Below are 115343 nucleotides of genomic sequence, written 5' to 3'. Positions count from 1 at the left end.
TGGCGGACCACCGCGAAGATCGGCAGCGCCAGCGAGCCGGCGAGGAAGGCGGCGGGCAGCAGCAGCGCGTACGGCAGCAGCGGCGCGGTGGACCAGAACACCGCTTCGGCGACGGCGGTCAACACCAGCACCGGCCGCAGGCCGCGCCGGTCGATCAGGCGGCCCAGCAGTGGGCCGCCGAAGGCAGCGCCGACGGTGATCGCGGCGCCGACCAGTCCGGCGGCGGCGTATCCCCGGTCGAGGTCCTGGACGACGTAGAACGTCAGGGTCAGACCGATCGTGGTGAGCGGGATCCGGGCTAGCACCGCCACGATCAGTAGGGCCCGGAGACCGGGCAGGGCGAGCGCCGCCCGGTAAGGCTTCAGGTTCACGTCGGTCCGTACCTCCGGGGGACATCCTTGCCCGCGTGGCCGGTGTTCACCAACGTGTTACTGGCTCATGCGGTCCTGATCACAGGCGTTCCCTGGGTGCTGATCCCGGCGTCGGCGAACGCCCGTAGCGCCTCGTCGGCCGTTTCGGGCCCGATGGCGGCGGTCAGGTCCAGTCGAACGGTGGTCTGGAACCCCTCCTCGGCGGCGTCCAGGGCGGTGGCCCGGACACAGAAGTCGGTGGCGAGCCCGACGATCTCCACCTGGTCAACCCCGTGCCGCCGGAGCCAGTCGGCCAGGCACTCGCCTTGGTCCGTGTGCCCCTCGAAACCGGAGTACGCAGCGGCGTGCTCGCCCTTGTGGAAGATCACCTCGATGTGATCGGTGGCCAGGTCGGGGTGGAACTCCGAGCCGGGCGTCCCCACTACGCAGTGCGGGGGCCACGAGTCGACGAAGTCCGGCGGATCGCCGAAGTGTGCCCCGGGATCGATGTGGTAATCCTTCGTCGCCACCACGTGGTCCCAACGGTTCGGCTCGGCGGCGAGGAGCTGGCTGACCCCGGCCGCGACGCTGGCGCCGCCGCCGACGGCGAGCGAGCCGCCCTCGCAGAAGTCGTTCTGCACGTCCACAATGATCAAAGCGTTGCCCATGTGCTGCCCCTTCAGTCGGCCGGTACGACCGTGACCGGGATGGCCGGGTCGCCGGCGGAGAGCTTCAATCCTTCCCAGGGGATCGAGATCAGGCACTGTCGCAGGTGCTCCCGCGATTCGTCCAGCGTCGGCTGCGCCGTCACCGCACCCCCCGCGAGGTAGGTGCGTTGCAGCAGCCGGTCGTTGGGCTGCCGCTCCGGCACGCCCTGCGGCACGATCACCTCTTCGGTGGCGGTGCCGGTCGGCTTGTGCCGGCGGACCGCCACCTTGCGGCCCCCGATGGTGGCCTTCTGTTCGGAGCGTTTGACCACCGGGCGCCCCTCGACTTCGACGAGCTTGTACACCAGGCTGGCGGTCGGTGCGCCGGAGCCGGTGACGACGGCGGTGCCCGCGCCGTACATGTCCACTGGTTCGGCGGCGAGCGCGGCGATGGCGTACTCGTCGAGGTCCCCGGAGACAATGATCTTCGTTTCGGTGGCGCCGAGGGAGTCGAGCAGGTCACGGGACTGCTGCGCCATGACCGCCAGGTCGCCGGAGTCGATCCGGATCGCCCGCAGGTCCGGCCCGGCCACCGCGATGGCGTTCCGGATGCCCTGGCTGATGTCGTACGTGTCGACCAGCAGGGTGGTGTCCTTGCCCAGCGTGGCTACCTGGGAGGCGAATGCCGTCCGCTCATCCTCGTGCAGCAGGGTGAACGCGTGCGCGGCGGTGCCGGCGGTGGGGATGCCGTAGCGCTCGCCGGCGGCCAGGTTGGAGGTGAACCGGAAGCCGGCCAGGTAGGCCGCGCGGGCCGTCGCTACCGCCGCCTCCTCGTGGGTGCGGCGGGAGCCCATCTCGATCAGGGCGCGTCCGCGGGCGGCGGTGACCATCCGGGTGGCTGCCGCCGCGGTGGCGCAGTCGTGGTTGAGCACCGACAGCACCAGCGTCTCCAGTACGACGCACTCGGCGAACGTGCCCGAGACGGTGAGGATCGGCGATCCGGGGAAGAAGAGCTCCCCCTCGGCGTAGCCGTCGATGTCGCCGGTGAAGCGGTAGGTGGTGAGCCACTGCGCGGTGGCGTCGTCGACCACCCCGGTTCGCCGGAGGAAGTCCACCTCGTCCGCGTCGAAGCGGAAGTTTCGGATCAGCTCCACCAGTCGGCCGGTACCTGCCACGACACCGTAGCGGCGACCGGTCGGTAGCCGCCGGCTGAACACCTCGAACACGCAGCGGCGGTCGGCGGTGCCGTCTCGCAGCGCGGCGCGGACCATGGTCAGCTCGTAGTGGTCGGTCAGCAACGCGGGGCCCAGGGTGCTCACCCGGATCAGCCTAGAGTTCCCACGCGATCCACGCCCTCCTGGCCCAGGAACATTCGTGGTGCCGGCCGTCACCTTGTCACGGGCTGTTGCGCCCGTGACCGCGTCGGTCGGTGACCGGTCGAGGTTCCGGTTCCTCGATTCGGCGGATCCGGTGGCACGATGGGGGCATGGCGGCTCCACAGGTTGCACCACTCGAGACGTCGGACACCGACCAGGTGCCGGCGCCCGACCGGCCGTGGGTGACGATCGTATGGGACGACCCGGTCAACCTGATGGCGTACGTGACCTGGGTCTTTCAGAAGTTGTTCGGCTACAGCCGGGGGCGGGCCGAACAGCTCATGCTGGACGTTCACCACAAGGGCAAGGCGGTCGTCTCCAGCGGTACCCGGGAACGGATGGAGCACGACGCGTCGCAACTGCACGCGTACGGGCTGTGGGCGACGGTGGATCGGGCGTGAGCATGTTCCAGCGCTGTAGTGGCCACTACGTGGCCACCTTCGCGGTAGACGAGGTGCGGGTCCTGCGGAAGGTCGCCACTGAGGTGGTCGGCCTGCTCACCGACGCGTTCGACCACGCCGACCCGGTGGTCGTGCGGCTCTTCCCAGAGGTCTACCCGGACGACGCGGCGGACGCCGCCGAGTTTCGCCAGTACACCGAGGGCGACCTGAAGACGGCGAAGATCGACCAGGCCGGCGCGATTCTTGCGGCGCTGCCCGACGACACCGGTGGTGAGGTCCGGCTCGACAACGAGGCGGCCGAGGCGTGGCTGCGGGCGCTCAACGACGCCCGGCTGGCGATGGGCGTCCGGCTGGAGATCCGGGACAGCACCGATCTCGGCGCGGAGCTCGACGACGCGGTCGCCACGGACCCCGGGTCCAGCCGGATGTTCCAACTATCGGTCTACGCGTACCTGGGCTATTTGCAGGAGTCCCTGCTCAGCGCATTGATCGACTGATCCGTGACCGCTACCACCTCGCCGGCCAGCACCGGCAGACGCTACGCTGGTCGGCGTGCTGAGCATCGACCGGACGATCGTGGACGCGATCGTTGCCCATGCCCGTCGGGACCACCCCGACGAGGCGTGCGGCGTGGTCGCCGGCCCCGCCGGTAGCGACATCGCCACTCGGCACATCCCGATGGAGAACGCCGCCCGTTCCATGACGTTCTACGAGTTCGACTCGATGGAGCAGTTGCGGGTGTGGCGGGAGATGGACGACCGGGACGAGGCGCCCGTGGTCATCTACCACTCGCACACCGCGACCGAGGCGTACCCATCGCGCACCGACGTCTCCTTCGCCGGTGAGCCCGACGCGCACTACCTGCTCGTTTCCACCCGTGAGCCCGACTCCGAAGAGATTCGCTCCTTCCGGATCGTGGATGGCGTGGTGACTGAGGAGCCGGTCCGCATCCTGGACGCCGGGGTGGACCCACACGCCGTGCAGTCCTACATGTTCGGGCAGAGCCCGGCGACGGTCGACTACGAGTGTTCTGGCCGCTGATTTCAGCGCGGTAAGGCCCCACCACGTCCCGTCACCTTTCGGCATTCCCGACCAAGGAGCATTGCATCATGGCCATCGAAGTTCGCATCCCCACCATTCTGCGCAGCCACACCGGCGGTGCGAAGATCGTCGAGGGCGCCGGCGGCACGCTGGGTGACCTCTTCGCCGACCTGGACAGCCGGCACGACGGCCTGAAGGGCCGCCTGGTTACCGACACCGGCGCGCTGCACCGGTTCGTGAACGTCTACATCAACGACGAGGATGTTCGCTTCCTTGGCGCGCTGGAGGCCAAGCTCAACGACGGTGACAGCGTGACCATCCTGCCGGCCGTCGCGGGCGGGGCCCTCGGCTCCGCCGCGGTGGCCGCTCCCCGCGGCCTGCGCGTCGGGTCGCTACCCACCCGCTGAGGGCGCGGCCCCGTGGCGCGCTACGACAGCCTGCTGGACGCCAGTGGCGGAACGCCCTTGGTCGGGCTGCCCCGGCTCGTGCCGGCGGTGCCCGCCGGGGCGCCGCCGGTGCGGCTCTGGGCGAAGCTGGAGGACCGTAACCCGACCGGCAGCGTCAAGGACCGGGCGGCGCTGTTCATGGTCCGCGCGGCCGAGGAGGCGGGCCGGCTCCGGCCGGGCGCCACGATCTTCGAGCCCACCAGTGGAAACACTGGTATTGCGTTGGCCATGGTGGCGAAGCTGCGCGGGTACCGGCTGGTCTGTGTGCTGCCGGAGAACGTCTCCACCGAACGGGTGCAGCTGCTGCGCATGTACGGCGCGGAGATCATCTTTTCGCCCGCGGCGGGCGGCTCGAATCAGGCCGTCGCCACCGCCAAGCAGATCGCCGCCGAGCACCCCGACTGGGTCCTGCTGTACCAGTACGGCAACGAGGCCAACGCGAATGCCCACTATCTGACCACCGGCCCGGAGCTGCTCCAGGACCTACCCACGATCACCCATTTCGTGGCCGGGCTCGGCACCACGGGCACGCTGATGGGCACCGGCCGGTACCTGCGCGAGAAGGTAGCGGGGGTCCAGGTCGTGGCCGCCGAGCCACGCTACGGCGAGGTGGTGTACGGGTTGCGCAACATCGACGAGGGGTACGTACCGGAGCTGTACGACGCCTCGGTGCTCACCCGGCGCTTCTCGGTCGGTACCCGAGACGCCGTGCTGCGGACCCGTCAGCTGGTCGAGGTGGAGGGGCTCTTCGCCGGGCTCTCCACCGGTGCGATCCTGCACGCGGCGCTGGCGGTGGCGCACGAGGCGGTCCAGGAGGGGCGCCGCGCCGACGTGGCCTTCGTGGTCGCCGACGCCGGCTGGAAGTACCTCTCGACCGGAGCGTACGACGGCACTCTCGCCGAGGCTGAACAGGCGCTGGAGGGGCAACTCTGGGCCTGACCCACCAACTGGGACGGTGTCACTTTCGTGACACCTTTCCGGGGATGATTCATGCGCTCGGGTAGCCGAGCGTAGGCTGCGCAGCGTGGCGTACACGGCGGTTGGAACAATGCTCCGCGGAGAGGCAACCGGTCCGGACACTACAGAATGCGACAGTGAGACGACCCAATGCGACTAACGGTGTTGGGTTGCGCCGGGAGCTTCCCCGGCCCGGACTCCCCCTGCTCGGCCTATCTGGTCGAGGCCGCGGGCTTCCGGCTCCTGGTCGACTTCGGCTCCGGGTCGCTGTCGACCCTCCAGCGTTACGTGGGGCTCCACGCTCCCGACGCCGTTCTCCTCACGCACCTGCATGGTGACCACTTCCTCGACGCCGCGCTCTACGTGGTGGTTCGCCGGTACGCCCCGGACGGCCCCTATCCGCCGCTGCCGGTGTACGGCCCGGCGGGCACACCGGAGCGGCTCGCCGCCCTGGACGGAGTGCAGGACCGCACCGTCGAGGACGTGTACCAGTTCTCTGCCCTGGCCCCGGGGACCTTCCCGATCGGCCCGCTGACCGTCACCGTCGACCGGGTCAACCACCCGATCGAGACGTACGGGGTCCGGCTGGAACACAACGGTCGGGTGCTCTGCTACTCCTCCGACACCGCCCCCTGTGATGCGCTACTCCAGCTGGCTCAGGGAGCCGACGTGTTTCTCTGCGAGGCGAGCTACCTCGACGGGGTGGACAACCCGCCGGATCTGCACCTGACCGGCGGGGAGGCCGGCGAAGTCGCCACCAAGGCCGGCGTCGGGCGGCTGCTGCTGACCCACCTCGTGGCGGCCTGGGGCAGCGAGGCGCACACCGTGGCGTCCGCCGGCGCTGCCTACGCCGGCCCGCTCGAAGTGGTCCGGCCCGGCGCGCGCTACGAGGTTTGACCGGCCCGGCGCGCGCTACGAGGTTTGACCGGCGCGGCGCGCGCTACGAGGTCTGACCGGCGCGGGCCGCCCGAGCTTCAGTGGGCCGAGCCGACCGGGACACCGCGGGGTGGCCCGCCCCTGCCACCACATAGGGTGCAGACATGGCGCGACCTGACGGGCGGCTGCCCGACCACCTCCGACCGGTGACCCTGACCCGCGGCTGGAGTACCCATCCCGAGGGCTCTGTGCTGGTGGAGTTCGGTGCCACCCGGGTGCTCTGCACCGCAAGCGTCACCGAGGGGGTGCCCCGCTGGCGCAAGGGTTCCGGGCTCGGCTGGGTCACCGCCGAGTACGCCATGGTGCCCCGTGCCACCAACACCCGCTCCGACCGGGAGAGCATCAAGGGGCGAGTCGGTGGGCGTACCCACGAAATCTCCCGGCTGATCGGTCGTAGCCTGCGCGCGTCGATCGACCTCAAGGCACTGGGCGAGAATTCCATCGTGCTCGACTGCGACGTGCTCCAGGCCGATGGCGGCACCCGTACCGCCGCGATCACCGGCGCGTACGTGGCACTGCATGATGCGGTGACCTGGCTCGCCACCCGCCGTTCCCTCGTCGGTCGGCCGGAGACGGTGATGCACCGCTCGGTGGCGGCCGTGAGCGTCGGCGTGGTCGCCGGTGAGCCGCGGCTGGATCTCAACTACGCCGAGGACGCGTCCGCCGAGGTCGACCTGAACGTGGTCTGCACCGGCACGGGTGACTTCGTTGAGGTGCAGGGCACCGGTGAGGCCGGCGTCTTCAGCCGCGGACAGCTCGACGCCCTGCTCGACCTGGCCGTCGCCGGCTGCGTGGAGTTGGCCGAAGCCCAGCGGAAGGCGCTCTCGTGAGGGCGGGTCCGCTGCTGGGTCCCGCGGTCGTGAACGAAGGTGTTTCAGCATGAACAAGGTCCTGCTCGCCACCCGGAACCGGAAGAAGCTCATCGAGCTGCAGCGCATCCTCGACGGCGCCCTGGGCGCGCACCGGGTCGCACTGGTCGGCCTCGACGATGTCGAGGCCTATCCGGAGCTGCCGGAGACCGGCCTGACATTCGGTGAGAACGCGCTGATCAAGGCCCGGGAGGGGTGCCGGCGCACCGGGCTGCCCACCATCGCCGACGACTCCGGCCTGGCGGTGGAGGCGCTCAACGGCATGCCCGGTGTCTTCAGTGCCCGCTGGGCGGGCCAGCACGGAGATGACCATGCCAACCTTCAGCTGGTGCTGAACCAGATCGCCGACGTGCCGGACGAGCATCGGGGGGCATCCTTCGTCTGCACGGTGGCCCTGGCGCTGCCCGGCGGTAAGGAGCACCTGGTCGACGGCCGGCAGGCGGGTCGCCTGTTGCGGGAGCCGCACGGCGACGGTGGCTTCGGCTACGACCCGATCTTTCGGGGCGATGGGCAGGACCGGACGAACGCCGAGCTGACGCCGGCGGAGAAGGACGCGATCAGCCACCGCGGCAAGGCGCTGCGCGAACTGGCGAAGCTGGTCGCCAAGGTGCTGCCGCCGGCCTGACCTGCCGTGCTCGGGCCACGGCTACCGAACTCGGCAGCCGTTGCCCGGCACAGTCGAGCAGGTGGGTCAGGCCAGCGTCCCGACCTCGCGTTCGATCGCCGCCCGAAGCTCCGGGCCGGAAACCACCGCACGGGCGGTCTCCAGCACCGGCGCGAGGAAGATGTCCGGGCCGGGCTCCCCGGCGGCCCCGGCCAACGCGGCGATGGCAGCCCGTCCGGCCGGCGACGGTTGTAGCGGCGCCCGGAGCTGAAGCCCGCGGACCGCGGCGAGGAGCTCGACCGCGAGCAGACTGGTCAGGTTGTCCAGGACGGTCCGCAGCTTCTTGGTCGCTGCCCAGCCCATCGACACGTGGTCTTCCTGCATGCCGCTGGTGGGCAGGGAGTCCACCGAGGCGGGGGCGGCGAGTCGGCGGTTCTCCGCGACGATGCCGGCCGCCGTGTACTGGGCGATCATCAGCCCGGAGTTGACTCCGGCGTCGGGGGAGAGGAACGCCGGCAGGTCCCGCGAGCGGGTCACGTCGAGCAGCCGGTCCACCCGCCGCTCGGCGATCGCGCCGACCTCGGCAGCGGCGACGGCGAGGAAGTCCGCGGCGAAACCGAGCGGCGCGCCGTGGAAGTTCCCGGTCGACTCGACCCGCCCGTCCGGCAGGACCACCGGGTTGTCCACCACCGAGACCAGTTCCCGGCCCGCCACCTGCCGGGCGAAGTCCAGGGTGTCCCGGGCCGCGCCGGCGACCTGCGGCGCGCACCGCATCGAGTACGCGTCCTGCACCGCGTGCACCACGTCGTCGCGGTGTGACTCCATCACCGCCGAGCCCTGGAGCAGGCGGTGAATGTTCGCCGCCGAAATGGCCTGACCGGGGTGCGGCCGAATGGTGTGCAGCTCGGGCTGGAACGGCCGGTCCGAGCCGAGCATCGCCTCGATGGCCAGGGCGGCCGTCACGTCGGCCAGGGTGAACAGGTGCGCGGCGTCGTGGTTGGCCATCAGCAGCATGCCGAGCATGCCGTCGGTGCCGTTGATCAGCGCCAGTCCTTCCTTGGCGGCCAGCTCGATCGGCGTGAGACCGGCCCGGCGCAGCGCCTCGCCGGCCGGAATCCGATCACCGGCGGCGCCCAGCACCCAGCCTTCGCCGAGTAGCGCCAGCGCGCAGTGCGCCAGCGGCGCCAGATCCCCGGAGGCCCCCAGCGACCCGTGCTCGGGCACCCACGGGGTGACATCGTGGTTGAGTAGGTCCACCAGTGCGGTGGCGACCAGCGGCCGGACCCCGGAGCGGCCGAACGCGAGGGAACGGACGCGCAGCAGCATCATCGCCCGCACCACCTCGCGGGGCATGGCGGTCCCCACCCCGGCGGCGTGTGAACGGATCAGCGCGTGCTGTAGCTCCGCCCGTCGCTGCGGGGCGACGAAGGTGTTGGCGAGGGCTCCGAAGCCGGTGCTCACGCCGTACACCGGCTGGCCGGCGGCCTCGATCCCGTCCACGACGGACCGGCTGGCGGCCATCGCGTCGATCGTCGCCGGGTCGAGAACGACTTTGGCGTTGCCGCGGGCTACGGCGAGCACGTCGGCGGGGGTGACCCCGGTTGGTTGAATGACTACGGTCGACATTGCGGTACTCCGTTGTGCAGGACCTGGCGGATCAGTGGGACCCCCGGCCGGTAGGCCAGGTGCAGGTGGGACGGGGCGTCGAGGATCATCAGGTCGGCCCGGGCGCCGGGCGCCAGCCGGCCCACGTCGCTGCGGCGCAGCGCCGCGGCGCCGCCGGCGGTCGCCGCCCAGACCGCCTCGGAAGGGCTCATCCGCATCTCCCGTACGGCCAGCGCGATGCAGAACGGCACCGACGAGGTGTACGACGACCCGGGGTTGCAGTCGGTGGCCAGCGCCACGGTCACGCCCGCGTCGAGCAGCCGCCGGGCGTCCGGGTAGGGCGAGCGGGTGGAGAACTCCGCCCCCGGCAACAGCGTGGCAACGGTCGTTCCGTCGGCCCCGACGAGCGCGTCGACGTCGGCGCCGGTGAGGTGGGTGCAGTGGTCAACGCTGGCGACCCCCAGCTCCACTCCGAGCTGGACCCCCGGGCCCGGACCAAGCTGGTTGGCGTGCAGCCGGGTGCCCAGCCCGGCGGCCTGCCCGCGGGTCAGGATCGCGCGGGTGTGGTCGGCGTCGAAGGCGCCCCGCTCACAGAAGACGTCCACCCAGCGGGCGTACGGCGCGGCGGCGGTGAGCATCGGGCCGCAGACCAGGTCGACGTAGTCGTCCGGCCGGTCGGCGTACTCGACGGGGACGAGGTGCGCCCCGAGGAAGGTGGTCTCCGAGCTCACCTCGGCGGCGATTCGCAGCGAGCGGGCCTCGTCGTCGACGGTGAGGCCGTACCCGCTCTTGATCTCGATGGTGGTGGTGCCTTGCCGCAGTGCCTCCGCGCGTAGCCGGCGGGCCGTGGCGCGTAGCTCGTCGTCGGTGGCGGCCCGGGTCGCGCCGACCGTGGTGCGGATACCGCCACCGGTGTACGGCTCGCCGGCCATCCGGGCGGCGAACTCGACCGCCCGGTCCCCGGCGAAGACCAGGTGGGCGTGGCTGTCCACGAAGCCGGGCAGCACGGCCGCTGACTCGGCGTCGATGCGTTGGTCGGCGGCGGGCGCCTCCCGGCTCGACCCGATCCAGGCCACCACGCCGTCCTCGACGAGCACGGCGGCGTCGCGGCGGATGCCCAGCGGCCCCTCCCCGGCGGCCGTGTTGGTGACCAGTTCTCCGATGTTCTCCAGCAGCAGGCTACTCATGGCGTTCCGGTCACCTCCGCGATCGACGTGGCCAGCTCGGTGGGGACGTCAACGGTGCAGTGCCGTCCGTCCTGCACCACCACCTGGCCATCCACCACCACCTGGTGGACATCCCCCGCGGTGGCGGCGAAGAACGCACCGGCTGCCGGTACCCCCGCGGTCCGCGGGCTGTCCAGCCGGAGGGTGACCAGGTCGGCCCGGCCGCCCACGGCCAGCCGGCCGGCGTCGCCCCAGCCGAGGGCGGCGTGCCCGGTGGAGGTGGCCGCGGTGACCAGCTCACCGACGGTGAAGTGACCGCGCTGCCGGGTACGCAGCCGCTCGTCCAGCTCCACCGCGCGCGCCTCCTCGAAGAGGTCCACCACCGCGTGACTGTCGCTGCCGAGACTCAGTGGGCTGCCGGCGTTGGCCATCCGGCGGGCCGGTCCGATCCCGTCGGCGAGGTCCCGCTCGGTGGTGGGGCAGAGGCAGACCCCGGTGCGGCTCTCCCCGAGCAGGACCACGTCCGAGCTGGTGGGGTGGGTGGCGTGCACGGCGGTGGTGTGCTGGTCGAGAACTCCCCGGTCGGCCAGCAGCCGGGTGGGGGTGCAGCCGTGTGCGGTCCGGCAGGCGTCGTTCTCGGCCGGCTGCTCGGAGAGGTGCAGGTGTAGCGGGACGCCCCGCTCCCGCGCCGCACCGGCCACCGTCGCCAGCTGGTCGGCGGGCACGGCGCGCACCGAGTGGATCGCCGTGCCCAGCCGCACGTGCGCGTCGGTGGGGCGCAACGCCGCCGCCCGCTCCGCCCAGCGCAGGGCGTCACCGTCGCCGAAGCGGCGCTGCGGCCCGGCCAGCGGGTCGCCGGCCACGGTGGCGGTCAGGTAGCAGGCGTCCAGCAGGGTCAGCCGGATCCCGGCTTGCGTCGCCGCCTCTATCAGGGCGGCCCCCATCGCGTTCGGGTCGTCGTACGGGGTGCCGTCCGGGCTGTGGTGCAGGTAGTGGAACTCGCCGACGCAGGTGATTCCGGCCAGCGCCATCTCCGCGTACGCGGCGCGGGCGAGCGCAAGATAGCTCTCCGGGTCCAGCCGGGCGGCCACCTCGTACATCCGGTCCCGCCAGGTCCAGAAGTCGCCGCGACCGCCGTGGGTGCGGCCACGCAACGCGCGGTGGAAGGCGTGCGAGTGCGCGTTGGCCAGCCCCGGCAGGGTCAGCCCGGGCAGGCGGACCGCGTCGGCGAGGACCTCGACCCCGGTGGTCGGCCGACCATCGGCGGCCAGCGGGGTGACCCCGGTGATCCGGCCGTCAGCGGTCTCGATCAGCACGTCCGGGGTCGGCTCGGGCTGCTCGGGTAGCCATGCGTACTCAGCGAGCCAGCGGGTCACGTCAGCTCCTCCAGCGTGGCGGCGAGGGCTCGCACCCCGGCCGCGCAGTCGTCGTCGTTCGCCGACTCCGCGGGGGAGTGTGACACCCCGGTGGGGTTGCGGACGAAGAGCATCGCGGTGGGCAGGTGCCCGGCCAACACGCCGGCGTCGTGCCCGGCCCCGGTCGGCAGCACCGGCGCGTCGAGCAGCCGGGCGAGCCGGTCGGCCAGCCCGCCGTCGAACGCGACGAGGGGCGTGGCCGACTCCTCGGTCAGCCGCAACCCGGTGCCGTCGCGTTGGGCCCGCTCGGCGGCCCGGTCGTGGACCGCCTCGACCAGCCCGGCGAGGGTCTCCGGCTCGGCCGCGCGGGCGTCCAGCCAGCCGGTCACCGCAGAGGGGATGGCGTTGGTGGCGTTCGGCTCCACCCGTACCCGGCCGACCGTGGCGTGCGCGCCGAGCCGCCGGGCCTCCTTGTTGGCGGCGAGCACCGTGAACGCGTACGTGAGCATCGGGTCGCGGCGGTCCATCATCCGGGTCGTACCCGCGTGGTTGCCCTCGCCGGTGAAGTCGAAACGCCACCGGCCGTGCGGCCAGATCGCGCTGGCGACGGCGACCGGCGCGGCCTGTTCGACCAGGGCCCGGCCCTGCTCGACGTGGAGCTCGACGAAGGCGGCGAAGCGGCCGAGTAGCTCCGGTCGGGCACCGGCCGGCGGGCCGCCCAGCGCCTCGGCGAAGCTCACCCCGGCCGGGTCGCGCAGCTCGGCCGCCCGCTCGGCCGGCAGCGCGCCGGAGAGCAGACGAGACCCCAGACACGGTACGCCGAACCGGGCCCCCTCCTCCTCCACGAAGGCCGCGACCGCGATTGGCCGGGTGGGGGTGGTGCCGGCGGCGCGGAGCTCGTCCACGGCGAGGAAGGCGCTGACGATGCCGAGCGGCCCGTCGTACGCCCCGCCGTGCGGTACCGAGTCGAAGTGGCTGCCGGTGAGCACCGCGTTCCCCGCCTCCGGGGCGCCCCACCAGGCGAAGAGGTTGCCGTTGCCGTCGTCGGTCACCGGCATGTCGCGCTGGTCGGCCTGGGCCCGGAACCACTCCCGCAGCCGCAGCTCCGGGTCGGTCAGCGCGTACCGCAGGTACCCGCCGCTACGATCGTCCCGGCCGATCGACGCGATCTCGTCCCAGAGCCGCCGGAACTTGCGCGGAAGGGAGCCTTCCACCACCGGATGGGTCAACACGGAGCTCTCCTTACGCCTTCGCCATCGGGATCTGCAGGCCGGTCCGCTCGGCGACCTGCCGGGCATCGTCGTAGCCGGCGTCAACGTGCCGTACGACGCCCATCGCCGGGTCGTTGGTGAGGACTCGTTCGATCTTCTGCCCGGCGAGGGCGCTGCCGTCGGCGACGCAGACCTGGCCGGCGTGGATGGAGCGGCCGATCCCGACCCCGCCACCGTGGTGGAGGGAGACCCAGGAGGCCCCGCTGGCGGTGTTTACCAGAGCGTTGAGCAGTGGCCAGTCGGCGATCGCGTCGGAGCCGTCGGCCATCGCCTCGGTCTCCCGGTACGGGCTGGCGACGCTACCGCAGTCCAGGTGATCCCGACCGATGACCACCGGCGCGGAGAGCTCTCCGGCGGCGACCATCTCGTTGAACCGTACCCCGGCCCGGTCCCGTTCGCCGTAGCCAAGCCAGCAGATCCGGGCCGGCAGCCCCTGGAACGCCACCCGGTCGCCGGCCATCCGGATCCAGCGGGCCAGCTGCTCGTTCTCCGGGAAGAGTTCGAGGATCGCCCGGTCGGTGGCGGCGATGTCGGCCGGGTCGCCGGAGAGCGCCGCCCACCGGAACGGGCCCTTGCCCTCGCAGAACAGCGGCCGGATGTAGGCGGGGACGAAGCCCGGGAAGTCGAAGGCGCGCGAGTAGCCGCCGAGCTGCGCCTCGCCGCGGATCGAGTTGCCGTAGTCGAAGACCTCGGCGCCCGCGTCGAGGAAGCCCACCATCGCCTCGACGTGTCGGGCCATCGACGCGCGGGCCCGGTCGGTGAACTCGGCCGGCTTGGCCGCCGCGTAGTCGCGGGCGTCGGCCAACTCCACCCCCTCCGGCAGGTACGACAGCGGGTCGTGGGCGCTGGTCTGGTCGGTGACCACGTCCACCGGGACGCCGCGGCGCAGCAGCTCGGGGAAGATGGTGGCCGCGTTGCCGACCACGCCGATGCTGCGCGCCCGCCGCTCGTCGCGGGCGGCGGTTGCCCGCTGCACCGCGTCGTCGAGTGAGTCGGCGACCTCGTCCAGGTAGCGCTCGCGTACCCGGCGTTCGAGGCGGGAGCGGTCGACGTCCACGATCAGGCAGGTGCCGCCGTTCATGGTCACGGCGAGCGGCTGGGCCCCGCCCATCCCACCGCAGCCGGCGGTCAGCGTCAGCGTGCCGGCCAGCGACCCGCCGAACCGCTTCGCGGCGACGGCCGCGAACGTCTCGTAGGTGCCCTGGAGGATGCCCTGGGTGCCGATGTAGATCCACGACCCGGCGGTCATCTGCCCGTACATGGTCAGGCCGAGCTGCTCCAGCCGGCGGAACTCCGGCCAGGTGGCCCAGTCGCCGACCAGGTTGGAGTTGGCCAGCAGCACCCGTGGCGCCCACTCGTGGGTCCGCATCACCGCGACCGGTCGGCCCGACTGCACCAGCATCGTCTCGTCGTCGCGCAGCTCGGTGAGGGTGTTCAACAGCGCGCGGTACGACGGCCAATCCCGCGCGGCCTTCCCGGTCCCGCCGTAGACGACCAGGTCTTCGGGGCGTTCGGCCACCTCCGGGTCGAGGTTGTTCATGAGCATCCGCCGTGCGGCTTCCTGGGGCCAGCCTCGGGCGGTGAGGGTGGTGCCGCGCGCGGCGCGGATCGGCTGGGTCATGAGGAACCTCCTAACCGAGGAACAACTGACGACGGGCGGCGGAGGCTTCGAACGCCTCCAACCGCCGTTGGGTTTGTACGGGTGCGGCGTCACAGATCGCCTGGAGTAGCACCATGGCCAGGGTCATCGGTGCGGTGTGTAGGTCGAACACGAGCTGTGCGCCGACGGCGGCGGGAAGCACCACGTCGGCGTACTCACCGGCCGGGCTGACCGGCGAGTCGGTGATGGCGATGACGGTCAGGCCCGCCGTCCGGGCCTCCCGCAGGGCGTCGAGGGCTTCCCGGGGGTAGCGGGGCAGCACGAGGGCGAGCAGGGCGGTCGCGCCGGCCTCGGCGGCCTGTTCGATCCGGTCGGTGAGCAGGCTGCCGCCGTCGTCGAGGACGCGCACGTCGGGGAGCACCTTGGCGGCGAAGTACGCGAAGTAGGCGGCCAGCGGCGCGGCGGCGCGGAGGCCGAGCACCGGCAGCGGGTGGCTGGCGGCGAGGAGCCGGCCGGCGGCGGCGACGCGGTCCCGATCGGCGAACTGGTCGGCGAGCCGGTCCAGGTTCTCGATTTCGGCGCGTACCGCCTGCTGGAGTTCGTTGTTCGAGTTCGGTCGTTCGCCGCGGGGTGCCGCGGTCAGCTCCCGGAGGCGGCGGCGCAGGGCGGGGTAGCCGTCGTGGCCGAGGGCCATCGCGAAGCGGGTCACCGAGGGTTGACTCACCCCGGCCAGCTCGGCGACCTCCGCCGCCGACAGGTACGCCACCGCCGGGCCCTGCTGGACGAGGCAGTGCGCGATCCGTCGCTGCGTCGGGGTGAGCCGAACCCCTCGGAACAGGTCCAGCACCCGGTCACCCGGGGGCACGACGGATCCTTCATTCACGTTTCGACCCTATGCATAGAAACTTTCATCGGCAACCGGACCGCTGCGGCCGGTGCCGGCGGGGTGCGAGTGGCAGGGTGGGTCGATGCGGCTGAGCGCTATTCACACCTACCCCGTCAAAGGGTGTCGGCGGCGGGACCACGATGCCGCCCCGGTGCTGCCCTGGGGCCTGGCCGACGACCGGCGCTGGATGCTCGTTGACGCGGCGGGCGTCGGCATCACCCAACGCGAGGCCAGCAGCCTCGTCGCGCTGCGCGCGGTGGCCCGAGCCGGCGGGCTCACCCTGCGTGCCGCCGGCCACCCCGACCTCGACGTCGCGGAGCCGGTGGACGGTGCCCCGATCGCCGTGCGCACCTTCCGCAGCCGCAAGCTGGATGTGTGGGCGCACGCTGCCGGTCCGGCCGCCGAGACCTGGGTCAGCCACTTCCTCAGCCGCCCGGCCCGCCTGGTGTGGCTGGCCCGGCCGGCCCGCCACATCCCCGCCGCCGACTGCGAGCATGACCCAGGTGACCAGGTCACCTTCGCCGACGAGGCGCCGATCCTGCTGGCCAGCACCGCCTCGCTCGACGCGCTCAACGGGTGGCTGGCCGAGGCCGGCGAGCCGCCGGTGCCGATGACCCGTTTCCGCCCGAACCTGGTGGTCACCGGAGCGCCGGCCTGGGCGGAGGACGACTGGGCCGGCCGCCCGGTACGCATCGGTGGTGTCACCTTCCGCGCCGCTGGCCCGGTGGGTCGCTGCGTGGTCACCACCACCGACCAGGAGACCGGGGTCCGGGGGAAGGAGCCGCTGGTTACCCTCGGCCGCTACCGCAACGTGCGGCAGAAACTCCTCTTTGGGCTGCACCTGGTGCCCGTCGAGACCGGCCGGCTCGCCGTCGGTGACGAGGTCGTGCCCGCCGACTGACCGCAGCGGGTCAGGCCGGGCCGCTGATCACCCGGGCCGCCGTCGCTCACCCCGAGGGCGTCGCGCGTCGCTCGGGCCGGTCCGCGCTCAGGTCGAGCCACATGTGGAGCTCGTCCCGATCATCTCCCGCCGCCACCCGAAGTGCGCCCGGCAACCGCCCCACCTCGCGGTAGCCGAGGCGCCGGTAGAAACGGTCCAGCCCCAACCCGTCCCGGACGGTGACCTGGAGCGCGGCGAGCCCCCACCGGCGGCCGATCCGCTCCGCCGCGCGCATCAGCTCCAGGCCGTAGCCCTCACCCTGACAGCCCGGGTGAACCATGACCCGGGTCAGGACCCGGTAGTGGGTCTTCAGGTGAAACCGGTTGTCGGTGAAAATCACCATCGCGACGAGCCGGTCGCCGGCGTAGCCGAGGAGCAGCCGGTCCGGGCCGTCGGCGATCGCCGCGAGGGTCGGGTCGGCGATGGTCCGCACCTCGGCGGCGGATACCGGCGCGACGAAGCCCACCGCGCCACCGGCGTTGGTGACGTCGACCCAGAGCGCGACGATCTCCGCGCGGAGCTCGGGCGTCAGGTCGGGGTCGAGCACGAACCGGAGGGCCACGCCGCTCATCCTGACCGGTCGGGTCGGGCCGCCGCCCGAGAAAGTGACGAGCCCGACGGGGCGAATCCGGTTAGGGTCCGCCCATGATCGAAGAGCTGCCACCGTTCGAGTTCGCCTTCCCCGGTCCGTTGCGGGACAAGCTGGTCGCCCTGGTGCTCGCGGGAACCAAGACCACCACGACCGGCCTGCGCCAGGACTACGAGATCGAAGGGGAAGCGCTGCCGGTCGCGGGTACCCGGGCGGCGGTGATCGATTCTGCTGGTCGCCGGGTGGCCGTGATCGAGCTGACCGAGGTGCGGGTCAGCCGGCTCGGCGACGTGGACCTGGACCACGCCCGGGATGAGGGCGAGGGGGACGACTCGGTCGCCGCCTGGCGAGCGGGGCACGAGAAGTACTGGCACGGGGCGGACTACCGAGGGTGGATCGGCGATCCGGACTTCACCGTGGACGACGACACGCTGGCCGTGCTGGAGCGATTTCGGCTGGTGCAAACCCTCTGAGTGGTGCGGGAGGGGGGACTCGAACCCCCACGTCCTCTCGGACACAGGCTCCTAAGACCTGCGCGGCTGCCAATTACGCCACTCCCGCTTGCGGGAAGAGTCTAGAGCCTCCGGTGGCGGGCCCGCGCCCCGCCCGGTGGTCAGCTCGGCGTGCCGGCGCCGACCAGCCAGGGACGTGGGGGCGCGGCCCGGCGGCCGTCGTCAGTCCAGGCCGAGATCGCGACGGAGTTTGGCAACGTGGCCGGTCGCCCGGACGTTGTAGAACGCCTGCTCAATGCGCCCGTCTGCGTCGATGACGAACGTCGAGCGGATGACCCCGGTGACCGTCCTGCCGTACGACTGCTTCTCGCCGTACGCCCCGTACGCGGCGAGCACCGCCCGGTCGGTGTCGGAGATGAGGGGGAACGTGATGGCGTCCCGCTCGCGGAATTTGGCCAGCTTCTCCGGCTTGTCCGGGGAGATGCCGACCACCTCGTAGCCGGCGGCCTGGAGCGAGGCGAGGGAGTCGCGGAAGTCGCAGGCCTGCTTGGTGCAGCCGGGGGTCATCGCGGCCGGGTAGGCGTAGAGCAGCACCTTGCGGCCGCGGAGGTCGGCCAGCGCGAGCTGGTCGCCGCTGTCGGTGGGGAGGGTGAAGTCGGGGGCGGTGTCGCCGGGGGAGAGGCGGGCAGGCGCGGTCATGGCTGCGACCCTACCGCCGCACCAGCTCCCGGTTCGCTTCGGTGACTCGGTGGCGTGGCGCTCGGCGCTCCGGCGAGGAGCGCGTCGGTCGGCGACCTCGTTCCCCCCTGGCAGCGGCGGCGACGTGACCGAGGTCATCTCTTGTTGCCAAGGATTGGCAATAGCCTAGTTCTCCTAATAGCCTGTTGCGGTGGCGTGGACAGACCCGCCGGACACGTGGGGAGGTCGCGTGGAGCACCTGGCGATGCACATCTCCAACGGGATCATTGATGGTCCCGTCGCCGCGATCTTCGCGGTGATCGCACTGGCGGCGATGGCGCTCTGCGTCCAGCGTGGCCGACAACACCTGGACGATCGGCTGGCACCGATGGCCGGCCTGGTCGCCGCCTTCATCTTCGCCGTGCAGATGATCAACTTTCCGATCTTCACCGCCGGAATCAGCGGCCACCTGCTCGGTGGTGCGCTCGCCGCGCTGCTGGTGGGGCCGTGGGTCGGTGCCCTCTGCGTGGCCGTCGTGCTGACCGTGCAGGCGTTGGTCTTTGGCGACGGCGGCGTGGCGATGCTCGGCCTCAACATTACCAACCTGGCGATCATCGGCACCGCCGCCGCGTACCTGCTGATCGTCGCGCTGCTGCGGGTGCTGCCACGTACGCCGGCCGGGCTCGCCGTGACGGCGTTCGTCTCGGCGCTGGTCAGCGTCGTGGCGGCGGCGATGGGCTTCGTCCTGCAGTACCAGCTCGGTGGCGCCGTCGACCTCGGCGACAACATCGCCGGCCTGGCCGGCACGATCGCCGGCACGCACCTGCTGATCGGCATCGGTGAGGGCCTGATCACCGCGATGACGGTGCTGACCGTCGCGAAAACCCGACCCGACCTCGTGTACGCGCTGCGCGCCCGCGGACCGGTCGCGTCAACCCCCATCCCGGCTGTTGGAGGTGCCCGGTGAGGAAACGGACCTGGGGCTTCATCGCCAGCGGACTGCTGGTCTCCCTGCTGCTGGCCGGGGTGGTGAGCGGCTTCGCGTCGGCCGACCCGGACGGGCTGGAGTCCGCGCTGCGGGAGGGCTGCACCGTTGACGCGGAGGGTGCGGTCACCGGCGGTGACTGTCCGGCGCAGCGGGAACAGGAGCACGAGATCGGCGGTCCGCTGGCCGACTACGGCGTCACCGGCATCGCCGACGACGCCCTCGCCACCGGGCTCTCCGGCGTCGTCGGCGTGCTGCTGACCTTCGCCCTGGCCGGGGGCGGGTTCTGGCTGGTCCGTCGCCGGGCCGGGCAGCAAACCACCGGGGATGGGGACGGGGCGGCGCAGCCGACCTCCGCCGCCGGAGTGGGCTGAGGAGCGGGCCGTGGGCGCCGGGCACACCCAGCTGCTCTACCACTGCTCCGACTCGCCGGTGCACCGGCTGCCCCCCGAGGTGAAGATCGCGGCGATGGTGGCCTTCACCCTCGCCGTGGTCGCCACCCCCCGGGAGGCGCTCTGGGCCTTCGGCGGCTACGCCGTACTGGTGGCGGTGGTCACGGCGGTGGCCCGGGTCCGGCCCGGCTGGCTGCTGCGCCGGTCGCTGATCGAGCTGCCGTTCGTGCTGTTCGCGTTCGCCCTGCCGTTCCTCGGTGCGGGCGAGCGGACCGAACTCCTCGGCCTGTCGGTCTCCGTGGACGGGCTGTACGGGGCGTGGAACGTCCTCGCCAAGGGCACCCTGGGCGTCCTGGCGTCGCTGCTGCTGGCCGCGACCACCACCACCCGGGACCTGATCATCGGGTTGGACCGGCTGCGCTGCCCGCAGCTGCTCACCCAGATCGCCGCCTTCATGCTGCGCTACCTGGAAGTGCTGGTCGGCGAGGTCCGGCGGATGCGGGTGGCCCGCCTGTCCCGGGGAGACGATCCGCGCTTCGTGTGGCAGCTGCGGGGGTTCGCGATCGGGGTCGGGGCGCTGTTCCTTCGCGCCTACGAGCGGGGGGAGCGGGTGTACCTGGCGATGCTGTCCCGCGGCTACACCGGGCGGATGCCCCAGGTGTGGCAGGGCGCGGAGGCGGCGACCAGCGGGCAGTGGCTGGTGGCCTCGACCGTTCCCGCCGTAGCGGCCGGCGTCGCCGCCACCGCCTTGGTCCTGACATGATCGGAGCGTGCAGCCGATGACGCCTCCCAGCCTCGACGTGCACGACGTGCACTACGCCTACCCGGACGGGCATGCGGCGCTGCGCGGCGTGGAGCTGACCGTGCCCCGCGGTGACCGGGTGGCGCTGCTCGGGCCGAACGGCGCCGGGAAGACCACCCTGGTGCTGCACCTCAACGGCATCCTCAACCCCACCGCGGGAAGTGTGACCGTCGGCGGGCTGACCGTCCGCCCGGACCGGTCGACCCTGGCCGAGGTGCGCCGGCGGGTGGGCATCGTCTTCCAGGACCCGGACGACCAGCTCTTCCTGCCCACCGTCGCCGAGGATGTGGCGTTCGGCCCGGCCAACCTGGGGCTACGTGGCGCCGAGCTGACGACCCGGGTGGACGAGGCGCTCGCCGCGGTCGGGATGAGCGAGCACCGGGACCGCGCCCCGCACCACCTGTCGTTCGGGCAGCGTCGCCGGGTCGCGGTGGCGACCGTGCTCGCCATGCACCCGGAGATCCTGGTGCTGGACGAGCCGTCGTCCAACCTTGACCCGGCCGCCCGGCGCGAACTGGCCGAGATCCTGCGGGCCCTGCCGGTGACCCTGCTGATGGTCACCCACGATCTGCCGTACGCGTCGGAGCTGTGTGAACGCTCGGTCATCCTGGACGCTGGCCGGCTCGTCGCCGACGGACCCACCGGGGAGATCCTGGCAGACGAGGCGCTGCTCGCCCGGCACCGCCTCGAACTGCCCTACGGATTCACGCCCCGTCCGACGCCCCGCTGACCTGAGAACGGATCAGCTGGCGGCCTCCACCGCGGCCCGGATGTTCTCCGGCGACGTCCAGTCGGCGACCGGCTCCCCGTTGACCAGGACCGTCGGCGTACCGGAGACGTTCGCCCGGCTGGACTCCTCGGTCACGTGTTTGGTCCAGGACAGATAGGTGCCGTCCTTGACGCAGGAGCCGAAGCTGTCCCGGTCCAGCCCGACGCCGACCCCGAGGTCGATCAGCTCGTCGTTGTTGAACTGGGCGCCGTCCTCGGCCGGCTGTTGCACGAAGAGCGCCTCGCTGAACTCGCGGAATTTCCCACCGGCCGAGGCACAGCCCGCGGCGGCGGAGGAGCGGGTCGAGTACTGGGTGGTGGAGCGACTGTCCAGGATCGCCACCGGGTGGAAGACCACCTGCGCCTTGCCCTCGTCCGCGAGCTGGTCAACTGTCTCGCCGCTGATCTCCTGGAACTGCTTGCAGGCCGGGCAGAGGTAGTCCTCGTACAGGTCGATGGTGACCGGCCCGGAGCCGTACACGATGCCGGTGCCGGCCTCGTTGGCGCCCGGCGGCGGGGTGAACTCGCCGGCGCGCTGCTCGGAGTAGACGGCCCAGCCGACGAAGCCGGCGATCACCAGCACGAAGACGGCGGTCACCGACACCCACAGCGTCCGCTTGCGCCGCTGCTCCCGGGCCAGTTGCTCCCGGACCACCCGGGCGGCCTCCTTGCGGCCCTTCCGACTACTCATCCTTGTCCTCCACTGCGCGTTCGCCCAGCAACCAGCCGTCCACCGAGAACGGGGTGCGGGGCCAGATCAACAGGAACCCGGCCAACGCCAGGAATCCCAGGTCCCGGAGGATTTCCGGGAGGTAGCTCGGGGCCTGCCCCGGGGCCAGCTCGCCGCCGATGCCGAAGCAGCCGCAGTCGATGCTCAACCCGCGCGTCCACGCCGAGATGATGCCGGCGATGAAGACCAGCAGCAGCGCCACCGACACCCCGGCGGTCAGCCGGGTCGCCAACCCGATCAGCACGAGTACGCCGAGGGCCAGCTCAAGGAAGGGCAGCGCGGCGCCGATCACGGCCGACACGTCGTACGAGAAGATCTGGTACGCGTTGACCGCTCGGCCGGAGGCGGCGAGATCCCCAACCTTGGCGGCGCCGGCGAGAAGCCAGACCGCGGCCAGGCCGAGCCGGACGGCGAGTCCGATCCAGGGGCGGACGACTGGCCAACGGAGGAAGCGGCTACTCGAACTGGTCACGCTCATGTGGTCGCTCCTCGCCCCCGGCAAGTTCCCGCACTCAGCCGATCCACGCTACGCCAACGGCGGGACCAGCGGATGCGGTGTCACGCGGGGTCAGGATCATGACAGTTCAGGCTACGCGGAGCGAGCTGGGACGGTAGGGACCTTTGCCCCTAGGTGGGGTTTGCCACGCCGGGAACTTTTCCGGGGCGACGTCCGACTACCCACTCATGAGCGGTGAGGGGCGGCCCGGTCACGGGTCTCCCGCCGACCCAGGTCCGGTTGGGCATCAGAGAGCATTCTGGGCGAGCATGACCGGCATGAGTGTCGTCCTCCGCCGCTGGACCGCCCGGCTCACCGCTGCTGGTGGTCTCCTGATCGCCCTCGTTGCCCTACTGGTGGCCCCCGCCGGCCCGGCCAGCGCCCACGCGGTGCTGGTGAGTAGCAGCCCGGCCTCGTCGGCGGTGGTGCCGGACGCACCCACCGAGGTGGTCCTCACCTTCAGTGAGTCGGTCCGCAAGGTACCCGGCAAGATCCGGGTCATCGCGCCGGACGGGTCGCGGGCGGATCGGGGCGAGCCCAGCTTCGACGGTACCGTCGTCGCGATTCCGGTCGACCCGAACTCCGGTCGCGGCACCTACCTGGTCAGCTTTCGGGTGATCTCGGCAGACAGTCATCCGGTCTCCGGCGCCTTCACCTACTCCGTCGGGGCCCCGTCGACACCCCCGGTCGACACCGGCAGCGACAGCCGCGCCGACCCGGTGGTGAGTGTCGGTATCAAGGTTGGCAAGTATCTCGGCTACGTCGGCCTGCTGCTCCTGGTCGGCCCGGTGCTGGTCCTCACCCTGCTCTGGCCCCGCCGGCTGTCCCGTCGCGGCCCGGCCCGGTTGGCGTGGACCGGTCTGGGCCTGCTGGCGTTCGCCACCCTGGCGACGGGCTGGCTCCAGATTCCCTACACCAACGGTGGCGGCGTCTTCGACGTCACCGGTGCGGGCCTGAGTACGGTGCTGGGTAGCGCCTTCGGCGCCGCGCATCTGGTCCGGCTGGGCCTCCTCGCGGCGGCGGCGTTCGTGCTCCGGCCGGTGCTGGCCGGCCCGGTCGGCCGGACCGACCTGGTGATACTGGGCCTCCTCGGCGGTGCGGCCCTGCTGACCTGGCCCCTCTCCGGTCATCCGGCGGTCTCCCCGGCTCCGGTGGTCTCGGTCGTGGTCGACGCGGTGCACCTGGGCGGCATGGCGGTCTGGCTCGGCGGGCTGGCGATGCTCGTCGGTTTCCTGCTACGCCAGGCCGATGAGGGGGAGCTGGCCGCGATCCTGCCGATCTGGTCCCGCTGGGCGGCGCTCTCCGTCTCCGCGCTGCTCGTCGCCGGGGTCGTACAGGCGCTGATCGAGGTCGCCTCCCTCACGGCCCTCGTCGACACCCCGTACGGTCGGCTGCTTCTTGGCAAGATCGGGCTCTTCGTTCTGGTGGTCGCGGTGGCCGCCTATTCTCGGACACTGGTGCGTCGGCGTACGGCGCCCGAGCGGCCCGCGCCGGTGCGGCGGGCGATCATGGTCGAGCTGGCGATCACCGCCGTGCTGCTCGGGCTGGCGGCGGCGCTGGTCCAGACCACTCCGGCGCGGACCGCGGTCGCCGACACCGCCCAGTCCAACAGCGGCTACTTCTCGACGACCCTGACCAGTTCGTTGTACTCGTTGCAGGTCGAGATGGACCCGGCCAAGCGCGGCAACAACTCGGTCCACTTCTACGCCTACACCCCGGACAACCGACCCCAGCCGGTGGCGGAGTGGCGGGCCACCGTCGCGCTGCCGGCGGCGGGAATCGAACCGATCGAGGTGCCGTTGCTGCCACTGACCGACAACCACGCGACCGGCGAGATCAACCTGCCCGCGTCCGGGGATTGGCAGCTGCGGGTGACCGTCCGCACGTCTGAGATCGACCAGGCCACGGTGGCGACCACCGTGGCCGTCAAGTAGGAAAGGGTTCCACTTCATGATCCGTCACCGGCGCAGCTCCGCCATCGCCCTCCTCGCGCTCGGCGCGGTCGCCGCAGCCGTGTTCGGCTCCGCCGGGGCCGCCTCGGCGCACATCACGGTCGACCCGAAGGAGGCAACCCAGGGCGGGTACGGCCGGTTTGCCTTCCGGGTGCCGAACGAGAGTGACACCGAGTCCACCACCAAGGTGGAGGTCTTCCTGCCGGAGAACGCCCCGCTCGGATCGGTCTCGACGATGCTGGTCCCGGGCTGGACGGCGGTGGTGGAGAAGCGCACGCTCGACGAGCCGGTGGAGGTACACGGCAGCCAGATCACCGAGGCGGTAGCGAAGATCACCTGGACGGCGCAGCCCGAGGCCGGTATCGGGCCGGGCATGTTCCAGGAGTTCCCGGTCTCGGTGGGGCCGTTGCCCACGGTTGACACGATGGTCTTCAAGTCGCTGCAGACGTACTCGGACGGTGCGGTCGTGCGCTGGATCGACGAGCCGACCGCCGATGGCGTGGAGCCGGCGGCGCCGGCCCCGGTGCTGGAGCTGGCCGCCGCCGAGGACGCCGATTCGGCGGCAGCCCAGGACGGGACGCCGGCCACGGCGGATGACGAGGCTGCGGATGACGCGGCGGCGGGGGACGGGCTGGCCGTCGGTCTCGGCGTCGCCGGCCTGGTCGCCGGCGTGGGCGGCCTGGTGCTGGGTGGGCTGGCCTTCACCCGGTCCCGGCGCGAGCCCGCACCGAAGGCCTGACCCGCTCCCGCCGGGGCTGGCGCTGACCCGCTCCCGCCGGGCTGGCGCTGACCCGCCGGCCCCCTCGGCCTGGCCCGTCGGGTTTCCGGCGGGCCGGTGCCTTTCCGCGGCGATGGCCGTGGATATCCCCTGTTTGGGCGCTTCAGGTCGGTAAGGTCGTCCGGGTGCTCAACTACGGAGAGGGGTGAAGTCGGTGCGTTTCGTGCGGGTGGTCGCCGGGGTGTTGTTGCTGGTCACCGGGATTCCGGTGCTGCTCGGTGGGGCCGCACTCGGCGCTGACCTGACCCTGGATCTCCGCGCTGAACTGCGGGAGAGCTGGGTCGCGCCGGTCACCGCCGCCCTCCTGGTTGGTGGGATGCTGCTGGTGTCGGGGGCCCTGGCGCTGCTGCTGCGACCGGTTCGCCCCCGGGAGGTGGTCTTCGTGGTCGAGCCGGACCAGGTGCCGCTGCTCGCCAGCCGGCTGGGGGTGACCTCCCTCAGTGGGCTCGGTGCGCCCGCTGCCCGAGCGGGGGGCCGGCCGGTCGTCGCGCGAGACGGAAGCCGGCTCGACGCGTCGGCCCGGCAGCTCGTGTCGGTCGGCGCCTCCGGTGAGCGAACCCGCGCGATGCCCCGCCCCGCCGGGGAGCGCACGATCGGCCCGGTGGGGCACCGGGAAGCTGCGGAGGTCGGCCCGGTGAGGCACCGGCGGGCTGCGGAGGCCGGCCCGGCCTGGCCGCTCAACGAGCCGGCGGCGACCGACCTGCCGGCTGATCCCGGCCGGCTGCCGGCGCGGCGGCTGCGGCCGGCTACTCCGTTCGACTCGGCACGGTAGCGATTCGACTCGGCGAGGTTGTCGGTAGCGGGGCACACGAGGACGGCCCTCCGTGCTGCCGACACGGAGGGCCGTCCCGCACCGGGGGATCGGTGCTACCGAAACGTCACTTACTTTCCTTGAAGTCAGATTAGCGTGCTGTGGGCGTCTCGTGAAGAGTGTCCGATTGAATCGGTCTGCTGCGGATCGGCAGAGCAGCCAGCAGCATCAACCCCAGCAGCACGTAGACATTGCGTTCCAGGAATTCTCCGACCGTGTCAGTGCGCACCAGGGCAGTGCCCCAATCGTGGAACGTCACCACGCCGTACACGATGATCACGGTGACACCGGCGACGAGCAGCCACAGCCAACGGCGCCTGCGGCCCGGCCTCGCGGCGAGCGCCGCGTCCACCAGCACCACGACGGCCGGCACGAACCAGTAGATGTGATGGGGCCAGGTGATCGGGCTGATCAGCGCGCCAACCAGGCCGGTGAGGGTGAGGCCGGTCAACGCGTCGCCGGCCCGGGCCGCCCGGGCCGCCCGCCACAGCCCGTACCCGGCGACCACCGCGACCAGGGCGAGCCACAGGAGTCGGTCCGGCTCCTGGGGCACGGTGAGGCGGTGGATCAGACCGAACAGGGACTGGTTGCCGGTGTAGTCGGTGCGGCCGACCCGGTCGGTCGCCCACAACTCGTGCGTCCAGTAGCGCCACGATTCGAGCGGCAGGAGAGCCCCGGCGAGCAGCGTCGCTCCCGCCGCCGTCGCGCTCGCCACCGCCGCCGCCCGCCACTGCCGGGAGGCCAGCAGATAGACGATGAAGATGCCCGGATACAGCTTGAGCGCCGTCGCCAGCCCCACCCCGACCCCGGCCCAACGCCCGTTCCGCGGTACGGCGAACAGCAGGTCCGCCAGGATCAACACCACCAACAGCATGTTGATCTGCCCGAAGGTGATGGTCTCCCGGGTGCTCTCCACGGCGAGTACGAGCAGCACCGCCACGGTGAGGGTGAAGACGCGCGGCAGGTGGTGTCGGGCGATCACCGGGTTAACCAGCCACCGGGTGGTCACCACCACCGCCAGCACGGTCAGCACCGTGAAGATCGTCACGGTGACGTCCAACCGGAGCAGCGCGAACGGCGACAGCAGCAGCGCGCCGAGCGGCGGATAGGTGAAGTACAGCTCGCCCTGCACCACGTCCGGCTGGACGTAGTCGTAGAGCGGATTGCCTGCGGACCACCACTCCATCGCCGACATGTAGATCTTCAGGTCGTAGAAGTTGTGCCACCCCTTCTGATAGAGCGCGGGCAGCACAGCGGCGATAGCCAGAACCGTGACGATCCGACGCGCCGTCCGCCCGCTGGTGTCGTCCTCGATGACGACGGGAGGGGAGACGGATTCGGCTGGCACGAGAGAACCCTAACGGTCGCGGTGCCGACAGATGCGCGGCGCGCGGGCCGCTGGGCTGCGCGTAGGCTGTGCCGGTGGCAGATCTACTCGTCTGGATCGACTGTGAAATGACCGGCCTGGACCTCGGCGGCGACAAGCTGATCGAAGTCGCTGCGCTCGTTACCGACCCCGATCTCAACGTGCTCGGCGAGGGCGTCGACGTGGTGATCCACGCCGACGAGGCGGCGCTGGAGAAGATGCCCGAGATCGTGGCGACGATGCACGCCAAGTCCGGGCTCACCGAGGAGGTCCGCCGCTCCACGGTCGGGCTCGCCGAGGCGGAGGAGATGGTCCTCGACTACATCACCAGCCACGTGAAGGACCCCCGTACCGCCCCGCTCTGCGGCAACTCGATCGCCACCGACCGGGGTTTCATCGCCCGGGACATGCCCCGGCTGGACAACCACCTGCACTACCGGATGATCGACGTCTCCTCGATCAAGGAGCTCTGCCGGCGCTGGTACCCCCGGGTGTACTTCAGCCAGCCGCAGAAGGGCCTGGAGCACCGGGCGTTGGCCGATGTGCGCGAGAGCATCCGGGAGCTCGAGTACTACCGACGGACGCTCTTCGTGCCGCTGCCGGGGCCGGACGTGGAGAGCGCCAAGGCGATCGCCGCGAAGCTGTAGCCGCAGGGCCGAACCCGCTGGACGCGGCCGGGCCGGTTGCGGCTATTATTGGTCGCGCCGCCAGGGTGATCCCTGGCACGGCGGATGGTGGCTGTAGCTCAGTTGGCAGAGCACCGGGTTGTGGTCCCGGTTGTCGTGGGTTCAATTCCCATCAGTCACCCGGAAGGTGGAGCTACTCCACCGCAGCGCAGGCCCCCTCCACGGAGGGGGCCTGCGTCGTTGTGGGGGCGTCGTGGGAGCTAGGGCGGGTCCAGGGCAGAAATCCGCAGCACCAGCACGTCCATGTCCGGGATCGACTTGGGTCTGATCTGCCCGTACTGTCGCCAGCCCATCCGTTCGTACAACCGTCGCGCCGGCGCGTGCGGGTTCGCGGCCAGTACCGCGTATGGCTCGGATCGCCCGTTGAGCAGCATCGACAGCAGTCGTCGGCCTACCCCAGACCCGCGATAGTCCCCGGCCACCATCCACTCCGGCACCAGCAGCTTCTCCGCGGCCCGCAAGAGCGCGGGTGGCTCGTCCGCGTTCGGCTCCACCCAGTCGCCGCCGGGCATGGTGTATCCGTAGCTAACCCCTACCAGCCGGCTGGCCTCGGTAGCGGAGGCGAGGGCGAAGCCGGGGCGTCGGAGGTGATCCGACCACCAGCGGCGGAACTGCCGAACATGCTCCGGCCCCTCGTGGTACGGGGCCTCGGCATACACGGCGGCGTAAAGGTTCCGCACGTCGTCGGTGAGCTGGCGGGCGCCAGCCGAGTCAGTGATCGTGTACGTCACCCCGTCCACGTGCGACAGCCTAGCCCGACGGCAGTTCGGCGAGCCGTTGCCGCAGCTCTACGGCTTCCACCCGATGTAGCTCCCGCTTGGGTATCCGAGTGACGACCGCGGTAGCCATGTGGTGGAGCAGCGCGTTGTGATCAGACTGCGGCAGCGCGTCGAGGACATCGGCTGCACACCTGAGGCCGTCGCCGACGTGTCCGTCCTGGATGAGGCACGATGCGCGGTGCATCAGCATCTGCGCACGTTCCCGGTTTAGGTCAGCGGAGTACAACTCCAGCGCCCGATCCTGTGCGGCTAGCGCCTTCGTGGTGTAGCCGAGTTGGGTGTACACGTACGACTCGGTGTGTCGCAGTCTGACCTCCGGCCACCCGAACATGCTGGCCGTATCACGGGTCGCCTCGTTGGTCATCCGGTCGGTCATGGCGGCTGTGGCTTCAAGTGCATTCAGGGCTGCCTCCGGTTGCCCAGCCACGGCAAGCGCTTGGGCTTGCCCGGCCAGCACGCCCGCATGCCCGACACATGCCCGGTCGCCTGCGATAGCGGTGGCCTCCTCCGCGCGATTGAGGATCTCCGTGATGGGCCGGTGCTCGTAGGTACCGTTGACGACCTCCCAGTCCCGTACCCACACCCGCGTGCCCGTGCAGCCGGAATGGTCGGCGTGGGTGCGAGCGGTACGCCACCACCGCCGCGCCATCGTGTTCTGCCCCAACGTGGAGACGGCCATCGCCATGATCGCTGACAGGCTGCCGGCAACGCGGAGTAGTGACCGATCGCCCGGGGTGGCGGCGAGTTGGTGTTGCAGCACAGTCAGGTCCCCGCGCAACCGTTCAATGATCTGAGTAGGGGGAATGACGTAAAAGTCGCTACCGTAGTCGGCTACCACCTGTTCCCACTCGCTGTAGCCGGTGGCAGCGGCTAGGCCGTGGCGCAGCGCTTCCAACTCGACAAGGCTTCCCGCAACAGGAGTAGCGGCGAGTGCGCCCATGGCCTGTAGCAGGGATCGTCTACGCATAGCGGCATCGCCCGTCTGGTCCTGTCGGTAGGTGTCTACAAGAATCCCACCGGTGTCTAGGGCGTCTTCGCATGCCTGCGCAAACTGGAGTGTGGGGCGACGGGTGCCCCGTTCAACCTGGGAAATGTAGCTGTAGTCGAACTGGATCCTATTCTGCAGGTTGCGGAGAGAAAGCTGTCGCTGCTGGCGGTATCGCCGAAGAACCTGCCCAAACGAGGTCATCTCGCCTCCTGCGCTGGAAGTGTGGGCGATCCGTGTGCACACAACGCACGCCTACCGCTACCCGAAGCCTAACGGTGAATCTCTGTCTGTCCATGAATTGCTCCACCGGGGATACGCGCCGGCGCGGGGAGCTCATCTGACGACAGGGAGCACGCACATGATCCGGTTGTTTCGCCGTCGCCGCCGTTCCGTACGGCTGGATGCGACTGGCCCGGCCACCGTTTATATGGCGCGAGCTGGTGCCTACCGCACACTGTGTGATCAGCCGACGGTGATCTTTGACAGCCGGCCGTTGCTGACTCCGCTCGCCCGGCAACGGGCCTGCCGGCGGTGATGGCCACCCAGCCCCGGCCCCGCCCGGGCCTGTCGACGATCCAGCTACGGAACCGGATGATCCTGTCGGCTCAGCGGATCATCAACGAGCACTGGCCGCGGGTGGACCGGTGCCCGGTCTGCGGATGCGGGTGGCCGTGCCCGCCCACCAAGACCGCCTATGACTACCTCGCCACGGTCGGCCAGGGCGGGTGGGCACCTCCGGGGCGCACGGGTCGGCCGTGATGCCGGCCAGAGGCCAGACCGCAGCCCGGCCGGCAGCGGCGGGCCGCAGGTTGCGGGCGGGGGAGGCGATCCGCCTGGACCGACGTGCCTCTCCGCAGTTCGTTCGCCCGATCACGGTTCGGGTGATCCGGGCCCTTGATCGGCCGACCTACGACGGCTGGGTGTGGCTGGAGGGCTACGAGCTGAATGACTCGGGCAACGCGGTGCGCCGTCGTCAGCTGTACGTCAGATTCGACGGTGTCGTGCTGCACCGGTAGACGACCGGAGTCGATGCAGATCACCGAGACCAGTTGGTCGTGGGGTCATCGGAACCACTCGAGGGTGTGAGGCTGTGCGCCGGATGCCAGAGTACCGACGAGCCTTTCAGGTTTTTTCCTCGTGTTCATGTCTCAATGGGGCTTATGTCGGCTTAGCTCAGGGTGGCTGCTACCACCTGCTTGGTAGCCGAGGAGTGCCATCCCGGTCTGCTCCGGGCGTGCGCGCGGCTCCTCGCCACGCACGGAAAGGAGGTCGACACCGCGATGAAGCCCCGACACCACACCAGATCTCCTGGCACAAGCCAGGCAGAGGCGCGACGGCGGCGCTGGGCCGTCGGGCTGGCCGGCATGACCGGCCTCGCCCTCACCACCGTCGGCCTCGCTCCCGCCGCCAACGCCAACGAACGGCCCCGCACCACCGCTGGCGACCACCTCGAGAATGCCGACCAACCCTCCACCGACAACCACCGGAAACGAAGTAGGGAACAGGGGAGGGGAGGGAAGCCGCAGGGCACCCCCGTGCCCTGCGACACCGACGCGCTGATCGCCACGATCACCCTGGCCAACGCCCGTGGCGGCGCCACCCTCGACCTGGCAAAAGACTGCACCTACCTCCTCACCGCCGACATCGACGGTGCCGGACTCCCCGCCATCACCACCCCCATCACCCTCAACGGCGGCAAACACACCACCATCGAACGCGCCGCCGCCGTCGACGAGTTCCGCATCCTCACCGTCGACGTCGGGGGCGATCTGACCCTCAACAAACTGAAACTCATCGGCGGACGGGCCGACGGCAACGGCGGCGCAATCCTCGTGAACTCCGGGGGCGCCCTCACCACCAACCACAGCACCATCACCCGCAACATCGCCGACGGTGACGGCGGCGGCATCGCCGCCAACGGCACCACCCGCATTGCCCATTCCATCATCGAACGGAACACCGCCAGCACGGACGGTGGAGGTGTCGCCGGGTTTGCCGAACTTCAAATCAGCAAGTCCCGAGTGCGCGCCAATGCCGCCAGAGATGGGGCTGGGGTCGCCAGCGCGGGAACCGTCCGGATCGAGCAAAGTAGCGTCTCCGCCAATCATGCTCGGGGTAATGCTGGTGGAATCTTCGTTGACGACGGTTCCGGCTTTGTCGTCGATACTGAAGTCACGGACAATGTCGCTGATGTGATTGGTGGTGTCTTCGCGGATAACAGAACGCAGATTACCCTCGAATCTGTCGCCATCATCGGCAACCTGTCCGGCCGGCTTGCTGGTGGCCTGGGAGTGGACACCGACGCTTCCGCTGTCGCTACGAACAGTGTTATCAAGAACAACAACGCCGACGACGCGGGTGGCGGTATCTATAATATTTCGGAGCTGGTGTTGCGAAACACGAAGGTGATCGGCAACCAGGCGGGTAGCGAAGGCGGTGGTATCTACAACGAAGCGCCTGGTGTGCTCACCCTTTTCGCGACAAAAGTGATGAAGAATATTGCTGTAGCTGACGGTGGGGGCATCTTCAACGAGGCGGGTGGCACCGTGAACCTGAACACCGCCACCGGTACCGTTGTGATTAAGAATCGGCCAAACAACTGCTCCGGCGACGTACCCGGCTGCGCCGGATAACAGTGAGCACGGCAGAGTCAATCCGGTCCACCTGGTTCGGTCAGGGGCCGACGCCGCAACCGCCGTACGGGTCAGGTGGCTGGGCTGGGCGGGGCGGTCGTGGAGGGGAGCGTCGCCGGCTCCGTCGGCAGGGCGCTGCCCTTGACGTACTCCTCCCAGCTCAGGTTCCAGTCCGTCCAGCCGTTGCCGTTCTTCAGCTTCCGTTCGGTGCCCAACACCTGGATCGGATCACCGATCCGGGTGTTGTCGAAGAGCCAGGCGCCGTTGGCCATCGACACGTTGACGCAGCCGTGGGAGACGTTCACCGAGCCCTGCTGCCCCTCCGACCAGGGCGCGGCGTGAATGAACTCGCCACCCCAGGTAAGCCGCTGCGCGTACTCGATGTCCGTGCGGTAGCCCTCGTCCGGCCCCAGCTCCTCAAATGTGTCGAAGACCGTCTCGCGTAGCTTCTCCATCACCACCATGGTGCCGCTCGACGAGGGCGTGGACTTCTTGCCGAGGCTCACCGGGATCGTGCGTACCTTCTCGCCGTCCTTCGTGACCACCATCCGCTTCGTCTTGTTCTCCACCGTCATGATCAGCGCAGGGCCGATCTTGATGTCGACGGTGAGGTCGGCCCGGCCGTACCAGCCGTCGCCGAGCGGCAGGCCACCAGCCTGCACCCGGTACGAGACGGTGCTGTTCGCCTGCCAGAACTCCCGCGGGCGGTACCGCACCTCGGTCGGGCTGACCCAGTGCCACACCCCCTCCTGCGCGGGGGCCGCCGTGACCGTCATCCGCCGCTGCACGTCGTCCCGGTACTCCTCCGGGATGTCCCGTCCGAACTTGACGATGAGCGGCATCCCGACCCCGACCACCTGCCCGTCGCCGAGGAAGCTGCTGACCCGAACCTGCTGATCGGGCTTGGCCATCGTGGTGAAGGTGCTGGTCGCGGTGGCGGGACGGCCGTCGTCTCCGGTGGCGGTGACAGTCGCTGTGTACGTCTCGCCGTACTCGAGCGCACCGGTGGGCAGCCAGCTCGCGCCGTCGGCGTCGAGCGCACCCTCGACGGCTCCGCCCGCCGAGTCAACCAGGGCGACAGTGGTCTCCTGGGACTGCTCCGCGGTGAAGGCGATGCCCGTGGAGGCGGGTACGTCCCGGGCGTCGGCGGCCGGCTCGACGATGCTGACGGAGGCCAGTGGGGGAGGTGGCGTGTCGTCAGTCTTCTTGTCGGGCTGTTTGTCTCCCGAGGAGCAGGCGGCGGTGAGCGCCAGGGCGGCGGTGAGCAGCCCGGCCACGAACGCGTGTCGGCGTTGACCGGGACGGCGTTGCCCGCGCAGGGGCGGCGGGTCCTTAACGGCTCGCATGTGCTCTTCCTTACTCCTCGCCGTCGAAGAGCTGGACCGAGCCGGTGGTCAACCGGCCCGTGGCCCTGTCTCCAACACAGTTCGCACGCACCTGGCGCACATCGTGCCGCAACCATGCCCCGCCGCACCGGCCCGCCCAGAGCCATCCTGGTGGTTTTGGTGCTATCTGTCCTGATATCTCGACCGAAAGAGGGGAGTGGGGATCGGATTACAAGCCGGCTGAACTGGCGTGCTAGGGTTCTCCCCGTTGCCAACGAGCGCCGCTAGCTCAACTGGCAGAGCAGCGGACTCTTAATCCGCGGGTTCGGGGTTCGAGTCCCTGGCGGCGCACCAATGAGCAAGGCCCTGACCTGGTACTTCTGTGCCGGTCGGGGCCTTTTCGCGTACGGCGGTGGTAGCTGGTCGCTCGGTGGGTGCTCGGGAGCCGTTGGACCGGGCCGGCGATGCTGGGACCGGCGGTGACTGGTGCGACGCGGCCGGAAGGGAGGCGATCACCGATGGGCGATCATGGTCCGGTCGATCTCGTGATCTTCGACTGTGACGGGGTACTGGTGGACAGCGAGCCGATCGTCAGCCGGGTACTCGCCGACCGGATGCGGCAGCTGGGTATTCAGATCACCGACCAGGAGTGCACTCGCGCGTTAGCCGGTCTCGATCAGGCGGCGGCGGCCCGGTTGATCACCGATCGTCTTGGTGGTGCTGTCCCACCCGGTTGGTTCGACGCGTTGACCGTCGCGGTTGATGCCGCGCTGCGCGCCCAGGTGACGCCGGTGTCCGGCATCGTACCGGTGTTGCAGCAGCTTCGTGTCCCCGCCTGCGTGGCGTCGAACGGGCGGCCCGAGAAGGTCGCGTTGACCCTGGGCAGCTGCGGCCTGGCGGTGTACTTCGAGGGCCGGATCTTCACGGCCGCCGAGGTCGCCCGTGGCAAACCGGCTCCCGACCTGTTTCTGTTGGCCGCGTCCAGGATGGGCGTCCCGCCGGCCCGCTGCGTCGTTGTCGAGGACAGCGAGTCCGGGGTGGCAGCTGCACGTAACGCGGGAATGCGCGTGCTGCGGTACGCGCCCGACGGCTTCGCGCCGGAGCCTGTCCGAGCCTTCAGGAGCATGGCGGAGTTGCCGTCGCTGCTCGACCTTGCCAACGGCAACAGGAGCATCTCGGTACACCCCGATAGCCAATGAGGACGGAAGATCGCTGGCTGATCACGGTAATATCATGCCCATGGGTTCGACGGCGCGAAGGGTATCGCTGACCGGCATCAAGCCGACCGGTGAGCCGCACCTGGGCAACTACATCGGCGCGATCCTGCCGGCGCTGCGATTGGCCGACAGTTACGAGTCGCTGTATTTCATCGCGGACTATCACGCACTGACGACGATTCGCGACCGTGATCAGTTGCGGCACTACACCCGCTCCGTGGCGGCCACCTGGTTGGCGGCCGGGCTCGACCCGGATCGCACCACGTTCTACCGCCAGTCGGACATCCCGGAGATCTTCGAGCTGAGCTGGATCCTGGCGTGCATGGCCAGCAAGGGCCTGATGAACCGGGCGCACGCCTACAAGGCGTCGCGGGACCGCAACCGGGAAGCCGGCAAGGAGGATCTTGACGCTGGCGTGAACATGGGCCTGTTCAACTACCCGGTGTTAATGGCGATCGACATCCTCATCATGGACGCCGATGTCGTGCCCGTCGGTCGCGACCAGGTCCAGCATGTCGAGTACGCCGCGGATATCGCGGGCAGTTTCAACGCCGTGTACGGGGACCGGTTCAAGTTCAAGATCCCCGCTGCGGTGATTCCGGATGCGGGGTCGGCGCACACGCTGCCCGGCACCGACGGTCGCAAGATGAGCAAGTCGTACGGCAACACGATCCCGCTGTTCGCGTCAGAGCCCAGCCTGCGGAAACTGGTCCGGCGTATCCCGACTGACAGCGTGCCGGTGGAGGAACCGAAGGACCCCGACTCGGCTGCCGTTTTCAAGCTGCTCGAGCGGTTCGGCGCGGCTGATGTGGTCACCGAGACACGGGCGCGGCTGTCGGCCGGTGGGATGGGCTGGGGAGAGGTGAAGGCGCAGCTCGCTGACACGCTTGTCGCGGAGTTCGCGCCGCTTCGGGAGCGCTACGAGGCGTTGATGGCGCAGGGCAGTGAGCTGGACGACCTGCTTGCCCACGGCGCGGACAAGGCCCGGAAGCAGACCAGGCCATTGCTGGAGCGGGTGAGAGACGCCATTGGCATCGGATAGCTTGGCCCCCGCCGGTCAGGTGAGCGCGTCAATCACCTGGTCGGCGCAGCGCCAGGCGGTGGTCCATTTGCCGGGCAGCGCGACAAGCAGATTCCTGGTGGGAGTCCATCCTTCTGGAGGCTGTCGGAGGTCCACGACAAGGCTGGATGGATCAGCCTGCAGACTGATTGGCTCGCATACGGTCCCCCAGATCAGGCTGAGGTCCTGGCGGGCCGGCTTGAGACGGTGTCGATCGAGTGCTTCCCGTAGTCGGGCATGTTCTTCCGCCGTTGTGCCGTATCCATCCTGCACGCTGGGCAAGCCCACGCGGATGCCGCCACGGTCCGGGCTGATGGCGAGCAGATCGCCGTCCAGCCAGTAGGTCACACCGTCGACCGCAAGCCCGGGCTGTCGGCCCCAGGCGATTCGGCGGTTGTGCAGGGTGTGCTGAATTCCGGCGTTGGACAGCAAGGTCGGTGTGCTGGCGCCGGCTGCCAGCACCACCATCCGCGACTGCGGCGCGGGAGACGCGATCGAGGCGAGGCCGCTATCCGGATCGCGACGCAGGACGGCGGTGAACCGCTGGACATCCGGTACGCCGTTGGAACGTGCCAGATCGACGAGGCGTGTGTTGAGGACCGACAGGTCGACGCTGTAGTCCGGGATGCGAAAGGCGGCTGCCGGCGGCGGGAACCTTCCCGCGCCTCGCGGGTCCACCTCCGAGGCGTCGATACCGATCTGCTGCCACGCGTCCAGGTAGCGCTGCACGCCATCTGCTGAGTGAAACAGCGCCATCCCGGTGGCCTCGCCGCACCGTGCGGGTCTGGCCAGGTCGTGCCAGCGGTCCCGCTGCTCCCAGCAGGCTGTGCTGAGTGCGGGGAGTACCGGGGCGTAGACGGCGCCGGAGTGCAACTGGCCGAAGTTGGCCCGCGAGGCCGCGGGGCGTCCATCGTCGAGGCAGCGAACGCGCAGCCCCTGCCGCGCGGCGGTGACGGTGATGGTGAGGCCGCACAGCCCCGCCCCGATGACAAGGACATCGACGCTGTCGTCACTCATGACTGCCTCCACGGATCGGGCCCCGGCCGGACCGCTCATCGACGACGACAAGGTGGTATCGGTTGGCAAACCGGCGTACCAGTTCCACCGGTGCGTGGTGGTGATCGTTGCCAAGCCGCAGCCGCTCGGGAGTCCAGCCCAGCCGGCCGCGGGCTGCCGCCCGATGGGCGAGCATGGAGTCGCGGTCGAGCACAAGACTGTGGAGATGGGCCAGGAGTGTGCTGCCATTGACAGCCGTATGGCTGGTCTCGACGTCGAGGGCGGGCACACGCACCGTGAAGCCGTGGTGCGGTGCAGCCGACACGGTGCTGACCAATGCGTGAGCGGCCTGCTCGAAGGAACAGATCGGTTGGGGTTTCGATACAGTGCCCGTTCCCGGGCCGAGCTGGGGGAGCAGTAGCGCGGCGCCCGTGACGCCGGAGCGGGCATACCTGACGACCTGCCTGCGCTTGGCGAGCCCGTACGGCGTCTGATACAGCCCGGGAGCGAGCACAGCGGTCGTACTCGCGGCGATGAGCGTCGTTTCCTGGCCTGTGGCGCGAAACTCGGTTCGTAGTTGCAGCACGCCTTCGGTCGCGCCTCGGATGCTGCGGTGCATGGCGTCTACCCCGCTACGGTCGAGAACGACGTCCACGAGGTAGATAGGACCGGATGAGGCGATCCGGTTTGTAATGGCGGCGGCAACTCGGGCGCGGTCCCGGACGACCGTCAAGTCTGCGCCAACCCACTGAGTGCTGCCCGGCGTCGGGGCAGCCGGCGGCGTCCGCGCGACCGCAACGACGTGGAATCCGGCGGCGACGGCCAGCGGCTGGACTGCACGGCCGAGGCGCCCCGACGCACCGAGGAGGACGAGGACCGGGCTCATCGGGCGCATCGCTGCCACATCTCCGCGAATCGGCCGAATGAGTGGCAGAACTCTCGGCGAGCCTGGCGCCAACTGTCGGGACGTAGGACGCGGTCTGCGAATGCCTCGCGGGTGCGGGCGACATCCACGGCGTCCCAGCCGCTGCTGAGTTCGATCGTTGACAGCAACGCGGCCTGGGACGACTCCTCGTCGTCCATCACCCGGTCGGTGATCTCGGCCCGGGTCATGTTGAGGTTAATGCTCGACGCGGGGATGCTCTTGGACATCTTGGGGTAACCGGCAAGCCCTTCGAGGACCCGGAAGTACAGGCCGCCGATCCGGCCGCTCCAGCCGAGGCCCAGCTCACCGGCGTTCGCTTGTCGTTGTAGCACCAGGCGGGCCAGGTCCGTGAAGTACGCCTCCTCCATACCCGACACCATGAGGACGTTGCTGGCGCCGTTGTCGAAGGGGCCGAGTACGTCAGCGACCGTGTACAGCGAGTCAACCACCACCCCGGTTTCGCTGCCGAGCAAGCCGTGCTCGGCGTAAAGCTCCAAGAGGCTCTCACGGTGCTCCTGGAAGTCAGCCCGGGACAGATAGCGGGCGACCCGGCCGGCACGCACGAGGTTGTCGTGCTCAAGGTGGGACCGTAGTTCGGCTTGGTGGGGACCCAGGCCGAGTTCGACAAGGAACGCGAGCATTTGGTCGCGAACCCGCACCAGGGCCGACCATGAGACGTTGCGGGAGTTCCATGCCCCGAGGTCGGAGATGACGACCGTCATCGGCACATCGAGTTGTCGCTGCAACTCGATCGCGCCGAGCATGACCGACAAGGTGCCGGCGGTCGGTGCATTGGTCGGACCGAAGCCCGTCACGATCGCTAACGACTGGCGCCGGTCGGGGTGCAAGACCCACAGTGCGTCGTCGGTGTGAGTAAAGCGGAGAGCGGTTGCTCCGAGCCGTTCGGTCAGGATTGCTGTTGATTCGGCGTCGATAGATACGGCGGGCATGGCGGCCCCTTCTTTCAGGAGAGCGTGCTCAGCAGGCGCATGGCGTGTCCGGACCGGCGGGCGTGGCGGACCAGGTTGACCGCCTCGTCGATGTCCATCCCGCTCGCCGCCACGACGAGGGCAGCGTTCAGCTCGACCAGTGCGGTGGTGGGCGTGTCGTCCCCGGGCGTGAGAGCGGAGGCCACGAGTGCGGCATTGCCATGGTGAGGGCCGGTGCCGACCCTTCGGCCGCACCGGGTACGCCTCGGTTCGGGAAGCCGTGCCGGTCCGACTCACCGATGGGGTCCTCGGCGACCTGTAACCCTGGCCCGCTCGGCTGGCGGGAGCGCTGTCTCGCAAGGTGAGATGGCTGAACGGGGTGGGTCAAGATTTTTCTGTCATTTTCGGCAGGGAATCCGTACCACTGGATATCAGTACGGGTTGACGGGTACCAGCGTGTCCTAATGGGTTCTGAAGAGTCGTGATCGACTGCCGGTGATGTTGGTTGACAGGGTGCTGCCGGCGGAGGCGTACTGATACGAACGTGACCGCGTGACGGTCTGCCCGCCATGTTCGATCGGCCGGGGTGGTGGCGCTCCTTCGGGAGCGTCGCCGGTCGTTGGAGGCTTGGGAGTGGGCGGGTGGTCGATGGTGTCGAGTGACAGGGGAGTCGTCATGAAGGATCTTTCTCCGGCGGGTTGAGTCGATGCCCCACCGGGCCGTCGTGCTGTCGACGGTTCCCGGAGTAGCTGTTCTCAGGCTGAGCGAGCCCGCTGCCGCCCGCTCCCTCCACAACTGCGACCGCTGTTCCTGCTGCCGCGACAACAACCTCACTGGTGGTCGTGTCGGCTCGTTGCTGCCCCGATCCGTCCTCGGGCCGGCCGGTGTGCCGGTTGGCGTGATCGGTGCTGGTCGAATTCCTAGGCTCGCGTGAGCCCGGGAGCGCTTCTGCCGGGGCGCCAGACGCGCGGCGGCTTCCGCCGCATCGTGCGCTACCTCAGGTAGGACCGAGGTGTAGGTGTCTGACGTGAGTCCGATGGACACGTGGCCCAGCATCTCCTGTACCTTCCGGTCGACTCCCGCCGCGAGCGCGATCGTTGCCGCACCGTGGCGTAGGTCGTGCAGTCGGATCGGCGGTGGGCCAGCCCTCCGGACTAGCCGTTCAAACCGGTCTGTCAGCCGGTCTGGCTCGATCCAGCCCCCGTGAGACTCCGCGTTAGGACCGTGGAGCGGTACCAGGTCTACCGCACCGGCATTGAGGCCGGTTTCCTGTCCGTAGACGAAGTGCGGGCCCTGGAGGACCGGAAGCCATTGCCAGACGGAAGAGGGCGTGCGTTCCTGACGCCGCCAGCCAAATACCGTAGCTGACCCAAGGCGAGATTGCCCCCGCCTGACACCCCTCCGTCCTGCAATCACGGAGTACGGCGGTAAACGGCAGGAAGAGACCTTCACTGGCCTGATTGCCACGGCGGACGGATCCTCCGACACCCACCGGCCAATCAACGGAAGATGCCACACTCTCATTTCATCGGCTTTGTGGGATTACGACTGTCGGGGGTTCGTAAACCGCATCTATGTGCCTTATGTCTATTTGTGGTGGGACTGCGAACGCGCTGGGTCTGGGAGGGAATCCGAAATTCGGAAGAACTGTACATAAAAATTGAATCACTCCTTTTGGGTGTGGAAAGTGGAGTGTGAGATTTGGTCCGAGTTTGTCTTTTTTGTAGTTCACAATGCGTGATACTTCTTTACATTGACTTGTGAGAGATCTACGGTTCGGTGGTCTTGTTCGAGCGACGGGGGTGCCGGGTGACTGCTTTCGGTGTGCGGGCATGGCGGCGATGGTTGTCGGTGCTGGTGGCCACGATTGTGGCGATGACGGGCGTGGGGGTTCCCGTTAGGGCTGCAGCGGCGCCGGCGGCGGCCTCGGCGTGTGTTGACGAGCAGTCGGACGTGGTGGCCGCGCGGCGTATGGTGCAGGTGTGTGGTCGGCGGGTGGAGCTTCTGTCTGAGCGAACAGAGTGGTCGCAGACGTTTCTTAATGCCGATGACTCCCGGACGGTGGAGCAGACGATCGAGCCGACGAGGGTGCGTAAGGGCGATTCGTGGGTTCCGGTTGACACGACGTTGAAGGTGACGCCGGAGGGTGTGTCGCCCCGGGCAACGGTGCTGCCGATCGTGTTCTCAGGTGCGGGAGACGGTCCATTTGTGCGACTGCGGGACGGTTCTCGGGAGTTGGCGTTGTCGTGGCCTGACACGCTACCCGCGCCGGTTTTGAAGGGTAATACCGCGACGTATCGCGACGTGTTTCCGGATGTGGATCTTCAAGTAACCGCGGAACCTCTCGGGTTTTCGCAGGTGTTGGTGGTGCGTTCGCGTGCGGCTGCGGCGGACCCGAGGTTGGCGTCACTGAAGTTTGGAGTGGCAACGAAGGGTGTGACGGTGTCAGCCGCGGCTGGCGGTGGGTTGGCTGCCCGTGACGCCGAGGGCGGCACGGTTTTCGCGGCCCCGGCGCCGTTGATGTGGGATTCGTCGGGCACGGATAGCGGTGTTGCTCCCGCCGCTGCGGGGGACAAGGGTGGGACGTCTGCCACCGTAACGCGCAAGCCCACGGCGGCGGCCTTGGTCACGCCGGGGGTACGGGTCGACGGGGCGGCCGCGGGCCGAAAGGCGGTGCCGGAAAAGGCTCGTCAGGCCGTGATGCCGGTCCGCGTTGAGGGTGAGACGATGACGCTGGTTCCCGATAAGACGCTCCTGGCGGATCCGGACACGAAGCTACCGGTGTTCATTGATCCGTCGTGGACCGGTGGGATCTCGGGCAATGCGTGGACGTCGGTGTGGAGTAAGTACAAGTCGAGTTCGTTCTGGCAGAACTCGTCGGCGCTGAACAACGGTTCGACATATGGGTCAGCGGGTTCGGGTCGCACCGAGGACTGCTCCGGTTGCGCTGACTACATCATTCGGTCGCTGTTCCGAATGAACACGTCGGCGGTGCGGGGCAAGCGAATCCTGAAGGCGGAGTTCCGGATCGAGCAGCGGTGGGCATGGACCTGTAGCCCTAAGTCGAATGCGAAGCTGTGGATGACGGGGTCGATCTCATCGGGTACGACGTGGAACAAGCAGCCGACATGGTACAGCAGTTACACCGCTCAGGCTTTGGGTAATCGTAAGCGCGGCGCGGCACACGGATGTTTGGGTACGGGGACGATTGAGTTCAATGTAACCTCAATGGTGGCGAAGGCGGCGGCGAGTGGGTGGTCGACGTTGACTGTTGGCTTGCGAGCGGTCAACGAGGGAACGCTGAGTCAGTGGAAACGGTTCAATCATGCTTCACCGAAGTTGGCGATCACCTACAATACGTTGCCGAATGCTCCGTCGACGCGGAAGTCCGACGGTAAGGTATGCGCCACGGGTTCAGCGCGGCCGTATGTGTTGACCACGACGCCGACGTTGTCGGCTAAGCAGTCTGATCCGGACTCGTCGCAGCAGTCCTTGACCACCTGGTTCTACTGGTGGCCGGTGGGTGGATCGCGAAGCGAGTCGAACAAGGTTTCGCAGGCCGCGGGCAACTCGTCGACGGTATCGAAAAAGATCCCGTCCGGTCGGTTGACTGACGGGAGAAGTTATGTGTGGCAGGCCCGGACCTGGGACGGTTCCGATCACGGCACGTGGTCGGGTACCTGTGAGTTTACGGTGGATTCGACACCCCCATCGCCATCGACGAATGTAAACTCCGGCTACTATGTTGATGACGGCACTCCGCGGGGTGGCGTCGGTATCTCAGGTACGTTCGCCATCGATCCGCCGGCGACTCGGCCGTACGAGGTCAAGGAGTATGCCTACAGCCTGGACTCCGGGGTGCTGAACGGGGCGAAGACTGTTGCGGCTCGCAGCAGCGACCATGGAGCGACGGTGTCGTTGGCTCCGTTGCATGACGGGATCAACCGGCTCTACGTGTGGTCGAAGGATCACGCGGGCCGATTCTCTACCCCGGTGACATATACGTTCAGCGTTCGCGCCGGGTCCGGCCCGGCGGCGGAATGGACTTTCGAAGACGGTGACGGTTCCACGGCGACAGATGCCGCTGGCCACGGAAACTCCCTGACTGTCGGGGGCTCGGCCAGTTGGGTCGCGGGACGGTCCGGGATTGGCACCGCCCTGTCATTGCCGGGTGGTACGGCGGCGGTCATGTCCGGCCCGGTCAACAGTCCTCACCCGGACACTCAGGTTTCCACCCCGGTCCGTACCGACGCCGACTTTACCGTCGCCGCGTGGGTGAAGATCACCTCGACAGAGGGTGGCGGGGTGCAGACGGTGGTGAGTGCCAGCGGGTCCAGGACCTCGGCGTACCAGCTGGGCTATGCCGGTAGCAGTCAGCGCTGGCGCTTCGCGATGGCCGGGGCGGACACCGATGATCCGGCGCTGTACAGCGTACTGTCCGACGCGGCGCCGACGGCGGGGAAGTGGACGCACCTTGCTGGTGTGTACGACGCATCCACCAAAAAGATGACCCTGTACGTCAATGGGGCGGCGCAGAGCGGTACCGCCACGCTCGGCGGGGGTTTCAACGCCACCGCCGAGGTGGCGGTCGGTAGCCGCACGTGGAACGGCAGCGCCGACAGCTTCTTCACCGGCACCGTCGATGACGTGCGGGTGTACAACTTCACCGAGACGGCGGCCAACCTGGCGGAGCTTGCTGTTCCACTGCCACCAAAGATCACATTTCCGGACGGGAACGAGGTAACGGCCGGCGATCAACTCACGGTGACTTTCGACGCCGGTGGTGACACGAACGTCACGGCGTTCAAGTACAGCGTGGACGGCACCGGCCTGGGTAGCACCGTGAATGCCGGCACCGCGGGCGGCACCGCGACTATCACCATCGATGTGGGCACCACTACGGGCGAGCGACCGGTGTACGCGGTCGCTGTGGACGACGGTAACCGGGTCAGTGGGATGAGCCAGGAGCAGTTCACTGTCTCCCCGGCGGCGAGCCTGTCCGGGACCGTGTACGACCCGTTCTTCCTGCCGCAGGCCGACGCGGTCGTCGAACTCCAGCCCGGCGGATATCAGACCACGACGGCTGCGGATGGCAGCTACTCGTTCAGTAGCCTTTCCCCCGGCTCGTACACCCTCACGGTGACCTACGGTGGCCGATGCGGGCCCGCGTTCACCCAGGATGTCGTTGTCGACGGACTCGGTCAGGTGCTGGACATCTTCCTCCTGGTGTTCAGCGACGACCTTGGTCATACCTGCAGTGAGCAGGCAGCCTCCTTCATGGCTGCCTCTGCCGTGTTGCCGTTGACGGGTGATGATTCGGTCGCCACGGTGCAGCTGCCGTTCGCGTTCCCGTTCTACGGTGGCTTCTACCGCAGCGCGTGGGTGGATACCAACGGGGTGCTGTCGTTTACCGATCCGGGTGGCTCCCACCCGTATTCCGGTGGTGGTCAGCTACCGGCGCCGGCGGAGCCGAACGCCATCGTGGCTCCGTTCTGGGATGACCTGGTGGTAGATGCTGCGGCGAGTGTGCGGACCGACACTGTTGGTAGCGGTGACGATCAGCGTTTCGTGGTCGAGTGGCGCAACGTGCACCGCAAGGCCAACCCTGCGCAGCGACTGTCCTTCGAGGCGATCTTGGCACCGGATGGCACGGTGACCACCAACTACGACCAGCTCGATAGCGCTGCCGAGAAGGGCGGCAACGCGATCGTCGGTATCGAGGCAGCCGTGGGTGAGGACGGGTTGTCCTACTCGATCGACGAGCCGGTGCTCAGCAGCGGCATCGCGATCACCTTCACCCGTCCGGACGTGGACGGCGGACCGAAGATCTACGATCTGTCCGGCACGTTGACCGACACCACGGGCGCACCGGTGGTTGGCGCGGCGGTCACTCTCGACCCGAGCGGTTTGACCGCTACGACGGGTAGCGGGGGCGCGTATAGCTTCACGGGGCTGGTGGCCGACAGTTACGGCGTGTCGGTGCAGATGGCCGGTCGATGCGGTGAGGTGGCATCCCGTCAGGTGGAGTTGTCCGCTGACGCTGTCGTCGATCTGCAGCTGGGCCCGGACTACGGCGGCTTGGGCTATGCATGCAGGACAGGGCCATCGGGCTACGTTCCTGCGGCCAACGTGCTGGCGTTGACCGGTGACGACGCGGCGACATCGGTGGCGTTGCCCTTCCCGATCGAGTTCCACGGTCAGTCCTACACCTCCGGGTGGGTGCACACGAACGGACTGGTCAGTTTCGGTGCTGTTCACGGCGCAGTGGATGCGTGGGCCAACCCGACGATGCCGACCGCGGCCGCGCCGAACGCGGTGGTGGCCCCATTCTGGGAGGACTTCGAGGTTGACGGATCGGCGAGCGTACGGACACAGACCCTGGGCGCCGCTCCAAATCGGTCCTTTGTCGTGGAGTGGCGTAACGTCGGCTTCCGCCCAACTAACACCGAGCGGGTCACGTTCGAGGTGATGTTCCACGAAGACGGGCGTATCGCATTCCACTACGGGGCGATGTCCACACCGATTCAGACGGGTGCTGGGTCGACTGTCGGGCTGGAAAACGCGTCGGGCACGGTCGCGGCCTTGTACACCTTCCACGAGGCGGTGCTGACTGCGAACTCCTCGATCACCTACACCCCGGCCCCGGCGGGCACCGTCAGTGGTGTGCTCACGACGGCGGTTACCGCTAAACCAATAGCTGGGGCGACGGTCACCCTGAACCCGGGCAATCGCACCGTCACCACCGGCGCGGACGGCAGCTACCAGTTCACCACGGTGCCGGTCGGGGAGTACAAGGTCGCCGCGTCCATCGCGGACAACCGATGCACGGGCCAGTACGCCCGCGAAACCATCAACCACTCCGGCGGCACCTTGGACGTGGACCTGTCACTGATGGTCGACGGCGATGAGTTCGGCTACAAGTGCACCACCGGTGCGCAAACCTTCGTGCCCGGCGACATCGTGGAAGGATGGCAGGGCGACGAGACGGTGTGGCAGAAGAACCCACCGTTTCCCGTCAAGCTCTACGGCGAGTCACACACCTCGGCCTGGATCAGTGCCAACGGGCTGATCAGCTTCAAGGACCCGGCCTACTTCGGGTGGATCGGTTCCGCACCAGGCACCATCCCGTCACCGGCGAGCGAGGGCTCACCGAACGCCACGGTCTATGTGCACTGGGATGACTGGGTGGTCGACGCGCAGGCCCGGATCGCCACGAAGATCAGCGGCACCGCGCCGAACCGGCAGTGGATCGTGGAGTGGCGCAACGTCCACCTCTACGGCGATCCCACCATCCGCGCGACTTTCGAAGTCATCTTCGACGAGGGGGGTGATATAACCCTCGCCTACGCCGACATCGACCCGGAAAAGGCGGTCGAGCAGGGCGGCGAGGCCACGGTGGGCATCGAAAACGCTGACGGCTCGATCGGCTTCCAATATCTGCACCGCGAGGCCTGGCTGGCCAGCGGCCAGGGCGTCACCTTCACCCCCAACCCGCCCGGGCAGGGCAGCGTAGCCGGAACAGTGACCTGCCAGGGCGCCCCGGTGGCCGGGGCGACGGTGGTGGTGGCCGACAGGTCGATTACCACCGCAACCGACGGCACATACACGGTGGGTAACGTGCCGGCTGGCTCCTGGGCGGCGATCGCGACGGCGACCAGCGGCACCTGCGCGGGGTCCGAGGTGCGACAGGTGACAGTCGGCACCAACACCGAGGCCATCGCCGACTACCCCCTGAGCGCCACCCCCACCGGAGGCGGGTACATCTTCTCCGAAGAGCCCGTGCCGTACATTCCCGCGGACACGACCGTGGTCTCCCTCACCGGCGATGACGCCTACACCTCGCTCACCCTGCCGTTCCCGGTCACGCACTACGGGCAGACCTACTCCACCGGCTGGGTGGACACCAACGGCGTGCTCAGCTTCGTCGACCCCGGCGAGCCCGCGCCCGACGCCTGGCCCATCCCATCGCCGGACAGCCCGCAGGAACCCAACGCTGCCCTCTACCCGTTCTGGCACGACTGGGTCGTCGACGACGACGCCAGCATCCGCACCACGACACGGGGCAACGCCCCTGACCGACAGTTCGTTATCGAGTGGCGCAACGTCCACTCGTACGAGGACCCCCTCACCCGGGTCACGTTCCAGGTGATCCTTGACGAGGCCGGCGATTACCGCTTCGCCTATGCCGACAACGATGGCACGTTCCTTGAACGCGGTGGTGGCGCCACCATCGGCATCGAAAACGCCGACGGGACCCACGCCATCCAGTACACCTACCGCCACCCCGTCCTCCGGCCCGGACTGGGCCTGCGATTCAACCCGCCCACTTCCTGATGCCACCGCCCGGCTGATCTCGCCTTCTTGGTGATCTTTGGAGACGCAAATGTCCGCAGTCGACTCTCGAAGCTCAGTAAGCGTGACCAGTCGGTGGCGCGGCGGCCGGTGGTACTCAACCTCGGCCGCGGGTTTTACCGCTATCCTGGCGGCCGGACTGCTCTACGTACCTCCCGCGCAAGCCGCGCCCGTCAAGCCCTATACCCCATCTCAGGCTAAACCGGTGCCGACGGTGCCAGTCGTTGAGCCAGCGTCGCCGCCTGCACCGAAGCCGGTCGCGCGTCCGGCAGCTGCCACAGCGAAACCAGCGCCGGTGTGGCCAGCGCCGCGCACCGAGGTCGTCGAGCTGTCCGGTGATGCTCAGGCAAAGACGGACACAGGCGTACCGGTGCGCGTGTCGTCGGGGTCGGCAGCAGCGCGGACGTCGGCGCCGCAGCAGGTACGGATCGAAATCCTCGACCGGGCGGCCACGCAGCAGGCTCGGGTCGACGGCGTGCTGGTCAGCCTTGCCAGAGCCGACGGTGTTCGCACCACAAGTAGTTCCACAGTCACTATCAGCTATGAATCCTTCGCCACGGCCTACGGTGCTGACTGGTCCAGCCGACTGCGGCTGGTCTCGTTGCCCGAGTGTGCCTTGACCACCCCGCACCGGCCGGAATGCGCCGGCACGCCGTTGCCCTCACGAAATGACCTACGTGCGAAGTCGCTCTCGGCCGAGCTGTCGCTCAGCGCGACACCGACGATGGTGGCGGTGACCGCGGGTGCGAGTGGTCCGGCCGGCGACTATTCGGCCACCTCGTTGAAGCCCTCGGCGACCTGGTCCGTCGGTGGTAACACGGGTGCGTTCACCTGGTCGTACCCTATGCGGACACCGCCGGCACTGGGCGGACCCTCCCCGCAACTCGGGCTTTCCTACTCCGCGCAGTCGGTCGATGGGCAGCATGCCGCCTCAAACAATCAGCCCTCCTGGATCGGTGAAGGCTTTGATGCTTCGATCGGCGGCTTCATAGAGCGCCGATACCAGCCCTGTGCGCGAGACATGGGCGGCTCGGCCAACAACACCAAGAAGACCGGCGATCTGTGCTGGGAAACCGACAATGCGGTCCTGTCGTTGACAGGCAACTCCGGCGAGTTGATTTTCAACGCGGCCCAGAACCGGTGGCACCTGCGCGGCGACGACGGCTCGCGCATCGAACGCAGGACCGGCGCCAGCAATGGCGACAACAACGGTGAGCACTGGGTCATCACGACCAGTAGTGGCGTCCAGTACTGGTTTGGTCGAAACCAATTGCCGGGTTGGAGCTCCGGCAAGCCAGTCACCAACTCGACCTTGACGGTGCCGGTCTTCGGCAACGAACCCACTGAACCCTGCCATGCGGCGGCGTTCAGTGACTCGGACTGCACGCAGGCCTGGCGATGGAACCTCGACTACGTCGTTGATCCTTCAGGTAACTCCATTTCCTACTGGTACGAGCGGGAAACGAACAAGTACGGCCGGAACCTCAACCCTGCCGACGCCACCACCTATGACCGTGGCGGTTGGCTCGCCCGAATCGACTACGGCACCCGTCAGATCAACGGTGTCGACTCTGCACTGAACACGAACGCGCCGATGCGGGTGAATCTCGGCATCGCCGATCGGTGCCTGACCAACTGTTCCACCCGTGACGAGGTGCACTGGCCGGACACCCCGTGGGACATGGCATGTTCGGCGGCCTCGTGTCCGGACAAGTTTTTCCCCACGTTCTGGTCCACCAAGCGGCTTACCGACATTACCACTCAGGTGCGCAATGGCACGGGGTATCGCAACGTTGAGCACTGGTCCCTTACCCACACGTTCCCGGACCCGGGCGACGGTACCCGCGCCGGGCTCTGGCTCGACAAGCTTTCCCACACCGGCCTCGCCGGGGGGAGTATCTCCGTTCCGGACCTTGAGTTCACCCCAGTTCAGTTAGCCAACCGGGTCGACGCCATCGGCGATTTCGCTCCGGCGATGAACTGGATGCGGATCGCGAAGATTCGCAACGAAGCCGGCGGGACCATCAGCGTCAACTATTCGGCTCAGGACTGCAAGGCCGGTCAAACCAAACCCACCCCTCACACCAACACCCGTCGATGCTACCCAGTGATCTGGGAACCAGAGGGCTACTCCAACCCGGTCACCGACTGGTTCCACAAGTACGTGGTGGCCACCATCTATGAAAGCGACAACACTGGTGGCGCGCCGCCTCAGGGCAGTCCACGGGTCGCATATTCCTACACCTACTACGGCGACGTCGCCTGGCACTACAACGATGACGACGGACTAGTAGAGCGCAACCACAAAACCTGGTCGGGCTACCGCGGATATGAGCGAGTGGGCGTCACCGTCGGTGACGCCGGTGAGAGGGAGTACACCGAAACCCGGTACTTCCGCGGCATGCATGGCGACAAGCAATCGCCGACTGGAGGCACGCGTACCGTCACTATCGACGGAATCCACGATGAAGACTGGTACGCGGGCATGGCCCGGGAGACCAAGGTTCTCGACGGCCCCGGCGGGGCGGTGGTCCAACGCGAGCTGACAACGCCGTGGGCCTCTGCGCCTACTGCCACCCGCACGATCAACGGGGATACCGTCACAGCCCGCTTCACCCGTGTCGGCACCGTCACACGCCACACCACTCTCGACGGAGGGCGCGGCGAGCGGGTCAACAAGACCGTCACCACCTATGACAGCTATGGCATGCCCGAGAGCATTGATGATTTCGGCTTGGACGGTGTCGCCGGTGATGAGCAGTGCACAAAGAACGACTACACTCCCCGGAACACCGACGCATGGATGGTTGACCGGCTGCACCGAGTGCAATCGTTTGCAGTCGCGTGCGCCGACACCGGAACACCAGGCGGTCTCGCCGAAGCAGATGTGATCGGGGAGACCCGCACCCGCTATGACAATCAGGCGTTCGAGGCGACCCCGACCAGGGGTCTGGCTACCCACACCGAGGAGATTGCCGCCTGGAACTCGGGAGCGCCGACCTTTACCACGATCAAGCGAGACGCTTACGACGTTCATGGCCGGGTGACGTCCACCTGGGACGCGATGAATCGGGCGACCACCATCGCCTTCACCCCTTCCACCGATGCTCCGGTCACCTCGACCGTCTCCGCGAACCCGTTACTGCACGAGACGACAACGAGCCTGGATCCCGCCTGGAGTCTGCCGACTTCGATCATTGACCCGAACGGCAAGCGCACCGATCTGAGCTACGATCCGCTCGGGCGGCTGACGGCAGTTTGGGGTCCCAGCCGGGACAGTGCCACCGAGACTGCCAACAACACCTTCAGCTACCAGATCCGAACTAACGCCCCATCGGTCATCACCACTTCGCGGCTGAATGCCGACGGCGAGTACGTCAGGTCGTATGAGCTTCTCGACGGATTGATGCGCGAGCGCCAGACGCAGCGTCCTTCATCGTCCGGCGGCCGGCTCGTCACCGAATCGTTCTACGACACCGCGGGCCGGGCGTCGCTCAAGTTCGACACCTACCATGCGACGGGCGCACCCGGTGGGACGCTGTTGACGGCGACGGACAAGGCGTTCGTACCGCGGCAGACGCGCACCGAGTACGACGGGGCCGGACGGACGAGCGCAGATATCTTCCAGCCGTACGGCGCGGAGCGGTGGCGCACCTCCACCTACTATGCCGGCGACCGCACCGACCTCACTCCACCGCAGGGTGGTACTGCAACCTCGAAGGTCACGGACGTGCGCGACCGGCTAGTGGAACTCCGGCAGTACCACGGTACGACGCCGACCCCCGGCACGGCTGGCAGTTGGGACGCGACATCGTATAGCTACGACCGGCGGGGTCATCTAACAAAGATTGTCGACGCAAAAGGCAACGATTGGAATTATCGGTACGACGTTCGTGGCCGGCAGACGGAGATTGATGACCCCGACAAGGGGCTGACCGTTTCTACGTATGACAACGCCGGACGGGTCAGCACGGTCACCGATGCAGCGGGCAAGAAGATTGCCTATCTGTACGACCCGTTGGGCCGCAAGCGGGCTATTTACGAGAACCAGCTGGGTGGTCCGATGCGTGCCCAGTGGATTTATGACACCGTCGCCAAGGGCTATCTGTCCCAGTCGACTCGGTTCGTGGGGTCCGCCTCATACCAGGTCAAGATTTTGGACTACAACGACAGCTACCTGCCCGGGAACACCCAGGTCGTCATTCCGAACAGTGAGACCGGCCTGGGTGGTACGTACAACTACAACAGTACGTACAATCTCGACGACACGGTTGCCACGACGAGTATTCCGTCAACCAATACGGGTATGCCGGCCGAGACGCTGACCCGTGGCTACAGCAGCCTGGGGAAGCCCACCACGTTGCACACGCTTCTGGGGAACCAGTCGTCGTCGTACGTGGCCGACACCGACTACAACGCCCTCGGTGACATCGACCAGATCGAGCTGTACACCGGCAGCGGTGGACGCGTCTTCCAATCGTACACGCGAGAGTTGGAGACGGGCCGTCTCACTGGTGTCCGCACCGACCGGGACGCGGTGGCTCCGCACATCGTCGCGAACACTCAATACAGCTACGACGACATCGGCAATATCACGAAGATTGTCGACACCGCTGCCGACCCGGTCGACGATACCCAATGCTTCGGCTACGACCACGTTCGACGGCTCACCGAGGCATGGACGCCCGGTAGCGGCGACTGCACCGCATCACGGAGTGTCGCAGCTCTCGGCGGGCCGGCGCCGTACTGGCACTCCTGGCGCTTCGACGTGCTCGGCAATCGGACGTCCGAGGTGGTGCACCGTAGTGCCGGTGACGTGACCACCACGTACGCGTATCCAGCCTCCGGCGCAAACAGCGTCCGGCCTCATGCAGTTACGGCCACCTCGGGTGCCAGCCCCGGCAGCTACACCTATGACGCCACGGGCAACCTGACCAGCCGGCCCACGCCGTCAGCAGGTACCCAGACCCTGACCTGGGATGCAGAGGGGCACCTGGAGACGTCGACCGATGCGACAGGAGAAACGCGCTACATCTACGACGCCGACGGCAATCGGCTAATTCGTCGGGACCCGGCCGGTAGGACTCTCTACCTACCCGGGCAGGAGATTCGTTACGGCGCGAGCACCGGCACCACGACCTGCACTCGGTTCTACTCGTTCGCCGGGTCGATGGTCGCTTCCCGGACCAGCGGCGGGCTGACCTGGCTTTCGCCGGATCACCAGGGAACCGCACTAGTGGCCATCCAGGCCAGCAACCAGCAGGCTACCGTCCGCCGGCAGACGCCGTACGGCACGCCGCGCGGCGGTACGCCGGTCTGGCCCAACGACAAGGGATTTGTCGGCGGGACTATCGACAATACCGGGTTGATCCATCTTGGAGCTCGCGAGTACGACCCGGTCCTGGGGCGGTTCGTTTCCCTTGATCCGGTCATGGACCTGCTCGACCCGCAGCAGATCAATGGCTACGTCTACAGCAACAACAATCCTGTCACCCTCTCCGACCCGTCCGGCCTTAAGTTCGAGGAAGAGACCTGGTCAGAGTATCACAAGCGGGTAAGAAAGCATGAGACGAAGCAAGCCAAAGAATCAAGAAAGGCTCGGGAGAGCTACCGCGGCTTCCTCAATACTGTCCGACACAACGCGGCTCAGCGTGCGGCCCACGAACGAATCAAGAAGCAGGTGGCCGATATGGGTGGCGACCCGGAGATGGTGCTCTTAGAGTACCAGATTAGGGGTGGCTGTAAGACAAAGTCGCACAAAGGGAAGTGCGGTCATCCAGGTTATGCGGACATTGTTTACATTGATGAAGACACCAAGACAATCTATGTCTGGGAGGTAAAGATAGCCCACCGTCCGGACGAGGCTCATCAGGACCTCAAGCACTACATTCGCAAAATCAACGCTCTGGGTGAATATGACGCCGAGCCCGGATTCGCGCTGACCTCGCTGCTATTCGCGACGGTGCCCGGCACCCCGGAGTCCGTTGTGGTATTCAATGGGCCGACCGAGGGCCAGGTCTTGTACCGTCCATTCAGGTGGCGTGAGCCCAAGCCTCCGCCGCCCCCGGTGACGGCGCCGCAACCGGTGCGGGTGCCCAAGCCGGTACAGGTCCAGGAGCCGGTAATCAAAAATCCGTGGGTGGTCGGTACGATCGCCGGCGGCGCCGCGGTCGGTGTGTGTGTCTTGGCCACCGCAGGAGGTTGTGGGGTAGCCCTTGGTGCTGCTGCCGTCGGCGGTTCCTTGATAGCATCGGGGTGATTCTGTGTCTGTCGCTGCTGCTTCGGCAAGCTGGGAAGGAGATGCTGGTGTCCGCGCAGTTGTCGTTCAACGGCTTTGTCGAGGACTTGGCGATCCAGCTCGCCGGGCATGGCTTCGAGCGGGGAGAGGAGGGGCGCGTCTTTCGTCGATTTTCTCCCGAAGGGGACGTGCTCATCTTCGAGGTTCAGCCGTCAAATCACTCCAGCCACTGGGAGAAGGCCTTCTACATCAACATCGGCCTGGTGCTGGCACCGAAGTGGGAATGGGACCGGCAGCGAACCGGGTGGTCGGTTGAGGAGCTGCCCCGCCACTACGACGGCGGGTGGCGTAGGCGGCTTCGTTTCTCAGGGCTGTCGGGCAACGACCAGTGGCGTATCGCCGACGAGGACTCCGCAGCCCAGGTGTCCGCGCGAGTGCGGCAACAATTGGACGACCTGATGCCGCAGCTTTTGTCGCTGCTTGACCGGGACGTCGTGCTGAACCGGACTCCGGACATTCTCGGTCCGGGGGCCTGGCTGACCCGTGCCTGGATCCTGGCTGGGGAGGGGCGCACCGACGAGTTGGAGCATCTGTTGTTCGTGGAGAGACCGGCCCGTACCCACGACTCTGTCCCGATCCGAACGGTGTGGAACTATGCCACCGGCCGAGCTCCGGAAACCGGCCAACGGTGAGAGTTTTCTGACGAGCGTCTGGTCGAGCTTTGCGGGCTGCCGATTTTCGAACAGATCGAGTAGGGTATCCACCATGCACCAGGTGTGGAAGGTATCGCCACTAGGGCGGTTCGGGACGCTCGCTGCTATTTCGTTGTTCAGCTACTATTCCTGGCTGATCTGGTCCAATATATTCCTCGTCGGCCTGGTGATCGTCGGCGGCGTCGTCACCGCGATTCGTTTTGCCTTCCACCCGGCGGTGATCCTCACGGACAGCGAGGTGATGGTGCGAAATCCCAGCGGTTCAAAGCGGATACCGCTCGGTGATGTGGTGAAGGTTGAGCCGGGCTACGGTGGTTTGACCATCACGACCGCTTCGGGTGACCTGGTGGTGGCATGGGCTGTGCAGAAATCCAATCTGGCGAAATGGAAGAACTCGCAAACGCGGGCGGATGAGGTGACAGCGACGATCATGAGCGCCAGGCGACGTGGCGCCGCCGCCTGATAGAGTGCGCGTTGCGCGACCAAGTGGCTCGTCAAGATTTGGGGCTTCGAGTGCCCACAACGATTGTATGGCCTATATGCTATTGTCTCGTCTTTGTACGTTGATTGGGTATTGCGTCGGTTCTGAGGATGGATCAGGCAAGCTGTCTCCCAGTGCTCGTGTGGGAGGTGGTGGTCGGTGGGTAGAGGGCCGGAAGTGTTCGTCCGGCAGGTGTCGATGGCCGAGGGTCAGCGGTTGCAGCAGATCACTCGGACGGCGAAGGATCCGGTGAAGCTGCGGCGGGCGATCGTGGTGCTGATGTCGGCTCAGGGCCAGCCGGCGCCGGACATCGCCTACCTGCTCAGGCCAGCGAGGACTACGTCCGCGATGTGATCCACGCGTTCAACGAGCGGGGGTTCGACGCGCTGGGACCCAAAACGGAGCGATGGCGCACCGAGACGGACCGATGAGCAGACCCGCGACTGGATCTGCGTCATCGCCCGGTGCGACCCCCGTTTCCTCAGCCAGCCGTTCTCGGGCTGGGCCCTGGCCCAAACTGCGCGACTATCTCATCGCCGTTGGCTACGTCACGACGATCAATGTCGAGACTATCCGGCAGATTCTGCACGAACGTGGCGTACTATGGCGGGCCACCAAGAACCTGGAAAGCCAGCACCGACCCCGACTTCACCCAAGATGCGCGGTCTTCCTCGGTGAAGGACTCCGGCTGTCCCGCCGCCGTCCGGCGTTCCCGTTCCTCGGTCAGGTCGAAGCCCGGTCGGAAGACCTGGAACGTCTCCCGGTAGTCCAGGCCGCGAGCGATTGCCGTCCCGAAGACGGCCGAGGAGGTGTGGGGCGGCACTGCGAGCCAGTCCGCCCAGGTGCGCCGTACTCCCGGGACTCGTCAACGATGGTCTCGCCCACATCGAAGAATGCGCTCGTGGCCACCCGGCGATTGTGTCTAGTGCTCCCATCAGGATCAACAACATGTACCGCGAGCCGAGCCACCTGGCGGGCCAGTGCCGAGCCGCCGGCCACACCGAGTGCGACCCGGTGCTGGAAGCCGTGACACTGCTGCTCACCGGAGCCGCCGGGACCATCGGCACCAGGATGGCCGCCGATCTTGGACGTCGTTCCAGCTCGCGAACGCCCTGTTCCCGTCGGTGGACTTCGGTCAGCGGCGGCTGCGGACCCTGTACCGCTGGACGAACGCAGCCGCCTCACTGCCAGCCGAGCTGTGCTGCCGGGTAGTCAGCTTCTCAGGTTGAGGGTGAACCCGCTGGCGGCGAGTTCGGTGAGAAAGGCTCTCGGCTCCACGAGGTGCTCGATGTGCCGTACTCCCGAGGGCATAGTGGGCAGGTCTCGGATGAGTAGCGCCGCAGCGAGACCGGTAGCGCGACTTTGCTGGCGGCCGCTGAAGCTTGCCTGACTGGCGCCGGAGTCGACGGTGACGGCAAATCCGTCACCGCCAAGCTTGATCTTGGCCAACGCGTTCAGCATGACGCGGCGGACCCAGGGGCGATGTAGCAGGCGGGCGATGCCGGGTCGCCCGGCGGCTGCCAGCAGCGTGGTGGTCAGTCGGGAGTCTAGGCATAGGCCGGTACTCGCGGCGACACCCAGCGTGGTGGAGAGCGTGTACTGGTCTGAGAACGGGAACCGGTACACGGTTCGCTCGCCGTACGGCGCCGGAAATCGCATTGCCCACGAGCCGTGTAGGCGGCCCAGCCCATCGAGAGTCCAGGCGAGCGCCGCTGGCCCGTGCCGTTCCCCGGAACCGAGCAGCACGCCGATGTGCACCTGCCGCGTTGTTGACTGTTCGACGCAGTGTCGGGCAAGCAGGTTGCTGACCCCGGGGACCAGTCCGACGCTGAGGGCCGCTGTGGCCTGCCGCTGGGAGGCGAGCTCGTCCAGTTGTTCGATCTCGACGTGCAGCTGGTGGGAAGCCGAGATGTCCACGTAGTGGATTCCCCGCTCCAGGCAGGCGCGAGCGATCCGCGCGTTATCGAGTTCGGCGCACATGAGCACGGCGTCAACCCCGTTGAGCGCGGTGGCCAGGTCGCCGGGATCGGCGGCGTCCAGGCGCACCACGGTGGACCCCGGTACGCGCGGCGCACGGTGTGGGTTACGGCCGGCCACCACCACTTCTGTCGTGCGTAGGTGACTGACCAGTGCGGTCACGGCGTGCATGCCGACGGCGCCGTATCCGCCGAGGACGAGGATCCGGTTCATCGGGCGACCGCCTCCTGTGGTGGTGTATCGCCGCTCGCCGGCTTCTTCGGTTCTCGGGTGCCCATGGCCAGCGCGCAGAGGATTCCCAGGACGGCGATGGCGGCCGCGCCGGCAAACCCCAGGCGCAGACCATCGGCGATCGCGGTGGCCCCGTCGCCGCTGCCGCGGTTGTCGGTCCATGCTGCCGAGGCCATCAGCAAGGCGGTGAGGCCCAGGGCGGCGCCGAGGCGTTGGGCGGTGTTGACCAGGCCAGAGGCGGCTCCTTGCTGATTTTCAGGTGCGCTGCGTACGGCGGGGGCGGTGGAACCGACGAACACAGCAGGCAGGCCGGCTGCGAAGATCAGGCTGGCCGGCAACACGGCGGTCAGGTAGCTGGCGCCGGGGTGCAGCAGGATCGCGTATCCGGCCAGGCCGAGCGCGACCAGGAACATCCCGGCCGCGAGAACCGCGCGTGACCCGAAGCGGCCGATCGCCCAGGGCAGCGCGGTACGCGCGGTGACCATGTTGACCGCGGCGATAGGCAGTACGGCGAATCCGGCGGCGAGGGCGGAGTATCCCATGGCCTGCTGAAGCATGAGCGACAGCAGCACGAACGCTGGCACGTGGGAGGCGCCCACGAGAGCGTTGGCCGCGACGCCGGCCCGTACCTGGCGTATCCGCAGCAGTTGCGGCGGCAGGATCGGGGCCGGATGACGCCGCTGGTTGACCGCGAACACCGTACCGAGCCCGAGGGTGGCGACGGCTGCCGTGTAGGTGAGCGGCGTCCACCCGGCGGTGGGCAACTCGGTGGCGAGCAGGACCATGGCGAGCACGGATCCGGTGACGGTGAGTCCACCTATCAGGTCCAGCTGCGTCCGAGCGCCACTGGCACGCCCGGCCCACGGCGGGTCGGCGGGGAGCAGGCGCGGGCTCAGGATAAGGGCGACCACACCGATCGGGACGTTGATCAGAAAGATCCAGGGCCATCCAAGTGTCTGGGTCAGGACGCCGCCCAACGCCACACCCGAGCCCGCACCGGCGGCGGCCATGGCGCTCCATACCGCGAACGCCCGACGGTAGGCAGCGGGTTCGGTGAAGATCGCGGCGATCAACGCGAGCTCGGCGGGGACCACGATCGCCGCACCAACGCCCTGTATCGCTCGACCCAGCAGCAGCGTGCCCGCGTCGGGTGCGAGGCCCGCCAGTAGCGACGCGCCGGTGAACAGCGCGATTCCGGCCTGGAACATGCGGCGCCGGCCGAACACGTCCGCGGCCCTACCGGCGACCAGCTGCAAGCCGCCGAAGGTGAGTTGGTAGGCGTTGACCACCCAGGTCAGCCCGGACTCGGTCAACGCCAGCGCTGCACCCATCGCCGGCAGTGCGACGTTGACGATCGACACCTCAAGAAACACCACGAGTTCCACGGAGGTGAGCAGCAGCAGTGCGGCCAGCCCACCTCGGCCCCAAGTTTTAGTAGTCACGCTACAAGAATGTTTTTGTAGTCGGGCTATAGTCAATGGTGTGAGCGAAACACCACACCGCAACCGCCAGCAACCAACCGTGAAGAGGCCATCCGAGGACGGCAGGACCGCGCGATCCCGGTCCACCCGGACGCGGATCACCACGGCGGCCACCGAGCTGTTCACCACCGCCGGCTACAGCAGCACCAGCATCGCGGCCATCGCCGCCAGGGCCGGCGTGAGCGAGCAGAGCGTCTACTACAGCTTCGGTACCAAGCGGGCCATCCTCACCGCGGCCCTCGACCTGGCCATCGCCGGTGACGACGAACCTGTTCCCACACTTGAGCGGCCCTGGGTGCGGGACGCACTCGCCGATCCGGACCCACGCGGGCAGATCCGCCGGCAGGTCGCCGGCGCCGCAGACGTCTATCGGCGCGCCGCGCCACTGTTGGACGTCGTGCGCAGCGCTGCCACCATCGACGCCGAACTAGCCGAGGTATGGGCGACCAATCTTCAGCAGCGGCTCACCGTGCAACGTATCTTCGCCGAAGCGTTGGCCCGCAAGACGCCGCTGCCCGCCAACATGGCCGTCGACGCGGCCGCCGACACCGCCCTGGCCATCCTCAGCCCCGAGACATACCACCTGCTCGTGCACCATCAGGGCTGGGCGCACACGCGATGGCGGGACTGGGCCACGAACGCCCTGCAACGCCTACTCACGACGTTGCCGTAGCGCAGAGGCGAACCTGGCTGGATCACGCCGGGCGCCCGCCCGTGGAGCGGGTTCGACGAAACAGCAGTTGCGCGAGGCTCTTGTCCTACACCCAGGCAGGGCTCGACCGGCCCCGCCGGCAGGTTGTAGAGGAGCGGTCGGGAGGGTGCCGGTCGATCTGGGCGGACGCGCTGACCGCCATGCGCTCATGCGAGTTCGGGCGCTCCGAGGGCAACGCTCGATTCGTGGCTCAGGCTGGTGTCACAGGTGGGCAACAACTGCCGCCTCGGGGATGCGGTCGTTGATGAGTAGGGCGACGAGTTCGTCGAGCAGTGCTTCGAGGTCGTCGGTGCTGGTCAGATCGTGGTGCTTGTTGATGACCCGTTCGTCGGCCAGACGGACTGTCTCCAGTTCAGCCTCGCCGGTGCTCCAAATCGTGATTACGGCAAGCCATGACGCGGATTCGAACTCGCTGACAATGATCGGCTTGCCATGATTCGGCTTGATCGGTCGCGTGTGCCATGCTATGCCCAACCTCGCCCAGGTCTGGGCCCGAGCCAGTACAGCGTCTGGCAGCGCCTCCAGCGGAAAGGCCACGCCTGCGACTATCGCACGTTCTGGGCGGGTGGTCAGCCGCCAGCTGAGTCAACGGTGTTGTGGGCTCAGGTACGCCCCTCCCGGCCGGACTCCCGACCGGCCGCTGAGTTCGATGGCCGTTCGGGGAGGCCAACGGCGTGGGCTCGGGCAACTCTCTACCGTCCCGAACCTGCCGCTCGACGGGCACGGTGCGGTGCTGGGATGCGGTGGTACTCGATCCATGCGGTACTCGCCGCTTGCCGACGTCGCCGATTAGTCGGCGCAGGACGTCGCCAAAGTCCGAGGTACTGCCTTGGTGGAGGCGGTCGACCAGAACCTCGCCGTCACGATACCGCTGGACTTGCCTACTGGCTGGCCGCTGAGGTTGGCGGTGTTCCTGCATGGTGTACCTGGGCCGGGTCCTTGGTCAGCCCGGTCCTCCCGTCGAGCGGCTCGTCGTCGGCGTCCATGTCCTGTTGAATCGCCTTTCCGACACAAAGTCAGTCCGGCGGCCCCTCCCGGTCAGCCTTTGGATCTCGTTACAGTGCGCACTCGAACGCGAGCCGCAGCGTCATCAGTCGCTGCATGTGTCAGGGGGTCGACATACCATGACGGTAGCCACAGCAGCACGACCGAGCGCGGGAGGAAGCATGGCAACGGCCATCAGCATGTCGCGTGAAGAGTTGCTTGAGCGTCGTCGCCGCATCCTTGATCGTGTCGGCATGAGCTACGAGGTGTTGCGTGGGCGGGCCGCTTCCTACACGTTGCAGCCCAGCGAGCGGCGAGCGTTCGAGGCCCTTCGTGCCATCGACTATCTTCTTGGCGCGTGATCTCGCCGGCTGTAGCCGCCTCCGACGATCTTTACCGCCGGGCATCAGCCTTCGCGGACGACCTGACTGCCAGGATTCAGTCCGTCGTCGCCGCGGCTGACTCGTTTACTGCTGTAATTTTAGGCGAGGGCTCATCTGCTCGGATCGTTGTAGGGGTGATCGATACAGGTACTCTCGAATTTCGACCGATTCAGTTGACGATTAACGGGAAGGCTCGCCTGCAACTGTTCATCAAGTTCTTCTGCGGATGGGACAGTGCGAGCCGGTTCCTCGCCGTCGACAAATCTTGGTTTCATGTCAGGTTGGACGAGAAGGATACACCGCTTTTCCGGTACGAGTACGTGCGCCAGCCCGGTGGCGTGATCCCCGCCGCTCACCTGCAGGTTCATGCCCACCGCGACGAGACAATCTATCTGATGACCGCCGCGGAACGCGGAAGGCCGAAGGCGCGTAAACGGAAGGTCAAGGTCCCTCGCCTCGCCGAACTCCATTTCCCGCTCGGTGGCCATCGTTTCCGTCCGTGTATTGAAGATGTTCTTGAAATGTTGATCTTCGAGTTCGGAATTGACACCTGCCCGGCTTTTCGACAGGCGATCCATCATGGGCGCGAGCAATGGCGCAAGATGCAACTACGGGCGGCGGTGCGGGATGATCCTGAGCTCGCCGCCGACGTGCTCCGCAGCATGGATTTTGAGATCCTCTCGCCCGAGGAGCCCGTACTGCCAAACCGCGACAAGCTTGTCGCCTTCTAGCGACTCGCCTCCACGTCGGCGTTGTTCGTGTCTCCTACTCCAGGGGAGTCGCCGCACCCTGCCTACCCGCCAGACAGGTACCGCTCGATTCGGGTCGGCTCCGGTGGGCCGGCGTAGCCGATGTGCCGGTCCGGCCGGATCACGAAGGCCGCGGCGCCGGCGTCGTACAGCTTCTGGGCGTTGCGGCCCCGGTCGAGGAGGACCGGAACCGGGGCGCGTACGGCCTGGGCCACCTGCCAGGCTGGGGTCAGTAGCCGCAGCTCCACCGCACCGGACCGGCGGCGGGCCAGCGTGTCGGCCAGCTTGTTGATCTGTGTCGGCAGAGCCGGGTCGGGCTTCGGTGCGGTCAGCAGGAGGGTGTGGCGGTCGGTGGCGAGGTGGTCGTGTAGGCGCTGCGGCTGGTGGGTGATCCCGTCGAACAGCGTCGGGTCGGGTAGGCGGTCGCCACCGTGCAGTCCGCCCTTGCGGCCGGTCACCCCGGCGGTACCGCGGTAGCTGTGGGCGAGTTGGGACAGCCGGTGGGCGAGCAGTCGGCGGGCCGGTGTGCTGGCCTGCAGCCCGGCCAGCACGATGTCACGCAGGTGCCGGCGCGGGTCGCCCCGCAACAGCATCGCCTCCGCGCCGAGGTGGGTGAAGCGGACGACCTGTCGTCCGATGCGGTGCCGTTCGGCCTGGTAGCTGTCGAGTAGTGCGATCGGGGCCCAACCGGCGAGCACCGCGGCGAGTTTCCAGCCCAGGTTGATCGCATCGGCGACGCCGAGGTTGAGCCCTTGGCCGCCGAACGGGGTGTGGACGTGCGCGGCGTCGCCGGCCAGGAAGACTCGACCCGCGCGGTAGCTGTTCGCCTGCTTGCGAGCCAGGTTGAAGGTCCAGAACTGGTCGGTGGACTCGATGGTGGCGGGGATGCCGGTCCGGGACAGGGCCGCCTGCGCATCGTTGTGAGTGGGTGGTACCGGCTGCCCGGTGGCGTCGATGGTCTGGGTGTATGCCAGCCGGAACCGCCTCTCCCCGGGTAGGGGGAAGACGCCGTAGATCCCGGTGCCGTCGCTGGAGAAGGTCATCTCGTTGCGCGGCAACGGCCAGTCGACCACCGCGTCGCAGAGCACCCATGGATCGCTGTAGGTGGTGCCGTCGAAGTCGATCCCGAGCAGGTCCCGAACCGTGCTGTGCGCGCCGTCGCAGCCGACGACCCACTGTGTGGTCACGGTTTCGGTGCCGCCGTCCGGCGTGGTGAGGGTGGCGGTGACTCCACTGTCGGTCGAGGTGAGGCCGACCAGGGTGGTGTTGCGGTGTAGCGCAACGCCGTGCCGGGTCAGGTGATCGATGAGAATCTGCTCGGTGCGGTACTGCGGAATGTCGACCAGGTGTGGGTACGCCGTGTCGTCGAGTACGCGGAAGTCGACGCTCAGTCGGTCGCGGTGACTCGTTCGCAGGGTGAGTACGTCGACCCGCTCCCCTTCGGCGAGAATCCGGTCGGCCACCCCGAGATCACGGAGATGTTCCAGCGTACGGGCGTGCAGTGCGGCGGATTTGGTCAGCTCCAGTGGGGAGGCGTGCTTGTCGATGACTCGGACGTCGACGCCGAGTCGGGTCAGTTGGGCGGCGAGGACCAGGCCGGTGGGGCCGGCCCCGACGATCAGCACCTGCGGGTGTGACATGTCGTGCACCTCTCTACCGGGAACTGATAAAAGCGATCGCTCGCTCTCTTTTAGATTGCGCCTCCCACGAGGCGCCGTCAAGAGGGAGCGCTCGCTTTACGATGAGCGGATGCCGAAAGTCTCTGAAGACCACCGCGCTGCCCGCCGCCGGCAGATCCTGACGGCCGCCGCCACCCGCTTCGCCCGCGACGGCTTTCACCGCACCTCTATGCAGGACGTGGTGGACGAGTCCGGCCTGTCGTTCGGCGCCGTCTACCGCTACTTCCGCACCAAGAACGACATCGTCATGGCGATCTCCCTGGAGGCGATCAGTGTGATCGAGACCGTGGTCCGGGACGGTGTTCAGGCCGGGCGCCCCGTCGCCGATCTGCTGGCTACGCTGCCGGGCGCGCTGCTCGATCTCGAACAGATCGACGAGCGGATGCGACTGGCGGTGCAGGCGTGGGGGGAAGCACTCCGCGATCCCGCCCTCGCCGAGCGGATGCAGGAAGGGTTACGGCGGGCCCGCGCCGCGCTTCGGGAGAGCATCGAGGTCAACTCCGCCGACATCGGCGTCCACATCGACGCGGACGCCGCGGCGCAGGTCCTGATCTCAATCATTCAAGGCTTCATCCTGCAACGTTCCTGGGACCCCCACCTCGACGCCGACTCCTATGGCCAGGCTGCCCAAGCGCTAATCGGTGGAAGGCTCGGCGGCGCTGCGACGGGGTGGCGTTGATCTGATTGCCATAGCCGGAAAGGGCTATTCAAGGACTCCAATCCCCACCACCTCGTCGATCGGGCACGCCGATGGCGGGGTTGGCTCGGCGGCGGAGGGCGCTCGAGGTGCTGTCCCTGGGTGAGGGCGGTCTGTCCCGGCGGGTTCTGGGTGGGAGTGGGTGGACGTACCGAACCGGACCGCCCGAGTTGACCTCAGGCCTTGGCGGCATCCGCACCCGGGTAACCGCCCAACGTGCGTCGACCTGGTGGGCGGAGAATGGCGCCGAACAGACCTTCCCGTTAGCGAAGAATTCGGTTAACGTGAATGCGCGGTTGGTGGGGCGCAGCAGATCGCTCCCGCCGGCTTGTTTTGTGGTCTTCCCAGTAAAGCCGGGCTGTCTGCGTTGAGTCCGGTGACGCACCACTGTCGGAGCTCTGAAATCTCTTCACAGGCTGGGCGGCCGGTTCCCCTGATGCCAGCAGCGGCGACCGCCGCCACTGAATATTGGAGGAACGGGTGCGGGAGTCGACATCGCCGCCGCTATACGTGGTGCCGGAGAAGGGCGGGCTCGCTGACCTCATCGCGAGCAACGCAGCGGAGGAGCCGGATGCGCCGGCATTCCACCGTAAAGTCGACGGCCGGTGGGAGCCGGTCAGTGCCGCGGAGTTCTACACCGAGGTCACCGACCTCGCCCGAGGGTTGATGGCCAAGGGTGTCGAGCGTGGGGATCGCGTGGGTCTTCTCTCCGGTAACCGGTACGAGTGGTCGCTCGTGGACTTCGCCCTCTGGGTGATCGGCGCGGCGCCGGTGCCGATCTATCTGACCTCCTCGCCTGAGCAGATCGAGTGGATTCTCGGCGACTCTGGTGCGGTAGCGGTTGTGGTGGAGGCCGAGGCGCATGAGAACGTGATCCAGGAAATGCGGGGCAAATTACCCGCCCTGCGACACGTCTGGCAGATCGACGGTGGCGCGGTGGAGGAACTGCGAGCCGCGGGTGCCGACGTTGACCCCGCCGCCGTTGAGGAGCGGCGGACGGCCGTACTCCCGGAGGACACGGCCACGATCATCTACACCTCCGGAACCACCGGGATGCCCAAGGGCTGCGTTCTCAGCCATGCCAACCTGTTCGCCGAGGCGGGTAACGCCGTAGCTCTGCTGCGCGCTATGTTCGGTCCGCTCGGTGACACTCCGGCATCGACACTGCTGTTCCTGCCCCTCGCCCACGTTTTCGGTAGGATGGTGGAGGTCGGTGCGATGGTGGCGCGGACGCCCATTGCGCACTGCTCCGACGTCAAGCAGGTGCCCGCGGAACTGGTCAGCTACAAGCCGACATTCCTGCTTTCGGTTCCCTACGTGCTGGAAAAGGCCTACAATACCGCCCGGCGTAAGGCCTACGAAGCTGGCAAGGGCAAAGTGTTCGACACCGCGGCGGCGACGGCGACCGCCTACTCGGAGGCGCAGCGGCCCGGACTGGGCCTACGCATGCGACACGCCCTGTTCGAGCGACTCGTGTACCGCAGGTTCCGGGCGGCCTTCGGTGGGAACCTGCGTTTCGTGATCTCCGGAGGTGCGGCCCTGGGCGAGCGCCTCACGCACTTCTACCGCGGCTGCGGCATCACCGTATTCGAGGGCTACGGACTTACCGAAACCAGTGCAGCGGTCGCGGTCAACTCGCTGGAATCCTTCCGGCCAGGGACCGTGGGGAGGGTCCTGCCCAGCGTACAGATGAGGATCGACGATGACGGTGAGGTGCAGTGCACCGGTGGTCCGGTGTTCGCGGGCTACTGGAACAACGATGAGGCCAACGCCGAATCGTTCACCGAGGACGGTTGGTTCCGGACCGGTGACATCGGGGAGTTCGACGAGCACGGGCACCTGCGGATTACTGGCCGCAAGAAGGAGATCCTGGTGACCAGCGGCGGAAAGAATGTGTCGCCCGCCGTGATCGAGGACCGCATCGCCGCCGCTCCGCTGGTCGCCCAGGCACTCGTGGTGGGTGATGGGCAGAAGTACGTCGCTGCACTCATCACCGTCGATTCGGAGTACCTGGAGCACTGGAAGTCCGGTGCGGGCAAACCCGCTGACGCCGCAGTCTCCGACCTTATCGACGATCCCGACCTTCTACACGAGTTGCAGCGCGCCGTGGACGAGGGCAACGCGGCGGTGTCGACGGCCGAGGCGGTACGTCGGTTCCGGGTTCTTCCCAAGGAGTTCACTGTGGAGTCGGGTCACCTGACGCCGTCGCTGAAGTTGCGTCGCAGTGTCATCATGGAGGACTTCGCCGACGAGGTAGCTGAGCTGTACAAGTAGCTTGCCTTCGGTGACTGGCTGGAAGGCCCGGGCACGTGAACCCTTACGTGCCCGGGCCTTCGCGTCCACGCAACTGGCGCCGAACCCCGGGACGCCACCCACCCCACACCCCTACGTCCGACCAGCGGTCAGGTGTTGTTTCACCCCAGGCCACTCGGCCCGGAGCACGCTGTAGAAAATCGCGTCGCGGCGCCGGCCCCCCGGCATGTAGTTGAAGCTACGTAGCGTGCCTTCCTCCACCGCGCCAATGTTGCGCAGGCCCTTGCGTGCCTGTTCGTTGCGCACATCGGTTTTGAACTCGACCCGTTCGGCGCCGAGTCGGTCAAAGGCGTGTTCCAGGAGAAGGTACTTGGCCCAGCGGTTGACACCCTTACCGCGGAAGTCGCGACCCAGCCAGGACCAGCCGACTTCCAGTCGGGCGTCGGCCTCGGCCAGGTTGCCGTAGCTCATGCTGCCGGCGGTGCGGCCGGTGGTCCGGTCGGTGACGACGAATACCACCCGCCGGCCAGCAGCCTGGTCGGCGAGGCAGGTGTCGAAGAATGCCGTGAAGTCGGCCTCGTTTTCCACGGCCGTCACGAAGTATCGCCAGATATGCGGGTCCATGGCGACCGCCCGGATCCCCCCTCGGTCGGACTCCGTGACGGGGTGCAGCCTGACGTGCTGGTTCTCAAGAATGCGCGCTGCCTTCTCAGCCCAGGTCATGATTCAGCTTCCCACCGAGCCCACATGCCGGGCAATGGCGTCGGTGACGTCGCGCAGCGTGCGCATTCCGGCGAGGTCGTCCTCGGTGAAGTTGGCTAGGTCGACTTTGGTGGCTTCGCACAGCTCGGTCAGAAACAGCACCTTGTTGAGGGAGGTGAGGGCGTATTGACCAACCATGTCAGCGTCGAGGTCGAGGGCGGCCGGGGTGACCTCGTGGGTCAGCACGGCGGCGAACTGTTCGCGGGCGGTCACTTCCAGCTCAGGGAGCATGGATTCCCTCCTTGGGGTCGTGCACTGCGGTGTGGTGGGCGGCGAGGATCTGTCGCCTTCTGGGCTTGTACTGCGAGGTGAGCAGCCCGTTGTCGATGCTGAACGGCTCGTCGGCGAGGATCATCCGACTGATCCGTTCGTCACTGGTGAGCGCGGCGTTGGTCGAAGCGAGCTGGGCGGTGATCGCCGTCCGGTCGGCGGGTACGTGGGCCGGCGAGACCACGGCGACCAATTCGGTCTGACCAGGACAGAACAAGACGCACTCGGCGATCGCCGGGTCTGCCTTCAATTGTTCCTCGATCGGCCGAACGATGATTTTCTTCCCGTTGTCTAGGACGATCACGTCGTCGGCCCGCCCCCGGATGAAGAGGAAACCGTCCTCGTCGAGGTGCCCGAGGTCACCGGTTCGCACCGTGCCGTCGGGTGCGAAGATCTGCTCAGAGCTGCCGGGTTCGGCATAGACGTAGCGGGTGTTGACGGGGTGGTCACTGCGGACGTGGACGACACCGTCCGCGTCGATCAGGACCTCCTTGCCCCGCAGCACTTGGCCCACACTGCCCTCACGATGGGCCTTCGGGTGGTTCTTGGTGACGATGCAGGTTTCGTTGAGCCCGTACCCCTCGTAGATGGGGAGACCGGCGTCAACGAAGAAGCGTAGGGTGCTCGGGGCCGCGGGCGCGGAACCGGTCCACAGATATCGGATGCGGTCGCCGAACACTGCCTGTGCGGACTCCGTCACTGACGAACCGCGACGCTGCCTTGCCTCGATCTGGCGTTTCGCGGTCTCGTAGAAGGCGGGCACCCCCATCACCACGGTTGGTCGGACCTGGCGCAGCGCCGCGAAGGCCGCCTCGTAGGTGCTGACCGTGACGTCGTGGCCGTACAGCAACGCCGAGTAGATCCAGTAGCGCTGCTGGAGCAGGGAGAGCGGCAGGAAGACGAACAGGTCGTCACCCGGCCCGTGTTCGAAGATTTCCTGGACGGCCCGCAGCGAGCTGCCGATGCTGCCCACGGTGGCGCCTAGGCCCTTGGGCTCGCCGGTACTGCCCGAGGTGAACTTGATCGTGGTGACGTCTTCGGATCGCCACGTCACCGGCGGCAACGCGGGCTCGTCCAGGTCGCGGCGTCCGGCGGCCTCCGCCACCTCACTGATGGGTATGATGCCGGGCGCTTCGGTATGCCGATCGGTGCACAGGAGCGTCAGGTCGTAGCGGGTCAGCAGGTCGCTGTTGGGCGTGAACTTGCCCGGCTCGAGCCCGGCCGTCTCCACCTTCAGCCGCAGTGCCGCCAGGTCGAGCAGCACCCACTCCAGCCCGTTCGCCGCGTGGATGCCGATGCGGTCGCCGGGTCGGACCCCGTGCCCGAGCAGCCAGCGGGCCACTCGGGCGGAACGCCGGTACAGGTCGGCGAGGTCGAGCGTACGGGCGCCCCACAGCTCGGCGAAGGTGATGCGCCCGGTGGCCGGCTCGGTGGTGACCAGCCGGTCGAAGGTTTCCCAGGTCATCGGTCCGACCCCCGGTCCTCGTTCTCGGCCGGCTCGGTGGTGGGCTGGAAGAACACGGTGGTGGCGAGGCAGACATCGTTCCCTGGCGGAACGAGTTCCACCGTTTGGGGCCATGTGGTGGGCTTCGGCAGGCCGAGAGCGGTGGCCAGTCGACCCGCGAAGCGCGGCATCAGCGGTGTTGCGACCGAGGCGAGGAGGCGGGCCGCGGCCAGTTCCAGGGCGATGGCGGTACGGGCTTCGTCCTGCCACCGGGCGCTCCGCGCGGTACGGGCCTCCCGGCCGACGAAGCGCAGGGTCTCCGCCACCAACGCGTCGAGTTCCGCGGCGGCCTGGTTGAGGCTGAAGCCGTCGGCGCGTAGGCAACCGGTGACCGCGTCGAGCCGGCCGCCGAGCCGGGCCAGGAACGCCGAGTGCTCCGGCGTCCAGACACCCGCGTCGGGGGCTTTGCTGTCGTAGTGCTTGGTGATCCGGGCGCCGAGGTCGGTAAGCCAGCGCTGCCAGCTTCCGACTAGCGTGTCGTTCAGCACCGACCGGAAGTCGGCCCGCCGGAAGCTGGTGCGCTCGATCTCGGGCCGGGTGCGACTGAGGAAGTAGCGGACGGCGTCAACGGTGTTCTCGTCGAGGACCTCCTTGCCCCAGATGGCATGCCGCCGACTGGTCGAGAACTTTTCGCCCTCCAGTAGGTAGAATTCGTTGACGTGGTAGTCGATGTCCGGCTGCCATCCGGGGTGGGCCAGCCGGTACAGCACCGGGTAGAGCACCGAGTGGTAGAAGCTGTTGTCGTAGCCGAAGAAGTGGACGATCTTCCAGTCCTGCTCGGGTGCGGCGGCCTGCCAACCGCGGCCCAGTCGGCTGCCCAACGCCTCGATGCCGTGCAGAAATCCGTACGACATCTCGGGCCAGACCCAGATGACCTGGTTGTTGACGTCCTTCTCCGCCGGGCGGACGCCCCAGTCGGCGGGGTGTGACAGCGGGATGTCCAGGACGGGGCGGGCGAAGAGGCGGTCGCCGAGTTCCCGCAGCCGGGCAGGCACGCGGCCGAGACTGTGGTGGGTGAAGATTTCGTCCCGGAACTGGTGCAGCGGCAGCGACCAGCGGGCCAGCGGGGCCCGCCGCGGCTCGGCGTCGGACTCGTTCGATCTCGGCTGCCTGAGGTCCACCACGGTGTTGGGCTCGCCGCACTCCTCGCAGATGTTTCCGCTCGTGCTCTCGCCGCAGCCGGGGCAGCCGCCTTGGACATCCACCTCGTACAGGTAACGGCCGCTGTCACCGTCGAAGAGGGCGTCCCGCTCGGTGACCGTGGCTCGCCCGGAGGCGACTACCCGGGAGAAGAAGTCCCGCAGGCCCTGCCGGTAGCCGGGCGTGGTGTCGGTAACCAGGTAGTGGTCAGGGTTGATATCCATCATGGCCAGCGTGTCCGCGATCTCGGCGCTGTAGTGTGCGGCGGTCTCCGCAGGCGCGCGGCCCTCACGCCGTGCGGTGTTCACCACGTAGCTCTGGTAGTCGTCGCTGCCCGTCAGGTGCCATGCCTCAGTGCCGTTCATCCGCTGAAACCGGACGAACGCGTCCGCGCCCAGGTACGGGCCGGACAGGTGCCCGAGGTGGAGGTCGCCATTGGGTGTCGGCGGGGTGGAGAAGACGAACACCGGGCGTTCACCGAACGCGAGCCGCTCGTTGTTTCCGGCCGAGTTCAGGGCACGTTCGCTGTCGCGCCAGTACTGGGTGAGGAAGACCAGGTCGTCATCGCCGGTGTTCTCCAGCACGTGCGACTCGAACGGTTCGAAGAGGGCCAGCGTGCCGGGCCGGGCCGGGTGGCGGCGACCATCCACGACGAACACTCCCTCACCGGCGACGACGACGAAGAACTCGGTTTCGTCGTGCTGGTGGCTGGTGGACGCCCCACCTGGCGCGACCCGCCCCCAACCGGCGCCTGTCCCGAGCCCCTCGACGTCGCTCATGCCGATACCGAAGGCCGGCTCCAGGAGGTCCGGATCGTACTTGCTGAAGATCATCTCGTGTCCTTCCGGCTGGTGGGAGTCGGGGCCTGCGTGGACAACAGACGGATGGTCTCGGCGGCGACCGCTGGAGCCAGCCGGTACCCGGAGCCGTTCGCAGCGCCCGCGAAGACCAGTCGGCCGTCGTCGGTGAGCGCACGCACCAGCGGGGCCGCGTCCGGGGCGTACGCGTCGCAGAAGACCCGGCCCGAGACGCAGCGGTCGGCCAGCCGCGGCGCGTACCGGCGTAGCAGCTCGCGGGCCTCCGCCAGATGCGCCGGGTTCACACCCGGCTCGACGGTGTCGGGATCCACGTCCCATTCGCTGCAGGTGTAGCTGAAGAGCCAGTGACCGCGACGTCGGTACGGCAGCAGAAAGGCGTCCTCCTCCTGGAAGACGATTGCGCCGTCCTGCTCCGTCGGCGCCTGCTCGATGTGCAGGGCCACGATCTTCTTCACGCGCGCCCCGAGGGGCGCCACCAGGTCTCGCCATGCCCTGGCGGCGAGCCAGGGGCCCGGCGCGAGCACCACCCGCTCGGCGATGAGCGGCGGCCCGGTGCTCAGCGACAGTTGGACGCCATCCACACCCGAGATCACACCGGTCACCGTCACGCCTTCCAGGAATTCGACTGTTGGGCGTAGTTCGGCGGCGAGGGCCTGGGTGAGAGTGGGAACGTCGGCGTACTGGCAGCCGTCTCCGGCCCAGGCGACGGTGCCCTTGGGTAGGGCGACGCCGTCCGGGACCCTGGTGACGCGTCGCAGGTTCGCCTCCGGCAGGTACGTGCTGCGCACCTTCGCCTCGGTGCTCTCCCGCGCGACGACGGTCATGCCGATCGGGTGGATCGGCAGATCGGGTCGACGCGCGGCGAGGTCGGCGTAGTACCGCTGGCTCTCGGTGGTGAGGGCTCGTACCGCAGGGTTCGCACCACGAGGGAAGTGCAGGCCCGCCGATCGACGGCTCGCACCGCTGCCGATCAGGTCGCGGTCGATGACCGTCACCGAGGCTCGGGGGTCGGTGGCCAGGATCTCCCGCGCGACGAGGCAGCCGAGAATGCCGGCACCGACCACGACGGTGCCCGCACGGCGGGCCATCAGGGTGCCTTCCCGGTGGGTGGCTTGCTCGACCACTCGATGAACGAGGGAAGCTGTTCGTTGCTCGACACCATGCTGAGCCGGTCGGCGATGCGCTGGCTGCGCCAGGCGTTCAGGCTCAGGTTCGGGTCGGCCAGGCCACGCTGGCCGCGGGCGGCGTTCTGGACGAACACCCGTCGGTCCTCTGGTCCGTCCCAGTACACGGCGTAGTCCTCGTCGATGCGTAGTTCGTCGCCGTCCCGTTCCAGGCGGTCGGCGATCGGGGCGAGGAAGTCCTTGCGGGTCGGCCGGAAGCCCGTCGCCCAGATCACGATGTCCGCCTCGAACACCTCGGTGGATTCGGGGTGGTCGTTGTGTCGGGAGGTCACCTGCCAGCTTCCGTAGAGCCCGTTGCCGACGTCGGTGACCTCGCGGTTGGGGTAGAGGCTCACCAGGTCAACGTTGTGCTCCAGGAACCTGTGTATATAAATACGCTGGTAGATCTCCTGTAGCGTCGTCTGCGAGATGCCATCGCTGGTGAGGAGGTGCTGCCGGTTGAAGGAGTGCCGTGCCTCGCGGGTCAGGGCGTAGAAGTAGTCCGCATACGACGGCATGTAATAGTCGTTGGTGAACGGCGAGTCGTCGATCGGGAAGTAGTTTCCCCTCCGGGACAGCCACGATATGCGGCGCGGCAACCTGTCCGGCCGCTGCGAGATCAGTTCGAGGAAGACCTCGGCTCCGGACTGCCCGCCGCCGATCACCACCACCCGTTTGTGCCGAAGGTCCGCGGCCGTGTCCCGGTAGTCACTGACGTGGAACTGTGTCGGCCCCAACCGGTCGCGAACGTACGATGGCACCCAGGGCCGGCTGCCGACGCCGACGACCACGTTGTCCGCGGTCAGGGTGCGTCGGTCCGTGTGGACCGTGAAGACGTCGCGGAAGGACACTTCCCGCACCGTCTCACCGAAGACGCAGTTTTCGTTACGCTGGGCCGCCCAGGCCAGATAGTTACGGAACTCCACCCGGGGCACGGCGTCGAACTGGGCGTTCAGGAAGTGGTAGAGCCTGCCCTCGTCGTGTAGGTACGACAGGAACGAGAACGGGTTTCTCGGGTCGGCCAGCGTGACCAGGTCCTTGAAGAGCGAGACCTGGAGGGTGTTCCCGGGCAGTTGCTGGCCATCATGCCAGCTGAAGGATGCCTTTCGGTCGAGGAATATACTGGTCACGTCCGGCCGGACGTACAGCAGCGACGCCAGGCTCAGATTGGCCGGCCCTACGCCGACTCCCAGGCAGCGGTAGTGCTCCGCGCCGGAGCGCGTTGGCTCAGGCACCATGACGGGCTTCTCCTTTCGACCGCTCGCCGCGCTCGTTGAGCGGGTCGTCCGAATCAGTCGGTGGGGTCGGCGGGTAGTGTGCGGTGACGGGGAGGCCGTGCCTTTTCAAGAAGTCGATCCAGCGATCGGCTTCGTCGGTGGTCTCGGCCGCGCGGTTGACTCCCGCGGGCAGCGCGCCGTCGAGAATACGAATCACCCCGCCGACGAGGGGCAGCGAGACGCAGCGGGCCATCGCGCTCTCAGCGGCGTCGCCGCTGACATCCAACAGCTGGGTTCCACGCCAGCAGGTGGCACCATCGGAGTCGCGGACGGTCAGCGCGACGGTGAGCACGACGCGATCGCGGTCGGCGTCCGTGGTCGGGTACCGGTTAGCTAACTCCGCCGCCAGCGCCCGGATCCGGACCTCGTCATCGGCTCGTATCGTGTCGAAGACGTCGGTCCAGGCTGTGTACCAGCCCTCGTTGCGGAGTGTGCCCCGGATGAACGTCGCCAGCCGCCAGCCGGATGGGACGCCGTACTGTGTCACGAACGGCAGGCTGTCCCGGTTGGGGTAGACCTCGAACGCCTCTTCGCCGAGCACCAGCGGGCGGGTGGCCTCCCAGGGGCGTTCGGCCGTGCGTTGTTCCCCGTTCTCGACGTAGCGCGCGGGCGAACCGAGGGCGGTCAGCACCCCGTAGGGTGACCAGCTGAAGCGGTAGCGGAAGTCGTTCGGCTGCGCGGGGACACCTCCGCAGTAGGAGGTGAAGTCGACGGTCACCGCCGTGTCGCCGACATCGCGCCGGGCTCGCTCGATGAGCTGGTGGGCCATCAGATGGTCGATGCCCGGATCGAGACCGGCCTCGGTGAGCACGACGAGCCCGGCGGTGCTCGCCGCGTTCGCTACCGCCGCCAACTCCGCTGAGGTGTAGCTGGTACAGGCGAAGTGGGCCCGGCGGGAGAGCGCCAGCCGAAGCAGGGCTGGGTGCTCGGCCGCGGGCAGCATGGAAACGATCACGTCACCGGGGCGTACCTCCGCTTCCAGGGAGTCGCGGCTCAGCGATCGTTGCTCCGCCCGGTCCGCCAGCCCGAGAGAGCTGAGCCGGCCTCGGGCGCGCTCGCGGGTGCGATCCCACACGATGACCCGTTTGGCGTGGTCGCAGAGCAGGCCGAGTCCGGTGCGGCCGGTGGACCTGCCGGTGCCGATCCAGTGGACGGTACCGCTTGCTGTCGGTGGTTCAGCGAACATGGGCGTTCTCCTTCGCAGTCTCTGCCACAGCGCTTGTGCCGATCGCTCGGACGAAGGCCCGCAGACAGCGGACCCAGGCACCATCCCCGGAGCCCAGCCGCAGCAACTGCGGCCACAACTCGGCGGAGAACGCCACGCTGGCCTCGACTGGCAGCAGGGAGGGGAGGTTGTCGACGGCGATGATGTCCACCCCCCGGTCGCCTGCTCTCAGCGGTCGAACCGGCTGGTCCCAGTCGGTGACGGTGTCGTAGACGGGCAGCACGTTGCACGCCGAGTCGACATCGCACGTGACGTCCGCGATCACGGACAGGTGGCGCTCCGGCGCGTCCAGGTCCTCCGGGGTCAGCAATGGCGGGATGGGCTGGGTGACGAGGACGGTGTTGACGAGGATGTCGGAACCCAGCAGGGCCGGTCGGTCCAGCACGCGGGTCTCCTCGACGTCCCAACGGACCGGGTCGATCCCGGCAGTCACCAGGGCGTCACACGCTCCGCGCCCGCTGCGGCCGAGCGCCCCGATCACCACGGCTCTCTCCGTGGTGCGGCGTGCACTCGCCCGCAGCCGCGCGTCCCACTGCGACCGGCCCCGAGGCCGCAGCGGCAGGTCCAGGGCTTCGCGCCGGTGCAGCACGGCGAGGACCGCACCCAGGTAGCCCGCCCAGTAGCCGAACGCAGCCAGGCGCCGGCCGCTCTCGTCGGTCAGGTACTCAAGGTCCAGTAGTACCCCGCCGCCGTTGGTGAACCGGGCGAGCAGGTCGCCGGAGCCGGTCTGGCCCTTGTAGGCGTGACCGAAGAAAATGTGCCGGTGGCGCAGCGTACGCGGCTGTGGGGGTAGCTCCTTGAGCCCCAGGACGTAGGTGCTTTCAGGCGCCTCGACCCAGCTGCCTGACGGCGCCGAGGCGCAGCCGGCCCGGAGGTACTGGTCGATCGGGAAGGCCCGCTGCGGGGACTCCTCCACGGTGACCGACACACCCTGGCGCACGAGCCGTGCCGCGTCCTCGGGCACCAGTGGTGCCCGGCGTTCGGTGGTGCGGGTCTCGTGCCGCACCCACAGATGGGGTGGACGCTGCATCAGCGCTCCTCCTTCGCCGTGGCTTCCATGCTGTGGCCGGCCCGTCGGACGTCCAGTGCGTCGGCGACGGCGAGTCGCAGCACGTCGGTGCTGCCTTCGTAGATGCGCAGGGAGCGGATCTGCCGGTAGAGGCGCTCAGGAACACCGTCCCGGATCACTCCCGCCGCCCCGAACAGCTGGACGGCGGCGTCGACGGTCTCCTGGGCCGCCTCCGTGGCGTACACCTTGGCGATGTTGGAGTACCGGGCGAAACGTCGGCTACCCCGGTCACACTCCCAGGCGGCCCGTGCCGTCAGCAGCGTCGCGGCGTGGAGTCGAACCTCCATGTCCGCCAGCGATGCCTTCACCAGCTGAAGGTCGAACAGGGTGCTGCCGAAGGCCCGGCGACTGCGGGTATGAGCCAGTGCGACATCGGCGGCGCGGCGGGCGAAGCCGATCGCGGCGGCGGCGACCGTCATCCGGAACCTCTCGAGCAGGTCCATGGCGATGATGAAGCCCTTGCCGGGCCGGCCGAGGACGGCCTCGGTAGGCACCCGGCAGTGTTCGAACACGAGATGGCCGAACGAGCGTGGGGCGATCGCGTCTAGTGGCTCCACCCGTACACCGGGACTGCCGGCGGGCACCACGAACGCCGTCAGCCCGAGCGGACCCGGCCCCTCGCCGGTCCGCGCGACGACCACGAACAGGTCGGCGATCGTGGCGTGCGCGATCCACGCCTTGGTTCCATCGAGCACATAGTCGGCCCCGTTCCTCCGGGCGCTCAGCCCGACCGCGGCGACCTCTGAACCCGCCTCCTTCTCGGAGACGGCGAACGCGCCGACCAGCAGCCCCTTGGCCATCGTCGGCAGGTAGCGGCGTCGCTGCTCCTCATCGCCGAACCGGATGATGGGTGTCGCCGACAACGACTGGATGGAGTATGCGAAGTCCGCCAGGTCCTCGGTGTAGGCGAGCGCCTCCCGGGCCAGGCACACGCTCCGCAGGTCGGCAGGGTACTGGTGGGTTTCCGCCTCCGGGTCGAGCCCGGCGAGCCAGCCGTCCGCGCCGAGCAGCTCGACCAGCCTGCGCCCGGAGTCGTCCGGGTGCGCGCTGCGGACGGTCTCCCACCGGTCGCCCTGACCTTCGCACCAGGTGGCTACCTGGTGGGCGAACCGGCGGTGTTCGTCGTCGTAGAAGGGGAGGTGAAGGATGTCGGGGTCGAAGATGGCGAACCTGTCCACAGTGGCAACTCCATGTGGGCCACGGGCGTCGGGGGCGGGGACCTCGTGACGGGTCGTCATGAGGGTGATGTCGCGCGGGCGATGGCGTCCGCGTCCTCGAGGATCACGGAGCCGACGCTGGGGCGGATGCCCGCCGCGGTGGCCCAGTGCACGTACTCGGTCGGCACCCCGTAGGCGAACCGCCTCGGGTGGGGAACGCCCGACGCGTCCATCACGCGGTAGGGCCGGGCGGTGACCTCCAGGCCGCCGCTCTCGTAGTCGTCGTCCCCGTCGGCGATCCGGTAGGGCCGGCACTGCCCGGTCGCGAGCAGATGCCGTAGCAGCGGATTCGTGCTGCGGCGTAGGTCCGGTTCGGCGATGCGTGCCTCGATCAGCGTTGTCGCCAGCACCTCCGGTCCCCCCAGGTGGGTGGAGCCGATCAGGAAGCCCTCGCCGCCGGGGGCCGCACGGACCTGGGTACGCGGTCCGACGACCTGGAGCACGCCAGCCTCGATCAGGGCGATCATCTCCTCGATCCGCGACCGGGGCGGGCCGATGGACAGGTAGGCGTTCAGCGGGTTGAACCAGGCCACCACCTCGTCTCGGTACGACCTGCCGGTGATCCCCGAGTGGTCGATCGCGAGTCGTACCTCGTTGCGCAGATCGCGCAGGACGTCCAGGGCGGCCTTCAACGGGTCGTCGACATTGCCGTTCCTGGCCTGCCGCACGTCGTCGCGTAGGTGGCCGAGCAGCCACCGGTTGAAGTCCGCGCGGTCGGTGAACGCCCGCTCGCCCCACGGGCATTCGATCCTTCGCCAGTCCCAGTCGTCCCGCTCGGTGAGACCGTATTCGCGCAGGACGTCCGCCCGACCGTCCGCCGGGGCCACCAGCAGGTCGGTGAGGAAACGGTCGGCCGTCGCCCGTCCCGTGCGCTGGGCCACCAGGGCGTGGTGGTGGACCGCGCGTACCTCCGCGTCCAGCAGTGGCCACACGTCCCGCTTGAACGTCGCGCCGGGTGTGTTCCGGATGCGCTGAACCGCCTCCAGGGTCAGGAACAGCGGTTCGTGCCGGCCCGCCGGTCCCTTCTGGTTCTCCCCGCGGGCGTGGTGCGGCACTCCGCGCCGGGATCCGGCGTACAGGATCGGCTCCTGCCCGGAGGGGAGGTACTGCAGACCCTCGGGGGAGTTGACGAACTTGCCTCCCCGGCCCTCGGTGAGTAGGGACAGCACGTCGAAGAAGGCCAGTCCGAGCCCCCGGACGGCGACGGTCTCCCCGGGGCCGATACCGTCGAAGTCGGCGTCGGCGGGATTGCCCGGCGGTAGGTAGCGCAACCCGTTGCGGCGCGCGTACGTGGTGAACCGCCGCTCCTCCTCGGTCGGCTCGTTGGCTCCGTGTCCGAGCGCCAGCACCACGGCGTCCAGGCCGGTAATTCGGGTGTCCTCGTCCAGGGTGACGCACTGGCCGTCCGCCTCGTCGTCCAGTGCCACCGCCGTCGCCCGGTGGACGACGAAGCGCAGGCCCTCGGGCGCGTTCGCGACAAGGTCCTCGAACACCCACGTCAGGTAGTGGCCGTACTGGACGCGGGACGGGTACTCGTCGGGGCCGAGCCGTTCCGGGCCGGGCCAGGACCGGCCCGTGTGCACGGGGGAAAGGTGTAGCCATTCGTGCAGGCTCGGACCCGGCCGGATTGGGCCGCAACAGTGGACACTGTCGTCGGTGTACTGGCTGACCTGCGAGGTCACCGTGTTCATGAGCAGGTGGGCGGACTGTGTGGTGCGCCAGGTTCGGCCGGGCCCCGGTGGGTAGGGGTCCACGACGTGGACCAGCAGCCGGTGCCCGCCGGGGTGATTGGCACTCAACCGCTCGAGGACAGCGAGTCCGCGTGGTCCGGCTCCCACGACGCACATCGCACGGATCGGCTGCGGCAAGGTCACATCTCCTTTGTCCGGCGGGCGCGAACGCACCGAGCGCCAGGAAGCGGTCATGGCGGCGGCTATTTCGCTTCGGCGCGACGATTTACCTCTTTCGTGAACTCACCGAGGTCCAGGTCGGTCAGCTTCTCCATCTCCTCGTCCGAGAATTCGACGCCGAATTTGTCAAGCTGCATGACAAGTTCGGCCAAGGAGAGTGACTCCAATTCGAGTCCGCCGTCGCCCAGCGGGGTTTCGTCCGTCGCCGATTCCACATCGAACTTCATGTCGCGGAGTGCGGAAACGATGAACTCTCGCAGGTCAGTGGACATGGTTGTACCTCTCTGATCAAGGGGTTTTTGGGCGCGTGGGAGCGCCTCGGGAATGGGTGAGGGCAGGTGAGAAAGTGGGAAGGGTGGTGGTGGGTTGGTTTACCAGCGGTTCCCTTTGTTTCGGGTTCGCTCCTAGAAATAGTTACCGGGCTGGAAGTCGACTTCGATATCGGTCAGGGGATAGGCGACGCAGGAGTGCGCGTAGCCGAACCTCCGATCGCTCGTGCGTAGCCGGGCCTCCTCGGCGTGGACGACCTCGCCGGAGCAGACCTTGACCCGGCAGTCCCCGCATTCGCCGGAGCGGCAGGACGCCGCCGGTGGCATCCCGTTCTCCTCCAGTGCGTAGATCAGCTCCCGGCCGCGGGGCATCTGGAAACTCTTACCTCCCCGCACGCTGACCGTGACCGCACCTGTGGGATCGACGCCGCTCGGCCAGTCGGGGGTGTCCGGCGGCGACTTGGCGACGTAGTTGGCCTCCATTCGGATGCGTCGACCGGGCAGTCCGAGCGACTCCAACTCCCCGACGAGATACGGGTACTTGTACGCGGGCCCGCATACGTACGTCATGCGTCCGGTCAACGGTCCGGCAAGCTTGACGATGAGCGGGGCGTTGAGTGGTTTCACCGCGCCGGTCCAGCCGGGGTCGGCCTGGGCCAGAATGTGGTGGACCACGATGTTCGGGTGCTGCCGCTCGATCGCCTCGAGTTCGTCCTGGAAGATGATGTCGTCCGAGCGCCGCGAGCCGTAGAGCAGTGTCATCCGGCGTGGCAGGCCCAACTCGACGATCTCCCGGATCATGCTCATCGCTGGCGCCACCCCGGAACCACCGGCGAGGAACAGCAGGTCGTCGCCGTGGAACAGCGGATCGTGGGTGAATGTGCCCATCGGCCCGCCGCTGGTGAAGCGGTCACCGATGGATACCTCGTCCAGCAGATAGTTGCTGACGAGACCGCCGGGTAGTCGGCGCACGGTCAGGTCGTAGTGGTCCCGTCGGGTCGGGCTGGACGAAATGGAGAATGCCCGGTTGGTGCGGACATCACCGACCTGAACGTCCAGGCTGAGGTACTGCCCGGCACGAAACGGCGGAAGGCTCCCACCGGCGGTGCGTCGCAGCCGCAGGGTCTTCGTTGTCGATGTCTCATCGATCAACTCCGTCACCGTCAGCTCGAGCTTCCGCGGGTGGTAGGGCTCGACCTCGGCCCGCGCGTCGGCTCGGTGCGCCGCCTGGTTCGCCGCGTGCGCCTTGAGCCGTTCGACGACGCCGTCCGCACCTTCGAGCAGACGGGCCAACGGATTCACCGAGGGGGTGTATGGCGGGTTTGTCATGTCCCACTCCGCTCTCTCGAAGTCACTGGCCCCTGGCGAGCAGCCCCTGGCACCGCCGGGAAGCTGTCACGAGGTTGGAGTTGTAGCCGCCGGCCGTCGTCCAGTTACTGGTCAGCAGCAGGCCCGGTACGTTCTGCCTGAGGTCCTCGTCGTGGAACAGCCAGCTGTCGGTGATGTCCTGGTCGAAGCCGTAGATGGCACCGCCGGGCTGGTTGGTGTAGCGCTTGAAGGTCAGCGGGGTGGCCAGCTCGGCCTCCTCGATCGCGTCCCGGAGGCCGGGTACGAGAGTCTCCGCCAGGTCCAATTGGGACTCCGCGTAGGAGGCCTTCGCCGCGGCGTACTCCTCCGGTGCCAGCGATTCCCACGGCTCGGCGTACTGGATCGCGGAGAGCACAACCTGGGTGCAGCCCTTGGGGGCGAACCCGGTCGGCTGCACGTCGTAACAGGTCACGATCAGGAATGGGCAGGGCTCGGTGAGGGAGTTGGCCCCACGCAGCACCGACTGCTCGTCCAGATTGGCGGAGAGGAACGTCGTCGCCGCGGTGAAGCCCAACTCCTTCGGCGACGCGTCCACGCCGAGGAACAGACACGTTGCCGACGCCCCGGGCCGCCGGGCACGCAGACCCTGCAGAACATGGGCGGGTACCACTCCCGGGTCGTCCAGCAGCCGGGTGTACGTCGTCGTCGACGGTGCGTTGGAGACCACCAGCTTCGCGCCGACCGTGTCACCGTTTTCCAACCGCACTCCCGCCGCGGACCCTCCATCGGTGAGAATCTGTACGACCTCGGTGTTCAGTCGCAGCTCGCCCCCGGCCTCCTCGAAGGACTCCACGAGCGCGGAGGAGAGCGCCTGACCGCCGCCGACGACCTGGTACGGCCTGGTCTCCACGTACAGCGTCAGGAGTCGGGCCATGTCCATGAAGGCGATTCGGTGCGGAAGCTGGCCGTTGTAGCTCCAGTACGAGGACAACACGAGCTTCAGCCGTTCGTCGGTGAAGAACTCGTCCAGTACCTCACGGAAGGTTCGCAGTGCGTAGCGGCGCACGTCGGGAAGGGTCTTCAGCCACTCCAGCTGTTCCGGGATGCGGTGCAGGTTGACCCGCGCGGTCAGCTGCCACAGCCCGGTCTCCCGGACGATCTCCAGGAATCGCACGATCTGTGGCCGGTTGCCGGGGCTGAGGCCGTCCAGCACGTCCGCCAGACCCGACCAGTCGTGGGGCAGCCGGACATCGACCTCACCCGGCACGAATGTCCGGCACAGATCACGATCTTCTAGCCATTCCAATCGGCGCGTCACGTCCAGCTCGTCCAGCACCGCCCTCAGGGGGCCGTGCCCGCCCATGCCGCCCAGCTGGTGCAGCGATACCTCGAATTCGAAGCGGCCCCGTACGAAGGAGGTGGCCGCGCCGCCGGGAACGCTGTGCCGTTCCAACAGCAGCGTTTGCCTGCCCCCACGCTGCAGGGTGGTGGCTGCGGCGAGGCCGCCGAGCCCGCTACCGATGACGATCACGTCGTAGTGGGTGCTCATGTTGGTATCTCCTTTCCCGGACCGGGTCGGCGCCCCGTGCCGCCCAACCGGGCGGGTAGTGAACGTGGTCAGCGACCAGCGACCAGCGTCTTGGCCTGTTCGCGCAGGATCCGCTTGAGGACCTTGCCGGTGATGCCCACGGGAATCGTGTCCTCCGGCACGAGCACGGCGCCCGCTACCGCGGGTAGGCCGTGCCTGGTCAGCGCCGCGTTCACCCAGGCCGTCGGATCCTCCGGCGCCGTCACCCCATCGGCGAGTTCCAGCAGGACGTACGTCTCCGCGACGCCCTCGTCCTCCCAGCCGAATCGAACGTTCTCGGCGGCCAGCCCGACAATGGTGCAGTCACGGATCTCCTCGTACTCGCTGAGCAGCAGCTCCTCGGTGTACGCGCTGTAGACGAACCCTTCGGAGGTGCGGATGGCGTCACTGGTGCGATCAAGGTGGTAGAAGTTGTTGCCGGCGTCCCGGTACACCAGGTCGCCGGTGAGGAAGTAGCCCCCGAGCCACTGCTGGTGCCAGCGCACGTTGTCGTTCCAGAAGCCTGGCGTCAGTGACTGGGATCGCACACCGAGTCGGCCCACCGCGCCGGGTGGCAGGACCTCACCGTCCTCGGAGAGTGCTGCGGCCTCGGCGAAGCGCATCGGACGGCCGATGCAGCGGCCCATGCTCGGGGCGCCCAGGCGGTGGACGTAGTCGAACAGGACGTAGCCCATTTCGGTCGAGCCGAAGATGTCGAGGAAGATCGCACCCGGAGCCAGCTTCGGTTTCAGGTCACGGCCGGTGACCGGATGTTGGCCCTTTTCCAGGAGCCGTCTGATGTGCACCACGTGGGCTGCGTCACCGGAGGCGTAGTACCCCTCGACGCAGGACAGATCGCGGTCCGTCAGGTCCTCGCCGGCCATTTCCATGAACGTGTGCGTGAACCCGAACACGATGGTCGGGCGGAACTTCTCGATCCCGTCCAGCACGCTCTTACCGCTCGGATCGGTGAAATGGATCACCGGTGCCCCCAGCAACAGGCCCAACAGCGTGTTCGACATCGCCGATACGTGGTGTCCGGGCAGTGCCAGCAGCCGCGAGCGGGTGCTGCAGTCCAAGCCATCCGACAACCGGCTCAGGGCCCCGTGGAACAGCGTCGTGTGGGTGTGGAACGCCGACTTCGGGATGCCCGTGGTGCCGGAGGAGTGGGAGATGAGAATGGGGTCGTTCGGGGCGTGTCGGAACGGGTAGTTCTCGGGACGGTGCGCCCGGTCCTCGGGGGTGATCTCGGCCTGCAGCGCCACGAACAACGGTGGAACGTCGTCCCGCAGGTGGTCCTGTAGCTCCTTGTGCCAGGGCTCGCGTGTCATGATGCCCACGACCCGCTGTCGGCGGATGTACTCGCGTCGGGTCTCCAGCGGCATGTTGGCGTTCACCAGGGACGCGATCGCACCGATGCTGGTGAGCGCCATCAGGTTCAGCGCGAAGTCGGTGATCGACGTGGTCACGATGGCGACCGCGTCCTTGGCCCGTACGCCGTTGCGCCGGTAGAAACCGGCGTAGGTCGCCACGATCTCGTGCAGTTCGCCGAGGGTGAGTACCTCGGGGTGGTTGCCGGCGGGATCGCGCCACGTGCCGTCGAGCCACAGCACCTGCCCCTCCAGGGACCGACCGTAGCGAGTGAGCCGGTGCAGCACGTTGCCCGCACCGAGGGCCCGGTCGTCGAGAATCGTCCGGCGGAGTTGCTCGTTGATCATCATTGTTTCGCCTCCGGTTCCTGTGACGGGGGGAGAGGGGTGGCTGCCGTGTGGACGCGGTGCACGGCACGATCGACCAGGGGCGCGGCGGCCCCGAGGTAGCCCTCCGGATCGAGAAGGTCATCGAGCGAGTCGAGGCACGCGGACCGTCCATTGACAAGTCCGGCCTCATTGAGGGCATGCCGCAGAGCGTCGGCCGCGGGCATTCCCATCTCGGTGTCCCGAACCGCGCGGGTCACCGCCTCCTTGGCCCGCTGGCGGCCCAACTCCTGACCGAGCGCCACGGACAACCGCTCAGCCACCAGACTGCTCCCGGTCAGGGTCAGGTTCACGCGAATTCGTTCAGTCGCCACGACCAGACCCTGCGCCAGTTCGGCGGCGGTGTGGCTCGCGCCGGCAGCCAGCCGTAGGCACTCCCGAAGCGGCTGCCACTCCGCGTGCCAGGCGCCCGAGGACCGCTCGTCCTCGGCCACCATCGACTGGCCCAGCACCAGCGCGTAGACCGGGATCTGCCTGGCGGCCGTCGCGATCAGGACGCTCAGTACCGGGTTGCGCTTCTGCGGCATCGCCGAGGACTGCCCGCGGCCCACCGCGGCGGGCTCGGCCACCTCGGCGATCTCGGTGCGGGACAGGATGAGCACGTCCGCGGCGAACTTGCCGAGCGCGCCGCCCACAAAGTTCAGCACGGCGGCCAGATCGGCGATCGGAGTGCGGACGGCATGCCAGGGCAGCGTCGGCCGGGCGAGGCCCAACTCGTCCGCGACCAGCGTGGCCAGTCGAAGCTCGGGATGTTCGTCGGCCACGCCGGCGGCGGTCAGATGGTCGTGGTAGGCCGCGAGCGTGCCGGCCGCCCCACCCATCGAAACCGGCAGTCCCCGACGTAGCAGGGCGTCCACCCGCTCGTGAGCGTCGCAGATCAGGGTGAGCCAGGTGGCCGCCTTGGTTCCGAACGTGGTGGGGACCGCGTGCTGGGTCAGAGTGCGGGCGACGGCCGCGGTGCCGCGGTGGTCCCGGGCGAGTTCCGTCAGAGCGGTTCGGATGCGCACCAGGTCATCTCGGACGAGGCACAGCGCGCGGGTGGCGACCAGCATGGCCGCGGAGTCCAGGACGTCCTGACTGGTGCTTCCGGCGTGCACGTGCCCGGCCGCTTCCGGAGCGGTGCTGGCGACCAGTCCAGTGAGGTGCTTGACGAAGCCGACGACCGGGTTGGCGGCCTCCCGACCGAGCCGGGCCAACTCCACCAGATCCAGCCGGCCGCCCTCGCCGGCCATGCGGATCGCGGCGGCCGTACCGTCCGGGACCGCGCCGAGCCGGGCCTGGGCGGTGGCCAGCGCGGCCTCGAACTCGACCATCGCCGCCAGCCACGCCTCGTCCGAGGTGACAGCTTCGACCGGGGTACCGGCCCAGACCGGGGACAGCAACCCCGAGTCGGTGCCGGCCGGCCGGGTGTTCTCCGTTGCGGACAACTTGTCTCCTTTCATACAGGTGGCCGTTGGGTCACCGGTGGCAGGCGGGGCAGTCCGGGCGCTCACGAGACGACTCCGGGTCCGGGCTGCGCGACGTCGCCGACCGGGGAGCCTGCGATGGTCGGCATCCGCCAGGTGTGTAGCCACAACGGGACGCGGGTGCCGCTGGTCACGAACGCCGTCATCACCTCGGCGGACGATCCGGGCACCGAGAAGCGGTCGGTACGACCGGACCACGCCATCTCGTCGGCGTCGCGGATCTCGGCGAGGGCACACCGGTTGGTGCCGGGGGGCCGGTGCAGTCGGACCTGGCGTGCGCCCCGCGCCAGGCCGCGCCCGGTCGCCTTGACCGCCGCCTCGAGCAGTGTCCAGGCAGAGAAGAACGTCTCCGACTCATGGAACGCGCCCAGCATGTCCACGTCCGGGTAGAAGGTCCGTAGCACCTCGGCGGGCGACCCGACGGGGCGGAGCACCTCGGCGTCGACGCCGATCCGGGCGTTCCGGCTCACCGCGACCAGCAGCACACCCGCTGTCGTTGACCAGCTGACCCGTCGTTCCGGGTGATCCGGAAGGATCGGCCCGCCGTGCGGTGCGGCAGCTATCCGCACCTGCGAAGGCGGCTCGTCCAGCACGTGACCGAGTACCCTGCGGACCGCCGAGCGGCCCCGGACGTAGGTGACGGCCGCCGCGGCACGGACGAACCGCTCGGCTCGCCGTTCCTCCTCCGGGGAGAGGTCTGCCCGGCAGCACGCGTCGTCCCAGGTGGAGTCCGTGGTGTCGTGCAGGGCGATCAGCCAGCCCGTTGCCTCGGCCCTCATCTGTCCGCCGCCGTCCGGGTCGCGCCGGCCGTGAATATCTGTGGTTGCGCGGACGGCTGCGGGCCCACCAGGCGCACCTCGCCGAGGTTCGGTCGCATCGCCACGGTGGCGACGGTGCGCTCGCGGCGGATGTCCCCGTTGTCCGGCACGAAGATCGGAGGTGTTGACAGCAGCGCGAGGTGGTCGGCCAGCGGGGCGTCCTGCGGCAGCCCCCGCAACCGCTGGGCGCAGGCGTCCAGCCGGCGTAGTGAACCGTTCCTGGCAAACACGTTCACCTCGTCGAAGGGGACGAACTCTGGGTGCAGAAAGTGGTTCGTGTGCACCAGCGTCGTGCCAGTGACCACGCACATCCGGCCGTCCATCAACTCCGTCCACGCGGCGCCGCGTTTGTCGCACAGCATCAGCGATCGAGAACTGGCCAGCCGCAGTTCGCCGAGGAGGTGCAGCGCCTCGTCCACCGACCCGGCGTTGTCCAGGAGGTGGCGTACCGCGAGATACGGCGGTACCCCCGGCCGCCACGGTCCGCCCAGCACCAGGTTGATGCCGATGGCCAGGCCATCACTGTTCAGGCCGAGGTAGCCGAGCAGTCCGCCGAAGCTCAGGACCAGCACCTGGCGCGGGGATCCGGACCTCCGGATCGACAGGACCCCGACCTGATCGTCAAGATTGCCGTTGAGGTCGACCGTCTGGGCGAGGGTGGCGCACCGGCCGGCGGCGACCCGCGCGTACGTGGTGCAGTCACCGCTGGGGCGGCGGGTGCTGCGGTAGCCGAGGATTTCGCGTCGCACCTGGAGCAGCAGGGCCTCGTTCGGGGTGAGGTTCGCCCCGTCGGCGAGTCCGCGGATCTCCTCGGCCAGGTCGGGGACGCCGGCCTCGACCTCCGACCGGAACGCGTCGAGCGCCGGCTGTAGGGAGTCCGGTGACACCGGGACGTCCAGCAGGTGGTTCAGCCGGGCGGTGCCGTCATCCAGGAACGCGCGCAGCTGCGAGGCCCGTGCGGCACCATGCTGGCGTCCCAACTCGTGGCTGTCGCCGCTGAGTTCGAGGTACGGGATGGGCGCGGCGGTGGTCATCGTGCCGCCTTCGCGGCTGTGGCGTGGGCGGTTCATCCGGTACGTCCCCCTTCGGCCTCACGAGTGGATTCATCAGCGGTGTCACGAGACCTTCCGGAGCAGTACGCCGTGGCGGGCACCGGGCACGCTGGAGGCCAGCAGGTAAAGCCCATCGATCTTTCCCTCTCCCGTGGCCACGAGATCGGCGAGGTTGATCACCGGGTCGTTGGCGAAGCAGTGGCCGATCCGCTCGACGTTGCCCAGGCGCAGTTGCGCGGGGGCGAAGCCCGCCTGACGCTCCTTCAGTGTCGTCAGCGGTCGGACCAGGTTGGCCGGAAGGAGCGCGGTGACCTTCTCCGGAGAGACACCGGTGGCGCGCTCCAGCTCATCGTTGACCGTGATGGCGAGCCGGGAATCGATCTCGTCGCGCACCCCGAGCACTGTCGGGTCCTGCGCGGAGGCGGAGGTGAGGACCTCGAAGGAGTCCCGCCCCTGCTCCTCGGCACCCACCAGGCAACTCGCCGCGCCATCGCTGAACAGCGCGAACTTCTCCAGCCGTGCCGCCTCGTCGATGACCCGGTCCGCGGCCACCACGAGGATCAGCCGGTGACTACCGGAGCTGACCAGACAGCGCGCCAGATGCAGGGCCGCGAGTAGGTTGTTGCACCGGTTGAGGGTCACCCCAGCGGCGAATGCCACCTTCGTCAACCCCAGTCCGTCCAGCACCGAGCCGAGGAAACCCGCGTGGTCGTCCACCGACCGCGGGAACGAACTGGTACAGATGATCAGCCCGTCCACCGTGTCGCGCGCTGCCCTGGAGGCGTCGAGCGTGGCGTTCCCACTGGCGACCGCCAGTTCCACCAACGTGCCCTCAGTGCGGAAGAAGCTGCCCCAGCCCCAACTCTCGGGAGCCATCGGGATGGCGAACTGCGTCACTCGGGCCGCCAGGTCCTGGACCGCGGTGTACGGTTCCTCGATCTCACCCAGGACATAGCGGGGCGCGCTGAGGAGCACCGGTGAAGTGTCCATTCGTCCATCACCTCCGTCTGCTCGAACCGCCGGGCCGGGATTACCGGGCGCGGGAAGGGTCTTGGGTCCGGTGTGGGCTAGCTGGCGAGGCGTACGGTCACCCGGGCGTCGCTCAACACCTTGGTTCCGCCGCTGGTCACGACGAGGTCGAGGCGAACCAGGCCGTCGTCGAGGCGGGCGACCACCCGGCCCCCCACCTCGACCGAAGCCCCGTCGGGATCGTCGGGGACAACGACCGGTCGACTGAACCGGGTCCGGTACTCGACGACCGCCGCCGGGTCGCCGGCCCAGTCGGTGACCGTGCGGGCGGCGATCGCCATGGTGAGCATTCCGTGGGCGATCACATCGGGCAGGCCCGCCTCCCGCGCCACCCGCGGGTTCCAGTGAACCGGGTTGAAGTCTTCGGAGGCCCCCGCGTACCGCACGAGGCCCTGACGGGTGACCGTCACGGTCCTGGCCGGGAGTTCGTCTCCGACCTCGACGTTCTCAGCGCGAAGCGGCATCACTCACACCACCTTTCACCGCGGTCAGGGAGACGAAGGTCAGGTGCAGGGTGACGACGTGTTCACCGCCGGTATCGGCGACGTCGGCGCGTAGGGTCAGCACGTCCTTGCCGCGCAGGTTCTTCGCCCCGGTTATCGACACCGCGGTGACCAGCCGATCGCCGACCCGGACCGACCGGGCGTACTCGAAGCACTGGTCACCGTGAACGAGATAGGTCGGGTCGAAGCCGATCTCGTCGTAGCTGAACACCTCGTCCAACGCCCGCGCGACCACCACGAACGGGAAGGTCGGCGGCGCGGGCACCGACGGATGGCCCAGGGCCTGGGCCGCCTGCTGGTCCGTGTAGACGGCGGCGGGGTCGCCCACCGCCTCGGCGAAGCGTCGGATCGTCTCCGGTTCAACCGGATAGGGCCGTGAGAGCGGGTACGACTTACCCACGCAGCTTGGGTTCAACGCCATGTCGCTGTCGCTCCAGATCGCGGTCGGGAAGGCAACGGTTGGTGGGGTGTGCGGAAGCCACGGCAGCTCAACCGTGTTCCTGCTCGAGCACCCTGCGGCGGATGTCGGCGGGGTAGGCCTGGGCGAAGGAACTGTGGTGCAGCCGGCCCTCGCCCCAGGCAGGCAGCAGCCCGTCATGGACGACACTCGGACCACGCATCGCCTTGCGCTCGTCCTCGGTGTAGCAGGCCATGAACGGTAGGACCACACCGTCCCAGGCGAAGCGTCGGTCCTTCGGATGCAACCGGGTGGACAGCGCCCACAGCAGGTCGGCCTCATTGGAAGGGTCGATGTCATCATCCAGAACGAAGGTGACCGGCATCATCGCGCTGGGTCCACCGCTGTTGTGGATGACCTCGCCGACTCGTCGTACGAACTCTGCGGAGTCCACCCCGGGTAGGTGCGACCGCCAGTCGTCCGGGACGGTCACCACGGTCCAGTGCATCGCTGCCGGGAACGGCATCCACACCGTGGTCACCGGCAGCCCCGTGCGTCGCAGCGCGTGCAGGACGTTCGCGGCCCGACCGGTACCGGTCACGGTGTGGTACTCGTCGGGCGGCCGGCCCTCCGGGACGATTGGCCAGATCGGGTCGTCGCGGTAGGTGATGGCCTCCACCGAGTACACCGGTTGGTTGGAGGACTGGGTGGAGGCGTAGCCGGCGTACTCGCCGAACGGCCCTTCAAGGCTGTCCCGGCCCACCGACATGTGTCCCTCGATGACCACTTCGGCGTGCGCGGGCACCTCCAGGTCGGAGGTTTCGCAGCGCACCACCTCGACCGGCTCCCCGTGCAGCGCGCCGATGTACCCGGCCTCGTCCACGCCGCGCGGCAGCGGGATACCACCCACGAAGGGAATCGCCGGGGCGCCGCCCTGCACCAGCGCGTAGGGCATCGGTTCACCGCGCTCGGCCCACGCCTGCCAGACCAGACCAAGGTGCTGTGGTGGCACCACCAGGCCTGTCATCCGCTTGCCGTCGAGCATCATGATCCGCGAGATCGACCAGTTGACCCATGCGCCGTCGGGTGTCCTGACAACGATCACACCCCAGGTGTTGAGGTAGCGGCCGCCGTCGGACTCGTGCAGCCGTGGGACCGCGAACCGGTCCAGGGTCGCCGCGCTGCCAAGCAGCACGTTCTGCTTGCACGGCGCGTTCTCCCGCGGTACCGCCCGTGGCGGTACGGGCTCCGCGTCGCGGACGCGGACCAGGTGGTCCACGAGTGCCGCCGCACTGGTCTCCGGTGGCAGGCCGACGGAGAGTGCGAGCCGGGCAAGTGGCATGTCGGCTCGGGAGCTGATACCGGCAGGAGCCCCGAACATCCGCATGCCAGTCCGGTCCTCGGTGATGTTGGTGAACAGCGGTGCGGCGGCGCGAATCTCGTACGAGCGCCGGGTAATCGCCGCTGCTTCCAGGTCGGCACTCACGGACCGCTCGATGGTCCTCAGGTCACCGAGTACGTCGAGTGCGTCGAGGTAGCTACGGAGGTCGGTGAAGTGACTCATGCGTACCAGCCCTTCCGGCCATTCGCGGCTCTCGCGGTTAGCCTCGTGGTGTCGCCGATCCTCGTTCTGATGCCGCACGGCAGCACGAACACGGTGGTCACGGCCGGTCGCATCGGACCCCCTTCACCTCAGGACTTCAGACAGGCGCGGAAGCGGCAGACCACGGCGCCTTCGCGCATGCATTCGACGGTCTCGTCGGAGACCTGCACCCCGATGCCTTCGAACCAGCCGGCACGCAGTTGCATGCAGGGGCACTGGTATCCCGCCAGGGAGCGGCTAGCCCTGAGCATCCGTAGCGCGAAGTGTTCGCTGACGACGGTCTCCCAGGTGTTCTCGCCGTCAACGTCGGTGGTGTCCAGCCGTACCATCGCGCGGGAGAACATCAACCGGGCCAGGTTCTCCAGCGTCGCGGCCACCTCGGTGGACGTCGCGTTGTCGGGGACGGGGCGCTGCCGGGCGTAGACGGTCGCGACTCGTCGGGCCACGAACTGCATGACCTCGGCGTTGAGCTCGTTCGCGACCTCCTGCCCGAAGCGGTTCTTCACCGCCTGGTACCAGCGGGCGTCGTGCAGCCACCAGCCCTGGCGCACCAGGTCGACCTCCTTGGCCAGCGGTAGGTCTGGCGCGGTGTCGGTCATGGCGACTCCTCGGCGGACACCAGGAGCGCCTCGGCGTGATCCGACAGGTCCTCCTGTACGGCGAGTTCGACCAGCACCAGCAGGACATCCCTGGCGCTACCGTCCTCGATCAGTAGCTGCGCCAAGTCCATGCCCTCGGCCAGTGGGTCACCGGCCGGGCTGATGGAGATGACCGCACCGCCGAGGTTCCAACGGGCCGACACCACACCGAGTACCGCGCTGGGCACCGACTGGAAGAACAACAGCGGCGATGCCTTGGTGCCCTGGTCGACCGAGCCGACAACCGCGGCCTCGGTGGCCATGTCACCGAGTTGCGAGACCATGACCATCGCGGTCGACTCGGCGCGGTCCGGCGGTACCGGCGACCCCTGGTATCGAGCCGTCAGGCACAGGTCCGCGACATGGGCGATGATCGGGGCGAACGGGGAGGCCGTGAAACCGGGCAGGTCCGGGGGTGGTTGGTCGGTCGCCGCGCACCAGGACGCCCGCGCGAGCACGGTCAGTGGTCGGGAGCCCGGCGTTGTCGTGGTGATCGTCATGCGGCACTCACCACCAGAGCGGTGTTGGCTCCGCCGAAGGCGGCGTTGAGGCTGAGCAGATGGCGCGCCTGGACCGGCCGGGGGGCATCGAGCACGAGATCGAGTCGGCAGTCCGGGTCCGGCCCGAGGTAGCCGGAGTTGATGGGCAGGCTCCCCAACTCCAGCGCGAGCAGGCAGATGACGAACTCGACGAGGCCCGCTGCCTGCAGAGCGTGTCCGTGCATCGACTTGGTGGAGCTGACGGGCACTCGCTCGGCGTGTTCTCCGAATGCTCGGTGCAGGGCGGCGGTCTCCGCGGCGTCGTTGTACGGCGTACCGGTGCCGTGGGCGTTGACGTAGTCGAGGTCGACCGGTCCCAGGCCAGCTCGGTCGAGGGCACGGGTGATCGCGCGGGCCATCCCCAGGCCCTGTGGGTGGGGCTGGCAGACATGGTGGGCGTCACCGGCCATGCCCCAGCCTGTCAGCCGGGCCAGCGGACGCATGCCCGTACGGCTGTCGGCTGCCTCCAGCACGACCGCGCCGGCCCCGTCGCCCAGTAACAGTCCCTTGCGCCCGGAGCTGAAGGGTCTCAGCCGTCCGTCCTTCGCGAGGGCCTTGCCCGCGTTGAAGGTGGTGAAGGACTCCGCGTCAACGAGGTGCCCGGCGGCGACCACTACTCGGTCGTGACGGCCGGCGGAGATGAGGGCCGCGGCCTCCGCGATGGCGGTGCTGGCGGCAACACAGGCATTGATATATGTGCGCCCGGCCAGGCCCAGGCCCAACTTGCGGGAGAGCCAGCGGGCGGTTTCACTGATGGGCCGTGACTCCTGCTCCTCGCGCGGCAGCCGGGATACCGCGGGGTCCGGGTGTCGGGCCATCACCAGTGGGGCGTCGGAGCGTTCATCCGCGGAGAGACCGGCCTGTTTGAGTGCTTCTTCGGTCAGTGTGAGCAGTTCTGAGTCGAGGTCGAACACGTCTGCGGCCTGGGCGGCCACGCCGACCGCGTACCTGCTGGTGTCGAAGCGGGTCACCGGGACGAATGCCGGCGCACCGGACCAGATCCCCGTCCGTAGCGCGTCAACGCCGTGCCCGTATCCGGTGGTCACCGCCGCTCCCGTGACGGCGACCGTCCTGCTGGTCCGGCCCGCCCGATCGCTACTGTGCACCTGTGGCCTCCTCGACATCTCAGTGCCCCATTCCCATGCCACCGTCGACGGGGATGACGGCCCCGGTGATGTAGGAGGCGTCCTCGGAAGCGAGGAAGCGAACCGTGGCGGCCACCTCCTCCGGGGTCGCCATCCGGCCCAACGGAATCCGGCCGACGATAGAGTCGCGGGTCGTGTCGGAGAGGGCCGTGCTCATGGCGGTGTCGGTGAGTCCGGGCGCCACCACGTTCACCAGCACCCCGCGCGGCGCGAATTCACGGGCCAGCGATCGGGCCATGCCGATCAGGCCCGCCTTCGAGGAGCCGTAGTTCACCTGGCCCACGACGCCGCTCAGCGCGGCCGTCGAGGAAATGATCACCACCCGCCCGGATCGCGCCCGCACCAGGTTCCTCGCTGCGCGTTTGACCACCCGGTACGTGCCGGTGAGGTTCGTGTCGATCACCGAGGTGAAGTCGCTTTCCGACATCCGGATCAGCAACGTGTCCTTGGTGACGCCGGCGTTCGCCACCAGCACCTCCACCGGCCCCAGCTCCGCCTCGACTTTGGTGAATGCCCTGTCCACGGCGGCCGTGTCGAGGACGTCACACGGCACGGCCAGCAGTCCGTCCGGGGGTTTGCCTGATCGATAGGTCACCGCGACCCGGTTTCCGTCGGCGCTGAGTCGTCGAGCCACGGCAAGACCGATTCCACGGCTCCCGCCGGTTACCAAGACAGACCGACTCATGGGCAAACTCCTGCCGGATTGGTGGGATGTGGTGCAGGCGGTATCCGAGCGCCAAGAACGGCCGCGGTTCCTCGCCGTGTCGACATCGCTAGTTTGGCCTCAGGCTGGGTGAATAGCCATGGGTGACCGGGTGCCTCGGATGTGTCTCGACGCAGGGCACGTCGAAGGCACATTCACGTGGTGGCGAGGTCTTGTTTACCGTTTCGGAGGTACTCTTTTGTGGCCGGTGACCTGGTCTCCGCCACGCATAAGGGTTGGTAGCCCTGATCGTGGGGTGGTAGTTATCGCCGTATCACGATGCACTCCTGCGGGGTGACGCATCGAGGTTCGCATGGTATTGCCTCGGTTGGGTCGGGGCCACAGCGGGTCGGTAGGTTGTCTGCCTCGGTCCGCCGCTGGTAGCCGCTGTAGACGCACTGTGGCTATCCATAGTGGAAATCGCTGGCTGTCAAAGCCGGCCGACCGCTATCCCGGACTCGCACCGAAGATTAACAAAATCAAAGTGTCCTGTTTTGACTGGTTTGATTGGATTGCAGTATAGTGCAACGGTGTTGACATAATGAGCGGCGTGGATGGTAGTGTTCGTCGAAACAAAGATCCCCGAAGCGTCGCCGCCATGTCATCACGCCTTCGTCTCGTCGTAAACGCAGAGACGTGGTCGTACTCAATAGCCGATATAGCGTATCTATCGGTTTGGTTGACCATTTACAGTGAGCTCTGAATGTGAATTTGCCGATCTTGAATGTTTGGAAAATGTTGAACCAATTTGTTTTCTTGGGTCTGGGAAATGGCGCATTGATGCCGTAATCGTTGATTCCGCCGCGCTGTCTTCTGGGTAGCTGACGCTGGTATCGGCTTGACGGCCACAACCGCCTCAAGTGAGCGAGTCATCGAGGAGTGCAGGATGTCAATGCGCGAAAGCGTTCGATGCACCGTAGTTGCGGCACCACGGCGCCACCCCCTCGCTGTGCTACGCGCCAAGGCCGGCCATACCCATGGCGAGTACGCCCGCCTGATTGCCGAGACGCACGCCACGCTGGGGTTCGGCCACATGGCGGCACGCCGAGAAAAGGTCTCCCGTTGGGAGGCCGGCCGAGCCGTCCCGGAACGGACCGCACAGCTCGCCATCGCCCACATCCATGGCGTCGCCCAGGAGTACGTCGACAATCGGGGCTGGCCCGAATGGCTTCACCTGGCATACGGCGACGCACGTCAGCTGGAGCTCCCCTGGACACCTGCGGCTGCCCCAGAGGCCATCCTCGACGCCGTAGCGGAGCGACAACAGGCGCAACAGGGGTACCTGCTGGCAACCGGATCGGCAGCCAAGTCGCTCGCGGAGAACTGGCAGGACGCCATGACCGAGGCCCTGACGAAGGTGCCACAGCACCTGTCGCGACCCGCCTGGGCGCCTCTCATGGGGCAACTCGGAACGGATGCCGAGCTGGGATCGGTATTCCAGGCGTGCACTCGACTGCAAACGCTGCTCTCGTTCGCGGGTTGGTTCACCGCCGGATGGCTGGTGCCGGCCAGCGAGCAGGAACTGCGGAATGTGGCCAACCACTTCGCCACCACGACAGATGTGATCGCGGAGAAGGGCCGCGGGTTGCTGACGCTCGCCGCAGAAGGGCTGTCCCTGTGCGGCTTCATCGCCCGACTCGAGGGGGAACACGTCAGCGCCCAGCGGTACTACGTGGCGGGTCTGCGCTGCGCCACGGCCGCCGGTGCGGCGGAGATCGCCGCAGCGATCATGACGATCCACGCTGCCCAGTACCTGGACCTCGGGCTACACAAGGAGGCCACCGAGCTCCTCACGTCCGCGCGGACGTTCCTGCGCCGATCCCGGATACCGGTGCGGGATCCGGCGCTGCCCACGTTGATGCACGCGCAGATGGCCCGGGTGCACGCTCAGATCGGTGACGACCTTGGTCGGCGCCGGTCACTCTCGGCGGGGCGTATCGCGTTGGAAAGCGTGCCGCACGGGGATCCCATGGCGATCCTGCCGGCCCGCAGCAACTACTGGCTGCAGATGATGGACGGGGTGTCGCTAATGGAACTGGGCCGGCCGGATCAGGCGATCACAGCCTTCGAGCCGCTGTTCTCCGAACACGTGTCGGAGCTGAACCTGCCGCCGTCGTTGCGCTCGCTGTACCTGCTGCGCGCCGCGGAGGCCCAGGCGGCGGTCGGGGACACTACCGGGAGCGTGGAGTCAGTGGCCCGGGCCACCACGCTACTCGGCGGTGTTCGGGCGGCGGTCTCCAAACACGTGCGACTCGCTCTGCGTGACTACCAGCACCTGCCAGAGGTGAAGGCGCTGCTGTCGGCGTCCGACTGACACCGCTACGGCCCGGTCCGGAGCCGGTCAAGCTTTCCCTGCCTCGGACTACTACGGGGCCTCCGCCTCACCAACGGCCACCAGTCGGCGATAGACCTGCCCCCGCCCCGGACTGGGCTGCCGGCATTCAGAAGTCCACTTCCACGTCGGTGACCGGATATGCGGCACAGGAGTGGGTGAACCCGAAGTCACGATCCGACGTCCGGAGGCGGGCCTCGGCCGCGGTGAAGACAGAACCACGTACCACCCGGACCCGGCACATACTGCACTCTCCCGACCTGCACGACGCCTCCAGCTGGAAGCCGTTGTCCTCCAACGCGTCAAGCAGTGCGCGGTTGCGCGGGGTGCGGAAGGCTCCGCGCCCCCGCACCGCGACGGTCACCTCCGCGGTCGGGTCCACGTCGGCGGGCCAGTCGTGGTCCTCGCCAGCGGGCAGGGCGATCCCGTTGGCCTCCAACCGCACCCTGCGGCGCGGGTGGCCCATCCGGTCGAGCTGCCGGAGTTGGTAGGCATACATGGCGGGCGGGCCGCAGACGTAGGTCATCCGGCCACGCAGTGGACCCGCGAGTCGCTCGACGACTGCCGCCGACAAGAACCCCGTGGGTCCCGACCAGTCCGCGTCCGGCTCGGAGATCACGTGGTCCACCGTGATCTCCGGACAACCGCGGGCGATCTGGTCGAGTTCGGCCCGGAAGATGATGTCGTCGGCGCGGCGCGATCCGTAGACGAGGTGGAGTGTGCGCGGCAGGCCGCGGTTGACGACCTCGCGGATCATGCTCATGGCGGGGGTGACACCAGAACCACCCGCCAGGAAGACCAGGTCTTCGCCGTGGAAGAGCGGGTTGTAGTGGAACGTGCCGATGGGGCCGCTGCTGACCAGCCGATCACCGGGAGTGATGGTGTCGAGCAGGTGGTTGCTGACGCAGCCGCCGGGAACCCGCCGGACCGTCAGGTCGTAGTGGCGGCGTTCGGTGGGGCTGGAGGACACCGAGAACGCCCTGCTGGTACGGACACCGTCGATCTGAAGCCGCAGGCTGATGTACTGACCTGCCTGGAACGGTGGAAGTAGCTCACCGGTGGCCCGGCGTAGCCGGAAGGTCTTCGTCGTCGCGGTTTCGGTGATGACCTCGGCTACGACGAGATCGAGCTGCTTCGGGTGACACACCGCGATCTCGTCGTCCACAGCGGCGGGGTGCGCCACACCCCCGGCCTCTCGGCGGGCGATCTCGGCGGTGACATCGTCGACATGATCGAAGAAACGGGCGAGGGGATGGGCGGGCATCAGATTTCCCCGGTCTGTCGAAGGGAGGTCTAGAGCTGTAAAAGCCGCTGGGAGAAGCGTGCCGCGGTCACGATCGTTGGGTTGTACCCGCCCGCGGTGGTCCACGCGCTGAGGAGGAACAGGCCGGGCACATTGGGCTTGAGATCGGCGTCGCGGAAGAGCCAGCTGTCGGTGATGTCCTGGTCGAAGCCGTAGATAGCGCCGCCCGGGTGGCCGAGGTAGCGCCGGAGGGTGTGCGGGGTGGCCACCTCGGCCTCCTCGATGACGTCCCGCAGCCCAGGGCTTATCACCTCGACCAAGTCGAGCTGGGATTGGGCGTACGCGTACTTGGCTCGGGCGTAGTCCTCCGGTGCGAGCGTGTCCCACACCCTGCCGTACTGGACGGAGAAGATCGCCACGTGGGATGCCCGGGGCGGCGCGAACCCGATCGGGTCGACGTCGTAACAGCTCGCGACCACGTAAGGCGTCGGATCCAGGGAGTGCATGCTGTCCCGGACGGTGTTCTCCGCGAGTTCGCTGGTGATCATGTTGGTTCCCGCGGTGAAGCCCAGCTCGCGTGCCGTGGCGTCCAGGCCGAGGTAGGTGATCGTGCCGGAGATTCCCAGCTTTCTGCTGCGGAGATCGCGCAGGACGGAATCGGGGACGACGGTGGGGTCGAGCATTCGGGTGTAGGTGGTGACGGCGGAGGCGTTCGATACCACCATCCGAGCGTCGTACTCGTCGCCGTTGTCCAGGCGGACCCCGACCACGGTGCCCTGGCGGGTGCGGATCTCCGCGACGTTCGAGTCGAAGCGGACGTCGCCGCCCGCTTCCAGGAAGGAGTCCAGCATCGCCGAGGACATGGCCTGGCTGCCACCGCGCAGGTGGTAGGGCTTGTATTCGAGGTAGAGCGTCAGGATTCTCGCCAGGTCCATGAACGGCAGGGTGGAGGGAGGCTGTCCGTTATAGCTCCAGTAGGACGCCAGAACATGCTTGATCCGGTCGTCGTCGAAGTACTCGTCGAGCACCTCTTTCGCCGGGCGCAGGCCGTTGCGGCGCACCCGGGGCAGCCCGCGCAGCCACGCGGCCTGTTCCTGGGGCTGATGCAGGCTCGCCCGAGCTACCAGCTGCCAGCTTCCGACCTCCTGGCACAACTCGAGGAAGGACTCGACCCGGGCGCGGTTGCCCGGGAAGCTGTCCTCGATCGCGTCGGCGACACCCTGCCAATCGGCGGGCAGGGTGATGTCGAGGACCCCGGGGACCACGGTGCGGTAGAGGTCACGCTCCTCCAGGAACTTCAACCTGCGGGTGACGTCCAGCTGGTCGAGAACCTGCCGGAGCGGGCCGTTCCCCATGCCACCCAACTGGTGCAGCGACACCTCGAACTCGAACCGCCCCCGCACGAACGAGGTCGCCGCACCACCGGGAATGTTGTGGCGTTCAAGCAGGAGCGTACGCCTGCCACCGCGTTGTAGCGTGGCCGCGCTGCTGAGCCCGGCGTTGCCCGCACCGATGACGATGGCGTCGTAGTCGTCGCTCATCGGCGCGCCCGTCCTGGTCCTCCCGTGTGCTTGACCCTGCGGCGTACGAGGACCCGGTGGCGACCCGGAGCCGGCGCGGGCGCAGGCGGCAGGGCGTCCCCGCCAGGAAGGCCGTCAGCGAGGAAATCCTCCCGTGCGTAGTTGGCGATCATCATGTTTGTGGTCTCCACTTTTCCTGGTCCCGGAGCCGCACTCCGAGGGACGTGGCGCGGACGATGTCCGGAGGATGTCGACCGCTGTAGCCGCACCTCGGTCACGGGACTCCCGCCGTTGTGGCGATATCCCACTCGGGAACCGGGCATTGTCGGTTCCGCTCCGAACTGAGTAGATTCCAGCATGTACATCCCATCGAACCAAGGGCGAGGCATGTGCCTCAACGGTGCCTCGCACGCGCTGAACCCCGCTCGCGATCGGGGCTGAAGTGGCGATTGTCCTGGCGGGCTTTTTCGCCGCAACGGCGCTGGCCCGATACTGGACGGTGACCACCCCGGGTGCACCAGCCACCGAGCCCGGTCCCGCTCTGCAGGAGCCGCGCGCGGCAGGGTAGTGGGCGCGGTATGAGGCGGCGGGAAGCGGCGTAGCGGGGCGGCGGCGCAGCGCGGTGGCGGAGTGGCGGGACAGCGGGGTGGCGCCGGCAAAATAGACGGTGTGATGGCTGATCCGCGAACGCCGGCCCGGTCCGGCTATCGCAGCCTCGGCGCCGAATCCGGTTTCCGGGTCCGGTTGGCGGGTGCCGCCGTCAGCAAGCTTCAAGCCGGCATGTTCTCCTTCGCGCTGCTCTACGCTGTCTCCGCCGGTCGTTCCTATGGCGTCGCCGCGCTGGTGGTCGCGGTCGCCGCGTTCGGTGGTATCGCGGCCCCCTTCCGGGGGCGACTGCTCGACCGGTTCGGCGACAAGCGTGTCCTCTGGCCCATCCTGGCCGTGCATGTGGGCTCCGTGGCGGCATTGTCGGTCAATGAGGGGTTGCACGGGCCGGTGCTGGCCACCTTCGGGCCGGCGCTCGTGGCGAACGTGTCGATGCCTCCGGTCGGGGTGTTGTCACGGGTCATGTGGCGCAGGATGTCGCAGCCGGAGAATCTGCGCAGCGCGCTGGCGCTCGACGCGGTGCTCACGGACCTCGCTTTCGTCCTCGGACCTGCCCTCGTTGGTCTGCTGACCGAAACCGTGTCACCGATGGCCGGGTTGGTGGTCTCCAGTGGCTCGAGCGCGCTGGCGACCGTCCTGCTCCTTCGGGCGCAGTCCGGCTGGGAAGCAGCCCGAGGAGTCAGCCGTGATCAGGCCGGCCGGGAAGCAGCCCGGGGCGCCGGCCGGGAGCCGGTTGCGGGCGCCGGCCGGGAGCCGGTTGCGGGGGGCGCCAGCCAGGGGTCGGAGCGGGGCGCCGGCGGCGCGCGACACTGGTTCGGGCCGCTTGTGCTGGCGCCCCTGCGCTGGCTGCTGCTCGTCGCCTGTCTCTTCTCCGCGGCGTTACACGCGGTGCAGATCGCACTTCCCGCAGCGGCTGGTCGGTCGGCTGGCGCCGCTCTGGTCAGCGTCCTGTCGGTAGGCAGCATCGTCGGTGGCCTGGTCGTTGGGGCGCTACGCGGGCGATGGGTGCCTCGCCTGCCCGTCCTGCTCCTGGGGCTTACTCTCGCGTGTGTGGCCCTGGCAGCGGTCGGTCGACTGCCGCTGGTGCTGTTGGTGGCCGGGTGTCTCCTGGTCGGTCTCTTCATCGGGCCCACCTTTGTCGCCCTATACAGCGGTGCGGGTGACCTGGCGCCCTCGGGTACCGAGGCGGAGACACAGTCCTGGACGGGGGCTGCCATTCAGCTCGGCGCAGCTGTTGGCGCTGCGGCCGGCGCCGCCGCTATCGAGGGCTGGGCGCCGCTGGCCGCGGTCGGGGTGGCTGCCGTGCTGGCACTGTCCGGAGCTGGGGCGGGTCTTCGGGTGGCCCGATCCCCGCGGCACTGCAGCCGATCGGACAGCTCAAGCCGGAGTTCCCCTACCGCAGAGTCGGCAGAGGCCCGACACCCCTGCTCGACTGAGGCCCGCCATCTTCCCTCGGCTGAGGCCGGCCGTCTTTCCACGGTGACCAACAACCTGGACCTGCCACCGGGCGTTGATTCTGGCGGTAGAGGTGTTTCTGCCCGTATTGAGGGATAGGCAGCCAGTAGTAGCTGCTGTCCTTCTTGCGGTACTTCACTGCTCGGAGGCGTACGCGATGCAGGGGTTCGGTCAGCGGCTGGGTCGGGATGCCGGGAGGCGCCGGGCGGGACGCGCTGTCATCGGGTGGTTCTCCGTCGCGCTGGCGGTGACGGTAACGCAGACGATCGGCATGTCGCCCGCGTTGGCGCAGCACCAGCCCATATCGACCACCGCGTCCGAATTCCTGCTGGCCTGGGGGAGGAACGACCACGGGCAGCTTGGTAACGGGAGCACTACCGGAAGCAACGCGCCGATCGCGGTGAGCCTGCCGTTGGGCGTCACGGTCACCGCGGTCGCCGCCGGCCGCGATCACAGTCTGGCGTTGACTTCGGCCGGCACGGTTCTCGCCTGGGGCACCAACCACTTTGGTCAGCTCGGGGACGGAACCCTGACTGACCGGAGGGCGCCCGTCGAGGTGAGCCTGCCGTCGGGCACCACGGTTACCGCCATCGCCGCCGGCGACGTCCACAGCATGGCGTTGACCTCGGCCGGCACCGTCCTCACCTGGGGCGGCAACATCTTCGGTCAGCTCGGGGACGGGAGCACGACCAGGCGTACCACGCCGGTCGAGGCGAGCCTGCCATCCGGTGCCACAGTCACCGCTGTCACCGCCGCCGCAAGTCACAGCCTGGCGGTGACCTCCGCTGGTGCCGCGTTCGGCTGGGGCCAGAACAGCCTTGGTCAGCTTGGCGACGGGAGCAACGCCAATCGGAACACGCCGACCAGTGTCGCCCTGCCCCCCGGCGTTGAGGTCACTGCGATCGCGGCCGGCCGCGGCCACGGCCTGGCGGTTACCTCCACCGGCACCGCCCTCGCCTGGGGGTACAACGCTTCCGGTCAACTCGGGGACGGGACCACCACCAACCGGAACACGCCGGCCGGCGTCGCGCTGCCCCTCGGCGTTGACGTTGCCGCCGTGGTGGCCGGCCGCATCCACAGTGCCGCCCTGACCTCGGCCGGCACTGTATTCGCCTGGGGGGACAACAGTCTCGGGCAGCTCGGAAACGGGAGTAACAGCGGCAGCAGCGAACCCGTCGACGTCAGCCTGCCCACGGGCACCACGTTCACCACCATCGCCTCCCGCGACAGCGACCACACTCTGGTGATAGCCACCGACGGCACCGCCCTCACCTGGGGGAGCAATGTCCATGGCCAGCTCGGGGATGGAACCATCACCGACTCCAGCACACCGGTGGCCGTTGCCCTACCCACCAGTATTACCCTGACCGCCACCGCCGTCGGCAGTAACCACAGCCTGGCCCTGCCGGCTCAGCAAGGAAGCTCCGCCACGACCTTGCAGGTCTCGCCGCCGGACCCGACCGCGGATCAGGACGTCATCCTCACCGCCACCGTCACCTGCGACCTCGCAGATCCGACTGGCAGCGTCACCTTCCGTACCAACAACACTGACCTCGCCACCGTTCCGCTGGACACCACCAACACCGCCACCCACACCACCCGGCTCCCCGCCGGCGCCAACACCCTCACCGCCGACTACACCAGCACCACCACCGTCTGCCCGAGCAGTCAGTCCGAGTCCACCACCATCACTGTCGCCGACCCCACCGACCCCACCGACCCGACCGATCCCACGGACCCGACTGATCCGACTGATCCGACGGACCCGACCGACCCTGATCTGCCCATCACCGGGGTCAGCCTGCCCAGGCTGCTCGGCGCCGCCACCCTGCTCATCCTCATCGGCGTCAGCTTCATCTACCTCACCCGCCGGCGTCGGTCGACCCACCACTGAGTTGACCAGGTAGCGATAGCGGTAGCGAGCAACATTGCGGCCCATGGATCTTCTGGTGGTGGGCGGTAGTGGGCTGCTGGGCCGGGAAATCGTCCGCCAGGCGCAGCGGACCGGCCGTCAGGTGGCGGCGACCTTCCACCGTCAGGTGGCGGCGGCAGCGGGGGTGAACTGGCGAAGGCTCGACATCCGACGCCGCGACGAGGTCGCCGCCCTGGTGCACCAGCTCCGACCCGCTGCGATCATCAATGCGGCCTACCGACAGGACGACTGGGTCACCACCGCCGACGGCGGCATGCACGTGGCTGCCGCCGCGGCTGCCAACGGGGCCCACCTGGTGCAGGTCTCCAGTGACGCGGTCTTCTCCGGTACGGCGGAATGCTACGACGAGACGGGTAGCCCCGACCCGATCAGCCCGTACGGTGCGGCCAAGGCTGCGGTCGAGACGGCGACCAAGGGCCTGGATCCGAGTGCCGTCATCGCTCGTACCTCGTTGATTGTCGGAACTGGTGGTAGCTCCCGCCAGGAGAGGATGGTGCACGCCCTCGCCGCCGACCCCACCAGTGGTGTCCTCTTCACCGACGACCTGCGCTGCCCGATCGACGTCACGGACCTGGCCTCGGCGCTCCTGGAGCTGGCCAGTTCCGACTATTCCGGGATCCACCACGTCGCTGGCGCCGATGCGGTCAGCCGCTACGAACTCGGCCGGCTCATCGCCCGCCGTGACGGTCTCGACGACGCGGTCCTGCCCGCCGGTCGGCGGGCCGACACCACCGTTCCTGGTCCGATCCGGGTCCGCCTCGACTGTGCCGAGACCCAGGCAAAACTGACCACGCAGCTCCGCGGTGCCCGTGTGTTCCTTGACCTACCTCCACGCAACCGGTGGCGGTGAACATCAGCCGGTCGCGCCACTGCCCGCGGAGGTAGCGGTCCCGCTGCCGGCGTCCACCCGGCAGCACCGCTGGGCCGGGATTTCGGTCGGTGGATCGGCCAGGACCATGGCGGTGGGCGTTTCTACGCACCCCTCCAGCAATAGGTAGTTAATAATGACTTCTGTCCTATTAGTGGAGGATTGTCCCGCTTGGAGGTGGGTGCGATGCAGGGATTCTGCCAGCGGCGTGGCCGACGCGGAGGAGTGCGGCCGGTGCGACGTGCTGCCGCCGGTTGGTTCTCCCTCGCGCTGGCGGTGGCGTTCTCGCCGGTGATCGGCGGATCGTCCGCGTCGGCGCAACACCAATCCGCGTCGGCACAACACCAGCCTGCATCGACTGCCGTCATCTCGGACGCGATCTTCGCCTGGGGCGGGAACGCCGGTGGGCAGCTGGGCGACGGGACCACGACCAACAGCAGTGAGCCGCTGGCCGTGCGTCTGCCCGCGAACACCACGGTCGCCGCCGTCGCTGCCGGTGAACATCACAGCCTGGCGTTGACCTCCGCAGGCTCCCTCCTCGCCTGGGGCAGCAACAACGAAGGGCAGCTCGGCAACGGGACCACCGTCAGCAGCGGCGAGCCCGTCCCGGTGAGCCTGCCCGCGGGTATCCGGGTCGTCGCCGTCGCCGTCGGCGCCAACCACAGTGTGGCGCTGACCTCCACCGGCTCCCTCCTCGCCTGGGGCGCCAACAGCTCCGGCCAGCTCGGCAACGGCACGGTCACCAGCAGCAGCACGCCCGTCGCGGTACGCCTGCCATCGGGGACCACGGCCGCCGCCATCGCCGCAGGCCGCGACCACAATCTGGTCCTGACCGCGACCGGGCCGGCGCCCCTCCTCGCCTGGGGGGCGAACAGCAAAGGCCAGCTGGGCGACGGAACCGTCTCCGGCCGTAGCGTCCCGGTCGCCGTTGGGCTGCCACCCGGCCCCACGGTCACCGCCATCGCAGGCGGAGGCGACCACAGCCTGGCGCTGACCGCCGACGACACCGCCCTGGCGTGGGGCAGCAATTCTCGCGGTCAACTCGGCAACGGCACCACCACGGACAGCCTCGTACCCATCACCGTCGCCTTGCCCGCCGGCGCCGAGGCCACCGCCGTCGCCGCCGGCCGTACGCACAGCGCGGTGTTGACCTCCGAGGGAACCGCCCTCGCCTGGGGCGGCAACCAGTTGGGGCAGCTGGGGAATGGCTCCACCTCCGACAGCAGCGAACCGGTCTCGGTCACTCTTCCGGTCGGCACCCAGCTCACCTCCATCGCCAGTCGCGACAGCGACCACAACGTGGCGATAGCCAATGACGGCACGGCCCTGGCCTGGGGCGTCAACTCGCAGGGACATCTGGGGGATGGGACCAACACCGACAGCGCCACCCCCGTGGCGGTCAGTCTGCCCACCGGCACCACGCTGGGCATGATCGCCGTCGGCAACGACCACAATCTGGCCCTGCCCACGCTCCAGGCGGCCTCGGCCACGGTCTTGCAGGTTTCGCCGCCGGACCCGACCGCGGATCAGGACGTCACGCTCACCGCCACCGTCACCTGCAACGCCGGAACCCCCACGGGGAGCGTCACCTTCCGCAACAACAACACCGACCTCGCCACCGTGCCCCTGGACAGCAACAACACCGCCACCCACACGACTCGGCTCCCGGTCGGCGCCAACACCCTCACCGCCGACTACGCCAGCACCACCAGCCTCTGCCCCAACAGCCCGTCCGAGGCCACCACCATCACCATTGAACAACCCCCCGAACTGCCCACCACCGGAACCAACCTGCCCACCGCGCTCGGCGCGGCTGCCCTGCTCATCCTCAGCGGCGCCGTCCTCATCCACCTCACCCGTCAGCGCCGGCCGACACGCCACCCGTACTGATGCCCGAGGCCCCTTCCGCCGCGCCGGGGGAGGTGGGTTTACCGGTGCCCCGCCCGGGTACCCGGCCCGAGAATTGCGTCAAGTCGGCAATAACCGGGCGGTGAGCGTGGTGAGGGGAGTAGGGAAGCCAACGGCGGCGGGAGCGGCGGCCGTGAGTGAGGTCCTGCTGCCCCACCCCGTCGTACGCGCGCCCGGGCCGGCGCCGGAGGTCGACCTGGCGGCGCTCGTCGCCGACCTTCGGGCCGAGGTGGACGGGGAGGTCCGGTTCGATGGCGGTTCCCGGGCCGCCTACTCCACCGACTCCTCCAACTACCGGCAGGTGCCGCTCGGGGTGGTGCTGCCCCGGACGATCGAGGCCGGGGTGGCGGCGGTCGCGGTGTGCCGTCGGCACCAGGCGCCGCTGGTCTCCCGGGGCGGTGGTACCAGCCTGGCCGGGCAGTGCACCAACACCGCTGTTGTGCTGGACTGGTCGAAGTACTGCCACCTTCTGTTGGAGGTGGATCCACAGGCGCGGACCTGTCTGGTGGAGCCCGGCATCGTCCTGGACTCACTCAACGCCCAGCTCGCGCCGACCGGGTTGGAGTACGGTCCTCGTCCGGCGACCCACAGTCGCTGCACCCTGGGCGGGATGCTCGGCAACAACTCCTGCGGAGCCACCGCCCAGCGGACCGGCAAGGTGGTCGACAACATCGTCGAGTTGGAGGTACTGCTCTACGACGGCACCCGGATCTGGGTCGGCGAGACCACCGACGAGCAGTACGCCGAGATCCAGCTCCGCGGTGGTCGGCCGGCCGAGATCTACCGGCAGCTGCGGGCGCTGCGCGAGGAGTACCTGGCCGACATCCGTACCCGCTATCCGCACATTCCGCGCCGGGTCTCCGGGTACAACCTCGACAGCCTGCTGCCGGAGAAGGGCTTCCACCTCGCGCAGGCCCTGGTCGGTTCCGAGGGCACGCTGGTCACCATTCTCCGGGCGCGGTTGCGGTTGGTACCTGTGGTCAAGGCGTCCGCCCTGGTCTTTGTCAACTATCCGGACATCGCCGCGGCGGGCGACGACGTTATGCGGGTGCTGGCGCACCAACCGGTCACGCTGGAGGGCATCGACCACCGGCTGGTCGCCGACGAGCGGCGCAAACGCCAGCAGTCCGCGGGGCTCCGGGAGATCCCCGAGGGCGGCGCCTGGTTGATGATCCAGATGGGCGGGGAGACGCCAGGTCAGGCGCGTGCCGCCGCCAGCCGGTTGATCGCGGCCGTCCGCGACGGTGGTGCGGGGACCGTGCACGAATTCACCGACCCGACCCACGAACAGCAGATGTGGCAGGTCCGGGAGTCATCACTGGGGGCGACGGCACAGGTACGCGGCGCCGAGCGCACCTGGCCGGGCTGGGAGGATTCGGCGGTCGCCCCGGAGAGGCTCGGCGAATACCTGCGGGACCTGCGCCGCCTCCTCGATGAGTACGGCCTTGGCCAAGCCTCGCTGTACGGCCACTTCGGGCAGGGGTGTGTGCACACCCGCATTCCGTTCGAGCTGAACACCGCCGACGGGGTACACCGGTTTCGCTCCTTTCTGGAGCGGGCGGCTGACCTGGTCGTCTCCTACGGTGGATCCCTCTCCGGCGAGCACGGGGACGGTCAGGCCCGGGGCGAGCTACTGCCGAGGATGTACGGTGGCCGGCTCCTGCGCGCGTTCGGCCAGGTCAAGGCGATTTTTGACCCGGAAGACCGGATGAATCCGGGCAAGACGGTTGCGCCCTATCCGCTCGACAGTCACCTGCGGTTGGGCGTCGACTATGACCACGGCCCGGTGCGGACCACCTTCGCCTACCCCGACGACCAGGGTAGCTTCGCCAACGCTGTGCTTCGCTGCGTCGGGGTGGGTAAGTGCCGCCGGCACGACGGTGAAGTGATGTGTCCTTCCTACATGGTCACTCGGGAAGAGGAACACTCCACGCGGGGCCGCTCCCGGCTGCTCTTTGAAATGCTAGACGGCGGCGCCCGGGGTGGCAGCATCGACGACGGGTGGCGCTCCACCGCCGTCCGGGACGCCCTCGACCTCTGCCTGGCCTGCAAGGGCTGCAAGGCCGACTGTCCGGTGAACGTGGACATGGCGACCTACAAGGCGGAGTTCCTGTCCCACCACTACGCCGGCCGGCCCCGTCCTCGCGCGCACTACTCGATGGGGTGGCTGCCAATGCTGGCGGCGGTGGCCGGAGTCGCACCCCGGGTGGTGAACGCCCTCGCCCAGGCCCCCGCTCTGAGCCGGCTTGCCAAGGTGGTGGGCGGCATCGACCAGCGGCGCGACGTGCCAACCTTCGCCGCCCAGAGCTTCCAGCGGTGGTTCGCCAACCGGACCCCGGCCGGGGACGGCCACCGCGGCGAGGTTCTGCTCTGGCCGGACACCTTCACCAACCGGTTTCAACCCGGGGTGGCTCAGGCCGCCGTCGAGGTGCTGGAGTCCGCCGGCTGGCGGGTCCGGGTGCCGGAGGAACCGGTCTGCTGCGGGCTGACCTGGGTTTCCACCGGTCAACTCGGCGTCGCCAAGCGGGTGCTGCGGCGTACCGTTGCGGTCCTTCGGCCGCACCTGCGGGCGGGTACCCGGGTGGTTGGTCTGGAGCCGAGCTGTACGGCCGTGTTCCGCAGCGATGCCCACGAACTCTTCCCCGACGACGAGGACGTCACCCGCCTCCGCCAGCAGACGGTCACCCTGGCCGAGCTGCTTCATGAGCACAGCCCCGGCTGGCAGCCGCCGCGGCTGCCGGCGCACGCGCTGATCCAGACCCACTGCCACCAGCACGCCATCCTGGGTACCGCCGCTGACCAGGCGGTGCTCACCGGGGCCGGGGTGCGAGCCGACTTTCTCGATTCGGGCTGCTGCGGTCTGGCCGGAAATTTCGGCTTCGAGCAGGGGCACTACGAGGTCTCCACGGCGTGTGCCGAGCGGGTGCTCCTGCCCGCTGTTCGGGACGCTGCAAACACCGATGTGCTGCTCGCTGACGGGTTCAGTTGTCGCACCCAGGTCGAGCAGAGCGCAGCCGGTGGTCGCTCGGCGATTCACCTGGCGGAGCTGCTGCGCGCCGGATTGCGCGGCGAGTCGGTGGTGCCCTGGCCGGAACAGCGGTGGGGGCGCCGGCCGCGGCCGTCTTCCCAGCGGGCCCGGCTGGCCGCGGTCGGGCTCGTCGGCCTGGCCGCGCTCGCGCCGGTGCTCGCCCTGGTCGCGGCGAAGGCGCGGTGGTGGGGGAGGCCACGGCCGCGGCGGCGGTGGTGAGGGCGGGTCCGGCACCAAACTGAGGGGCGAAACGATGGCAGCGAAAAGGGCATCGATCCCGACCGTGGGCACGGGGAGGCTGACCTCGACCGTGGGCATGGGCGTGGGGAAGTTGAACCCAACCGTGGGCGTGGGGGAGCTCACCCCGACGGCGGCGGTGGGGGAGCTGACTCGGCTGGTCTGGGGCGGGCTGCTCCTGGTCGCACCCGACCGGGTGCTGCGGGCGATGGGCGGCCACCCGAGCTCGACCCCGACAGCGATCCTGCGGGTGCTCGGCATCCGGCATCTGGTGCAGGCGGCGGTACTGCTCCGCTGGCCGACGCCGGAGGCGTTCCGGCTCGGCGCGGTCGCCGATGGGGTGCACGCGTTAACCGCGGTGGCGCTCACCGCTGACCGGCGTCGGCGTCGCGTCGCGGTGACCGACGCCGCCATCGCCATCGGCTGGACCGTCCACGACGGTCTCGCCGCGAGGCGGGCGGGCGCCCGCAGCCGCCGGTGAAGCAGGCAGGGCCTAGTCGGCGCAGGGAGCGGCGTGGCCGAGGCGTACGGCCGTTTCGAGCATCAGCGCGTGCACGAAGGCCTGCGGTAGGTTGCCCCGCAGCTGCCGTTGCGCCACGTCGAACTCCTCGGTGAAGAGTCCCGGTGGGCCGCACCCCGCTCGGTTGCGTTCGAACCACCGGTTCGCGGCGACGGCGTCGCCGGCCTGCCACTCGGCGAGCGCCGCGGCGAAACCACAGAGCAGGAAGGCCCCCTCGGCGTCGCCCAGCGGACGGCGGTCGGGTCGAAACCGGTACAGGTAGCCGTCCTGCTGGAGCTCGGTCAGGACGGCCCGACGGGTCGCCTCGGTCCGGGGGTCCCCCTCGGGGAGAGCACCTCGGATTCCCGGCAGCAGTAACGCCGAGTCAACCCGGGGATCGTCATATGCGCGTTGCCAGCGTCCGGAGGGGTGCAGGCCGTGCGTGGTGGTCTCGGCGAGGATCGTGTCGGCGAGGGAGGCCCAACGGCCGGCCAGCCCGCCCGGCGCGACCCGGGCCGCCGCGCGCAGCCCGGCCACACAGGTCAGCTTCGAGTGGGTCCACTGCCGGGCCGGAAGCTCCCAGATGCCCGAGTCGGGTGACCGCCAGCACTTCTCGATGGCCTCGGCGGCGACGGTCAGCGCCTGCCAGGAGGTGGCCTCCAGGCGTCCCTGGTCGGCGGCGGTCGCCAGGACCATCAGCACGTCGCCGTAGGCGTCCAGCTGGAACTGCCCTCGAACCCAGTTACCGGTCCGGGCCTTGGCTCCCGGATAGCCGGGCAGAAACGTGAGCTCCTCTTCCGGCGGTACGGGGGTGCCATCGACGGTGTAGGCGGGAGCGAGCCGATCGCCGTCGGCGAGGACCCGATCGGTGAGGAACCGTACCGCGTCGTCGAGGAGGTCGTGCCGGCCGATCAGGGCGGCGGCCTGCCCGGCGAATGACTGGTCGCGGATCCAGGCGTACCGGTAGTCGTAGTTGCGGCCGGCGAGCGCCCGCTCCGGCAGCCCCGTGGTCACCGCGGCGACCATCCCACCGCCGGGCCGGGTCAGCCCGCGTAGCACCGTGTAGGCGAAGATCGCGTCCCGTCCCGCGGTGCCGTGGGTCAGCGGCTGCAGCACGTTGCGCCAGGATTTCTCCGTGATCCGCCACAGCTCGGCGGGGTCGGGCGGCGCCTCCTCGAGTGGCTGGGTGGAGATCTCCAACACCAGATCAATCCGGCCACCGGCCGGCACCCGCAGTTCGCCGCCGAGCGTCCCCTCGGTGTCGGATTCGAGGGGCTGGTCGCAGCGGTGTCGTAGGTACAGGTCGCCGGTGCGGGCGTGCCACAGCCCACCATCCTGCCGTACCTGGCGGATCCGCTCTCGACCGAAATCCGCCCGGGGGTCGAGCCGCACCCGGACCGCCGCGTCCTGGTCCAGGGCGTGGATCTGGCGAAGCAGGACCACCCGTCGGTGGTCGCCGGGGAAGGCCAGGGCCTCCCGGGTGACGATGATTCCGTCGGTGGTCACCCACCTGTTGATCCAGATCAGCGATTCGGGCTCGTACTGGCCACCCCAGACGAAGCGTGGGTTCGTCGGGGTCACCAGGTAGCTGCCCCGGCCGCCGAGCAGGCTGCTGAACAGCGGCGGGTCGGCCCACCCGGGGGCGCAGAGCCAGACGATGTTCCCGTCCGGGCCGACCAGCGCCGCCCGCTGGCCGTCGGCGAGTAAGGCGTACTCCCGGAGCACGGTCGGGGAATGCTGGTGCGGCGCCTCGGATCGACTGGTCCGTTCGTTGCGGGCCACGGCAGCACCTCCCCGTCCCCGGTACCCGATCGGCGGCGGCTCACACCCGCGGCAGCCCACTTGCCAGCCGACTATCCCGGCCCGGGCCGGGTAGACAGCGTGCCGACCCGAGTAGAACCGGAGCAGGTAAACCCGTTACGGGAGGTGGCGCGGATGGGGCACGGGCTACGGGAGATTCAGGTGGCGGTGGTCACGGGTGCCAGCGGCGGGGTCGGGCGGGCCACCGTACGGCAGCTGGCGCGGCCGGGGGTCACGATCGCCCTGTTGGCCCGCGGTCGTGCCGGTCTCGACGCCGCGGCCGACGATGTCCGCGCCGCTGGCGGCCACGCCGTGCCGATCGAGGTCGACATGGCCGACTACCACCAGGTCGCCGCCGCCGGCCAGCGGGTCGAGGACGAACTGGGGCCGATCGACGTGTGGATCAATGTGGCGTTCAGCTCGGTCTTCGCGCCCTTCCAGCAGATTCGGCCCGAAGAGTTCCGCCGGACCACCGAGGTCGCCTACCTCGGCTACGTCTACGGCACGCGGGTGGCCCTGGATCACATGGTCCCGCGGGACCGGGGTGCCATCGTGCAGGTCGGATCGGCGCTGGCGTACCGGGGGATTCCCCTGCAGGCCGCCTACTGTGGGGCCAAGCACGCCATCGTCGGGTTCACCGAATCACTTCGTTGTGAGTTGCTGCACGACAAGAGCAACGTCAAGGTCACCATGGTGCACCTGCCGGCGATGAACACCCCACAGTTTTCGTGGCTGCTGTCCCGGCTGCCGCGGCACGCCCAGCCGGTGCCGCCCATCTACGAGCCGGAGGTCGCTGCCCGCTCCATCGTCGCCGCCGCGGCCCGGCCGGAGCGGCGAGCCTACTGGGTGGGTACGCCCACCGTCCTGACCATCCTGGGTAACCGGCTGGTGCCGGGGCTGCTGGATCGCTACCTGGGCCGGACGGGCTTCGACTCGCAGCAGACCGACCAGCCCATCGGACCGGACCAGCCGGTGAACCTGTGGCAGCCGGCCGATGGGCCCGGCGGTCACGACTTCGGCGCGCACGGCGCGTTCACCGATCGGTCGCTGCGGCACAGCCCGCAGGCGTGGCTGTCCCGGCACCGGATGGTGTCGGTGGCGGGGGCGGCGGGGTTGCTCTTCGGCCTGCTCGCCTGGCGTCGTACCTGAGCGGCCGGTCGNGGCCGGTCGAAATCCCGGTTAGCGGACCGGGCCGAGGCCGCGGGCGGTGAGGTAGCCCTCGTCGGTCGCCCGGTCCGGGGTGACGATCGCGGTGGGTTCGGTCTGCCGGGCCTGCACCCATTCCCGGTGGAACGCGCTCCCCGGCGCGACCTCCGCCCGCCGCGCGGGCTCCTGGAGCGGGTTGATCGGCGCCACCAGGGCTGGTCGGGCCGGGGCTGCGGCGTGGGCCGCGGTGTCGCGGGCGAACTCGGCCAGGGCGAGCGCGGCGGGCTTCGGTCGGTGGTCAACGGTGAACAGGCCCAGATCGTATTCCCGGTCCGGGAAGTCGGCGAGGCGACGATCGATGTCGTGCGAGGACCACCAGGTGACGCCCCACAGCGCCGGGTTGCTGGCCACCGTGGCCAGGGTGCGGGCGACGAATTCGCCGGCCTGCTCCGCTGGTACGTCCGGCCGGGGCACCCCGACCTCCTGCAGCCACACCGGACGGGTCGGGTCGGTGGCGCTCGAGGCGGCGAGTTCCACGAGGTAGTCGGCGTGTGAGGTGGTGGCCGGACCAAGCGGCCCATCGATGCGCGAGGTGCCGTTGAACACCCAGGAGTGCACCGTGGTCAGGTCGCCCAGCTCGACCGCCTCGGCGGGGTGGAAGGGGTGGTCGGGGGCGTACCACGCGTCGTCGAAGACGGAGTGCAGGCGGAGCGTGTCGGGCGCTGCGGCGCGGACCACATCCAGTAGCTCCGCCGCCCACTGGTGGGAGGCGTCGGGGGTGGTGGGGTTGGTGGGCCAGAGGTTGTTGACCTCATTGCCGAGGGTGATGGCGAAGACGTTGGGGCGCGTCGCGACCTCGGTGCTGAGCCGTCGGACGTACTCGTTGATGCCGTCGCGGGCCGTCCGGTCGGTGAAGATGCTGCTCTGGTGCCAGGTGAGCACCCAGGAGGGCAGGAAGTCGAAGCTGGACAGGTGCCCCTGGAGCAGGTCGACCGAGACCCCGAGGTCGAACTCCGCCGCTACGTCGATCAACGAGAGCAGGTCGTCGATTGGCCGCTGACGTAGGAGCGCGCGGTTGGGCTGGATCCATGGCCAGATCGGGAAGACGCGTACGTGGTCCAGGCCGATGCTCGCCAGGTCTTCGAGGTCGCGGCGGGCCGCGTCAGCCGAGAAGTCGAGCCAGCTGTAGAACCAGCCGTCGGACGGTACGTAGTTGGCGCCGAGGCGGAACCTTCGGGTGCTCTGCGTACGGGCATTGGTGATCAAAGGGTCCTCCAGGTGGATAGCCAGGCATAGATGGGAAGCTAAACCGATTTATTCGACACTGCGAGTATTGCTCGATGCGCGAGCACCGACTCGGGAGTACTAGTTGCGGGTCGGTGAGGTGCTCTCCCGCGTGATCAGCCGTGGCGTCTCGGTCTTGTGGTTCTTCGTCTTCGTGGGGTCGGCCAGAACTGCCGTCATGGCCTGGGCCGCCTGCACGCCGAACCGGTAGGTGTCGCGGGACAGCGCGGTGAGTGAGGGGTGGGTGAGCTGGGCCAACACCGAGTCGTCGAAGGAGATGATCGATAGCTCGTGCGGGACGGCGACGCCCATCTCCAGCGCGACGCCCAGCCCGGCGACGGCCATCAGATCACTGTCGTAGATGATCGCCGTTGGGCGACCGGCCCCGGCGAGCAGCTTGCGAGTGGCTGCCGCGCCCTGGGCATCGCTAAAATCGGTGTGCAGTGACCGGGCGCGGGGGAGCTTCAACCGGGTAGCGGCATCCCGCAGTGCTCGGGACCGGCGCTGGGTGTGCTGAAACTCGGGTAGCCCCGACACGTGGGCGATCCGGGTGTGGCCGAGTACAGCGAGGTACTCCACCGCCGAGAGCATCGCCGCGCGGTCGTCGGCCCAGACCGAGGAGACACGCCCGTGCCGGCCCGGCCCGCCGACCACGACGGCCGGGATCTTGAGCTGCTCCACCACGGCGATGCGGGGGTCACGAACCTTCAGGTCGATCAGCACCAGGCCGTCCACCCGGCGTTCGGAGACCCAACTCCGGTAGATCTCGATCTCCGCTCGGGTGTCCTCGACGATCATCAGATGCAGCGCGATCGACTGACTGGAGAACTCCGCCTGCAGGCCGGAGAGGAGGCGAGCGAAGAAGGGCTCCACCCCGAGAGTGCGCGCGGGGCGGGCGATCACCAGCCCGACGGCGTCGGCTCGGGCTCCGCCGAGGGCCCGCGCCGCACTGTGTGGGCGCCAGTTGATCTCCTCGGCCACGCGGAGGATGCGGGCCCGGGTGGCCTCGCTGACGCCGGGCCGGCCGTTGAGCGCGAACGAGACGGCACCCTTGGAGACCCCGGCCCGCCGGGCGATGTCGGCGATTGTCGGTCGCTGCATCTGGCGACGCTCTCCCTCCACGCGGCTACCAAGAAGCGACGCCGCTCTTGACACGTGATTCTAACCGGGGGGATAGTCCGTTCACTAGACCGGTTTATCATTGCCGGCGGATCGCCTGTGAGCACCGGACACGCCCGATCCGACGGGGTGGCCGGCTGACTAAAAGATAGGGGCGGAGAGAGATGCGAACACGCTTGGCCGGGCTTGCCCTGTCGTCGGCCGTGCTGACGGCCGTCGCGGGATGCGGGCTGTCTGACGCGGACACCAGCGACGACCAGGTCGACATCACTGGTGAGATCAAAGGCACGGTGACCCTGCAGACCTGGGCCCTGAAGCCCAAGTTCACCGACTACATGCAGGGTGTTATCGACGGCTTCGAGGAGAAGTACCCGGGTACGACCGTTAAGTGGCTGGATCAGCCCGGTGACGGTTACCCGGAGAAGGTGCTCAGCCAGGCGGCCAGCAATGAGCTGCCCGACGTGACGAACCTCCCACCGGAATTCGCCCTGCCCCTCGCCGAGCAGGGGCTGCTGCTCGACGTTGACCAGGCCGACGACAAGCTCCGCGAGGAGTACGTCGCGGGTGCCGTCGCCTCCTACGAGTACGCCGGTCAGACCGGGGTCTACGGCTACCCGTGGTACCTCAACACCGACGTGAACTACTGGAACACGGAGCTGCTGTCCCAGTACGGGTTGGACGAAACCAAGCTCCCGACCACGATTGAGGAACTGGTCGCCCAGGCCCGGATCGTCAAGGAGGAGTCCGACGGCAAGGTCCACCTGCTGAGCCGGATGCCCAGCGTCGAGGACCTGACCCAGGCCGGAGTCGACATCCTCTCCCCGGACGGCAAGGAGTTCGTCTTCAACACCCCCGAGGCCGTGGCGGTCCTCGACACCTACCGGGACGCCTTCGCCGAAGGGCTCCTGCCCCGCAACGTGCTGACCGACGCCTACCTCGGCAACATGGAGCTGTTCAAGAAGCAGCAGGTCGCCTGGACCACCGGTGGCGGTAACTCGATCAACACCATCAAGGTCGACAACCCGTCGCTGGCCGAGAAGATCATCGCGTCACCGGCGATCGGCACCCCGCCGCTGTACACCCAGGGGCTGTCGGTGGCCAAGGGCAGCGACAACCTGTCCACGGCCGTCGCCCTCGCCCGTTGGGTGACCAGCGCGGAGAACCAGGCGGCCTTCGCTGAGGTCGTGCCCGGCATCTTCCCGAGTACAGTTGCCTCCGCTCAGGATCCGCAGTTCAGCGAGAGCGACGGCACCAACGCCGGAGACGCGAAGAAGATCGCCTTCACCTCGCTGGCCGAGGCGGAGGCGTTGAAGCCAGTCATCGTCGACCAGGCGATGACCGACTTCATCAATCAGCAGTTCTCCCTCGCGATCAGCGGAGAGATCACCTCCCAGGAGGCGCTGGACAAGGCAGTCGAGAAGTGCAACGAACTGCTCAACAACTGATCGGCCGAGCCGGGCCGGTCCCACGTTGACCAGCGGTGCTCGGCCGGACCGGAA

At 68.4% G+C, this 115343-nt stretch carries 98 protein-coding genes, 3 tRNA genes and 3 pseudogenes (1 of these 104 only partly in view); 45 read left to right on the top strand and 59 right to left on the bottom strand.

The genetic code is table 11. The annotated features are described in order from the left end of the window. The 3 genes from B116_RS0101310 to B116_RS0101300 form a co-directional block, all read right to left on the bottom strand. Positions 1 to 371: the start of an MFS transporter gene (locus tag B116_RS0101310; protein ID WP_027658976.1), read on the bottom strand. The gene continues 847 nt to the left of window position 1, outside the view; the window shows 371 of its 1218 coding nt (coding positions 1-371); the start codon lies at positions 369 to 371; the stop codon falls past the left edge of the window. Positions 372 to 436: 65 nt separating this feature from the next. Further along, complete coding sequence (locus B116_RS0101305) at positions 437 to 1018, bottom strand: nicotinamidase (protein ID WP_027658975.1); 582 nt, start codon at positions 1016 to 1018, stop codon at positions 437 to 439. Positions 1019 to 1029: 11 nt separating this feature from the next. Continuing rightward, the gene (locus B116_RS0101300) at positions 1030 to 2316 is read right to left on the bottom strand and encodes a nicotinate phosphoribosyltransferase (protein WP_018723174.1); all 1287 of its coding nucleotides are present in this window, start codon (positions 2314 to 2316) and stop codon (positions 1030 to 1032) included. 167 nt (positions 2317 to 2483) lie between these two features. On the opposite strand from B116_RS0101300, the gene clpS reads away from it, so the two are divergent. The 8 genes from clpS (at position 2484) to rdgB (ending at position 7648) form a co-directional block, all read left to right on the top strand. Next, positions 2484 to 2774 (top strand): ATP-dependent Clp protease adapter ClpS, encoded by a 291-nt coding sequence (clpS, locus tag B116_RS0101295; RefSeq protein WP_018723173.1) that lies wholly within the window; start codon positions 2484 to 2486, stop codon positions 2772 to 2774. Between the two features lie 2 nt (positions 2775 to 2776). Continuing rightward, positions 2777 to 3271, top strand: a complete 495-nt coding sequence (locus tag B116_RS0101290) for a DUF2017 domain-containing protein (protein ID WP_188115981.1) — start codon at positions 2777 to 2779, stop codon at positions 3269 to 3271. Positions 3272 to 3326: 55 nt separating this feature from the next. Next, complete coding sequence (locus tag B116_RS0101285) at positions 3327 to 3815, top strand: Mov34/MPN/PAD-1 family protein (RefSeq protein WP_018723171.1); 489 nt, start codon at positions 3327 to 3329, stop codon at positions 3813 to 3815. Positions 3816 to 3883: 68 nt separating this feature from the next. Beyond that, the gene (locus B116_RS0101280) at positions 3884 to 4222 is read left to right on the top strand and encodes a MoaD/ThiS family protein (RefSeq protein WP_018723170.1); all 339 of its coding nucleotides are present in this window, start codon (positions 3884 to 3886) and stop codon (positions 4220 to 4222) included. 12 nt (positions 4223 to 4234) lie between these two features. Further along, on the top strand, positions 4235 to 5200 hold the full coding sequence (locus B116_RS0101275) for a PLP-dependent cysteine synthase family protein (protein WP_018723169.1): 966 nt from the start codon (positions 4235 to 4237) through the stop codon (positions 5198 to 5200). Positions 5201 to 5368: 168 nt separating this feature from the next. Continuing rightward, positions 5369 to 6115, top strand: coding sequence for an MBL fold metallo-hydrolase (locus tag B116_RS0101270; RefSeq protein ID WP_027658974.1), 747 nt, complete (start codon positions 5369 to 5371; stop codon positions 6113 to 6115). Positions 6116 to 6258: 143 nt separating this feature from the next. Beyond that, positions 6259 to 6984 (top strand): ribonuclease PH, encoded by a 726-nt coding sequence (gene rph / locus B116_RS0101265; RefSeq protein ID WP_018723167.1) that lies wholly within the window; start codon positions 6259 to 6261, stop codon positions 6982 to 6984. A gap of 49 nt (positions 6985 to 7033) precedes the next feature. Continuing rightward, the gene (rdgB, locus tag B116_RS0101260; RefSeq protein ID WP_018723166.1) at positions 7034 to 7648 is read left to right on the top strand and encodes an RdgB/HAM1 family non-canonical purine NTP pyrophosphatase; all 615 of its coding nucleotides are present in this window, start codon (positions 7034 to 7036) and stop codon (positions 7646 to 7648) included. A gap of 66 nt (positions 7649 to 7714) precedes the next feature. On the opposite strand, the gene hutH is transcribed toward rdgB, so the two are convergent. From hutH to B116_RS0101230, 6 genes are read right to left on the bottom strand one after another with little or no spacing between them, the layout of a single operon-like run. Then, a complete protein-coding gene (gene hutH / locus B116_RS0101255; RefSeq protein ID WP_027658973.1) occupies positions 7715 to 9253 on the bottom strand; it encodes a histidine ammonia-lyase in 1539 nt (512 codons plus the stop codon). Next, a complete protein-coding gene (gene hutI / locus B116_RS0101250) occupies positions 9241 to 10419 on the bottom strand; it encodes an imidazolonepropionase (RefSeq protein ID WP_027658972.1) in 1179 nt (392 codons plus the stop codon). Before hutI ends, hutH begins: the two co-directional genes overlap by 13 nt. After that, positions 10416 to 11774 carry a formimidoylglutamate deiminase gene (locus B116_RS0101245; protein WP_027658971.1) on the bottom strand — a complete coding sequence of 453 codons (1359 nt, stop codon included), beginning with the start codon at positions 11772 to 11774 and terminating at the stop codon, positions 10416 to 10418. The genes hutI and B116_RS0101245 overlap by 4 nt, the downstream gene beginning before the upstream one ends. Continuing rightward, positions 11771 to 12985 (bottom strand): allantoate amidohydrolase, encoded by a 1215-nt coding sequence (locus B116_RS0101240; RefSeq protein WP_027658970.1) that lies wholly within the window; start codon positions 12983 to 12985, stop codon positions 11771 to 11773. The genes B116_RS0101245 and B116_RS0101240 overlap by 4 nt, the downstream gene beginning before the upstream one ends. A 10-nt stretch (positions 12986 to 12995) precedes the next feature. Further along, on the bottom strand, positions 12996 to 14645 hold the full coding sequence (hutU, locus tag B116_RS0101235) for a urocanate hydratase (RefSeq protein ID WP_027658969.1): 1650 nt from the start codon (positions 14643 to 14645) through the stop codon (positions 12996 to 12998). Between the two features lie 10 nt (positions 14646 to 14655). Further along, the gene (locus B116_RS0101230) at positions 14656 to 15507 is read right to left on the bottom strand and encodes a MurR/RpiR family transcriptional regulator (RefSeq protein ID WP_026321889.1); all 852 of its coding nucleotides are present in this window, start codon (positions 15505 to 15507) and stop codon (positions 14656 to 14658) included. Positions 15508 to 15592: 85 nt separating this feature from the next. Here B116_RS0101230 and B116_RS0101225 point away from each other — a divergent pair, with 85 nt between their 5' ends. Next, positions 15593 to 16411: an MOSC domain-containing protein gene (locus B116_RS0101225; RefSeq protein ID WP_027658968.1), complete on the top strand. Its 819-nt coding sequence runs from the start codon at positions 15593 to 15595 to the stop codon at positions 16409 to 16411. 46 nt (positions 16412 to 16457) lie between these two features. Here B116_RS0101225 and B116_RS0101220 read toward each other — a convergent pair whose 3' ends face one another. Further along, the gene (locus tag B116_RS0101220; protein ID WP_027658967.1) at positions 16458 to 17012 is read right to left on the bottom strand and encodes a GNAT family N-acetyltransferase; all 555 of its coding nucleotides are present in this window, start codon (positions 17010 to 17012) and stop codon (positions 16458 to 16460) included. An 83-nt stretch (positions 17013 to 17095) separates the two neighbouring features. Here B116_RS0101220 and B116_RS0101215 point away from each other — a divergent pair, with 83 nt between their 5' ends. Further along, positions 17096 to 17512 carry an ASCH domain-containing protein gene (locus tag B116_RS0101215; protein ID WP_018723157.1) on the top strand — a complete coding sequence of 139 codons (417 nt, stop codon included), beginning with the start codon at positions 17096 to 17098 and terminating at the stop codon, positions 17510 to 17512. Between the two features lies 1 nt (position 17513). Here B116_RS0101215 and B116_RS0101210 read toward each other — a convergent pair. Together B116_RS0101210 and bcp are read right to left on the bottom strand one after the other, a co-directional pair. Beyond that, positions 17514 to 17600: transfer RNA gene (locus tag B116_RS0101210), tRNA-Leu, on the bottom strand. A 113-nt stretch (positions 17601 to 17713) separates the two neighbouring features. Continuing rightward, a complete protein-coding gene (gene bcp, locus B116_RS0101205) occupies positions 17714 to 18190 on the bottom strand; it encodes a thioredoxin-dependent thiol peroxidase (RefSeq protein WP_027658966.1) in 477 nt (158 codons plus the stop codon). Positions 18191 to 18419: 229 nt separating this feature from the next. Here bcp and B116_RS0101200 point away from each other — a divergent pair, with 229 nt between their 5' ends. Genes B116_RS0101200 through B116_RS0101185 form a run of 4 tightly spaced genes read left to right on the top strand, consistent with a single transcriptional unit; the run spans position 18420 to position 21078 of the window. Continuing rightward, on the top strand, positions 18420 to 19136 hold the full coding sequence (locus B116_RS0101200; protein ID WP_018723155.1) for an energy-coupling factor ABC transporter permease: 717 nt from the start codon (positions 18420 to 18422) through the stop codon (positions 19134 to 19136). After that, positions 19133 to 19528: a PDGLE domain-containing protein gene (locus B116_RS0101195; RefSeq protein ID WP_027658965.1), complete on the top strand. Its 396-nt coding sequence runs from the start codon at positions 19133 to 19135 to the stop codon at positions 19526 to 19528. Before B116_RS0101200 ends, B116_RS0101195 begins: the two co-directional genes overlap by 4 nt. A gap of 10 nt (positions 19529 to 19538) precedes the next feature. Further along, positions 19539 to 20309: a cobalt ECF transporter T component CbiQ gene (cbiQ, locus tag B116_RS0101190; protein WP_027658964.1), complete on the top strand. Its 771-nt coding sequence runs from the start codon at positions 19539 to 19541 to the stop codon at positions 20307 to 20309. Positions 20310 to 20325: 16 nt separating this feature from the next. Then, the gene (locus B116_RS0101185; RefSeq protein WP_018723152.1) at positions 20326 to 21078 is read left to right on the top strand and encodes an energy-coupling factor ABC transporter ATP-binding protein; all 753 of its coding nucleotides are present in this window, start codon (positions 20326 to 20328) and stop codon (positions 21076 to 21078) included. 12 nt (positions 21079 to 21090) lie between these two features. On the opposite strand, the gene B116_RS0101180 is transcribed toward B116_RS0101185, so the two are convergent. Together B116_RS0101180 and B116_RS0101175 are read right to left on the bottom strand one after the other, a co-directional pair. Beyond that, entirely contained in the window at positions 21091 to 21807 is a 717-nt protein-coding gene (locus B116_RS0101180; RefSeq protein WP_027658963.1) for a DsbA family protein, read from the bottom strand. Further along, positions 21800 to 22324 carry a DoxX family protein gene (locus B116_RS0101175; protein ID WP_018723150.1) on the bottom strand — a complete coding sequence of 175 codons (525 nt, stop codon included), beginning with the start codon at positions 22322 to 22324 and terminating at the stop codon, positions 21800 to 21802. The genes B116_RS0101180 and B116_RS0101175 overlap by 8 nt, the downstream gene beginning before the upstream one ends. 287 nt (positions 22325 to 22611) lie before the next feature. On the opposite strand from B116_RS0101175, the gene B116_RS0101170 reads away from it, so the two are divergent. The 3 genes from B116_RS0101170 (at position 22612) to B116_RS0101160 (ending at position 25844) form a co-directional block, all read left to right on the top strand. Next, the gene (locus B116_RS0101170; protein WP_027658962.1) at positions 22612 to 24276 is read left to right on the top strand and encodes a copper resistance CopC/CopD family protein; all 1665 of its coding nucleotides are present in this window, start codon (positions 22612 to 22614) and stop codon (positions 24274 to 24276) included. A 16-nt stretch (positions 24277 to 24292) separates the two neighbouring features. After that, on the top strand, positions 24293 to 25033 hold the full coding sequence (locus B116_RS0101165; RefSeq protein ID WP_018723148.1) for a YcnI family copper-binding membrane protein: 741 nt from the start codon (positions 24293 to 24295) through the stop codon (positions 25031 to 25033). A gap of 193 nt (positions 25034 to 25226) precedes the next feature. Then, positions 25227 to 25844: a hypothetical protein gene (locus B116_RS0101160; RefSeq protein WP_027658961.1), complete on the top strand. Its 618-nt coding sequence runs from the start codon at positions 25227 to 25229 to the stop codon at positions 25842 to 25844. A gap of 130 nt (positions 25845 to 25974) precedes the next feature. Here the strand turns inward: B116_RS0101160 and B116_RS0101155 are convergent, their stop codons facing one another. Then, positions 25975 to 27231: a glycosyltransferase 87 family protein gene (locus B116_RS0101155; RefSeq protein WP_027658960.1), complete on the bottom strand. Its 1257-nt coding sequence runs from the start codon at positions 27229 to 27231 to the stop codon at positions 25975 to 25977. A gap of 68 nt (positions 27232 to 27299) precedes the next feature. On the opposite strand from B116_RS0101155, the gene orn reads away from it, so the two are divergent. Then, entirely contained in the window at positions 27300 to 27896 is a 597-nt protein-coding gene (gene orn, locus B116_RS0101150; protein ID WP_020608295.1) for an oligoribonuclease, read from the top strand. An 87-nt stretch (positions 27897 to 27983) separates the two neighbouring features. Next, positions 27984 to 28056: transfer RNA gene (locus tag B116_RS0101145), tRNA-His, on the top strand. Between the two features lie 79 nt (positions 28057 to 28135). On the opposite strand, the gene B116_RS0101140 is transcribed toward B116_RS0101145, so the two are convergent. The 3 genes and pseudogenes from B116_RS0101140 to B116_RS28715 all read right to left on the bottom strand — a co-directional run. Then, positions 28136 to 28675, bottom strand: coding sequence for a GNAT family N-acetyltransferase (locus B116_RS0101140; protein ID WP_027658959.1), 540 nt, complete (start codon positions 28673 to 28675; stop codon positions 28136 to 28138). 10 nt (positions 28676 to 28685) lie between these two features. Then, on the bottom strand, positions 28686 to 29654 hold the full coding sequence (locus tag B116_RS0101135) for a hypothetical protein (RefSeq protein ID WP_027659015.1): 969 nt from the start codon (positions 29652 to 29654) through the stop codon (positions 28686 to 28688). Positions 29655 to 29726: 72 nt separating this feature from the next. Beyond that, positions 29727 to 29903 (bottom strand): annotated as a pseudogene (locus B116_RS28715) (helix-turn-helix domain-containing protein); the annotation flags it as partial. Positions 29904 to 30236: 333 nt separating this feature from the next. On the opposite strand from B116_RS28715, the gene B116_RS28035 reads away from it, so the two are divergent. From B116_RS28035 to B116_RS0101110, 3 genes are all read left to right on the top strand, one after another. Continuing rightward, a complete protein-coding gene (locus B116_RS28035; protein WP_027658958.1) occupies positions 30237 to 30461 on the top strand; it encodes a hypothetical protein in 225 nt (74 codons plus the stop codon). Next, positions 30461 to 30718, top strand: a complete 258-nt coding sequence (locus tag B116_RS24600) for a hypothetical protein (protein WP_155255710.1) — start codon at positions 30461 to 30463, stop codon at positions 30716 to 30718. Before B116_RS28035 ends, B116_RS24600 begins: the two co-directional genes overlap by 1 nt. A 264-nt stretch (positions 30719 to 30982) precedes the next feature. Further along, complete coding sequence (locus B116_RS0101110) at positions 30983 to 32335, top strand: autotransporter outer membrane beta-barrel domain-containing protein (protein ID WP_223874487.1); 1353 nt, start codon at positions 30983 to 30985, stop codon at positions 32333 to 32335. Between the two features lie 71 nt (positions 32336 to 32406). On the opposite strand, the gene B116_RS0101105 is transcribed toward B116_RS0101110, so the two are convergent. Then, positions 32407 to 33681: a L,D-transpeptidase gene (locus tag B116_RS0101105; protein ID WP_027658956.1), complete on the bottom strand. Its 1275-nt coding sequence runs from the start codon at positions 33679 to 33681 to the stop codon at positions 32407 to 32409. Between the two features lie 257 nt (positions 33682 to 33938). Here B116_RS0101105 and B116_RS0101100 point away from each other — a divergent pair. The 3 genes from B116_RS0101100 (at position 33939) to B116_RS0101090 (ending at position 35919) form a co-directional block, all read left to right on the top strand. After that, positions 33939 to 34014 (top strand) — tRNA-Lys (locus B116_RS0101100). A 164-nt stretch (positions 34015 to 34178) separates the two neighbouring features. Next, positions 34179 to 34859: an HAD family hydrolase gene (locus B116_RS0101095; protein ID WP_033667212.1), complete on the top strand. Its 681-nt coding sequence runs from the start codon at positions 34179 to 34181 to the stop codon at positions 34857 to 34859. A 40-nt stretch (positions 34860 to 34899) separates the two neighbouring features. After that, positions 34900 to 35919, top strand: a complete 1020-nt coding sequence (locus B116_RS0101090) for a tryptophan--tRNA ligase (RefSeq protein WP_027658954.1) — start codon at positions 34900 to 34902, stop codon at positions 35917 to 35919. 15 nt (positions 35920 to 35934) lie between these two features. Here the strand turns inward: B116_RS0101090 and B116_RS0101085 are convergent, their stop codons facing one another. The 5 genes from B116_RS0101085 to B116_RS28880 all read right to left on the bottom strand — a co-directional run bounded on the left by B116_RS0101085 (position 35935) and on the right by B116_RS28880 (position 40203). Next, complete coding sequence (locus B116_RS0101085) at positions 35935 to 36954, bottom strand: NAD(P)/FAD-dependent oxidoreductase (protein WP_027658953.1); 1020 nt, start codon at positions 36952 to 36954, stop codon at positions 35935 to 35937. Further along, entirely contained in the window at positions 36947 to 37819 is an 873-nt protein-coding gene (locus tag B116_RS0101080; RefSeq protein ID WP_155255709.1) for a hypothetical protein, read from the bottom strand. The genes B116_RS0101085 and B116_RS0101080 overlap by 8 nt, the downstream gene beginning before the upstream one ends. Then, positions 37816 to 38808 (bottom strand): nucleotidyl transferase family protein, encoded by a 993-nt coding sequence (locus B116_RS0101075; protein WP_027658951.1) that lies wholly within the window; start codon positions 38806 to 38808, stop codon positions 37816 to 37818. Before B116_RS0101075 ends, B116_RS0101080 begins: the two co-directional genes overlap by 4 nt. Positions 38809 to 38822: 14 nt before the next feature. Further along, positions 38823 to 38993, bottom strand: a complete 171-nt coding sequence (locus B116_RS27275; protein ID WP_155255708.1) for a hypothetical protein — start codon at positions 38991 to 38993, stop codon at positions 38823 to 38825. A 178-nt stretch (positions 38994 to 39171) separates the two neighbouring features. After that, complete coding sequence (locus tag B116_RS28880) at positions 39172 to 40203, bottom strand: tyrosine-type recombinase/integrase (RefSeq protein WP_397540537.1); 1032 nt, start codon at positions 40201 to 40203, stop codon at positions 39172 to 39174. Between B116_RS28880 and B116_RS29080 the strand changes: the two are divergent. The 6 genes and pseudogenes from B116_RS29080 to B116_RS26065 form a co-directional block, all read left to right on the top strand. Continuing rightward, positions 40184 to 40264 (top strand): annotated as a pseudogene (locus B116_RS29080) (coenzyme F420-0:L-glutamate ligase); the annotation flags it as partial. The gene B116_RS28880 and the pseudogene B116_RS29080 overlap by 20 nt on opposite strands. A 2711-nt stretch (positions 40265 to 42975) precedes the next feature. Continuing rightward, positions 42976 to 47121, top strand: a complete 4146-nt coding sequence (locus tag B116_RS0101055) for a carboxypeptidase regulatory-like domain-containing protein (RefSeq protein WP_223874486.1) — start codon at positions 42976 to 42978, stop codon at positions 47119 to 47121. Positions 47122 to 47344: 223 nt separating this feature from the next. After that, positions 47345 to 53398: an RHS repeat-associated core domain-containing protein gene (locus B116_RS24595; RefSeq protein ID WP_223874485.1), complete on the top strand. Its 6054-nt coding sequence runs from the start codon at positions 47345 to 47347 to the stop codon at positions 53396 to 53398. Between the two features lie 41 nt (positions 53399 to 53439). Continuing rightward, a complete protein-coding gene (locus B116_RS24590) occupies positions 53440 to 54069 on the top strand; it encodes a DUF4304 domain-containing protein (protein ID WP_033667224.1) in 630 nt (209 codons plus the stop codon). 73 nt (positions 54070 to 54142) lie between these two features. After that, positions 54143 to 54553 carry a PH domain-containing protein gene (locus B116_RS0101040; protein ID WP_188115976.1) on the top strand — a complete coding sequence of 137 codons (411 nt, stop codon included), beginning with the start codon at positions 54143 to 54145 and terminating at the stop codon, positions 54551 to 54553. Between the two features lie 177 nt (positions 54554 to 54730). Beyond that, positions 54731 to 54925, top strand: coding sequence for a hypothetical protein (locus tag B116_RS26065; protein ID WP_155255706.1), 195 nt, complete (start codon positions 54731 to 54733; stop codon positions 54923 to 54925). 310 nt (positions 54926 to 55235) lie between these two features. Here the strand turns inward: B116_RS26065 and B116_RS24580 are convergent. From B116_RS24580 to B116_RS0101020, 3 genes and pseudogenes are all read right to left on the bottom strand, one after another. Continuing rightward, a pseudogene (locus B116_RS24580) lies at positions 55236 to 55540 on the bottom strand (haloacid dehalogenase); the annotation flags it as partial. A gap of 243 nt (positions 55541 to 55783) precedes the next feature. Continuing rightward, on the bottom strand, positions 55784 to 56761 hold the full coding sequence (locus B116_RS0101025) for a saccharopine dehydrogenase family protein (protein WP_027658946.1): 978 nt from the start codon (positions 56759 to 56761) through the stop codon (positions 55784 to 55786). After that, on the bottom strand, positions 56758 to 58164 hold the full coding sequence (locus tag B116_RS0101020; RefSeq protein ID WP_027658945.1) for an MFS transporter: 1407 nt from the start codon (positions 58162 to 58164) through the stop codon (positions 56758 to 56760). The genes B116_RS0101025 and B116_RS0101020 overlap by 4 nt, the downstream gene beginning before the upstream one ends. 97 nt (positions 58165 to 58261) lie before the next feature. On the opposite strand from B116_RS0101020, the gene B116_RS0101015 reads away from it, so the two are divergent. Further along, a complete protein-coding gene (locus tag B116_RS0101015; protein WP_026321974.1) occupies positions 58262 to 58933 on the top strand; it encodes a TetR/AcrR family transcriptional regulator in 672 nt (223 codons plus the stop codon). Positions 58934 to 59173: 240 nt separating this feature from the next. On the opposite strand, the gene B116_RS24575 is transcribed toward B116_RS0101015, so the two are convergent. Then, positions 59174 to 59509 (bottom strand): hypothetical protein, encoded by a 336-nt coding sequence (locus tag B116_RS24575; RefSeq protein WP_033667211.1) that lies wholly within the window; start codon positions 59507 to 59509, stop codon positions 59174 to 59176. A gap of 629 nt (positions 59510 to 60138) precedes the next feature. Between B116_RS24575 and B116_RS0101005 the strand changes: the two genes are divergently transcribed. Together B116_RS0101005 and B116_RS24570 are read left to right on the top strand one after the other, a co-directional pair. After that, entirely contained in the window at positions 60139 to 60318 is a 180-nt protein-coding gene (locus B116_RS0101005) for a hypothetical protein (protein ID WP_018723655.1), read from the top strand. Continuing rightward, positions 60315 to 61070, top strand: coding sequence for a hypothetical protein (locus B116_RS24570; RefSeq protein WP_050591818.1), 756 nt, complete (start codon positions 60315 to 60317; stop codon positions 61068 to 61070). The genes B116_RS0101005 and B116_RS24570 overlap by 4 nt, the downstream gene beginning before the upstream one ends. Before the next feature lie 62 nt (positions 61071 to 61132). Here the strand turns inward: B116_RS24570 and B116_RS0100995 are convergent, their stop codons facing one another. Continuing rightward, positions 61133 to 62728, bottom strand: coding sequence for an FAD-dependent monooxygenase (locus B116_RS0100995; protein WP_027658944.1), 1596 nt, complete (start codon positions 62726 to 62728; stop codon positions 61133 to 61135). 109 nt (positions 62729 to 62837) lie between these two features. Between B116_RS0100995 and B116_RS0100990 the strand changes: the two genes are divergently transcribed. Both B116_RS0100990 and B116_RS0100985 read left to right on the top strand, forming a co-directional pair. Continuing rightward, on the top strand, positions 62838 to 63446 hold the full coding sequence (locus B116_RS0100990; RefSeq protein ID WP_018723652.1) for a TetR/AcrR family transcriptional regulator: 609 nt from the start codon (positions 62838 to 62840) through the stop codon (positions 63444 to 63446). Positions 63447 to 63944: 498 nt separating this feature from the next. Beyond that, a complete protein-coding gene (locus B116_RS0100985; RefSeq protein WP_026321973.1) occupies positions 63945 to 65738 on the top strand; it encodes an AMP-dependent synthetase/ligase in 1794 nt (597 codons plus the stop codon). Positions 65739 to 65849: 111 nt separating this feature from the next. Here the strand turns inward: B116_RS0100985 and B116_RS0100980 are convergent, their stop codons facing one another. The 25 genes from B116_RS0100980 to fabG form a co-directional block, all read right to left on the bottom strand. Continuing rightward, on the bottom strand, positions 65850 to 66440 hold the full coding sequence (locus tag B116_RS0100980) for a GNAT family N-acetyltransferase (protein ID WP_027658943.1): 591 nt from the start codon (positions 66438 to 66440) through the stop codon (positions 65850 to 65852). A 3-nt stretch (positions 66441 to 66443) separates the two neighbouring features. Then, positions 66444 to 66710 carry a hypothetical protein gene (locus B116_RS0100975; protein ID WP_027658942.1) on the bottom strand — a complete coding sequence of 89 codons (267 nt, stop codon included), beginning with the start codon at positions 66708 to 66710 and terminating at the stop codon, positions 66444 to 66446. Beyond that, a complete protein-coding gene (locus B116_RS0100970; RefSeq protein ID WP_027658941.1) occupies positions 66700 to 68214 on the bottom strand; it encodes an AMP-binding protein in 1515 nt (504 codons plus the stop codon). The genes B116_RS0100975 and B116_RS0100970 overlap by 11 nt, the downstream gene beginning before the upstream one ends. Continuing rightward, complete coding sequence (locus B116_RS0100965; RefSeq protein ID WP_027658940.1) at positions 68211 to 70226, bottom strand: class I tRNA ligase family protein; 2016 nt, start codon at positions 70224 to 70226, stop codon at positions 68211 to 68213. The genes B116_RS0100970 and B116_RS0100965 overlap by 4 nt, the downstream gene beginning before the upstream one ends. Next, positions 70223 to 71335, bottom strand: coding sequence for an NAD(P)/FAD-dependent oxidoreductase (locus tag B116_RS0100960; RefSeq protein WP_027658939.1), 1113 nt, complete (start codon positions 71333 to 71335; stop codon positions 70223 to 70225). The genes B116_RS0100965 and B116_RS0100960 overlap by 4 nt, the downstream gene beginning before the upstream one ends. Then, positions 71299 to 72612, bottom strand: a complete 1314-nt coding sequence (locus B116_RS0100955; protein WP_027658938.1) for a lysine N(6)-hydroxylase/L-ornithine N(5)-oxygenase family protein — start codon at positions 72610 to 72612, stop codon at positions 71299 to 71301. The genes B116_RS0100960 and B116_RS0100955 overlap by 37 nt, the downstream gene beginning before the upstream one ends. Next, positions 72602 to 73837, bottom strand: a complete 1236-nt coding sequence (locus tag B116_RS0100950) for a saccharopine dehydrogenase family protein (RefSeq protein ID WP_027658937.1) — start codon at positions 73835 to 73837, stop codon at positions 72602 to 72604. The genes B116_RS0100955 and B116_RS0100950 overlap by 11 nt, the downstream gene beginning before the upstream one ends. Then, on the bottom strand, positions 73827 to 74906 hold the full coding sequence (locus tag B116_RS0100945; RefSeq protein ID WP_027658936.1) for a saccharopine dehydrogenase: 1080 nt from the start codon (positions 74904 to 74906) through the stop codon (positions 73827 to 73829). The genes B116_RS0100950 and B116_RS0100945 overlap by 11 nt, the downstream gene beginning before the upstream one ends. Beyond that, positions 74906 to 76123, bottom strand: a complete 1218-nt coding sequence (locus B116_RS0100940) for an acyl-CoA dehydrogenase family protein (RefSeq protein ID WP_027658935.1) — start codon at positions 76121 to 76123, stop codon at positions 74906 to 74908. The genes B116_RS0100945 and B116_RS0100940 overlap by 1 nt, the downstream gene beginning before the upstream one ends. Positions 76124 to 76179: 56 nt before the next feature. Next, the gene (locus B116_RS0100935; RefSeq protein WP_027658934.1) at positions 76180 to 78036 is read right to left on the bottom strand and encodes an FAD/NAD(P)-binding protein; all 1857 of its coding nucleotides are present in this window, start codon (positions 78034 to 78036) and stop codon (positions 76180 to 76182) included. A 59-nt stretch (positions 78037 to 78095) separates the two neighbouring features. Then, the gene (locus B116_RS0100930; RefSeq protein ID WP_018723640.1) at positions 78096 to 78344 is read right to left on the bottom strand and encodes an acyl carrier protein; all 249 of its coding nucleotides are present in this window, start codon (positions 78342 to 78344) and stop codon (positions 78096 to 78098) included. A 132-nt stretch (positions 78345 to 78476) separates the two neighbouring features. Continuing rightward, a complete protein-coding gene (locus tag B116_RS0100925; protein ID WP_027658933.1) occupies positions 78477 to 79670 on the bottom strand; it encodes an FAD-binding oxidoreductase in 1194 nt (397 codons plus the stop codon). Between the two features lie 22 nt (positions 79671 to 79692). Continuing rightward, positions 79693 to 81198, bottom strand: coding sequence for a phytoene desaturase family protein (locus B116_RS0100920; protein ID WP_018723638.1), 1506 nt, complete (start codon positions 81196 to 81198; stop codon positions 79693 to 79695). A gap of 68 nt (positions 81199 to 81266) precedes the next feature. Then, positions 81267 to 82934, bottom strand: coding sequence for a class I adenylate-forming enzyme family protein (locus B116_RS0100915; protein ID WP_027658932.1), 1668 nt, complete (start codon positions 82932 to 82934; stop codon positions 81267 to 81269). Beyond that, complete coding sequence (locus tag B116_RS0100910; protein WP_027658931.1) at positions 82934 to 84400, bottom strand: lyase family protein; 1467 nt, start codon at positions 84398 to 84400, stop codon at positions 82934 to 82936. The genes B116_RS0100915 and B116_RS0100910 overlap by 1 nt, the downstream gene beginning before the upstream one ends. Before the next feature lie 62 nt (positions 84401 to 84462). Continuing rightward, positions 84463 to 85218 (bottom strand): 4'-phosphopantetheinyl transferase family protein, encoded by a 756-nt coding sequence (locus tag B116_RS0100905; protein WP_018723635.1) that lies wholly within the window; start codon positions 85216 to 85218, stop codon positions 84463 to 84465. Continuing rightward, on the bottom strand, positions 85215 to 86291 hold the full coding sequence (locus B116_RS0100900) for a C45 family autoproteolytic acyltransferase/hydolase (RefSeq protein ID WP_027658930.1): 1077 nt from the start codon (positions 86289 to 86291) through the stop codon (positions 85215 to 85217). Before B116_RS0100900 ends, B116_RS0100905 begins: the two co-directional genes overlap by 4 nt. An 81-nt stretch (positions 86292 to 86372) precedes the next feature. Continuing rightward, entirely contained in the window at positions 86373 to 87299 is a 927-nt protein-coding gene (locus tag B116_RS0100895; RefSeq protein ID WP_027658929.1) for a beta-ketoacyl-[acyl-carrier-protein] synthase family protein, read from the bottom strand. 77 nt (positions 87300 to 87376) lie between these two features. Continuing rightward, on the bottom strand, positions 87377 to 87802 hold the full coding sequence (locus B116_RS0100890) for a MaoC family dehydratase (protein WP_027658928.1): 426 nt from the start codon (positions 87800 to 87802) through the stop codon (positions 87377 to 87379). After that, positions 87786 to 88262: an FAS1-like dehydratase domain-containing protein gene (locus B116_RS0100885; protein WP_027658927.1), complete on the bottom strand. Its 477-nt coding sequence runs from the start codon at positions 88260 to 88262 to the stop codon at positions 87786 to 87788. Before B116_RS0100885 ends, B116_RS0100890 begins: the two co-directional genes overlap by 17 nt. Before the next feature lie 67 nt (positions 88263 to 88329). Further along, the gene (locus B116_RS0100880; protein ID WP_027658926.1) at positions 88330 to 89802 is read right to left on the bottom strand and encodes a UbiD family decarboxylase; all 1473 of its coding nucleotides are present in this window, start codon (positions 89800 to 89802) and stop codon (positions 88330 to 88332) included. Between the two features lie 128 nt (positions 89803 to 89930). Beyond that, positions 89931 to 90440 carry a hypothetical protein gene (locus B116_RS0100870; protein ID WP_027658925.1) on the bottom strand — a complete coding sequence of 170 codons (510 nt, stop codon included), beginning with the start codon at positions 90438 to 90440 and terminating at the stop codon, positions 89931 to 89933. Next, positions 90437 to 90979, bottom strand: a complete 543-nt coding sequence (locus tag B116_RS0100865; protein ID WP_018723628.1) for a beta-ketoacyl synthase chain length factor — start codon at positions 90977 to 90979, stop codon at positions 90437 to 90439. The genes B116_RS0100870 and B116_RS0100865 overlap by 4 nt, the downstream gene beginning before the upstream one ends. Beyond that, positions 90976 to 92124: a beta-ketoacyl-[acyl-carrier-protein] synthase family protein gene (locus tag B116_RS0100860; RefSeq protein ID WP_027658924.1), complete on the bottom strand. Its 1149-nt coding sequence runs from the start codon at positions 92122 to 92124 to the stop codon at positions 90976 to 90978. The genes B116_RS0100865 and B116_RS0100860 overlap by 4 nt, the downstream gene beginning before the upstream one ends. Before the next feature lie 19 nt (positions 92125 to 92143). Then, positions 92144 to 92848: a 3-oxoacyl-ACP reductase FabG gene (gene fabG, locus B116_RS0100855; protein ID WP_027658923.1), complete on the bottom strand. Its 705-nt coding sequence runs from the start codon at positions 92846 to 92848 to the stop codon at positions 92144 to 92146. Positions 92849 to 93758: 910 nt separating this feature from the next. Here fabG and B116_RS0100850 point away from each other — a divergent pair. Then, positions 93759 to 95180: a hypothetical protein gene (locus tag B116_RS0100850; protein ID WP_027658922.1), complete on the top strand. Its 1422-nt coding sequence runs from the start codon at positions 93759 to 93761 to the stop codon at positions 95178 to 95180. A gap of 127 nt (positions 95181 to 95307) precedes the next feature. Here B116_RS0100850 and B116_RS0100845 read toward each other — a convergent pair whose 3' ends face one another. Then, the gene (locus B116_RS0100845) at positions 95308 to 96462 is read right to left on the bottom strand and encodes an FAD-binding oxidoreductase (protein WP_027658921.1); all 1155 of its coding nucleotides are present in this window, start codon (positions 96460 to 96462) and stop codon (positions 95308 to 95310) included. Between the two features lie 29 nt (positions 96463 to 96491). After that, complete coding sequence (locus B116_RS0100840; protein ID WP_027658920.1) at positions 96492 to 97982, bottom strand: phytoene desaturase family protein; 1491 nt, start codon at positions 97980 to 97982, stop codon at positions 96492 to 96494. A gap of 651 nt (positions 97983 to 98633) precedes the next feature. Here B116_RS0100840 and B116_RS0100835 point away from each other — a divergent pair. The 6 genes from B116_RS0100835 (at position 98634) to B116_RS0100805 (ending at position 108477) form a co-directional block, all read left to right on the top strand. Continuing rightward, positions 98634 to 100121, top strand: a complete 1488-nt coding sequence (locus tag B116_RS0100835) for an MFS transporter (protein WP_155255705.1) — start codon at positions 98634 to 98636, stop codon at positions 100119 to 100121. Between the two features lie 58 nt (positions 100122 to 100179). Continuing rightward, on the top strand, positions 100180 to 101916 hold the full coding sequence (locus B116_RS0100830) for an RCC1 domain-containing protein (RefSeq protein ID WP_027658918.1): 1737 nt from the start codon (positions 100180 to 100182) through the stop codon (positions 101914 to 101916). Between the two features lie 43 nt (positions 101917 to 101959). After that, positions 101960 to 102805 (top strand): SDR family oxidoreductase, encoded by an 846-nt coding sequence (locus B116_RS0100825; protein ID WP_027658917.1) that lies wholly within the window; start codon positions 101960 to 101962, stop codon positions 102803 to 102805. 204 nt (positions 102806 to 103009) lie between these two features. Continuing rightward, complete coding sequence (locus B116_RS0100815; RefSeq protein WP_027658916.1) at positions 103010 to 104713, top strand: RCC1 domain-containing protein; 1704 nt, start codon at positions 103010 to 103012, stop codon at positions 104711 to 104713. Positions 104714 to 104864: 151 nt separating this feature from the next. Further along, positions 104865 to 107978: an FAD-binding and (Fe-S)-binding domain-containing protein gene (locus tag B116_RS0100810; protein WP_027658915.1), complete on the top strand. Its 3114-nt coding sequence runs from the start codon at positions 104865 to 104867 to the stop codon at positions 107976 to 107978. Between the two features lie 34 nt (positions 107979 to 108012). Then, complete coding sequence (locus B116_RS0100805; RefSeq protein WP_397540522.1) at positions 108013 to 108477, top strand: hypothetical protein; 465 nt, start codon at positions 108013 to 108015, stop codon at positions 108475 to 108477. A 12-nt stretch (positions 108478 to 108489) separates the two neighbouring features. On the opposite strand, the gene B116_RS0100800 is transcribed toward B116_RS0100805, so the two are convergent. Continuing rightward, positions 108490 to 110277 carry a glycoside hydrolase family 15 protein gene (locus B116_RS0100800; protein ID WP_027658913.1) on the bottom strand — a complete coding sequence of 596 codons (1788 nt, stop codon included), beginning with the start codon at positions 110275 to 110277 and terminating at the stop codon, positions 108490 to 108492. Positions 110278 to 110430: 153 nt separating this feature from the next. Between B116_RS0100800 and B116_RS0100795 the strand changes: the two genes are divergently transcribed. Further along, positions 110431 to 111444, top strand: a complete 1014-nt coding sequence (locus tag B116_RS0100795; protein WP_018723614.1) for an SDR family oxidoreductase — start codon at positions 110431 to 110433, stop codon at positions 111442 to 111444. 30 nt (positions 111445 to 111474) lie between these two features. On the opposite strand, the gene B116_RS0100790 is transcribed toward B116_RS0100795, so the two are convergent. Then, positions 111475 to 112707: a glycoside hydrolase 5 family protein gene (locus tag B116_RS0100790; protein ID WP_027658912.1), complete on the bottom strand. Its 1233-nt coding sequence runs from the start codon at positions 112705 to 112707 to the stop codon at positions 111475 to 111477. Between the two features lie 99 nt (positions 112708 to 112806). Then, complete coding sequence (locus B116_RS0100785) at positions 112807 to 113826, bottom strand: LacI family DNA-binding transcriptional regulator (protein WP_027658911.1); 1020 nt, start codon at positions 113824 to 113826, stop codon at positions 112807 to 112809. Positions 113827 to 114008: 182 nt separating this feature from the next. Here B116_RS0100785 and B116_RS0100780 point away from each other — a divergent pair, with 182 nt between their 5' ends. Next, positions 114009 to 115289, top strand: a complete 1281-nt coding sequence (locus B116_RS0100780; RefSeq protein ID WP_027658910.1) for an ABC transporter substrate-binding protein — start codon at positions 114009 to 114011, stop codon at positions 115287 to 115289. Positions 115290 to 115343: the final 54 nt, after the last annotated feature.

It is taken from the genome of Salinispora fenicalii, assembly GCF_000514815.1.
Lineage (GTDB): Bacteria > Actinomycetota > Actinomycetes > Mycobacteriales > Micromonosporaceae > Micromonospora > Micromonospora fenicalii.
The sequence above is the reverse complement of the archived record's forward strand: the minus strand, read 5'-3'. Positions and strand labels throughout refer to the sequence as shown.

Excerpts from the sequence above, each read along its gene's own strand:
- B116_RS0100900 (WP_027658930.1), bottom strand. The coding sequence starts at position 86,291 with ATGACCACCGCCGCGCCCATCCCGTACCTCGAACTCAGCGGCGACAGC.
- B116_RS0101185 (WP_018723152.1), top strand. The coding sequence starts at position 20,326 with ATGACGCCTCCCAGCCTCGACGTGCACGACGTGCACTACGCCTACCCG.
- B116_RS0100950 (WP_027658937.1), bottom strand. The coding sequence starts at position 73,837 with ATGTTCGCTGAACCACCGACAGCAAGCGGTACCGTCCACTGGATCGGC.
- B116_RS0101270 (WP_027658974.1), top strand. The coding sequence starts at position 5,369 with ATGCGACTAACGGTGTTGGGTTGCGCCGGGAGCTTCCCCGGCCCGGAC.
- hutU (WP_027658969.1), bottom strand. The coding sequence starts at position 14,645 with ATGACCCAGCCGATCCGCGCCGCGCGCGGCACCACCCTCACCGCCCGA.
- B116_RS0100815 (WP_027658916.1), top strand. The coding sequence starts at position 103,010 with ATGCAGGGATTCTGCCAGCGGCGTGGCCGACGCGGAGGAGTGCGGCCG.
- B116_RS0101170 (WP_027658962.1), top strand. The coding sequence starts at position 22,612 with ATGACCGGCATGAGTGTCGTCCTCCGCCGCTGGACCGCCCGGCTCACC.
- B116_RS0101110 (WP_223874487.1), top strand. The coding sequence starts at position 30,983 with ATGAAGCCCCGACACCACACCAGATCTCCTGGCACAAGCCAGGCAGAG.
- B116_RS0101305 (WP_027658975.1), bottom strand. The coding sequence starts at position 1,018 with ATGGGCAACGCTTTGATCATTGTGGACGTGCAGAACGACTTCTGCGAG.
- hutI (WP_027658972.1), bottom strand. The coding sequence starts at position 10,419 with ATGAGTAGCCTGCTGCTGGAGAACATCGGAGAACTGGTCACCAACACG.
- B116_RS0101280 (WP_018723170.1), top strand. The coding sequence starts at position 3,884 with ATGGCCATCGAAGTTCGCATCCCCACCATTCTGCGCAGCCACACCGGC.
- B116_RS0101105 (WP_027658956.1), bottom strand. The coding sequence starts at position 33,681 with ATGCGAGCCGTTAAGGACCCGCCGCCCCTGCGCGGGCAACGCCGTCCC.
- B116_RS0101025 (WP_027658946.1), bottom strand. The coding sequence starts at position 56,761 with ATGAACCGGATCCTCGTCCTCGGCGGATACGGCGCCGTCGGCATGCAC.
- B116_RS24590 (WP_033667224.1), top strand. The coding sequence starts at position 53,440 with ATGCTGGTGTCCGCGCAGTTGTCGTTCAACGGCTTTGTCGAGGACTTG.
- B116_RS0100895 (WP_027658929.1), bottom strand. The coding sequence starts at position 87,299 with ATGGACACTTCACCGGTGCTCCTCAGCGCGCCCCGCTATGTCCTGGGT.
- B116_RS0100785 (WP_027658911.1), bottom strand. The coding sequence starts at position 113,826 with ATGCAGCGACCGACAATCGCCGACATCGCCCGGCGGGCCGGGGTCTCC.
- B116_RS0101290 (WP_188115981.1), top strand. The coding sequence starts at position 2,777 with ATGTTCCAGCGCTGTAGTGGCCACTACGTGGCCACCTTCGCGGTAGAC.
- B116_RS0100850 (WP_027658922.1), top strand. The coding sequence starts at position 93,759 with ATGCGCGAAAGCGTTCGATGCACCGTAGTTGCGGCACCACGGCGCCAC.
- B116_RS0100990 (WP_018723652.1), top strand. The coding sequence starts at position 62,838 with ATGCCGAAAGTCTCTGAAGACCACCGCGCTGCCCGCCGCCGGCAGATC.
- B116_RS0100835 (WP_155255705.1), top strand. The coding sequence starts at position 98,634 with ATGGCTGATCCGCGAACGCCGGCCCGGTCCGGCTATCGCAGCCTCGGC.
- B116_RS28035 (WP_027658958.1), top strand. The coding sequence starts at position 30,237 with ATGGCCACCCAGCCCCGGCCCCGCCCGGGCCTGTCGACGATCCAGCTA.
- B116_RS0100970 (WP_027658941.1), bottom strand. The coding sequence starts at position 68,214 with ATGACCTGGGAAACCTTCGACCGGCTGGTCACCACCGAGCCGGCCACC.
- B116_RS0100865 (WP_018723628.1), bottom strand. The coding sequence starts at position 90,979 with ATGACGATCACCACGACAACGCCGGGCTCCCGACCACTGACCGTGCTC.
- B116_RS0100930 (WP_018723640.1), bottom strand. The coding sequence starts at position 78,344 with ATGTCCACTGACCTGCGAGAGTTCATCGTTTCCGCACTCCGCGACATG.
- B116_RS0101085 (WP_027658953.1), bottom strand. The coding sequence starts at position 36,954 with ATGAGTGACGACAGCGTCGATGTCCTTGTCATCGGGGCGGGGCTGTGC.
- B116_RS0100925 (WP_027658933.1), bottom strand. The coding sequence starts at position 79,670 with ATGACAAACCCGCCATACACCCCCTCGGTGAATCCGTTGGCCCGTCTG.
- B116_RS0101040 (WP_188115976.1), top strand. The coding sequence starts at position 54,143 with ATGCACCAGGTGTGGAAGGTATCGCCACTAGGGCGGTTCGGGACGCTC.
- bcp (WP_027658966.1), bottom strand. The coding sequence starts at position 18,190 with ATGACCGCGCCTGCCCGCCTCTCCCCCGGCGACACCGCCCCCGACTTC.
- B116_RS0100995 (WP_027658944.1), bottom strand. The coding sequence starts at position 62,728 with ATGTCACACCCGCAGGTGCTGATCGTCGGGGCCGGCCCCACCGGCCTG.
- B116_RS0100885 (WP_027658927.1), bottom strand. The coding sequence starts at position 88,262 with ATGGCGTTGAACCCAAGCTGCGTGGGTAAGTCGTACCCGCTCTCACGG.
- B116_RS0101215 (WP_018723157.1), top strand. The coding sequence starts at position 17,096 with ATGATCGAAGAGCTGCCACCGTTCGAGTTCGCCTTCCCCGGTCCGTTG.
- B116_RS0101225 (WP_027658968.1), top strand. The coding sequence starts at position 15,593 with ATGCGGCTGAGCGCTATTCACACCTACCCCGTCAAAGGGTGTCGGCGG.
- B116_RS0101180 (WP_027658963.1), bottom strand. The coding sequence starts at position 21,807 with ATGAGTAGTCGGAAGGGCCGCAAGGAGGCCGCCCGGGTGGTCCGGGAG.
- B116_RS0100920 (WP_018723638.1), bottom strand. The coding sequence starts at position 81,198 with ATGAGCACCCACTACGACGTGATCGTCATCGGTAGCGGGCTCGGCGGC.
- B116_RS0100845 (WP_027658921.1), bottom strand. The coding sequence starts at position 96,462 with ATGCCCGCCCATCCCCTCGCCCGTTTCTTCGATCATGTCGACGATGTC.
- B116_RS0101095 (WP_033667212.1), top strand. The coding sequence starts at position 34,179 with ATGGGCGATCATGGTCCGGTCGATCTCGTGATCTTCGACTGTGACGGG.
- B116_RS0100805 (WP_397540522.1), top strand. The coding sequence starts at position 108,013 with ATGGCAGCGAAAAGGGCATCGATCCCGACCGTGGGCACGGGGAGGCTG.
- B116_RS0100965 (WP_027658940.1), bottom strand. The coding sequence starts at position 70,226 with ATGATCTTCAGCAAGTACGATCCGGACCTCCTGGAGCCGGCCTTCGGT.
- B116_RS0100795 (WP_018723614.1), top strand. The coding sequence starts at position 110,431 with ATGGGGCACGGGCTACGGGAGATTCAGGTGGCGGTGGTCACGGGTGCC.
- B116_RS0100890 (WP_027658928.1), bottom strand. The coding sequence starts at position 87,802 with ATGCCGCTTCGCGCTGAGAACGTCGAGGTCGGAGACGAACTCCCGGCC.
- B116_RS0100840 (WP_027658920.1), bottom strand. The coding sequence starts at position 97,982 with ATGAGCGACGACTACGACGCCATCGTCATCGGTGCGGGCAACGCCGGG.
- B116_RS0101075 (WP_027658951.1), bottom strand. The coding sequence starts at position 38,808 with ATGCCCGCCGTATCTATCGACGCCGAATCAACAGCAATCCTGACCGAA.
- clpS (WP_018723173.1), top strand. The coding sequence starts at position 2,484 with ATGGCGGCTCCACAGGTTGCACCACTCGAGACGTCGGACACCGACCAG.
- B116_RS0100905 (WP_018723635.1), bottom strand. The coding sequence starts at position 85,218 with ATGAGGGCCGAGGCAACGGGCTGGCTGATCGCCCTGCACGACACCACG.
- B116_RS0100955 (WP_027658938.1), bottom strand. The coding sequence starts at position 72,612 with ATGGTGCCTGAGCCAACGCGCTCCGGCGCGGAGCACTACCGCTGCCTG.
- rdgB (WP_018723166.1), top strand. The coding sequence starts at position 7,034 with ATGAACAAGGTCCTGCTCGCCACCCGGAACCGGAAGAAGCTCATCGAG.
- B116_RS0100825 (WP_027658917.1), top strand. The coding sequence starts at position 101,960 with ATGGATCTTCTGGTGGTGGGCGGTAGTGGGCTGCTGGGCCGGGAAATC.
- B116_RS0101005 (WP_018723655.1), top strand. The coding sequence starts at position 60,139 with ATGGCAACGGCCATCAGCATGTCGCGTGAAGAGTTGCTTGAGCGTCGT.
- B116_RS0100780 (WP_027658910.1), top strand. The coding sequence starts at position 114,009 with ATGCGAACACGCTTGGCCGGGCTTGCCCTGTCGTCGGCCGTGCTGACG.
- B116_RS0101055 (WP_223874486.1), top strand. The coding sequence starts at position 42,976 with ATGTCCGGCCCGGTCAACAGTCCTCACCCGGACACTCAGGTTTCCACC.
- B116_RS24600 (WP_155255710.1), top strand. The coding sequence starts at position 30,461 with ATGCCGGCCAGAGGCCAGACCGCAGCCCGGCCGGCAGCGGCGGGCCGC.
- B116_RS0100945 (WP_027658936.1), bottom strand. The coding sequence starts at position 74,906 with ATGCAGCGTCCACCCCATCTGTGGGTGCGGCACGAGACCCGCACCACC.
- B116_RS0101090 (WP_027658954.1), top strand. The coding sequence starts at position 34,900 with ATGGGTTCGACGGCGCGAAGGGTATCGCTGACCGGCATCAAGCCGACC.
- B116_RS0101135 (WP_027659015.1), bottom strand. The coding sequence starts at position 29,654 with ATGGGCGCACTCGCCGCTACTCCTGTTGCGGGAAGCCTTGTCGAGTTG.
- B116_RS0100880 (WP_027658926.1), bottom strand. The coding sequence starts at position 89,802 with ATGAGTCACTTCACCGACCTCCGTAGCTACCTCGACGCACTCGACGTA.
- rph (WP_018723167.1), top strand. The coding sequence starts at position 6,259 with ATGGCGCGACCTGACGGGCGGCTGCCCGACCACCTCCGACCGGTGACC.
- B116_RS0101175 (WP_018723150.1), bottom strand. The coding sequence starts at position 22,324 with ATGAGCGTGACCAGTTCGAGTAGCCGCTTCCTCCGTTGGCCAGTCGTC.
- B116_RS0100980 (WP_027658943.1), bottom strand. The coding sequence starts at position 66,440 with ATGACCTGGGCTGAGAAGGCAGCGCGCATTCTTGAGAACCAGCACGTC.
- B116_RS0100830 (WP_027658918.1), top strand. The coding sequence starts at position 100,180 with ATGCAGGGGTTCGGTCAGCGGCTGGGTCGGGATGCCGGGAGGCGCCGG.
- B116_RS0101165 (WP_018723148.1), top strand. The coding sequence starts at position 24,293 with ATGATCCGTCACCGGCGCAGCTCCGCCATCGCCCTCCTCGCGCTCGGC.
- fabG (WP_027658923.1), bottom strand. The coding sequence starts at position 92,848 with ATGAGTCGGTCTGTCTTGGTAACCGGCGGGAGCCGTGGAATCGGTCTT.
- B116_RS0100975 (WP_027658942.1), bottom strand. The coding sequence starts at position 66,710 with ATGCTCCCTGAGCTGGAAGTGACCGCCCGCGAACAGTTCGCCGCCGTG.
- B116_RS0101080 (WP_155255709.1), bottom strand. The coding sequence starts at position 37,819 with ATGAGCCCGGTCCTCGTCCTCCTCGGTGCGTCGGGGCGCCTCGGCCGT.
- hutH (WP_027658973.1), bottom strand. The coding sequence starts at position 9,253 with ATGTCGACCGTAGTCATTCAACCAACCGGGGTCACCCCCGCCGACGTG.
- B116_RS0100870 (WP_027658925.1), bottom strand. The coding sequence starts at position 90,440 with ATGACCGACACCGCGCCAGACCTACCGCTGGCCAAGGAGGTCGACCTG.
- B116_RS0100915 (WP_027658932.1), bottom strand. The coding sequence starts at position 82,934 with ATGATCAACGAGCAACTCCGCCGGACGATTCTCGACGACCGGGCCCTC.